This window comes from uncultured Roseobacter sp., from assembly GCF_947492555.1.
Lineage (GTDB): Bacteria > Pseudomonadota > Alphaproteobacteria > Rhodobacterales > Rhodobacteraceae > Roseobacter.
The window spans coordinates 1-83662 of sequence record NZ_CANLNE010000007.1 but is presented as its reverse complement, the minus strand read 5'-3'; the positions used below and the strand labels follow the sequence as shown (position 1 = coordinate 83662).

The window sequence follows — 83662 nt, the reverse complement described above, 5'->3', positions numbered from 1 at the left end:
CCTGAATGTCATGCCCTGCGTGTTACCCGTTCTATCGATCAAGCTCACATCTGTTTTGAAGGCAACCGGTCAAACCCGGCAGATGACGCGCAACGGATTCCTGTTTTCAGCTTTGGGGGTACTGACATTTGTCTGGGCGCTTGCGGCTGCCTTAGTGTTTCTTCAATGGATCGGAGTATCCGTCGGCTGGGGTATACAATTCCAAAATCCGGTCTTCGTGACGCTGATGTTCATGGTCATCGCCGTCTTTGCCGCCAATCTCTTCGGTGCATTCGAGATAGCCCTGCCCGCGGCCCTTCAAGACCGCCTGGGTGCAAGCAATGCCAGAGCCGGGTACATCTCAGACTTTGGCACCGGACTACTTGCGGCCATCCTCGCTACGCCGTGTTCCGCCCCGTTCCTCGGCACCGCGATCACCTTTGCGCTCGCGGGTACACCACTGGACGTGATAGTGATATTCACGGCGCTCGGTCTTGGACTGGCCCTCCCCTACCTCGTCATTGCCGCACGTCCCGAGTTGGTCACGCGACTGCCCCGGCCCGGGCGATGGATGCTTCTGGTCAGGATCCTTCTTGGCGGTCTGTTGCTGGCAACGGCCGCATGGCTCTTGTTCGTTCTTGTCGGCGTGGCGGGTGGGCGGGCAGCTGCCTTTATCTCGGCACTCACAGCTGTCTTCATCGTCGCCGCATCAATCCCACAGGCAAACCAATGGGTACGGCGTGCGATTCTCAGCGCCTGTGTTTTTCTGGCGATTTTCGGGGCAGGTCTCATCTCAACCCCTGACCGCACCACTCCGGGGGTTGATGCGACGTCCCACTGGCAGGATTTCGAACCCCTCGGTATCGCGCGCCGCGTCTCTGAAGGCGAGACGGTGTTCGTCGATGTGACTGCGGATTGGTGTCTGACCTGCAAAGCCAACAAGTCTCTCGTGCTTGACAGGGATCCAGTACGTGCGCGGTTGCGTGGCGGTTCCGTGATCGCCATGCAGGCGGATTGGACCCGCCCGGATGACAACATCGCGCGGTTTCTCGAGCGATATGACCGATACGGCATTCCGTTCAATATCGTCTTCGGGCCAGGGTCGCCTTCCGGCATCGCTCTCCCGGAAATTTTGACGCCACAGGCAGTTCTTGACGCTCTCGACACAGCGTCTGTTCGAAGTGTCGCGTCGGAGTAACGCGTTTAATCGAGCTGAAGATCGGAAATCGACGCGACGATTCTGCCCTTGGTATCATCGCTGTCGGCCGACACGGCCAATCCAATCAAGGCACCCGGCTCGATCCCGAACGCAGTGCGATGATCTGATGCGAGATCGACCTGCTCACGATACTGCCCGATCTCTGAAGGGCGCAGGACTTTGCTGCGCAACCGGGGCGAATAGGGGCTGGGCAATATCGCATTGGTCGGGTGCGCACCGCCCCACACGTAGATCAGGGCGCGTGCGCTGTCCTCTTGAAGAACGCGCCGCGCGCTCTTTCCGCTCAGAGCGTCCACCCTCTCCGGATCGACGAACACGAAGTAGATCGCCAGATTTCTGTCTTCACCACCTTTGATCGTAAGATCGGTCGGTCGGACACCCTCGTGGACCCGCCAGACCCAACGCGCAGATTCAACCGAACGATTGTGGTCCTTAACGGGGCGCCAGAGCAACGAGACCGTGCCGTCCGAAACGATGTCCAACTGGCGTCCCCGTTGACCAAAATCGTTCGAGAAAAGGCGCAAGAAGCCCTGCTCTTTCCAGCTGCCGTCAAAAGAAATGGCCTCGTCGGCGGTGCCCGCGGCTGGTGCAAACACGGCGCATGTCAGCAAGGTCAGGACTTTGGCGACATGGACCATTGCTCCTCCTATATCCAACCGAGTGCGCGCGCGGGCATCCAGACCCCCATAAAGATCATCATCAGATTTTCGGTCAGCGACACAAATCCCAGTGGCACGTTCGACCCGCCACCAACGCAAGCGCATTTCAACTCTCGCCCGTCGATATAGACCGCCTTGAACACGGAGACCGCCCCGATGGTCCCGATTACGAGGGCGATTGGGGCACTGATCCACACAAGTGCGCCCGCGACCATAAGAACGCCCGCGATGGCTTCACCAAAGGGATAGATGTAGCCGTAACGCACCCAGCGTTGCGCGAGCAGATCGTAGTTCAGGAACATTGTCGAGAAGCCTTCGATATCCTTCAGCTTCTGGACGGCAAGGAAGCACATGGAGATCGCGATAAACCACTCGAAAGCACGAAGGGTAAGTATCGACCCAGAGAACGCCCAGCTGAGGCCCAGGGCCATGAGAAACGCCACCGAGAAGATCGCGATCACCGGCTGATAGGTCGTCTCGTCCGCCTCCTTAACCTCTTTCCCGAAGTGCTCGCGCAATGCGTCATAGCCGCCGATGCGCGTACCGCCGATGAAGGTCTGGGGTGTTGTCGATACGTCGTGTTCCGCCTTGAACGCGTCCGTTTCTTCGCGCGTCGTCAGATGATGATCTTCGACCTCATACCCTTCGCGCTCCAAGAGATCTTTCGATTTCAATCCATAGGGGCAGAGGTGGTCTTCCATGACCATGCGATAAAGAACAGCCTTCCCTGCGGCCTGGTTGGTATCTTTCGGCATCATGTCCTCCATTGGTCTAGCTGTTGCAGGTCCAGTATCCCATGAAGCCAACCGCGAGCGGGGTTTCACCGGTCAATTCGAACAGAAGGGTAGAGCCTTCTCCGTTGTCAGCATCGCTCATCGCGACGGTCATCTGGCCACCATCGGCCATCAGAACACCTCCAGGGGCCACACTGCCGGTCGCTTCGAATTGCACCAGCGACCCGGAGACTTTCGCGATACCCTGCCCGTTTCCATCGGTCGCCAATATGGGGTCGGCGTTGACGGCGCGAACGAACGTACACATCGGCTCGGTGCCGAGCCCGCTTTCGATCTCCGCGTCCGAAAGAGGAGCAGGACGGATGCCTGCAATGACCGGCGTCGAGATTGCCTGCGTCAGGCTTGCCACGCTTGCAGGTCCATCGGATTTACCCAATGGCCATTCTGGCCCAGCTTCACCATTTGCTTCGATGTCGGCGAGCAGGAAGCGCATCTCCGCAATTTCCCGATCTTGAGCCACGACAATTTCTTCAGCAAGCGCTTTGACGCGCGGGTCAGTGATTTCCGCCCTCTTGCTGGTCATAATTGCAATCGAATGGTGCGGGATCATGGCACTCATCCAACTTTCATCCTGCACGGTTTCTTGGCCGCGGACGAGCCAGAGAGCGCCGGCGAACAGGACTGCCGAGCCTGCGAGAATTGCGACATTGGCAGCGAGGTTTTTGTACATGCCCCACATAAACAGGAGCATCACGACTGCCATCGTCGCACCCATGACAAAGGTCATATAGAACCGTGTCTCGCTCCAGTAGACATGCTCGATGGCATAGGTGTTCAGATACATCAGGCCGAACATAATAGCGGTCGACGTTCCAACCATCGCGAGGAAGCGCCCGTAAGAAGACTTGCCGTGACTGTCCGATTTCGCGGAATCGGCTGTGCGGCTGTCGTGATTTAATATTGCTGAATCTGACATGTGAACTCCTTTCGCTTTTCTCTCAAACAAGATTCCAGCGCTGGAGGGTTCCGAAATAGAACGCGTTTTCAGCGGATGTTCTTCAGGTCACCAGAAAGATCCTTCAAGATCGGGCAATCCGGTCGGTGGTCTCCGCGGCAGGCCTCGACGAGATGGGACAAGGTCTCGCGCATTTCCTGAAGCTGCGCGATTTTGTCGTCGATTGCGCTCAGGTGCTCTTCAGCTATGGTCTTTACTTGGGCACTTTCCCGCGTTTCATCCTCGTAAAGGCTTAAGAGATTGCGGCAATCCTCGATCGAGAACCCGAGCGCGCGCGCGCGACCCAGAAACGCAAGCTTGTGCAGATCGGTCTCGCGGAACGCGCGGTATCCGTTGCCGCTGCGCTGCGGCCTGACCAGGCCGATATCCTCGTAGTAGCGGATGGTTTTGGGCGGGATGCCAGACCGCTCTGCAACTTCTCCAATGTTCACGACACGATCCTCCTATTCCGCGGGTTGGGTCTGTGCACTGATCCGTGGTGCGGTGATGTCTCTGTCTTCACGCAAGGCCGGCGCGATGCGGCGCAGACGCAGGGCGTTTGTCAGAACCGATACCGACGACAGGGCCATAGCACCCGCCGCGAAGACCGGGGAAAGAAGCAAACCAAAGGCCGGATAGAGAACCCCGGCGGCGACCGGGATCAGCGCGACATTGTACCCGAAGGCCCAGACGAGGTTCTGGCGAATGTTCGACATGGTGCGCCTGGAAACCTCAACCGCATTCACCACGCCGCGCAGATCGCCTGACATCAAGACCACATCGGCGGATTCGATAGCGACATCGGTTCCGGTGCCGATGGCGATGCCGACATCCGCATGGGCCAGGGCCGGTGCATCATTGATGCCGTCGCCGACGAAAGCAATCATTCGGTCTCCCGCGCGCAGATCGTCGAGCGCTGCGACCTTGCCATCCGGCAGGACACCCGCGATCACGTGGTCGATTCCGGTTTCGCGCGCGATGGCCTCCGCCGTCTCGCGTTTGTCTCCGGTGATCATCGCAACCTTGAAACCGCGCGCGTGCAGGGCTGCAATGGCTTCCTGGCTGGCGGGTTTCACGGGGTCCGCCACGGCGATCACTGCGGCCAGTTTGCCGTCGATCGCCGCATAAAGCGCTGTCCGGCCCCGCCCTGCCAGCTCGGCTTCCGTTTCGACCAAGGCGGCGATTTCGATCCCTTCGCGGGACATATAACGGTCCGCGCCGACCATCACCTCCTGACCTTCGACAGTCGCGGCGACGCCGTAACCGGTGATCGACCGGAAGCCCGTGGCATTCGGAACGGCGATCCCTTCGGCCCGCGCGCCGCGGACAATGGCTTCGGCGATGGGATGCTCAGACTGGGCCTCCACAGCGGCGATCAGGCTCAGCACTTTGTCTCGGTCGAAACCGTCGGCGGTGACCAGATCGGTCAGCGACGGCTGGCCTTCGGTGACAGTCCCCGTCTTGTCGAGTGCGATGACATCGACTTCGGACAAGGCTTGGAGCGCATCCCCCTTGCGGAACAAGACTCCCATCTCTGCGGCGCGCCCGGTGCCCACCATGATCGACGTGGGTGTGGCCAAGCCCATGGCGCAAGGACAGGCGATGATCAGAACCGAGACGCCGGCCACCAGCGCAAAGGTCAAAGCCGGGTCCGGTCCGACAAGCAACCAGACCACCACCGTGAGCGCGGACAGCACCATGACCGCAGGCACGAACCACAGGGTCACGCGGTCAACAAGGCCCTGGATGGGCAGCTTGGCGCCTTGCGCCTCCTCGACCATGCGGATGATCTGTGCGAGCGTGGTATCCGACCCGACCCGTGCGGCCTTGAACGTCAGGCTGCCAGTGCCGTTGACGGTCCCGCCCGTTACGGCGGCACCTGCAGCCTTCTGCACGGGCACAGGCTCTCCGGTAATCATGCTCTCATCCACATTGCTGGATCCCTCGGTAACCTCGCCGTCCACAGGGATCCGCTCACCCGGGCGGACCAGGATCACATCGCCGACGGCGAGTGCATCGACATCGACCTCTACCGTGTCACCACCCCGGACGACGCGCGCGGTGCGGACCTGCAGGCCCAGCAGAGCCTGAATCGCAGCGCCGGTGCGGCCCTTGGCGCGTGCTTCGAGCCATCGGCCAATCAAAATAAGGACGACGATGACCGCAGCGGCCTCGAAATAGACCGCGCGCACGCCCTCTGGCAGAAGTCCGGGAAGAAAGGTTGCGACCACCGAATATCCCCAGGCCGCGCCGGTGCCGACGGCGACGAGGCTGTTCATGTCCGGGGCGCCCTTGAAAAGCGCGGGAAACCCCTTGGTGTAGAAATGGCGTCCCGGCCCGAAGAGGACGAGTGTTGCGAGGACGAACTGGATGATCCAAGACGCTTGGAGACCAATCGTCGTCATCACCAAGTGATGAAATGCCGGAATAAGGTGGGAGCCCATTTCTAGGATGAAGACCGGAAGCGTTAGAATTGCTGCCAAAAGGACGCTGCGGCGCAGTCCGTCGGCTTCTTCTGCCTTGCGTGCGACGCGAGACTGGCTCGCCTGCGCCTCTGCAATCTCGGCCGGATAACCAATCGCCGCCGATGCGGCCTTCAAGTCACCCGAGGACACCGCGCCCTCGAGATACTCGACCGTCGCCGTTTCTGCCGCCAGGTTCACGCTAACGGAAAGCACTCCGGGCACGTCCGCCAGTGCCTTGTCCACCCGCCCGACGCAGGATGCGCAGGACATGGACGCAATGTTCAAGGTGACCTTGGATGTCCGCGCGGGATACCCCAAGGAGGCAAGCGTCTGCGTGGCGTCGGTAAGCCGAGACGGATCATCCAGCGAAAGGCGCGCCGTTTCGGACGCGAGGTTGACGGCGACTTCGGAAACCCCGTCGAGCCCCGCCAAGGCCTTCTCAACACGCCCCACGCAGGATGCACAGGTCATGCCTTCGATGCTGAGCGTTGTTTGACTGGTGTCGGTCATGGCGTGTTACCTCGATTGCATGCTCGAGGCAGATATAGGGCTTCCAGTCACTGGAAGCTCAAGGGGTTTATCGGAGATTTTTTTTTTAAACCGGCACAGCATCAACCTACAGTCTCTCTAACCCCCTGTTTCCGATTGAAATGTATCGATTTGTAAACTTGTCGCACGAGCGATTGGTGCGCTATCTCCGAGGAAGGAGTATGTTCGATGAATATGTCAGATCAAGAAAAGCAGCCGCAGAATTCAAAGATGATGCACGTCGGCATGTGGGTGTGCTGCGCGGTGATGCTGCTTCCGCTGCTTGTTTTCTTTATCCGAGGCGGCTCGTTTTTTGGATTGCAGGACAGTTTGGGCGTTCTGGCCCCAATCGCCCTTTGCCTCGGCGCACATGGCGTGATGTTCTTCTTCATGGGGAAGTCCTGTCATGGAGGCAGCAAATCATCGAATAGCAACGCTCCCGTCGCCATAAAAACCGCTGTTCCAACATCGACGGACGCTTGACCTTCCACCAACTGGAATCCCTATTTCCAATTGGTGAGAAAAGGATGCGCCATGAAATTTCACGTCCCAGAGATGAGCTGCGGCCATTGCGTCGCTGCAATCGAAAAAGCGGTAAAGGCCGCAGACCCGTCAGCAACCATCCGGACGGATTTGGCTGCACACGCGACAGAGATCGACTCGACAGTCTCCACGGCTGCCCTGCTTCAGGTTCTTGCGGAAGCTGGTTATCCGGCGATCGCTCTGGGAGAAGGTTCGGAGGATTGAAAATCCGGATGAACGGGACCTCTAAGGCGTTGGGCCTGATTTTTGGTGCGTATTTGCTGACCGGATGTGCCACGACGCCGGCGGTTGATGCGGACGGTGCCTTCACCGAATTGCCTGAACCACTCGTCGGTCTCGCTGCGCCATATCAAAACCTCAACAAGGTACGGCTTGATCCGAATGACAATTGTTTTTGGTATCTTCACAACGGCCCGGTCGAAGCGACCTGGTTGCCGCTCAGAACGCCTCAAGGCAATCCAATCTGCCAGGCGGTGAGCTAGGTCAAGACGCTTTGAGCAACATCAAGGTGCCCATTTAGCTGCCGATCGCATCTTCGGGCGGATACAGGTGAGCGGTCTTGCCCGTTTCCACGTTGGGATAGAGATCGTTGATATGTGCCATGATCATGCGCACGCATCCTGAACTCGCACGACCTCCGATCGAACGCGGCTCAGGCGATCCATGAATACGCAGATAAGTGTCCCGGTTCCCCACGTAGAGATAAAGCGCACGGGATCCCAATGGGTTGGTTGGCCCCGCGTCCATCCCCTCCGCATGCTCTGCATAAAGGTCCGGGTCGCGTTCGATCATGTCGTCCGTTGGACGCCAAGTGGGCCACTTGGCTTTACGCCGCATCGTGTAGACACCCGGCTCGTACAATGTCCCGCGTGCGATGGCCACGCCATAGCGCATCGCCGTGCTGCCGTTCGGCTCGATATGGTACAAGTAGCGCGCAACGGCATCGACATGGATGTCACCCGGCACGAGGCCCGCCTTTGCCTCCACCCGAACAGGAAGGAACCGCGGATGAACCCCCCACGGATTGGAAGTTGAGGGGTCATAACCCGGAGGTGTGACTTGCGCATCCCAGACATCCCACATCGCGCGCGGGGACGTGGGCGCTGCCGATATCGACGTGGCGAGCGGCGCCGAAAAGAGCATTGCAGACCCTACCACAAAGTGCCGACGCGTCAGTTTGGCCATCAAAGTACCTCTTTCACTCGTTTTGACTGTGTCCGTTCGCCCATTGTCAGGAAACTATTGACCTGCGGCGCGTGCTTCCTGCGCAAGACGGATCATCTGATCAGCCTCGATGACCCCCGGAACCAGCGCGTCTCCGATCACAAAGGATGGCGTGCCATTGAAGCCGAGCGCGCGGCTCATCTCCATTGACGCCGCGATATGGGCATCGATCTCAGGCGCCTGCATGTCCCGTTGCAGCTGCGCGACATCCAAACCAATCTCCTGTGCAACCTGGATGACGGACGCTTCCTCGGCCCGGCCTTGCATGCCCATCAACGCCCAGTGAAATTCCTCGTATTTGCCCTGCTCTCGCGCGGCCAATGCGGCGCGCGCGGCAAAAACAGAGCCGTCTCCGAGGATCGGCCACTCTCGATAGACCAGCCTCACATTGGGATCTTCGTCCAAGAGCGCTTCGATATGCGGCTTCACCCGACGACAATAGGGGCAGTTGTAGTCGAAAAACTCCACGACCGTGACGTCGCCTTCTGGATTTCCGAGAACCGGCGCGTTCGGGTCGTTCTCGAGGAGATCGCGGTTTTCGGAGAGGACACTCGCCGCTGCGGCGGCCTGCCGTTCCTGTTCACGCCGTTCAATGATCTGAACCGCCTCGAGGACAATCTCCGGGTTTTCGCGGATGGCCTCCAGAACCAATTCCTTGACCCGGTCTTCGCTGAGCGCGTCAGCATGAGACGCGAATGGGGCGAGCAAAGTGACGACCAGAGACATTGTCATTGCGATCTTCATGAGAGTTCTCCTAGTTCACCGGCACGCCATTAGTGCGCGCGGCTTGCATATCCTGTATTTCCTCGGGCCAAGTCGACTTGATGTACCCGAGGATATTCCAGATTTCCTGGTAGGAAAGTTGGTCGCCGAAACCGGGCATGCCGCTGTCGAACTCCATGCCCTGAGCGGCCATCACCTCTCGGCCCCCAAGCTTTGTGTAGTCGAACAGCACCTGGTCGGCATGATGCCAGGTGTGACCGGTTTCATCATGGGGAGGTGCCGGCAGCCGACCGTCCGCGCCCGGACTCCGCCAGTTCTCCTGACCCTCCAGATTGGCCCCATGGCACGCAGCACAGGTCTCGGCGTAGAGCGCTTTGCCGACCACGAGATCGACGCTTTCCGGCATCACCCCGCTTTGGACATCTTCGGCAGACCCGGTCCAGACATAGGCTGCCGCCCCGAGCGCCGTCAGGACACCAATCCCGAGGATGGCAGCCATCGCTCTCATGCCACATTGACCCATGTCATCATGCCGGACGCTGCGTGTGACAGCATATGGCAATGCAGCAGCCATTTTCCTGGGTTGTCTGCCACGAAGGCAATGTCGCGCACTTCGCCCCGGTCGAGCAGCGTGGTGTCGCGCAGCGCGCCGAGGCTGCCATCGGGTGCGATCTCGTGAAAATGCATGCCATGAAGATGCATGGCATGCGGAAACGATGTGTCATTGGTGATCTTCAGCCGAACGGTTTCGCCACGCGACAACTCCGCCAGTGCTGGACCATCCATGCCACCCACCGCGCCATTGAAGGCCCAGAAGTTTCCTGTCTCCATCATGTCGCGCATCGAAGACATCCGACCGCCCATCATGGCACCGCGCATGCCGCCCATGGCCCCCCCTTCCATCAGCAATGCGATGTCCCTTGCCGATCCCAGATCGGGCATGGCATGGGCATTCGGCGGCAAGGGTTGAGGCGTTCCGCGCCGCGCGCTTGTACCGTCGCCTGTCACCCCGAAAGCCACCTGAGAAAAGCTTTCATCGCGGCTCAATTGCACGATATGGCCCGCGCTGCCGACCTCTGCGGTCACGTCGACGATCAGGTCCACCCGTTGTGCCGACGACAGCAGGAATGAACCTTCCACGGGTTGCGGCACGGCCAGCGGCATCCCGTCCATGGCCACAATCCAGCCTTCGAGCCCCTCCAGCGCGAGTTGGAAAATCCGGGCGTTCGATGCATTGATCAGCCGCAGGCGTAGACGCTCATGCCGTTTCACATTCTTCGCGAGATTGTAGACGCCGTTCGTTGTGATGTAGTTCCCAAGGCGCCCGGCATGGCTGAGGTCATGCATCGCCCCGAAGGTATCCGCAATCTGAGCTGTTTCCGGATCGATGCGCCAATCGTCAAGGATCAGGACCTCTTCCCGATCGATATCGATCGGCTCCGGCTCTTCGACGATCAGCGCACCCTGAAGACCACGTGCGACCTGCTCGAACGAGCGGTTGTGCGCGTGATACCAGTAGGTGCCCGCGTCGGGGACAACGAAATCGTAGTCAAAGCTGTCCCCAGGGCGAATGGCGTCCTGCGTCAGACCGGCCACCCCGTCCATCGCATTGTCGATGCGGATCCCGTGCCAATGGGTCGATGTCGGATCGGGTAACTCATTGATAATACGTCTCTGTACCCGCGCGCCTTGCGTAACCCGGATTTCCGGGCCCGGCGCGATACCATCGAACCCCCAGATCTGCGTTTTTCCATAGTCATCAGGCAAAAGCTGTATATCTGCGACCCGGGCTGTCACCGCGCGCATGTCTGTCTGCGCGAACAGTGAATTCGGCATGCACGCCAAACCGGCAGCACTCATGCGAAGAAAATCGCGTTTTGAAAGTTTCATGATGGCACCGTTAGGATTGAGGTGAAGACAGCCGTGGCAAGCAAGATGACACTGATACAAACCCATTCGACAGAAATCGATCTTGCAAGGTGCGGCCCAGCTTTGGGATCACCGCTCTGCAAAGCGGGCACAATCCGTGTTTTGTTGATGGCGGCAAGGGCCAGAAGCAGCGTCACGACGGCAATCTTTGCCAGAAGTGTCAAACCATAGGCAGTGCCGAGAAGCGCGGAAAACGAACCCACCAGTCGCCAGGTCATTACCACGCCAGCGAGTAGTAGGAGTGGGACCGCAACAGATGCGACCTGTCCAAAGCGATGTCCAAGCACGGCAGCAACTCGCAATGTGTCCGCAGACCCCGCAAGCTTATGGAGCGGAAGAAGGACGCCGATCCAGAATGCGGCAACGATCAGATGACCGAACAAGACGCTCTGAAACCACAGGCGATCTTCGCTGGCGACATGACCGATCTCGCAAAAACTCCAGATTGCCAAGAAACTGCCCAAGAGCGCGACCCATAGCCACCGCCCCCCCAAGACCACACCGGTCAGGAGTGCCCCCAGGCCCAGTAGCCGCAACAGCAGGGCGTCTCCGGGCGGCGTTTCCCAGAGCAACGCCAGGATCGCCAGATCAGTCATGCCTGAAGCATCATCCATGAGCACTGCGCCCCGCACGGCAAAGCCGAGGAATGACATTGCAGCCGCCAAAAGAGCAAAGAAGACGGCCCAGGCCCGTAGAAAACGGTCGAGCCCAGCCAACTGCTCGGAAAAGACTTGGCGACAGAGTATCAGCCCGGCACTCGTGAGGACGCCGAGATAGAGCAAAAACTTTGTGGCAACCGCAGCCTGTCCCCAGATATCCGGCACCGCTCACTTCACTTCAAACGAGAAGACACCGGTCATCGGGTGCCCATCAACACCAAGCCCGCGCCATTCAATGTGATACATGCCCGGCCCCATGGGTGTGAGAGGAAGCGAGAATTCTTTGACAAAACCGGATTGGGTGCCGAGATCCAGAGCCTCGGTGTGCGTCTCAGCATGGGTCATTTCGACTTTCGTCAATCGCATCCCATCGTTGAAGCGCAATCCAATCGTCTCTGGTACGGCGTCAAGAATGGCTCCGTCTGCAGGCGTCATGCTTTCCTTTTCAGAATGGGCGAGGGCTTGCGCGCTGGTCAGCGCCAAAAAAATTGTCAGTGCGACTCTGTATATCACGGATCGTCCTTCGTCGGTTTCTTCAGTCAGTTTATACCATTCGCGCGTTGCAACTCACGCACGTAGGCCACGATCATTTTCACATCGCCATCGGTGACACCTTCGACCGGCGGCATGTTCCCAAAGCGCCAATGATGCGCACGGACACCATTCTTGGCCGCCAGAAGGAAGGCGGCATCCCCATGGTGGCTGGGTTCGTAGATTTTATGCACAAGAGGGGGCGCCACACCGTCCTGCCCGGCCGCATTTGCGCCGTGACAGGCTGCACATTTCGCATCGTAGGCCAGTTTGCCGACCTCCGCGTTGGCCGACAGCGCTTCCGGCAAGGCGACATCGACCATGGGCCCGTTGGCGCGAGACGCGTCGTCCGTGGTCGTTGCCACGTCATCGTCAGTTGGTCCTGTCCACCAGAAGCCAATGCCAAGAACCACCGCAAGGGCGACGGATAAGATCGTGTAACGCCCCATCAGATCAATTTGACCTGCGTTCCGACCGGTGTCCGATTGTAAACCTCAATGATATGTTCGTTGTAGAGGCCGATGCAGCCGCTCGACGAACGACGACCAATCTTGCGCGTATCGTGTGTCCCGTGAATGCGATAATATTGCCAGGTCAAATGCAGCGACCGCACCCCGAGCGGATTGTCTGGACCTGGCGGCATATAGGCCGGCAAGGACGGATCGCGCTCGCGCATGGATGGCGTGGGCGTCCAATCCGGCTCAGGATCTTTGAAAACGATCTCTGTATAGCCCCGCCGCGTCAGCTCATCCGTCATTGGAACCGATGTCGGATAAAGAAACATTTCACCGTCGCCTGTCCATTGCTGAAGCGCACGGGAATTGGTGTCCGCGATAATGATGCCTTTGCCCAGATGATCGAAGTGGTCTTGCCAATCGTGGGTTCTGAAGCTCGAAGCGTTGCGCCGAACCGGTGCGCGTGGTTCTGCGCGCAGCACCGAAGGCGCAAACAGGAGCGCCGCGCCGACGCCGCCGACAAAATGACGACGCGACCAAAAGGATCGATTTCTTGCCTGCATGGCTCTGCCTCGTTTCCATGTCGAACGCTTTGTTTTCTATCGAAGATCAGTGAGCGACGGAACGCAGGAAGGCCCGGAATTTTGTAAGGTTATGTATCAACCCGCCGGTTGGACGGCGGCGCTACACTTTTTTGGTCCGAGCCGAAAATCCGGTTTCGGCGCGCGCTTCGGGATGCTCTGACGGAGATGTCATTGCAGCTTGATGCGCAGTCACGGGCAAGACGATGCGCGCACGGAGTCCACCCTCTGCACGGTTCGACAGGGTGATCGCGCCGCCGTGTTGCAAAACGATGCTGCGGGCGATTGAAAGGCCTAGCCCATGGCCTCCGGTTTCGCGGGAGCGCGATCCCTCAAGGCGCAGGAAGGGCTGGAAGACATCGCGCAACCGGTCATCGGGGATCCCCGGCCCATCGTCCTCGACCAAAATCTCGATGCTCTCGTCAGAGACGCCCCAGGTTAGGGTCGGGTTGCGCCCGTAGCGCCCCGCATTGTCGATGAGATTGCGCAAAGCACGACGCAGTGCCTTCGGCTTGATCTGCACCGTTGCCTCGGGTCCCGGGCGCACGTCCAACGCACCGTGGGTTGCGTCCCGAATGTCGGTCAGGAACGCGCCAATCTCGGTCCGTTGCAGGGCCTCGTCCTGTCCCACACCGCGCGCATAGGCCAGCGTGGCTTCCACCATATCCTGCATCTCGTCAAGAGAGGCCGTGATGCCGGTCTTGGTCTCCGCATCCTCCACCATCTCGGCATGAACCCTGAGCGCGGTGAGTGGCGATCTCAAGTCATGGGCCAGGGCGGCCAGCATTTGCGTCCTGTCCGTGACGAAGCGAGCCAGGCGCGTTTGCATGTCATTGAAGGCCGTCGTCAGGTTCCGCACTTCATTTGGGCCGACCGGCGTGAGGGGTCCTTGCCGGCCACCGCGCCCGAACTCCTCGGCTGCCGCGGCGAGATCATTCAGTGGCCGCGTCAGGCGCGTCAGCAGAAACCAGAAGATCGCAAGCAGCAACACGGCGGCCGTCAACACGAAAGAGAGGGTGGAGGCCCAGGACCATTGTATGGGCGGCCGCTCGAACCGGGTGGCGACGTTCAGCCATTGGCCTCCGGCAATGGCGATCGAGACCTCCATCTCGAGGGCCGCCAGGGTGCCCTGCATCATCTCGGCGTGCATTTCCGCCATTTCCGGAGAGAGGTTCGGCAGCGGCAACAGCCCCTGTTCAATCTCATGCACTTCGACCCGAATATCGCGGGTGTAGCCATCGTTCAAAAGCGCACGCACGCGCGCTTCGATCGCTCCGTTCTCATCATGGTGGGTGTGCGTTACGGCAGGCGTGTCGCCGAGATCGAAGCGTACAAGGGGCGAGTTTGCCGCCGCCACGATATCCTCATGCAACGTCGGCGGTGCTTCCTCGATCAGACGGGCGACGTTTGCTGCGCGTCCGGCTGCCTCGCTGCCGATGGCCGCCTGCACGGCAAGCGACCGTTCATCGACGAAAAGCCACAAACCCACGACCTGCGCCACGAACAGGACCACCACCACCAAAAGGGCGATCTGTGAGCGGAACCCCATTCGCATCAGGCCTCGACCTCCACATCACAGTTCAGGCAATATCCACCATTGCGCACGGTCGATATGATCCGGGGGCGAAGCACATCGGGTTCGATTTTCCGGCGCAGGCGCGAAACTTGATTGTCGATCGTCCGGTCAAATGGTCCGGCGACACGGCCGGCGCTCAATTCCAGAAGCTCATCCCGGCCGATCACCGCCCGAGGACGCTCAAGTAAGACCGTCAGCAGCTTTGCTTCGGCCGTGGTCAATGTATTGACCGTGCCATCGGGGCAAATGACATGGCTGGCGTCGTGATCGAATGTGATCCCGGCAAATACGGCCCGCTTGCCCGCAAATGTTCCGCCATGGGGCGCATATCCGTCTCCCGCACGGCGCAGGATCGCATTGATCCGTGCCAGAAGCTCGCGCGGATTGAAGGGCTTGGCCAGATAGTCATCTGCACCGGTGTCGAGCCCCTTGATCCGAGCGTCATCGTCGCCGAGCGCCGTTAGCATGAGAATCGGCGTTTGCTGCTGCTCCCGGCGCAGCCGTGCGCAGGCCGCGAGCCCGTCCTCTCCTGGCATCATGATATCAAGCACGATCAGATCGAATTTGTCCTCGCCCAACCGTGCATCCATCTCGCCCGCACTTTTGGCTCCCGTCGCGCGCAGCCCGTTTTTCTCCAGGTAGCGCGTCACGGAGTGCCGGATCTCGGCATGATCATCGACGACCAGAATATGCGCCGATGCCGCCATCAGCGATCGGGTCCCACACATCGGCACGTCTGGCCGATCGGCCTACTGTTCAATAGATTGAGTTCCATAACACCCAGAATAGATTGTTCTTTCGGGAAAGACCCGCACCTCGTTTGTCGCAATATGTATCAATAGACCTGACATGTCTTGACCCTCCAGCTGCTGGAAGTCCCATCTGACGCGGCATGACAGGCGCAAGACCAGACATATCGGGACAACATCCCGCCCAATCAGCGCACCGGACCATGGCGGCGCCCGCGTGGATCGGATTTGCGCTTTTTGTGGTCACAATGCCCGCCCACCTCCTCCTGGAACAGGCAGACTCGCTTGCCTTGGCAGCGGTCACACTGGCCCTGATCGGCGGGGCCTATATCGGGTTCGGTGCCGCCGATGGCCGTCGCTCCGTGTTCTGGTCTGAGCTGGCAGTTGCTCTCGTCTTTGGTGCGGCGGCCGTAGCGGGTCTCCTTTGGCATTGGGCAGCCTTGCCTCTGGGTCTCGCGCTCCATGCACTGTGGGATCTTGCCCATCACAATGCGGTCCGCCTTGCCCGGGTCCCACACTGGTACATCCCGTTTTGCGTCGTCTTTGACCTGATGGCGGCAGCCTTTCTTGTGCTGCTTTATACGAGGTAGGCCATGGTGCGTGTCGTTGTTCTTGTCCTTCTGGGGCTCTTGCTTCTCGTCCTGGCGCGTCCGGACCTTGCGGGGCTCGATGCCGATCTGCCGGAGCGCGACGACCTGCGCCTTTGGATCGAGGCGGCTGGTCTTCTTGGTCCGCTTCTGGTCGTGGCGCTGATGACGCTGGCGATCGTGGCCAGTCCCCTGCCCTCGGCGCCGATCGCGCTGGCTGCCGGGGCCGCCTATGGTCACACCTACGGAACACTGCTCGTCGTGCTCGGCGCAGAGATCGGCGCGCTTGCCGCGTTTCTGCTCGCGCGCAGGCTGGGACGCTCTTTCGTGGAACGCCATGTCGGCGAGACGATCGGGCGTGGACTTCTGGGGTCACAGAATACACTGACGTTTCTGGTGTTCGGAAGCCGACTGCTGCCGTTCCTGTCCTTCGACATGGTCAGCTACGCGGCTGGGTTGAGCGCCCTGCACCTTTGGCGGTTTGCCCTGGCGACACTCGCGGGGATCATACCGGCCAGCTTCTTGCTGGCCCATCTCGGCAGCGAAGCCATGAATGGGGACGTGCAAACCGCCACCTGGACGGCGCTGGCGCTTGGCGCATTTACCGCCCTTTCCGTCCTCTTTGCGGTCTGGCGCGACCGCCGCACTCCAAAGAAGGAGATCTGACATGGCCACTCATTCACATGCGGGACATATGCCGTCGTCGGGAAAAGCTCTGGTCATATCCGCCTGGCTGACCGGCATCTACTTCGTGATCGAACTGGCCGTCGGGCTCTGGACCGGCTCGATCGCGGTGCTGTCAGATGCGTTTCACACGTTGTCCGCCGTCGGGGGCGTGCTCGTCGCCATCATCGCGCAGCGGATCGCGCGCCGCCCGGCGGATATGGCGCGCAGTTACGGGTGGTATCGCGCAGAGATCATTGGCGCGCTGGTGAATGGAGGCTTTCTTCTCGGCATGGCGCTTCTGGTGATCTGGATGGGGGCGATGCGGCTCGGAAATCCGATCCATCTGCCCACGGGACCGATGCTCTGGGTGGCCTTCGGTGGCTTGGTCACTGAGGTGATCTCGCTCGGCCTGATGTGGAAATCCAGCCAGGATGATCTGAATTCCCGCGGGGCCCTCTGGCACATCATCCAGACCTTCGTCGGCAGCCTGTTGATCATCGTGACCGCGCTCGTCATCGAGTTCACCGGCTTTCTGGCGATCGATCCGATCCTTGGTATGGCCTTCGGGGTCGTGCTCCTCTGGGCCTCGATCGGAGTTATCCGCGAGGCGGTGCATATTCTGTTGGAAGGGACCCCGGAAGATACTGATCTCTCGGCCGTGACCGCTGATCTGCGCGCGCAGGACGGCGTTCTCGATGTCCACCATGTCCACGCCTGGACCCTGACCAGCGGCAAGCACGCCTTCTCGGCCCATCTGCGCCATGCAGAACCTGCCGATGCCGCGCGCATCCTTGAGACCGCCTATACGCACCTGACCAAGCATCACCGGTTTCACATGGTGACCCTGCAGCTTGAAACGGACTGCCTCGACGAGCGCCACGCGGACGATTTGGACGTCACGCAATCGATGGGGCCGCAGGCAGAGCTTCATGAACCACCTGCGCACCGCGATCACCTCGACAGTGCCGCTCCGGATGCTAATCTCGAACGCAATTCAAAAGGAAACGACACATGAAACGACGTAGCTTTCTGCTGACCGGCGCTGCCGCCACAATCGCGCTCCCGGCCATGGCTGATGCCGGGCCCATCATCAAGGTTGTCAAAACCCCGACCTGCGGATGCTGCACGGCCTGGGTCGATCATGTCCGGCAAGCCGGATTTCTGGTCGAGGCCCAGGATGTCGATCAGGACGCCCTCTATGCGCTGAAAGACAGGCTCCGGATCGCGCCGGAACTGGCCGGTTGCCACACCGCCGTGGTGGGCGATTATTTCATTGAGGGCCATGTGCCGGCTGAGGACATCGCCCGGCTTCTTTCAGAGCAACCGGCGGCGCGCGGGCTGAGCGTACCGGGTATGCCGATGAGTTCCCCCGGCATGGGCGGTCCCGGTGCCGGCGATACGTTTGATACGCTGCTTGTCGGGCCCGATGGCGCGACATCGGTCTTTGCCAGTCATAGCTAGGCCAATCGGTAGGTCCCACGGGACGGGTTTGTAACCCGGCCCGCTTCGACAAGCGCCCGCAGCGCACGGTAGGTCGCCTCATGCGTCAGCTGGAGGCGCGCGGCAAAGTCGATGACGGTGCCATCCAGAAGACCCGCAACGATCCCCGCCATCACCCGATCCTCGGCGCGTCGGATGCCGACAATTTCCATGATCTGCCGGTGCGCCTGAACCTGTTGGGCCGCATGGCGTCCATAGGCCCGCGCAAAATCCGGGTTCGCGAAGGCGGCGAGAACCGCGGACTTGTCGATCCGGACCAACTCACCTGCATCCATCACGATGGCATCGCAATGATAGCGCTCCGAAAAGACCGAGGCTTCGGCAAAGCTGGTCCCGGATGTCGCCCGGTGAATGATGAGCCGCTCGCCATTCGGACCAACCCGTTCGAGATGCACACGCCCGGTTATCAGCACATAGAGGCCCCGGGTCCTTGCACCCTGTTGGAAGAGCACGTCGCCAGCCGCAATTGTGTGCGACTGACGCGCAGTTGTCGGGAGAAGGTCGTAGGGCTCTGGCAGCATATGATTGAAATCATATTCCAGAGCAGGCCTGCGTGCTACGAAAAACGGGTATCGTGCCGTTCAAAAGGATCCCCCCATGCGCCTTGTTGCTCTCCTGCTTGCCCTGTCATTGTCTGGACCCGTCGCGGCCCAGCACAGCCATTCCGCGACCGGGCATGCGATGCCGGGTCCGCAGGAAACCGGGCAATCTGCCTTTGCCGCCATGGCCGAGATCGTGGCGCTCCTACGCGCCGATCCCGCTACCGATTGGGCAAATGTCGATATCGCAGCTCTCAGGCGACATCTGGTGGACATGGAGCTTGTGACGATGGAGGCCGAGGTTACCCGCAGTGTGCGGCCCGCCGGTATCCGGTTCGAAATCCGCGGAGCACCGCGCGTTCTCGAGGCCATTCGCTCCATGGTGCCTGCCCATGCGCCGTTCCTGGCTGCCGAGACGGGTTGGGAGGTCACGACAGAGGATCTCGGGGATGGTGTTGCCCTCCTCGTCGATGGCGATTCCGACCAGATACAGGGTCTTGGGTTCTTCGGGCTGATGACCATCGGCGCGCATCACCAGGAGCATCACCTCATGATGGCAAAAGGCGAACCGCCCCACCATTGAGCTGAAGATCCGCCACAGTTTCCCTCCGCCAGCCCCCGGGTTGCAGACAAAACATTACAAAACCCGCGTTGACGTTCCGGGGCGGGAAGGTTGCACACTCGCTGTGCTATGGATGCCACCGACGACACTGAACGCAGAGATTTCCTGTATTATGCCACTGCTGGCGCGGGCGTGGTCGCGTCCGGTGCGGCGCTCTGGCCGCTGATCAATCAAATGAACCCATCGGCGGATGTGCGCGCCCTGGCGACGATCTCGGTGGATATCTCCGGGCTCGCGGAAGGCACCCAACTGACCGTCAATTGGCGCGGAAAGCCCGTCTTCATTCGCCACCGGACGCAAGCGGAGATGGCCCAGGCGCGTGAAGAGGCGGTCTCCACCTTGCCGGACACCGATGCGCGCAATCCCAATCTTCCCGGCGAGGCCACAGCGCAGGATGAGAACCGGGCCATTCCGGGCCATGACGCCTATCTGGTGATGATCGGTGTCTGCACGCATTTGGGATGTGTCCCGCTTGGCGATGGCGCGGGCGATTTTGGAGGGTGGTTCTGTCCCTGCCACGGGTCGCACTACGATACCGCGGGTCGTATTCGCAAAGGGCCTGCGCCGGAGAACCTGCACATTCCACCTCTGGCCCTGTCCGACAACATGGTGCTGACGCTCGGTTAGGCGCATGCGGCGTTGTCATCTTGACTGGCCCGCCAACCGCACGGCTGGGCAGGCTCTAGGGCACAAGATGCCCCGGAGCCAATACTGTCTCCGCCCTTCCGGGTAACGATCCTTCGGGCACAAGACAAAGGCAATCGCGGGCCTGCCCGCGATCACGCGGTCAATCGTCGGGGGTGCCGCCGCTCTGCTTTGGCACCCCCGACGGTTTTGCATTTTTCCTCCGCCTGACATCCGAACGACGGCGCCAACAGGGGCTCGGGTGCCGCTGGCGCGTCAGCCTCCGCCGGAGAAATCCGGTGCCTCCCGTCGGCTGATGCCGCCGGGTCCCTCCCGATTTCACCGCTTCGGCCCCCTGTGTCCCGCCGCCGCCCGGCCGCAGGTCGGGCTGTGCCCTTCCCTGCTCTGCCCTTCGGAAGACGCGGGGGTCTTCCGAACGTCAGAGACAGGGATGGCCCGCGCCCAAGGCGGACAATGGGCCAATGCACAAGAAACCCATGCCGCGCCAACCACGAAGGAAAGGAGCGAGACCATGGGCCTCGATCAATATGCCTATCTCAAGACACCCGAAAGCGGAGACGAAGGGGAAGTGCCCGCCTTTGTCTGGCGCAAGCATTCCAAGCTGCAGACATTCATGGAAACCCTCTATGTCGCCCGCACCGGCCTCTCGGCCAGCGACCTCAACTGCGGCGAGTTGATCCTCGCGCCGGAGGACATCGACCGCCTGGAACGGGCCGTCACCGACGGCACCCTGCCCCAATGCGAGGGCGGCTTTTTCTACGGCCACCAGTTCCAGGACGAACAGGCTGCCGACTGCCGCACCTACGACCTGGACTTCTGCGCTTGGGCGCGGGCCGAAATGCAGGCCGGATCGACCGTGGTCTATTCCTGCTGGTGGTAACCCGACAGCGCCTCAGAGACGCCCTGAGCGTCTTTTGGGGGCCTTCTCCCCTGCTATTCCCCTTCCATCGTCCTCCTGCGCCGCCACGGCGCGGTAGGCGCCACATCCCACCCACAAACTCAAGGAGACTTCCCCATGACCAAGCAAGACCCGATCCTCACCGACACGGGCAGCATCGAACTGGTGCCGCTCGACGCCCTCACGCTCTCGGACCTCAATCCGCGCAAGAGCGTCTCGGATGTCCATATCGATACGCTGGCGGCCAGTATCGCCCGCTTCGGACTGATCCAGAACCTTGCAGGCCTGCGCACAAAGAAAGGCCGCGTCGAAATCGTCGCGGGCGGATGCCGCCTGCGGGCATTGCAGAAGATCGCCGCCGAGGCCGAAACCCCTGCCCCGGTCACCGTCCCGGTGCGCATCACCGAGGATGCCGAGGAAGCCGCCATCTGGGCCAATGCCGAAAATGCCGCGCGTGAAGCCCTGACCCCTGCGGATGAAATCCGCGCCTTCGGTGCAATGACGGCCAAGGGCGCGACGGTGCCCGATATCGCGCTGGCCTTCGCCACCAGCGAGGCCCGGGTCTACCAGCGGTTGGCCCTTGCCGCCTTGCCCGCTCCGGTCATTGACGCGCTTGCCGCAGGCGAGATCACCCTCGGCGCGGCCAAGGCCTTCACCCTGTCGCAGGATGCGGCGCTGTCGCTCACGCTTCTCGAGCAGATCAAGGGGCAGCCGATCTCGGAGGCGCAACTGAAATCCGCGCTCACCCCCGAAGCGGTGACCGGCAGTGACCGCCGCGCGCTCTTTGTCGGCCAAGAGGCCTATGAGGCCGCAGGCGGTGCGATTACGCGGGACCTGTTTTCGCAGGCGGTCTATTTCACCGATCCGGCTCTGCTGGATGACCTCTTTGACGAACGGCTCGAGGCGGCGCGTGCCGCGCTGGTGGCAGATGCGGGCTGGCTCTGGGCCGAGGCCAAGCGCGAGCCATGGCTCAACTACTATGAAATCGACCAAGCCAAGCTGACACGTCTCTACCCGGTCGAGGGCGATCTGAGCGACGCGGAGGCCGAGGATTACGACCGGCTGGCCGAGATGTGCGAGGCGGGTGTGCTCGACGCGGACGGTGAGGCGCGACTGGCCGATCTGCAGGCCACTCTCGACGGCTCATACACCGACGACCAGAAGCGCGTCTCGGGTTGTCTTATCCTTGTAAATCAATCGGGTAAGGTGGAGATCACCGCCGGTCTGGTGCGCCCCGAGGACAAGGACGTGGCCCTCGCGGCGGGCGTTCTTACAGCCCCCGACCGCCCTGCCCCCGCGCCGAAATCGCCCTACTCCCAGAAACTGAGGACCGACATGCAAGCGATCCGGCTGGCGGCAGTGCAATCGGCCCTTCTGGCCAAGCCGGACCTTGTGCTCGATCTTCTGGCCTTCGGCCTGTCGGAAGCCTCCGGGTCGTTCGAAAGCCTCTTTGATCTGCGCCTCGGACGTCCCAACAACGTCCCGAGCATCGAGGATGGGTTTGACCACGAGCCGCGGCTTGATCACGGTCTCGACCCGACCACTGGTTGGCAGACCGGCACCCGCGTCGATGATCTGGAGGAGGCCTTCGCCGCCTTTCGGGCCAGCGGCAAGAAGGCCCGCAACGCGGTCCTCACCGAAGCTTTCGCGCGCGCCCTGCCGGATCAGGCCGGGTCCGAAGGTTTCTTTGCAGCCATCGCCGCCGAGGCCAAGGCCGATATTCGAGCCCACTGGACGCCCACGGCGGAGAATTTCTTTTCGCGCGTCTCCGCCGGGGTGCTGACCGACCTTCTCTGCACCTTTCTCGACTGCGATACCCGCGACGCGCGTGTGGTGGCCTTCGGCAAACTCAAGAAGGCGGAGAAGGCCGAGAAGCTGGAAAAGCTGATCGGCGATGCGACCACGCAGAAACTCATGGGGCTGACCTCAGAGCAGAAAGACAAGCTGGCGATCTGGGTCCCGGATTGTCTCTGAGCCTTCCTTCGTGGGAAGACCACCTGGCCCCGCTCCGGCGGGGTCTTTTTTGTGCTCCGGCCAGCACGGGTACGGGATGGCCCAAAATTGTCCGGCGGCGGGGCAGAGGAATGCCCCCTGCCCCGCCGCCGGACCGGCGCTGCCCGCGCGGGGGTCGCTGCGCGACGGGAGGTGCCGGGGAAACACTCAGTGGGGGTCGTCAGGCCCGTTGGGCGTGGAGTGGCCACTTGCGGCAGCTCCGGGGCGTGCCGTTGCAGCCAGTGGATCGCCCCGGTGGCCCATGAGGCGGGGCGGGAGCGTCGCACCCCGCGCGCCGGGCATGGCGCTGAGACAGGTGGCCTGCCCGCTGCGACCTGTGCCGAAACCCTGATTGATATCTCACGGGATCGCCTTGGCGCTAAGCCTGAGTGCAGCGGCCTCCAAGGTTTGCGGCATCGGGCCCATGGCGATGACCGGTGCCGGAGCCAGGCTAGCAAGTTCCCGGGCGAGAGGCGGGATGGCGTGCTGTCCTTGCGTTCCGGCGACATGCGTTGCCGAGGCGCAGATCTTGTCCAAGCCATTGGCGCTGATCGTGGCGGGCACCTGTTGTTGTCCGGGGGTCCGGCCCGTCTCCGACCGGTGTTGCTGAGCGTTGCCGGTGGCAGGGCACCCTGGGAGCCGCAAAGGTTGGGGCCCGTCTTTTTCCCCTGCCCGTGCCGGGCATTCCGCGCGGGTCAAAAAGTGCGCCCCCCTGCCCTTCTCCGCTGCGCTGCGCCTGCGGTGCTGCCCCAGGGCTCCCTGCTTTGGTCACCGGCATTGCAACACCAGACAAGGAGACACGCAATGACACCGAACTGCATCAAATTTGACGCCGCCGAGATCGGCACCGCCAAAGGCACCGGGTCGATCTCGACCCTGACCTTCGATCTCGACATCTCCGTGGAACCCGTGACCAGCGACAATCCGATGGCACCCACCCACCGGGTGCTCGGCCGCTCGCCCCGCGGCCGTCTCGTCGAATGCGGCGGCATCTGGCGCAAACAGAACCGGGAGACCGGCGCGGACTATTTCACGCTGACGATCCGGGACTACGGGTTCAATGCCAATCTCGGCCAGGCGGCGCATCAGGACGACCCGACCCTGCAGGCGGTGATCCCCTGGGGCCCGAAAGAGGCCGCGTGAGCCCGCGGTTGGCCGGGACTCCCGGCCAACCCACCCGGGCTTGGGCCTGGGAATCGGGGCCCGATTCTCTCCAATGGGTGGGCTGGGGGTGTTTCTTGCCGGGGTCCTCCGAGCGAGACCCCGGTGCGCTCCGTGCGGACGACCGTGATTGTGGCGCAAGCCTGCACGGGTGGTCGCAGGCAACTGCCATCTGGCGCCACGGCCCATATGCTCGGATCGTGATTTGCCTTTTTTGACAGCCGTGCAAATCGGGAAAGATTATTAAAAACAATAAATTATAGTAATTCCGCCGCCTTCTGCGCAAAGACGTAAGGACTGGACCGGTATTGCACCCTACCAGATATAGCGGTCCCTTTTGCCCTATCTGCGGTGTCTTGTGGTCTCCCCGATCTCTGCCATGATCCGGCAGTGCTTTGCCGCCCGCTGAAAAAATCGTTGTGGATAACCCACTTCCGCTGTAGTCACAGTTTAACGAAAGAAATCGCGATAAAAGCGATATTAGGCGAGGCGGCAGGATGGCGACAGCACCATTCCGGCAAGATACAGGCGAGTTGGCCTTCGATGAAATCATTCTCCAGCAAGGAGAACTGATTTCCGACCGACTCAATATCTTGCGTCAGGAACAATACCCCCCCGATGCCCAGAAGGGTCTGCGGCAGTTTTCTCTCGCCGAGGTGGCCTATTTCCTCGGCGTCACGCAGTCGACGATCAAGAAGCTTCATCTGGAGGGCAAAGGGCCGGAGCCACAAACCTCGGCCTCTGGGCGGCGATCCTATTCCGCAGCACAAATGCTGGAGCTGCGCGCCTATCTCGATGCCCATGGCCGTCCGGGCAAGCGGCGTTACCTGCCCCACCGCACCGAAGGCGAAGAGCTGCATGTCATCTCCGTCGTCAACTTCAAGGGGGGCAGCGGCAAGACAACGACCGCTGCCCATCTGGCGCAGCACCTGGCACTCAAGGGCCATCGGGTGCTGGCGGTCGATCTCGATCCCCAGGCCTCGCTCACCGCATTGCACGGGATTCAGCCTGAATTAGACTCTGTTTCCTCGCTTTACGAGACCCTGCGCTATGACGCCGAGCGCCAGCCGATCAGCGCGGTGATCCGGCCCACGAATTTCCCGAACCTGGATATCGTCCCAGCCAGCCTCGATCTTCAGGAATACGAATACGACACGCCGGTGGCCCTCACGAGCCGTGACCCGTCCGAAGGCCGCGCCTTCTTCACGCGCATCTCAAAAGCGCTGGAAGAGGTCGAAGATCGCTACGACGTAGTGGTGATCGATTGCCCGCCCCAGCTTGGATATCTGACCCTAACGGCGCTGACAGCCTCGAGTTCGGTGCTGATCACCGTGCATCCCCAGATGCTCGACGTGATGTCGATGAGCCAGTTCCTCCTGATGCTGGGCGGTATCCTGCGCACCATCCGCGAAGCAGGGGCCGAGATGCGGCTCAAATGGTTCCGCTATCTCGTCACGCGGTTCGAACCCACCGATGGGCCGCAAAAGCAGATGGTCGGCTTCCTGCAGGCAATGTTTCCCAACCAGATGCTCGAAGCGCAGATGGTGAAATCGACGGCGATCTCGGATGCCGGGATCACCAAGCAGACGCTTTACGAGGTCGAGCGGGCGCAGTTCGTGCGGTCGACCTATGACCGCGCGATCACCTCTCTGAATGCCGTCAACGACGAGATCGCCGGTCTCGTGCATCAAGCCTGGGGGCGAGAAGGCCCATGAGTTTGACAGCCGTGCAGATGCGTTTTGACAGCCGTGCAGACAGGGGGCGCCGTGCGCCGGAAAGGAGGGCATCATGGCCAGAAAAGACCTGTTGAAATCCGTGATCGGGCAGCCGACCGACCCGCCGGTCGATGGGGGCCGCTCGAGCTATGCGATGCGGGGTGCTTCGAAGTCCATGAAGGTCTCGATCGACAGTCTCGCCGAAAACTCTAAGCGCCTCCTCGAAGGCGAAACCATCGTCGAGATCGATCCCGCCCTGATCGATGCCTCCTTCGTCAATGACCGGCTCAGCGGTGATGACGAGGCCTTCGATGAGTTGAAAGCCTCGATCGCATCAAGCGGGCAGGACACGCCGGTCCTGCTCAGGCCGCATCCGGAGGCCGCTAATCGCTACATGGTCGTCTTCGGGCATCGCCGGGTGCGTGTCGCGCGGGCGCTCGGACGGCCGGTCCGCGCCGTGGTCAAGGAGATGGACGATGTCGCCCATGTGCTGGCGCAGGGCCAGGAGAACACGGCCCGGGCCGATCTTTCCTTCATCGAGAAGGCGCTTTTTGCCAGGAACCTGCATGATCTCGGCCAGGCCAAGGAGGTGATCCAGCAGGCGCTGACCATCGACGGGACGCTCTTGTCTCGCATGCTGTCGGTCGCGGGGACGGTGCCCGGCCATGTCATCGCCGCGATCGGACCCGCCAAGCAGATCGGGCGCGACCGTTGGGAAGATTTCAAGAAGCTGATGGCAGTCAAAAGCAATGTCACGGTGGCCGACCGTATCCTGGCCACGGAGGGGTTTGACCAGCTCGATAGCGACACAAAGTTCGAAATTCTGCACAGCAAGGTGACCGAGGCGGGCAGGGCACCCCGGCGCCGGGCGGCGAAAGCCACCCCGGCCAAGCGCACCTGGACCGCCGGAGAGGGCCGGATCAAGGGCGTCATCGGACGCGCGGGCCGCGCCTATACCATCTCGCTGACATCCAAGGATTCCGCAGGCTTTGGAGAGTTTCTCTCGGAGAACCTCGACCAGCTCTATGCGGAGTATCTGTCTCAATCGGAGGAGACATCGACATCATGACCTGAGGCAAAAGAAAAGCCCCCAAGCCGATCCGGCCCGAGAGCTTATCCAAATAGATTAGACACCTTCTGGATACCGCTCCCGCGAATCACTGTCAACGAAAGAACGTCGTTTTGGCGCACGGGACTCTTTTGCCTCCACAAAACCGGAGGTGAGATACAGGCATGACACAGAGCGGTTGGCGCAAGCCGACGCCGGCTCTCGGGACCGCGGATCAGCTGGCCCGAGACGGCGAACAGATTTCCATTGCCAAGACACGCAGTGTTGTCGCGGCGAAACGTGTGGGGGCCCATATCGGGCTGAAAGCGGCGGATCTTCTGCTGCTCGATACGCTTGCGGCCTTTACCCAGCCCCAGGATTGGGAAGAGGGGCGACGGCCCATCGTCTGGGCGTCGAACGCCTATCTGATGGAGCGGACCGGGTTTTCCCTGTCGACGCTCAAACGCCACGCCCGGCGCCTGGCGGAGGTCGGCGTGATCACCTTCCGGGACAGCCCGAATGGCAAACGCTGGGGCCGCCGCGATGCCGATGGTGTGATTCTCGAGGCCTACGGGTTCGATCTCGCCCCCTTGAGCGCCCGGGCCGCGGAGTTCGAGGCACTGGCGGCTGATCTGGCAGCGGAGCGGGCGCTCTGCCAGCGTCTTCGGCGTCAGATCACAATTGCCCGGCGCAGTATCCGGGCGCGTCTCGAGGCGGCGCTGGAGTGCCAGGAACACATGCCGGGGCTCCGGAGCCTGCAACAGGCCTTTGAGGCGCTTCTGACGTGTCTGCCAGGCCCGCGTGCGGGGGCCGACATGCTTCAGCGACTGGTTGGTCGCTTCGCTGATCTGCTGTCGCGGGTCGAGAAGGTGTTTCTGCGGGAGGCAAAACCTGTGGGTCAAAGCGCAGAGATGACCGAAGAAAGAGGAAATATGGACCCCAGGGAGGTCAGTTCCGGACCTCACATACCAATTACAAAAAAACTTCATCCTGTAATTCGTAATTCCTCAGAAAATGAGGAAGCGGCAGCCGAACCGCCCGGACCGGCAACGCCAGCGCCTGTGGCACGGACAGCGTCGGACAGTGGGGCAGGGGAGGCGAACAGACCGCAGGTCGGGATCGAGTTGGGAACGATATTGCAAGCCTGCCCGGAATTCACCTCCTGGGGGCGCAATCTGGGCGGCTACATCCGTGATTGGCGCGATTTCGTGCGGGTCGCCGGTGAGTTGCGGCCGATGATCGGCATTTCGGAACATGCCTGGATCGCCGCACAGGAGCAGATGGGCAAACCCGCCGCTGCGGCTGCATTTGCCTTGGTCTTCGAGAAGGTCCATTCAGGCGAGGTCAACTCGCCGGGCGGATATCTGCGGGGCATGGTCGAAAAGGCCGGGGCAGGGGAGCTGCATCTGGAGCGTAGCTTCTTCGGTCGGCTGAGTGAGATGGCGGCGTGAGACGGGGCTTCACCTCTCGAAATCCTTGCAAATCTTCCACGTGATGGAATAAATGCAAGGTATGATCGTTCGTAATCACCTCAAACGGGTCGAAGACGCCCTCGATGCCCAGGCGGGGGTCGTCCTTCTCGGGCCGCGTCAGGTCGGCAAGACCACGCTCGCCCAGGACATCGCGGAGACCCGCGAGGCGATCTATCTCGACATGGAGCGGACCGCGGACCGGCAGATCCTCGAGGAGCCCGATCTCTATCTCGATGCGCAGATGGGCAAGCTGGTGGTGATTGACGAGGTGCAGCTGATGCCGGGGCTGTTCGGTGCACTTCGGGGGCAGATCGACCGCCGTCGCCGGGCCGGGCACCGCACCGGGCAATTCCTGCTCCTGGGGTCGGCCTCCAATACGCTGTTGCAGCAAAGCGCGGAATCGCTGGCAGGCCGGGTCAGCTATCACGAACTGACGCCGTTCACGCTGGATGAAGTGGGGCAGGGGGCCTTGCAAAGGCTCTGGCTGCGCGGCGGCTTTCCAGAGAGCTTCCTGGCCCAGTCGGACCGGGCCAGCCTGAGCTGGCGCGAGGATTTCATCCGGACCTATCTCGAGCGGGACATCCCGAGCTTCGGCCTGCGCATCCCGGCCGAAACCCTGCGGCGGTTCTGGACCATGCTGGCCCATGAGCAGGGCGGGCTCTTGAATGCGGCGAAGCTGGCGGCGGGCCTCGGTGTCTCCGGCCAAAGCATTGCGCGCTATCTCGATCTGCTGGTGGACCTGATGCTGGTGCGACGGCTCCCGCCCTGGCACGCGAATACCGGCAAGCGGCTGGTGAAATCGCCCAAGGTCTACATCCGTGATGCGGGCCTGACCCACGCGCTCTTGGGGATCGAGACCGCGGAAGCGCTGCTCGGTCATCCGGTGGTCGGCGGCTCCTGGGAAGGTTTCTGCATCGAAAACCTGATCGCGGCGGCCCCGCGTGGCACGGAAGCCAGTTTCTACCGCTCCTCAGCCGGGGCCGAGATCGACCTGATCCTGAAACTGCCCAGCGGCGCGCTTTGGGCCATAGAGGTCAAACGCACGACCAGCCCCAAGGTCACCCGCGGGTTCCATATCGCCGCTGACGATCTCGACGTGGCGGAGCGGCTTCTGGTCTATGCCGAGACCCGCGAAGTGCCGGGGCAGGGCAGGCTCCGTGCCATGCCGCTCTCGGCCGCAATCGACCGGCTGCGCGCGCTCTAGGAGCGCCTCTCCGCCTGGCTCTCCGCCAATCCGCAGCCTTGTTCCGATGACACGGGGCTGATCAATCCTCGGACCCGCCCGCCAGCTGCGCCTCCCGTCAGGTCCCCCGTGCGAGCAGGGGAGCGCGGGCCTGACAGACGCCGCCGCCAGCGCAATGGCCTGCCCGCGCCGGTCGCGGACGCTCCCCCGTGTTGACCATGCGCCGTCGGCTTACTGCGTCCGTCCTGCCTTTTCGCGTCCCGCACGAGGGACCTGCCGAAAGGAGGACATCATGGCAAAACGACCCGACATCTACACCCGCGTCACCGCGAAGATCATCGCCGATCTCGAAGCCGGGACCCAACCCTGGCACAAGCCTTGGAGCACCGAGCATCTTGCGGGGCGGGTTTCCCGACCCTTGCGGCACAACGGGGTCGCCTATCGCGGTCTCAACATCGTCCTGCTCTGGATCGCCTCGGTCGCCAAAGGCTTCGCCGCGCCGACCTGGATGACCTATCGTCAGGCGTCAGAACTCGGCGGCCAGGTGCGCAAGGGCGCGAAGGGCGAGTTGGTCGTCTATGCAGACACCTTTCGCAAGACCGAAACCGACGCCGCCGGTCAAGACCGCGAAGTCGCGATCCCCTTCATGAAAGGCTACACGGTCTTCAACGTCGATCAGATCGAGGGCCTTCCCGAGGCGTTCTACGCGGTCCCGGAGCCGATACTCGACACAGTCGCGCGCGATGCGGCTACAGACTCCTTCTTTGCCGCGACAGGGGCCGACATTCGTCACGGGGGACCCCAGGCCTACTACGCCGTTGAGCCGGACTACGTGCAGATGCCGCCCTTCGAGACCTTCGAAGATCCTGAGAGTTACTACGCGACGCTCGGTCACGAGATCACCCACTGGACCCGCCATCCCGATCGCCTGGACCGGAGTTTCGGTCGAAAACGCTGGGGCGATGAAGGCTATGCGCAAGAGGAGCTTGTCGCGGAACTGGGCGCTGCATTTCTGGCCGCCGATCTGGGATTGTCGCCGGATCCGCGCCCGGAGCATGCCGCCTATATCGATCATTGGCTTTGCGGTCTTCGGAGCGACACGCGATACATCTTCCAGGCCGCGGCCCATGCGCAGCGTGCGGTGGATTTTCTGCACGGTCTGCAACCGGATCAGAACGAAGCCGCCGATTAGGGGGCCTCAATGAAAGCGATGCTCCGAATGCGGTTCGCCAAGCCAAATACTTCGGTTATTGGCCTACAAGAGAGATCCCAAATCCGATCCAACGCTCGGATAGGCGGCAGTCATCGACTTGAGTTGTTTCGCGGTCAGCCCCAGCTTGATTGCCAATCCGAAGAAGTTGATCAACTCGCCATACTCCGTGCCGAACAGATGCGCGCCGAGGATTTTGCCATCAGACTTACCCACCAGCACCTTCGCGGCGGCGGACTTCTCACCGATCCGATAGTTCGAATACCAGCCGCTTGTGTCGGTGAAACGAAATTCGACATCATGCCCGGCATTTGTGGCCTCTTCTTCCAACATTCCGACCCGGGCCAGTTCAGGCACGGTGAACACCGCCGTCGGGATGCCCGCATAGTCCGGCGCTGTCTGGGCATCCTTGAGCATGTTGGAGGCCGCGACCTTGCCCTCGATCACGGCAACAGGCGTCAGCGGCATACCTTCGGTATCGGCGGAATCCCCGGCGGCGAAGATCGCGCTGTTGGTCGTGCTTTGCAGATGAGGTGTCACGACAATGCCCTTGTCGCCATAGTCGACACCGGCGGCTTCAAGATTCAGATCGGTGAGCGCTGCTGTGCGTCCCGCGCCATGAACAACCAGATCGGTCTCGACGGCCCTGGTCTCGCCGCCCGACGTCACTTCGACAGCGAAGGCAGCACCGGACTTCGAAATCGAGACAATCTCGGTTTCGCGTTGCAACTTCACGCCGACTTCTGCGCCGCGCTCGATCTGCATCTCCACGAGATCAGGGTCGAAGCCTTCTAGCGGTCTCGCGCCGCGATCCACGATGATCGGCGCGGCACCGGCCCGTGCCGCGATGTGGGCAAATTCGAAAGACACGAACCCGCCGCCGACAAACAGGATGCGTTTGGGCAGAGCCTCAAGGTTCAGAAACTCCGTACTGTCGATCATCAGATCGGCCCCGGCGAAGCTCAGGGGTCTCGGGATCGCTCCGGCAGCAACTAGAAAGCGGCGTGACTCGTAGGTATGCCCGTCGGTCTCGAGCGTGTTTGGTCCGGTGAACCGCGCTGCACCGTACAACGTCTCAACGCCGTTGTCTTTCAGGCCCTTCTCCATCTTGCCCGGCACTGGATCGGTAAAGCCGCGCTTGTGGGCCATCAGATCGGACCAGTTGATCGACAGCCCGGCCGGGTCTATCCCCTTGCCATCCAACAGCCGCGCGGCATCGACGATTTCCGCTCCACGCCGGAGGATTTTCTTGGGATCGCAGCCGCGCAGGGCACAGGTGCCGCCATAGGGCAGCGCATCAACAATGGCCACGTGCCAGCCCGCCGCGCCGCACTTGTTCGCAGCCGCCACTCCGGCCATGCCCGCGCCGATGACGATCAGGTCATACATGTTGCTCATAGACCGGTCCTTGCTTCGATCTTTTATCCGGCGCAGCAGCTAAGCTTGGCCACGTCCATATCGAAGGTCTGCGCCGCCAGCTTCAGCCCCTCCACGGTTGTGAGATAGGGAAAGATCGTCTCCCCCAAAGCCTGCGTCGTCATGCCGAACTTCAGCGCCATCACCAGCGTCTGGATCGCATCAGACCCTTCGGGCGCGATGATCTGACCACCCAGCAGCCTGTCGGTCTTCCTGTCCGCCACCAGCTTGATCAATCCGCGCGTGTCACGGGCGGCCAAGGCGCGCGGCACCTGATCGAGCGGCACGATGGAGGTCTTCACGTCGAACCCGGCATCCCGCGCATGTTGCTCGCTCAGTCCGACCCCGGCCACCTGCGGATCGGAGAAGACGACCCAGGGCATGACGGAGTTGTCATAGTGGTGCGCCTCGCCGAGAACGGCGTTTTTCACGGCCAGCTTCGCGCCATAGGCTGCCATGTAAACGAACTGGTCCCGGTCGGTGACGTCGCCTGCCGCAAAGATGCCCGGCACCGTAGTCTGCATATCGTCGCCAATGACGATGGCGCCGCGCGCGTTGGTCTCCACGCCGATCTCTTCCAGGCCCATTCCTTCAGTATTGGCGCGTCTGCCAGCGGTCGAAACAAGATGATCCGCCGTAACCTCGATAGCTTCGCCGTCCCGGATCACCCGCAAGGTTACGTCCGCCTCGTCACGGAGCACACTGTCGTAGCTCAAACCCGTCAGAAGAGTGATCCCCTCGGCCGTGAAGGCATCGGCAAGTGCCTCGGATACCTCCGGTTCGGCACCGGGCAGCAGGCGTGACCGCGCCACCAGCGTGACCTTCACGCCCATCCGGCTTATCATCTGGGCCAGTTCGGCTCCGATGTAGCCTGCGCCGATGAAGATCAGGCTGTCTGGCAGGGTTTCAAGCTCCAGCAGGCTGGTGCTGTCGAGTGCGCCGATCTCCTCGATCCCGTCAATGGTCGGCAGAACCGGACGCCCGCCTGTGGCGATGATCAGTTTCGGTGCGGTCAGAGTGCGACCGCCAACGATGACGCCACCTTCGACCAGCCGCGCGGGACCGGCGTCGATGTAGTCAACTCCGGCATATTCCGGCAACAGGTCGGCGTATTTCTTCTGGCGCAGGGTCGCCACCAGATCGTCCTTGGACTGGATCAGCACTTTCCATTCCTCAACCTTGGCGTGACCGGACAGGCCGGGAAACCGCTTGGCCGCATAAGCGCCGTGGATCGCCTCGGCTGCGCGGATCATCGTCTTGGACGGCACGCAGCCAACGTTCACGCAGGTGCCGCCGATGGTACCATACCCAACGAGAGCAACCCGCTTGCCAGCGTCCGCCGCTGTGATCGCGGCCGAGAAGCCCGCCGATCCAGCACCTATGACGATCAGGTCGTATCCGCCGTTTCCATCATCATTATTGCCAAAGTCTTTCATGTTAATGCGCCTCTTGCATTTCCGGGGTCTGCCGATTTGCCAAGACCAGATAGAGGATCGCGCCGATGGCGATCAGCGGTGTCAGCATACCAAGCATTCCGAAGACCGTGCCGAGGCCCGTACAGGCTCCCATCATCATTGCGAGGCTCCTTTGGATTTCATTCGATTGAGCAAAATGGCGTAGAGGCCGACAGCCGCGAAAGCACCGATGGTGATGCGGACGGCAAAGCGGAACTCGATCCAGATGATGAGGACCGACAGCAGAGCCGCGAGGGCCGTCGCCCAGAGTTTCGGGCTTGGCCCCTGACTGCCTGCCCGCAGCCAGAGCGCCTGAACGACGACAGCGAGGCTAAAAAACATGAGCGGAAACAGCCCGTAGTCGAGCCAGCCGGTGAGGGCCGAAAGGCCAACTCCGGCGATAACGACGACCAACAGGGGTGTGAAGCAGCACAGGGCCGCGAACAACGCGCCGCCCAGCCCCCATTTCAGCAAGCGGTCGGGGTTCTTAGTTGCTTGGGTCAAGTCGCGTTCTTTCTGTCTGGAGAGCGATTGGTTTCTGCCGGTCGTTTGCTGGCGCGCCGGACTTCGCGAACGATCAGAAACGCAAGCGCGACCACCAGCGCGATGGAAAGACCGCCGAGACCGGACAGCCAGGCCCCAATCCCGCCAAACAGCGCTGCGATCAGAGCCGCGCCACCTCCGCAACAGACGATCATGACCGGTGCCGCAACACCAATGGCAAGCAGCCCGCCCATCAGGTTATCGCGCATCGCATCGCCCTCCCGCGTCAGGACGCTGTGTCAGGGAGAACCTGTGCGGGATAACCGTTCGCCTTCACCGCCTCTAAGATGCTTTCAACGGTGGCTTGGGTATCATCGAAGGTCACGTTGTAAATACCATGTCCAAACTCCGGACCGTCCACGAAGTCGTTGATCTGGACAGACGGGACACCGCGCATTGAACTGGCAACTATGAAGGAGCAGGAGGGGCAAGTCAGCTCGCTGACGGCGATCTCGACGGTGCGCTCTTCTGCAAAGGCGGCTGAGGCAAATGCGGTTACAGCCAGTACCGATGATAGCAGTATGTGTTTCATGGGTTTGATCCTTGCTCAGAATTTCAGGATGAAAGGGGTGATGTAGGGAAAGGCCATCGCCACGGCGACGATGGCGGTGGCAATCCAGAGGGTCGCGCGCATGACCCTGCGGTTGATCGGGCGGGAACAGGTGCCATCCGCACAGGCCTCGGCAGCCACGGGCTTATAGGCCTTGTAAAACCCGTATCCGAGAAACGCGGCACTCAGCGCAAAGGTGTACCATTTGTATGCGTAGAGCGCGCCAAGCTGTGCGATGAACACGCCCGTCACGCCGAAACTCACCAGCACGAGCGGCAGGATGCAGCAGGACGTCATCGCCAGAGCACCCAGAACGCCGAACCCGGTCGCGCCCCAGGCTTTTGCGGTGTCATCGCCAACTTCGCGCACTTGTTCGGATGTCTGCGCCGTAAAACTCTGTTCCATAGATTCGTCCTTGCTCGGATATTTCTCACGTTCTACGGTCTGTAGTTGATACAGGCTCAAGAGGTTTTTTTTTGAGAGAAATGGATAACAGAAGCGTGAAGCCTATCAGTCGGGGCGAACTTGCGCGTGTGACCGGCTGCAACTTGGAAACAATCCGGTACTACGAGACGGTTGGGATCATGCCGGACCCGCCGCGCACCGCGAAAGGGTATCGAAGCTATGATGACACCCACGTCAGGCGGCTGAAATTCGTCATGCGGTCGCGCGACCTCGGCTTCTCGCTGGAGGAAATCCGGGATTTGCTCGGTTTGGTCGATAACCGGACGCAGACCTGCGCCCAGGTTCAAACCGTTGCCGAAGCACATCTTGAAGATGTCCAGGAAAAGATCGCCGATCTTACGCGGATTGAACGTGTTCTGTCAGAGACGGTCGCCCGTTGCACCGGTGATGCCGCCCCTGAATGCGCAGTGATCGATGCGCTTCTGGAAGCTTAGCCCCACTTTAGATTCAAAAATGCCAGATCCGCGAACTGCGCAGAAGCAGCCATTCAACGCCCCGCTGACAGCCAGGGGTTTGGGCTCTTGCCGGACGCTCGCGGCAAGACGTGCCAAGGCAGGAATGTCACACAGAAACCTCTGTGATCAAATGAAACCGGCGTTTACAGAAACATCCGATCTTGGCCCATTAATGCTCCTGTTGGCACAGATCGTGATTGGCAAGGGACGCCAACACATAGCAGTCTTCCGGCACGCCATCGCCGTCACACCCATTGGCAATACGCAGAAGCTCTTTTTCCAAGGCGCGGAGCTTTTTGATTTTCGCCCGAACATCCGAGAGCTGCGCGGTCGCGATATCGGTTGCCGCCTGGCATGACCGGTCGGGATGGTCTTGCAGCTCGATCAGCGACGAGATCGCTTCAATCGAGAAACCTAGGTCCCGTGCGTGCTTGATGAAGCTCAACCTCTCCAGACCCGCCTGGTCGTACCGTCTCTGGTTGCCTTCGGTGCGCTCGGGCGCGGTCAGCAGGCCGACAGTCTCATAATAGCGGATGGTCGGAACCTTGACCTTGGTGCGTCGTGAAAGCTCGCCGATGGAGAACATCAGAATATTCCTTGAACCTCTAGTCGCTAGAGATACTATGTTGTCTGGGACAACGAATCCAGAGGCTCGCCATGTCCCGTGAACATCTCTTCGCAACTCCGCTTCTCGACTTTGGAGCGCAGTCCATTCAAGGGCTGATTGCCGCGCGTGGTTGGTCTGCCCTCGCGACCCATGACCGGATCGGGGTCGTCTATGATTTTGTCCGCAACGAAATCCTGTTCGGCTACAATCGCGCGGATGACATTCCGGCCACCGAAGTGCTGTCTGACGGGTACGGACAGTGCAACACGAAAGGCACGCTGCTCATGGCGCTCCTGCGCGCACTCGGAGTCCGGTGTCGGCTTCACGGCTTTACGATCCACAAGGGCCTTCAGCGCGGCGTGGTGCCCGAGCTTGTCTATCCCATCGCGCCTTTGGAAATCCTGCACTCCTGGGTGGAGGTCGAAATGGATGGACGTTGGATCGACCTTGAGGGGTTCATCCTGGACAGCCGGTTTCTGTCAGCTTTGCAGACCGCCTTCGATGGACGGGAAAGCCTGTGTGGCTACGGTGTCGGCACGGATTGCTTAAGCGCGCCGCCGGTCGAATGGAAAGGCGACGGCACCTACATTCAAAAGTCTGGGATCGTTCAGGATTTTGGCCTCTTTGAGACCCCTGACGACGTCTACGAAAAACATGCCCAGGAGTTCGGTTGGGTTCGGGGCTTCCTCTATCGAAACATCATTCGTCATTGGATGAACCGTCGAGTTCGAGCATTTCGTTCGGGTCGCTTGAAGCCACAAGCAGTTTCAACACATTCGCATGGGGGCACACCTAATGCCGCATGACCACGTCCACATAGACCCCGAGGCGGGCGACCGGAGGGTGTTCGCTGCGATTGCCGTCAATCTTGGACTGACGGTCGCGCAGATCATTGGCGGGATCGTCTCCGGCTCTCTCGCACTGATCGCCGATGCGCTGCACAACTTCTCAGACGCGATTTCGCTCATCATTGCCTTTGCAGCGCGCAAGATCGCACGGCGACCGAGGGATGCGGACATGACCTTCGGCTACGGCCGGGTGGAGGTGGTTGCAGCGCTCATCAACTACACGACCCTTATCGTGATCGGTCTCTACCTGCTTTACGAGGCAGCGATGCGCTTTGTCGATCCGCAGCCTGTCGAGGGATGGCTGATCGTGATCATCGCGGGAATCGCGCTGATCGTGGACGCGGCTACCGCACTGCTGACTTATCGCATGTCCAAATCCAGCGTGAACATACGCGCGGCGTTCCTGCACAACGTCGCTGACGCGCTTGGCTCCATCGCCGTGATCCTCGCCGGAACACTGATCCTGCTCTACGACTGGCGGCTGATCGATCCTATCGTGACGGTCATGATTGCGGGCTATATCCTCTGGCAATCCTTCCGGGAGATCGGCCCGGTCATCCGCATCCTGATGCTCGGATCGCCGCCAGATATCGAGACGCGCGGCGTTCTCGACGCCGTGCGCGGGGTGCCCGGCGTGACCGGCATCCACCACGCGCATTTCTGGCAGATGGACGAGCATTGCGCCGCGCTCGACGCCCATGTGGTGATCGAGGAGGGCCGCTGGAATGACGCCGACGCGATCAAGGAGCGGATCAAGTCCGTCCTCTCCGACAGGTTCGACATCGAGCACACGACGTTGGAGCTTGAATGTGCGCGACACGCCTGTGGCGACCCTTCCGAGTTCGGCGGGCGCGGGCATGGTGAGGCGATCTCATGAACACGCCCGGAACCAGTGAGCAGAACGCGCCGATCCGGATGCGGGTGCAAGGGATGGATTGTGCGAAGGACGCGGCCGAGATCGAGCGCGCTGCGCGGTCGGCTGGCGTCGCGGCGGAGAACGTCAAGGTCTCGGCGGCAACCCACATAATGACGCTGCGCATCGCGGAAAACGATCTTCCGCAGGTGCGTCCGGCCCTAGAGGCGACAGGCTACGGATTCGAACGGATTGAGGGCGACGACGCCTCGACCGATCCAGCCCACCAAGACCCGTCCTACCGTCGGGCGCTCTGGATCGTGGTTGCGCTGAATCTCGGATACGGCGTTGTGGAAATGGCGGGCGGCTTCCTGTCCGACTCTCAGGCGCTGAAGGCGGATGCCCTCGATTTCCTTGGCGATGGGGCGATCACGTTTCTAGGCTTGCTCGCCATCGGCTGGAGCCTGACGTGGCGCGCCCGGTCCGCCATGATCCAGGGCGTGTTCCTTGGCCTTCTGGGACTTGGGGTTGTGGCTGGCACGTTCTGGCGCGTCCTGAATCAGGCCGCCCCCGAGGCGGGGCTGATGGGTGCCTTCGCCGTGGGTGCGCTGATCGTCAATATCCTCGCCGTCCTGCCGCTTCTGAAGCACCGGAAGGGAGACGCCAACATGCGGGCGGTCTGGCTGTTCTCGCGCAACGACGCCATCGGCAACGTCGCTGTGGTGATCGCGGCCGGACTTGTCGCCTGGTTCGGCAGTGGCTGGCCGGACCTGATCGTCGCCTTCGGTATCGCGGCGCTGTTCCTGTACTCGTCCTGGGCAATTATTCGCGACGCGCGGGCTGATTTGGGAGAGCAGCCGGTGCCGGACCAATAACGCCATGCCATCAATGTCGAGGTCGGCCAGAGCCTGAGAGGGCACAAAAGTGACGCACGAATCTACCTCGTTAGGCTGAAGCCGAAGAAGACGAGCCCGCCTTTTGCGGCAAGGCCAGATCCGTTGGAGTTAAGCTGCGGTCTGTCCTTCAGCACAGACGCATCTTTGGGCTGCGTCCCTGCCGCACTTCCATCTTGGCATGTCACGCCACGAAGGGGACCGGTCGATCTCCCCGCGTTTTCTTCCGGATGCAATCTCCGGAACCTGGCCCGACTGACGGTTGCGCGCGCGGCTTGCTCTCTTCAAGCAGAACTTTCCCCTGTCCGCTGACGCGGCCATTCCTCGCGCAGCAAAGTTCCGCCTGACAGCCTGTCCGGACGGTCCCGGTCTCTTCTTGCATCGAAAACGAGAGGAGATCGACATGACCCGCTACTACACCGTCACCACACCCGACGAAGGAAAAGACGGCAAGACCCGCTTCCACAAGATCGGTGTCGCCTTCCCGCAAAAGCCCGACGCGAAATCCTTCCTCACCATCCAGCTCTTCGCCACGCCCGTGACCGGCCAGCTCGTTCTCTTCGAGCCGAAGCCAGACGGGCAGGGCGATGCCCCGGACCTCGTCGAATGAGCTGTCCTCCGGGACGGTGCCTGCCGTCCCGGCCTTTTTCACACCGACATCTAGGAGACACCTCATGGACCTTCTGCCACAATCCATCCTCGACCAGCTCGCTGCGAACGGGCGCACCAACCAGGACCGCATCGAAGCAGGCGAAGACACCCTCGACTTCGATCCTGTGGTCAAACTCTTCACCCCCGATGCCGGAGCGACCTGGCTGCTTTCCGAAACCGATCCGGAAGACCCGGATATCGCGCACGGCCTCTGCGACCTCGGGCTTGGCTTTCCCGAAATCGGATCGGTCCGCCTCAGTGAAATTCGAGCCGTCCGCAGTCGTCTCGGATTACCCGTCGAACGTGACCTCCACTTCAAGGCAGACGGCACCCTCAGCGCCTATGCCGAGAGCGCTCGCAAAGCCGGAGGGATCGTCGCATGAGCACCAATATCCGCAGAGATCACGTCAGCGCCTTCGAGGCGCTGACGTCCGGTCGTTTCGAGAACTTCGCGCTCTTCTCCTGTTTCGTGGACGGTGCGCCGGCCTCGGCTATCGTCGCAGTAACAGCACCTGAAGATGCGAGCGGCGAATATGTCATCACGCCGCTCTTCGTCAGCGTGACCGACAGGATGGTGGTCACCGACCAAAGGGGAAGACCGGCCTGACTTTGTCTTGCGGGCCGCTCCGCTGGCCCGCCAAGCATCAGCGCGACACGCCGGACTTTTTCCTAAATAGACGCGTGTCGCCAGCATTTCCTCTTCCCACGGTGGCCCCGCATCGATGGCAAAGCTGTACGGGCCCTTCGCATCTCGACTCATCAAGGGTCTGAGCTCCGAGCCGTGCTAAACTGATCCCGACGACTCGGCAGCATTTTGCGTAGTGACACGATGCGCAAAAAGACAAATTGCGCAGATTCACGAACTGATGTATCCCAGAAGATGAAATGAGAGGGACGTTGGCAGGATATGCCAAATGTCTGCGACTTTTGTCCGAGGGGTCTGAGACGTGAAATCGGGACGCCCAAAACGCCTGAAACTTGAAGAGCGGATCGAACTCGCGCGGCGCTATCATGCCGGGGAAACGCCGAAGGTTCTGGCAGAGGCCTACGGTGTGTCGCGACGACACGTGACCCGGCTTGCCAAAGAGGAGCGGGGCGAAGGACAGGAGGTTCGAGACCCTTCGGTCACGGTGAGTTTCCGCGCGGCGCGTTCAGAGATGGCCGACTTCGATACGGCTTGGCACGCCCGTGGCTTTACGAGCCGCAGCCAGGCCTTGCAGGCGGTTGTGCGGGCGCGGTGTGGGCTGCTTGATCTGATGCGAGAAGATCTCCGGGCGTTCTCGGAGACGTTGCGGCAGGCACAAGACGTTGCAGACAGCGGCCGCATTCTGGCGAAGGCGGTGCAACGCGGAAAGCTGACGCTGTCGCCGGAGAACCGTGCGACGCTTGTCGCGCTGCATGATCTCGCGCAGCGCACCTATCGCGATCTGGCCGCGCTGAAAGCGTCGGCCTGTCAGCGACGGGGCGTGGGGTGGGACGCGGCGGAACCCGAGGCGTCAGACGTGCATGAGGAGTTGGTGGACCATGTCTGAGCCGCTCGCCCTCTATCACGCCGTCATGGGCAAGCTCTGGGAGACGGAGCGCATCCAGGGTCAGCGTCAGGCGCGCATAGACACGCGGCTGGCAGTGCGGCGGCAGGGTCGCAGTTACCAGCGCGTGGGCCGGGCCTCGCCGCGCAATCTGCTGAAGTCGGTTATGCCGGAGAGCCGCGCCGCGGTGTTCAAGCGGATCAGGGCAGGGGGGTGCAAGACGAAGCAGAGCCTTGGCAACCAGCTGTCTTACGTGAACGACAAGGCGGTTTACACCTACGCGACGATGACCAACCCGCTGACGGCTGAGGCCGTGATGACCGAGGCGCAGAAGGCGGAGATCGTGGAGGCCTGGGCGCAATCCTGGAGGGGCACGACGAAGCTCGGGTTTACCTCGCATATGCTGCTGTCGTTCCCGACCGACGTCACGGTGGATCAGGTACGCGAGATCACACTCGATTGGGCGGAGCATTTCTTCGAAAGCGGGGATTACGGCGATCAGTGGGACTACGTGCTCTCGGTGCATGATGACCGGGCCCACAAGCATGCGCATATCCTTCTAAACAACCGGGGCCTCGCCAACAGCACCTGGTTCTCCTGTTGGGCGGAGGGCGTGATGTCGCCGCAGTTGATGCGGGAAAAGCAGGCGGAGATCGCCGAACGCTACGGTGTGATACTGGAGGCCACGACCCGGCTCGAGCGCGGCATCTTCGAGAAGGCCCCAGGTATCGCAGAAATCTACCGGGCAAAGGACGAGGCGCGCCTGCCGCGCGAGATCGCACTGTCGCCCGAAGAGCGGGCCATAGCCAAGGCGCAGGTGATAGGGTTTGCCAAGGACTACCGCAATCTGGCCGATGTGCTGGATCGCATGGATCAGAAACACCTGGCCTACGCGATGCGCCGCATGGCGGCCTCAATCGGCTCGGACACGACCTACAGATTCACCGCAGGAGAGATCGATATGGAGACAATTCGAACGGTCGGTGAGGCCATCGACTATGCCGAGAAAACCATCGAAGCGCTACGGCTCAAGGCAGAAGAACTTGATGCCACCGAACGCCCGGGATTTGAGACCAAGGCGGCGGGTGTCGTTCGTGATCTCTCGCAGATGGTGCCGGACCCTGATCTGCGCGCCCGGTTCGGGCGTGACTTGACCGAGTCCTATCCGCCAGGAGCCGGAGACGGGCGCTTGAGTGCTGCGTTCTCATCGGGCAAGGACCCTGTCCTCGAGGCCCTGAAGGCGGATGCCGCAAGGGCCGGTCTCGATCCGCAAGAGATGGCTGCCCGGATCGAAGCCGGTGGGACGATGAACTATGGGCTTGCTCAGGATTGGGTGGACCGCGACATGGCGGCGGTTCTGGCCAAGGATGGCATCGATCTCGCTCAGGCCAGCGACGATCAACAAGATCGCGCGTTGGAAACAGTCGATCGGTTCATGGACCGATTGCTGGAGCGCGCGAAGGAGCTCGGCATAGCGACGGGTCTGTCGCGCGCATCGGACGATTTGCAGGTGATCGATGACGAGGACCGTGGGCCAAACCCGTATCTGCAGGACCTCGCGGACATGTTGCGCGACGGAAGCCTGTCAGAGGCTCAGGAAGAGACCGTCGAACGTACCCTCAGAGCCGAACTCTTCAAGGAGTTGGGCGAGGAAGGTCTGGGGGAGCTGCGGCGGGGAAATTATGAGGTTTTGGCAGAGGTGCTTCCCAACCGGATCGATCAGATCACGGTCACGCAGGAATTCCTCGAGCTGACCCATGAAGAGACCGGTGATCAGGTCTTTACCGACCGTGCCTCCGCCTTGCAGCAGGACAAGGTCGAGGCGTTGGCCCGGGACACCCATCTCGAGATGCAGCGGGGCAGGGGGCTATCGCGCGATCTCGACGATGAGATCAGCTTCTGATGAGCACCCGGCTTCCTCTCTGGGCTGCCGTGCCAGTCGGGACTCTCTGTGGAACGGCACTCGGCACGATCGCGGCGAGCTTCTATCTCGCACTGGCGTTGAGAACGGGGTTTGCCGAGTTTGACATGTTTGCCGTCTGGACGGCGAGCGCGGGTCTGCGCGCGGCGCATCCCGAGGCATTCAAGGTTGCGTTCGGCGCCGTTGGCTTCGGGGCCATTGGACTGGCGGTTCTGGCCTTCAGCTGGACCTGGGCGCAGGACCGGGATGATTACGGGTCCGCACATTGGCAGACCAGACGTGAACTCAAGGCGAACGGCATGCTCCAGACACCGGGATCCGGGTTTGTCTGCGGCAAGCTGGGAAAGCCCGCGTCAAAGGCGCCCTACATCTCTGCGAGCGACATACCGCATGTGATGATGGTGGCCCCGACCCGGGCCGGGAAGGGCGTGGGCTTCGTGATCCCGAACCTTTTGTCTTTCGCAGGTTCGGTCGTGGTTCTGGATGTGAAGGGCGAGAATTTCGAGAAGACGGCAAGGCTGAGGGCGCTCAACGGCGATGAGGTCTTTCGCTTCAGCCCGTTCGATTGGGCGAATAGTTCGCATCGCTACAACCCGCTCGCGCGGATCGCGGCCGCCCCCAGCTTCGCCCAGCAGTTCACAGAAGTCTCGATTCTGGCGGACCTCTTCCTCGACAAGGACAACAGGACACTCGACACCTTCTCCGAGGCGGGCAAATCGATATTCGTCGCGGCTTGCCTTCTGGCGATCCAACGCGGCCGACCGACGCTCGGTGAGGTCAACAAGATCGTCACCGGCGGGGACTACAAGAATGCACAGTACAGTGCTTATGCCGAAGAGGCGAAGGAAGCGACGGTGCGCGAGCTCTGGATCAACGCGGCCAGCGCGTCGTCGCGGCTGCTGACGTCCAACATCCAGGCTTTGATGACGGCCGGTCTGAAGCAGTGGGACAACCCTGCCGTCCGGACGGCAACTGATGCAAGCGACTTCGAGTTCGCGAACTTCAGGAAAAAACCGCACGCGCTCTACATCGTGGTGTCAGAAGATCACATCGCGACGCTGGCACCGCTCCTGCGGCTCATGTTCGCGGATCTCATTGCCAGTTTGCGGCAGAACGAGCCGGGTCCCTACGAGCCGTGGCCGGTCATGATGATGATCGACGAGTTCCAGCAAATGGGCGCGATGCCTTATCTCGAGCGGGCGATCCATTCGCTCGCCGCCTATGGCGGGCGCGTCGCGATAATTGCGCAGTCGTTGGCCTCGCTCGATCGCATCTACGGACCCGAGGGGCGCGAAAGCCTTGAGAACGGCGCAGGGCTCAAGCTCTACATAACGCCTCGCGACCAGCGTACCGTTCGCGAGGTCTCGGCGGCCGTCGGCAGCACCACCCGGGAGGCGGTGACCCGCATGTATGGTCGCAACAAGGGCATTTTGGGCGCGACCTCGACGACTTCTCGTCTTGAGGAACGTCCACTTCTCTCCGAGACCGAGGCACGCACCATGGATCCCGATGAGGTGATCATCCTGGCCTCACCGCAGCACCCGATCCGTGCACAGCGCATCAAATACTTCGAGGATTCCTTTTTCATCAATCTGTCAGATCGTCAGGCGGGCCGCGATTTTCCATATCCCCCACGTGTTGATGGCGTAGGGCCCTGGTTAGAAGACCCGAATCCCGCTCCTCCTGCACCCCATCCCGAGTCTTTCGAATCCACTGCAACAAGCGAGCGTGCACGCCGACGGCAATCGCGGTCCATGCAGACGCAAATGAATGAATACGCTGCCGGTGAGCTGCGTCCGGAAACCTTGGATCGGGAGGACCCGATCCCAGAAAAGTGGGAGCAAGTCTTCCGCGAGCAAGGTGACTTCATCGACGAACTGCTCGGGGACGAAATTGGACAATAGCCTCTGATAAATGCATCGCTCATCAGTCAGAGTAGCCAACTGCACTTCTGTATCGGAAATGATCCCCGTTGCATGCTCATGATGCCATGTGATGCGGCAAGAAAACTACCCTTCTTAGGCTCGCAGAGCTCACGATTTAGACCTGCGTATAGACTTCCACACTAACGTCCGTTAACTTCCAGCCTAGGAGGTAGCGATGGCAAACGAGCTGACATTCGAGGCGATCCGGGGCGTTCAGTCTCGTACTGCGTACTACACTGTTATGGTCCCCATGAAAATGGTGCCGAGGCTGTTCATTTTCGACGGCGATGATCTGCCGCCTGACCTGCGTGCCCAACGGGTGCTTTCAAAGGCAAGGGTACCTCAGATCGCAAATTACCTTGCTGAGAATTGGGACAATTACATCCTTTCCTCGCTTTGCGCTTCAGTTGATGGGGACCTGACATTCACCGCAGCGGGCAACGATGGGGCACTGAAGAATGTTGGTACGCTCAGCTTTGCGATGGATGCGCGGATCATTCTAAATGACGGCCAACACCGCAGAGCGGCAATTGAAGATGCGTTGAAGACAAGGCCAGCCTTGGAAAATGAAACGATATCAGTTGTGATCTTTGCGGACCGTGGACTTGAGCGAAGTCAACAGATGTTTGCAGATTTAAATATGAACGCCGTTCGCCCATCAAATTCGCTGAATATTCTATACGACAAAAGGGATCCGCTCGCCGGACTATCCGTCGACGTGTTTCGAATTGTGCCATTCTTCAATCGGTTTTTAGAGCTTGAGAAAAAATCACTCTCAAACCGAACAACCAAGCTCTACACATTGTCCAGTTTGCAGCAGGCACATGAATGGATGGTTGGTCCAGCAGGAGACAGATTTGGCGAGGAAACGCTCGATCTCGTGGTACAATTCTGGAATGCGCTCTACGACGTTTTGGACGACTGGCAAAGACTGGATGGCGGAAGCTTGAACGCGCATGATCTTCGGCAAAACACGGTGCACTCCCACGGCGTTTTGCTTCAAGCCTTCGGCGTCCTCGGGGGAACCCTGATTGATGCCTATCCTCAGGAATGGCCTGAGAAGCTAAAGTCGCTTTCTTCCTTGGATTGGTCGAGACGAAATGCGGAACTCTGGGAAGGCAAAGTCATGAACGACGCACGCATGAATGGCCAGCGCAGGAGCGTTCTTCTTGGAGCGGCTGTCTTGTTCGAAACTATTGGATTGCCATTGGAAGCAAGAATGAAGGCGGCCATGGAAGCGCAAGGTCAGGTCGCGGCATGAGTAGAGAAAAAAAGGCGACCGAACCTGACGCAGCGCTTACGTTCGATGCACTCGAAGAACGGATTCGCGTTGCCTATTGCAACGACAAGCGCCCTTGGGTGATCGGCTACAGTGGTGGAAAGGACTCGACCTGCGCATTGCAGATGATATGGCGCGCACTGCAGGCACTACCGAAATCCGAACGCGAAAAACCAATCTATGTCTTGAGCTCTGATACGCTGGTCGAAACACCCGTTATTGTGGACTATATCGATAGTGCACTCACGCGCATAAACGACGCAGCGAAAGCACAGGGCATGCCGGTTTCGGCTCACAAGGTTGTGCCTGATGTAAATGATAGCTTCTGGGTCAACCTAATAGGACGCGGCTATCCGGCTCCATCACGTCGCTTCCGGTGGTGCACTGAACGACTTAAGATAGACCCTGCCAATGCATTCATAAAAAGCCGCGTCGCAGAGTTTGGCGAAGTTGTTATGGTGCTTGGTGTTCGCAGCGCTGAAAGCGCAACACGCGCGCAAGTAATGGCGCTTCACCGGCTGGAGGGGAGTCTGTTTTCGCGGCATTCGTCGCTCTTGGGTGCGTATGTTTTCACACCGATTGAGGCGCTCTCGGTTGATGACGTTTGGGACTATATCCTGCAAACGCCGTCACCGTGGGGAGCTGACAATCGTCAGCTTCTCAAGATGTATCGCAACGCTCAGGCGGGTGAGTGCCCGCTGGTGGTCGATAAAAACACCGAAAGCTGCGGCAACTCCCGGTTTGGTTGCTGGGTATGCACTGTCGTCACAAAGGACAAAGCAATGGAGGCGATGGTCGACAACGGCGAGGAATGGCTCGAACCGCTCTTGGACGTTAGAGACTTCCTGGCGGAGACGCTGGATCCAGAGCGCAAGAAAGTCGTGCGAGATTTCCGCAGGCGCACTGGGAAGATAACGCTCAATCGCTCAGGCGATGGGTTGATACCCGGGCCCTACAAACGCGATTTCCGCCAAGAGGTGCTCAAAAGGTTGTTGGAAGCACAGAGGGAGGCGGCGAATCTCGTCACAGATGAGCCTGCTCCGACGCTGATCCATGAAGCAGAAATCCACGAGATTCAGCGCATTTGGCGACGTGAGTTGGGTGATTGGGCCAATAGTGCCTATCAGATTGTAAAGGATGTGCTCGGTAAAGAACTCCATGCGCACGAAGCCGACGACTTCGAGTTTTCGTCCGCCGATGGCGACATTTTGCGCCAAGTTTGCCAGGAACACGACCTTCCAATCCAAATGATGGGCGAACTGCTGGATGCCGAACGTTCGGTTCAGGGCATGCGTCGCAGGTCATCGATCCACACGCGCATTGCAAGCATCCTTGAAAAGGAATGGCGCTCGGAGGACGAAGTTCTGGCAAATTTGGCTGCCGAGCTGGAAGAAGAGGGCGCGGCAAACGAGGCGCCGAACTTATGAGATTTCGTGAGTTAGTCCTTGAGAACGTCGGTCTGTATGACGGTTGCCACACGTTCGACCTTGAGACGGTGCCGGCTGAGGGTGCCAATGTGGTTGCCATCTTGGGGCATAATGGCGGCGGAAAAACCACCTTCCTCGATGCAATCCGGCTCGTATTGTACGGTCGCAGAGCGCTTGGCCCACGCACTGCACAATCAACATATGAAGAGCATCTGTTAAGAAAAATCAGTGCGACAGCGGCAACGCGCGAGGCCGCCATCACGCTGTCATTCGTTCGCGTGGAGAATGGTCAGCAAGTCAACTACACGGTCAAACGCGCTTGGTCATCCCGCGGAAAATCCGTGGTCGAAACACTTGACCTTATTAGGGAAGGCCACCCGATCTCTGACCTGGAACGGGCTGAATATGCGCAATACGTCGAAGAACTTGTGCCTCCCGGTCTTTCACAGTTGTTCTTTTTTGATGGCGAGAAGATACAAGAGATCGCGGATGACGATGGCAGCCTCGGGCTGAGAGATGCGATCCGATCGCTTCTGGGATTGGACATTATCGACCAGCTGCAGACAGACCTGACTGTCTATACTAGTCGGCGAGCAGACCAGGATTCATCTGGTAATATTGATCGCCTCCTGTCCGAGCAGGAGCGCCTCAGACAAGAGCTTGCAACCCAACAGGATCTTCGCGCCGAACTGCAAAGCAAATGCGATCAAGCCGCGCGACGGGTGGAGCGATCCGAGGCCGCTTATCGCAACGAAGGTGGTCGGCAGGCACTGTCGCGCGAAGACGTCCTGACCAAACTTCGAAGCGCAGAGATAGACCAGTCCGAGTTGAGCACGCAACTGAAGCGCGCGGCCAACGATCTGTTGCCGCTAGGTTTAGCGCCCACATTGGTACAGCATTTTTACCAAACCTGTACTGAGGCGCGGCAGGGCACTCACGCGATCGCGATTCGCGCCTTCATTGATGCGTTTGAGCGGCAATCAAGCATACCCAACGAGAAAGGCAACATCTGGTCCAGTCAGCATTTTGATGATTTGCGTGCTGTGACGAAGGGAGATGCAGGAGGGCAGGGACCACGTCTGTTGGCAGAACCAGATTGGATTTTGCGGCGTCTGGACTGTCTGACTGATGGGCGGCAGGAAGAAGTAACAAGCTTGGCCGACAGGTTTGACAGAAACAGAGAGCTTCGCGCCAAGTTAAAAAGGGAGCTCGAGGGGTTCGACACGGGACAAGCCGAACAAGCGCTTTCCGCTTTGAAAGAGGCTGAGCGCACTCTTGGGGGTTTGGAACGTGATCTGCAGTTCTGCGACGAAGGAATAGATCGGCTTTTGCGTGATATTGAAGCGATAGAGCGCAAGTTCAGGTCGGAGGAAGCTGCTCTGAAGAAATTGGCTCAAGAAGAGCGCGGGATCGCTCTCGCGGTGCGCGCGCAAACCGCACTTTCTTCTTTTGGAGTTGCGCTCCTCGAGGACAGGATCAGCAGATTAAAGGCCGAGTTCGTTGACTGTTTCAACCGATTGAGCCGCAAGAAATCATTGGTTTCTAGCGTCGAAATCGACCCGGCGGATTTTAGCGTGAGCCTGATTGGCAGTGATGGAATAACAATCGAGAAGAACAGCTTATCTGCAGGAGAACGGCAGATTTATGCGATTTCCATGCTTTGGGCTTTGGGAAAGACAAGCGGCCGTCAACTGCCGATCGTGATCGACACCCCTTTCTCAAGGCTTGACCAAAGCCACCGATTGGCAATTGTTCGAGACTATCTGCCAACTGCAAGCCATCAGGTAATCTTGCTTTGCACCGATACGGAAATGACACCCTCCCTAGCCAAGTCCCTCGGAGCGCATGTAGCACGGACCTACAAGCTTGAGGCGACCGCGGAAGCAAGACGCACGACACTTTTTCCGGTTGGCGATCTTTCAGCGGAACTAGTCTGATGCATTTTACAAAGCTCAGAGTATCAACTGAGGCAACTGGCCGTCTCCGTATGTTGCGTCAACGCAGCGGCCTCACACCGAACCTCCTGTGCCGGATGGCTCTGACCGCCTCACTCGAGACAGGACCAGTTGGCGACATGGTTCCACCGGAGGAAAATGGGCAGGAATTTAACGCCTATACGCTCTTTGGATCCGACCAACCGATATTCCTTTCAATGCTGATACTTGTCGAGCAAGGGCAAAGCGGAGCAGAATTAGATGACGAAGACCTAATGCGACGCCTGAGATGCCATATCGACCGCGGCATTGGTTACATCGCAATTCGCATAAACTCGCCAGCTGATGCAGCAAGGCTTCTGGCAGGAGATGCGGCATGACTCCCGGGTCAATTTATCTTGATCACAACGCCTCAACGCCAGTCGATGAGATGGTGATTGATCGTGTTGTTGACGCCATGCGCGAATTGACAGGCAACCCCTCGGCAATAGACCACCCTGATGGCGCCGCCGCAGCCGCAGCCATCGAACGCGCGCGCGAACATATCGCGAAGGGAATTGGCGCAAGACCGGCCGACATAGTCTTTGTAAGCGGCGCAACCGAGGCGAACAATCTCGCCATCAAAGGTGTGGTCGCCAGTCCGCGCCGATCGGACAACCAACGCATTATCACGGTCGCAACAGAACACCCTTCTGTGCTTGAAGCGGCAAAACATTCAAGTCCAGCCGAAGACGTGATCGTCCTTTCAGTGGACGTACAGGGCAGGATTGATTTGGACCGGCTCGAGGCAGAACTCAAAAAAGGGGTGGCACTCGTAAGCTGTATGGCCGCCAACAACGAGACCGGCGTGCGCCACCCGCTTTCAGAAATTGGGTATTTGTGTGAGCGATACGGTGCTCTGTTTCACAGCGATCTGACACAGTTGATAGCCTACGAGAAGATCGACGTTCAAGACGCAAACATCCACCTTGCAAGCCTATCTGGTCACAAAATGTATGGTCCCAAGGGAATTGGGGTCCTCTATTGTCGTCGGCGCCGCCCGCATGTGGCGCTTGAGCCGATCAACCGGGGAGGGGGTCAGGAGCGAGGACTTCGCTCTGGAACGCTCAACACAGCCGGGATTGTTGGGCTTGGGGCGGCTTTTGAATTGCGACAATCCCGCCTCGGCGATGCTGAGAGCATCAATGACCTGAGGGATAAGCTGGAGCGCCGACTTGTAGAAGAAACGGGGGCATGGGTGAATGGGAATGAAGCATCTCGAATTCCCAATTCTCTGAATCTTTCGATCCCATCGGTTGAGCCCTTTGCGCTGATGCGACGTCTGACCGACCAGATCACCTTTTCAAGCTCCAGCGCTTGTTCGACGCAATCAGTAGAGGACTCTCATGTCCTTGAGGCCATGTTTGGTGCAGGAACGGAGCGTACAAAAAACGCGTTTCGACTGGGCTTGGGCTATGGCACGACCGACGAACAGATTGAGACAACGGCTGAACTGTTCATTCAAGCGGTTGCTGACATCAGGCGGGGCCGCGTTGGCAGCGCGGCCTGAACTCAAAACGTTAAATCAAATACTCTCATCGCTTGATCTCGCAATGCGTCTTGTCGCGCGATGGCCTGTTCGGCCCCCCATTTATCCTCCTCGGCGATGTTCTGATTGATCGACAGGCGAGAACCTTGAAGGACCGGCTTCTTGTCAACGAAAGGCCTGTTTCCGGCACGATCATTCTCATCTTGGCTGAGCAAGGTAAGGTTTCCAAGTTTATGCAAGTGAGGTAGCATTTCTGCCCCTGCCTCTTCAGGGTTCTGCGGACTGATATGCTCCAGGGTCATTGCGCGGATATCGATCGGTACATTGGGCGCATGAACGGTTGGTCGACCGTTCGCCTGGCCATCATACCACGCCGACATGAATTCGCTCATGGCTAGAATGTACTTCAACTCTTTCTTGTGTCGCTCGTACTCGAGCCCATCTAATTGACGCTCCATCGCCTCTCTGGTCGCGTATCTATCTAGAAGATCCGTCAAAATCGCTTCGACTTCGGGCAATCGATAGTCAGCTGGCGATGTGTTCAGAAGTGTAATAATGGGCCCCATCCTGCGATCGTATTCCGCAATCCGCGCGCGCGCCAAGACCCCATACCGGAATGCAAACCGCTCCAAAACACAAAGCAGTCGCTCGCGATGATCGGCATTGAGGCTTCGCGATGCGCAGACCAGGGGGAGTATCCAGTGCTGCTTTAGGTCTCCTAGGGTGAATGCCAGTCGATGAGCCATGACCGGTGTCAATTGCAGACCCCCACCGGCGATGTCGCCACCGGTCAAAGCCTTCATCATTACCATGTCGGTCTTCAGGGTTTGCACACTCTGAAGAAGTGACCTTGCCTCTGCTGCACCGAGAAGATCACCGCTTGAAAGCTCCTCAAAATGCATCGCTTCAAACTCTGTTGATGTCCTCGCTGTGTTGAAGCGTTTTCCCGTACGAGTCTGATATGCCAATTGAAGATAGGTGTCGGGGTTTTCGGCAATGCCACCGATTTCCTTCCAAGCATCAGATAGCTCATCTCGCTCTGCTGGTTCCAGCCTTTGTTCTGCCCGTTCCATGGTGGTTGCCCGGAGAAGATCACAATCGCTGACGGGAAGACCTCTGTTGTTCAACACCCTGAAAATGAGGCTGGCGTGCTCCGGTGCATTAGCCTCAATATGAACGACTTCCCAGTCTTCGAGAGCACTGGCGTAGAATTGGTTCAGCGCATTGAATTCAAGCGCGGTGGACCCGGTCGCCTCGCGATGCCCCTGAAGCATTGCAAAACATGCGTCAAACGCAGCCTTTAGCAGGTAGTGAGATTGAGCTACTTCTTCTACATGATCGCCTCGCAACAATGCTTTGAAATAGGCGTCATCGGTCTCATTCAAGGTCAGGGGATAAACGTCCCTGGCCTCCATGAAATCGAGATCTCTGCTCATGATGAAACGGAACTGGAGAGTTTCCGCCATTGTGCTCAAGGCGGTTCCGCGCTGTGCATCATCCGCACCAAACTCGGCCGCTGCCAGCAAACAGTGTTGCCGTAGCGCCGCCACGAAAAGGAGAAAAGTGGCAAACCGCTGCTGCCCGTCTATCACATCCCGTCGTGGGCGAACCAGACCGCCAGGGTCTCGAGGCGCGGTTACCACGGATCCAAAAAAGTGTCGCTCACGTTCACCGTTGATACGCTTTTGCCAACACCTGCGAACATCGTCGATGAAGGCGTCTATCTGCTCATCCGTCCACTCATATGCACGTTGGTACGCTGGCACGCGAAAGAGAGTCATTCCGCCAAAAAGACCAGATACGGTAGTCGGTGTCGCGCGCTGGCAGAGTAGGTCCGAGACTCGTTCCATCAAAAGTTACTGCCCAGTTTCATTTTCGAGTAAAGCTTGGTAGCGAATTAAGAAATTTGACGGATCAGACGGCTTGGCGCCCATATTGCTACGAAGAAGCTCAAAGCCTCCCGCGGCATACAGATTCAGGATGTGCATGCCTTCCGGGGACAAGCGCGTAGGAGAGGCGACTTGAAGAAGCTTCGCGATCGACTTCTCAAGCTGTTGTTCGGAGTAATCTTCAGAATGAAGAGCAGTAACCTCTGCATCAACGAGCAAGCCTGCAATGTACTCGCGGTACGGCTCATATTCATTCGGATAGGTCTGAATGAATATGCCCGCCCGATCAAGCATCTCAGGAGTACCTGTTTTCCTGTAGGTGAGGCCCAGCATGAGTCCTGCATAATAGGCATCAAAGAGAATAAGCGAACCGCGCGCTGCATCTGACGATCTGGTTCTGCTGAACATTCTTTGATCGATGTAGCCAAAGTAGCCGCGTGCGGCTTCGTGGAGCACAAACCCACGTGCACGTGTGACCAGTTCAGAACTCATGAGGACACCGCTCCGCTTTGGAATTGGAAGAAGGTGCTCTTGCTTTCATCTATGAGAACGGATCCGTCAGCTTGATTGATTGAGGCAGTGACAAACTGCGTGTCTGTTCGTTTCTCAAACGAGTCTGCGAAACCTTCACGCTCACTGGAGATAACGAAGACAATTAATTGATCGAATATCTTGGGAATGAGAGCCCCAACGTTTTGCCGGAGAACAAGGTCCAGAGAGACTGCAGGGGAATCTACAATGAACGGCAAGCGCGCCGGGGCTTCTGCCAAAAGGGCTGTCAGAAATGCGTAGCACACCGCAAGTTTTTGGCCCTCGCTGGCGCTGTCTTTCGGGAGGTTTTCTTCATTCACCAAATGAAGGCGGCCATCGATCCTGGAAACACGAATGATCTCGCTATCCAAGATTTTTTCGAGTTGGGAGTTTGTTCGGTCTTTCACGAACACTTGTAGCCGTTCTTTCGCGAGCTTGCGAGCACGTTGAGTTGCACGAATTAACTTGTCCGCGGCTGTGAAGTATCGGTTATTGCCGCTAGCCATTTCGAAAGCCTTACGGCGCTTGCCTTCCTCTTCCTTGCATGCTGGAAGGTTTCTCTTCCAGTCAGCCTCGTGTATCGAGATTGGTACCTCCGTCAAGAATTGCAGAGCCTGAGACTTCCGCGCTTGCTCTGCCTGAAGTGCTTCTCGCTCGGATGTAAGCCTTTCGACCTCCTCCATGCCTGCTTCTGCCTTCTCGATATCCAGCCTAGCGCGTTCCTGAGCTATGCTGGTCAAACGATCCTCAGCTTCACTAAGGTCATTGACGACGGCAGAAAACCAACGGCGGTCGAATCCGTCTTTGAGCTTGTACTTAATATCGTTAATGACTTGGACTTGCTCATCACCAAGATGATCGTCTGCGTGTGAGAGAATGTATTTCCGCTTTGCCTCATCGATCTCTTCACCGCATATACAATTTTTCTTGGTAGCGAGCTCCTCAAAGAACGATTTTGACGAGCGCGGAAGCCGCCTAGTTTCCAATGTGTTGTTGAGTGTTGTAAGTCTTTCTCCAACACGGGAATGAAGGCTTAGCGGCAATCTGAAACTTGAAACCGCTTCGGTTGCGAAACGCGAAATATCATTTCTCGCCTTTTGGTCACGATCTTCGATGTCTTTTTGACGATTCTTAAATGCTTGATCCTCGAGGCCGAGCTCTTCGAGGCGGTCCGTTATCTCTGCGGTCCGACGGTCGATCTTCGCAAGAGATCGATCCAAGCCGTCCTTCTCTTGCGTGAGTTTCGCAAGTATCTCTTTGGCCTCTTCATACTCACGTTCAAGCCGATTGACCGCCGATTGCTCAGATGCGGTGGTGATATCCTTATTCAGCTTTTTTCGATTCTCTTTGAGGACACCAATTTTGTTCACCAGGTCTTCAAAAGCATCGGTCTTGTAAAGGGCTTCAATAGCTCTGTCCGCAGCAGCAGCACCGTCCTTAAGCATGTTTTGCGCAAGTTCGCCGTCGAACACAAACAGCTCGATACTTCTCTCAAGAGCGTCCGCCAATGCGGGGTCGACTGTACTCAGCAGGTGCCCATTCTGCCGTCCGGCTTCGACGGTGGTTGTGTAGAAATAGTGTCGCCCCATCTCGAAATCGCATTCGAGCCGAATGGATAGCCGTTCGCCATAGACTGATAAGTGAAGTTCAAAGTGTCCCTCCTTTGTCGTTCGGTCAGCCTGAAGTGAGGAGATCGACAGCGAAGGATCTAGTTGACCCGTAAGCGCTGAGCGCAAAAGAGCCATCGTTGTCGTTTTGCCGGTTCCGTTTGGCATCTGAACTAAGACATGACGATACTTGTCCGGTTTTAGGGCAATTTTTGCATCGCGCAAATAGCCACGAAGCCCCTTTGCATTCCAGCCAAGAAGAAGAACGTTATTGCTTGTCACTCAAACTGTCCTCTTCAAGTATGACGTCAATTGTGTTTTCGATCCTGTGAGTGGGCGGCATGACATCCAGCGTTGAAATCAGCAGTCGCTCAGTCGATGTCTGAGCTGTGACGCTCACCGAGACGCCTTGCGCCGCTTCGGCAATCGCAAGTGCGATTTCTTCGCTCGCGGTTCTCTTTTTTGGACTCGTCACTGTTCTTCCTTTCGCGTTGCGCTAAGGCTCCGCAGCCAGTCATATCGCTTTACGTCTGTGCTGTCGCTATCGTCATCACAGCCAAAGTCTACAAAGTCTAGCACATGCGCGCGTTTCTCCTCGTTGTTGGGATCTGTACGCAGGCAACGACCAAGCCTCTGAATTGTTTCCAGTTTCGCCCGGGCTGAAGAAAACAGAACGATGTTCTTGACGGACTTAATGTCAATGCCTTCTGATAGCCGGTGGCAACTTACCAGACAGTCCAGTCGCCCGTTCGCAAAATCCAACAAGCGCTGCGCTTCATCACCTTCGTAATATGTTCCGAACACAATTCCTGCATCCATAAGAAGTCTTTGCACAAGCTCACCGTATTTGCGTGTTTCTACAAAGATCAGGGAGCGTTCATAGAGCTCTGGTTTGCTCGTGAGATGCTCATTGAAAGGTTCCAACTTCTCTATCGTAACCTTTCGCACACGAGAAATGTCACGATAGAGTGCTTCGTCGCTCACGACTTCACCTGACGCCCTACGGGCATGGTGGCGCTTGATGATTTTCCGGATTTCGGCCCGATCGTCATCCGACAATTCATACTCTAATGCCGTGTAATCAAATTCGCACAAAATACCGCGTTGAATAGCATCTTCAATTTCAAACTTGAAAATGATGGGGCCGACTTCGTTCTCAATGAAATCGTTTCCAGCTTGATCATACTCCCTTTCAGGGGTCGCACTCAGCCCTAACCGGTAGCTGAGTGGTGACACCAGACCAGAAAGCGTGGTCACCTGTGCCGGCGATCCAAATCCATGAACTTCATCACATACAATCAGCGTTCTCTCTGCTGTCCCTTCAACACTCGAAAGAAACTCCGGCAAGTGGTGCTGCGAAACAAGGAGTAGCCTTCTGCCGCGGCTCGCAACAAACCGCGCTCCTTCGTGATGCGAGCCAAATTGCCGATAGACCCTGCAGTTGCAGTCCGTGACAAGCGCCTGAAACCATTGTTCTAGGAGGTCGTTGCCGCGCATGGTCACGATGACAGTATCGACCAGATCGCGAGTTGTGAGCTTGTCTATGATCCGTAGTGCTGTCCGGGTTTTACCGGTGCCGGTTGCCATTTCGAGCACGCCGTTCTTCTCTGCTAGAAACCTTTCAACTGCCTCATCTTGGTGGCGCCATCTTGTGTCTTTGAGGACCTTTGCTTTCGAATCGCTTTTTGGCCGGTAGAACTGAGCGATATTCCGACGTATAGCCTCGGGGATATCGAAGCATTGGACATTCGGATCAATGTTGTTCCACAGTCTTTCAAAGCGGTTTCGATGGGACTGAACACGTGACGCGTCGCGCGCGTCAGCCCAACTCAAGAAAACATCTAAGCTCTCGAAATTGCGCCTGCCTTGCTCGGTTTCGTTCTGAGAACCGTGGAAGACAACCGCTTCATCCTCACTATCACGAAATATGCCAAGTTTGGGATGGTAGTCTCCACTCAACTTGCCTGTCGTTATAGCAATACGGATGGTCAGAAGCTTTTCCGCGATCATGTATGATAGTGTCTGAACAGGCTTGGAACTTGCGCTTTTTTCGAGCTCATCAACTTCGTCTCTAAGTGCCTGAAGCAGGACGTCGTCTTGGATTGCGTCCGCACCCTGTTTGATCGCTGCCCAATCTTCGGGCTTGAGCTTTGGACTGGTGATCAGCCGCATCTTGCCGCCGTTCCCCGCAAACTCTGCTATGCCGCTTGAAACACGTTGAAGCCAACTCGACGTAAAGTACCCGACACCTCGATCATAGAACACTGAGTGAGCAAGGCATGGATTCATTAACACCTGATCGATGTCATCTAGAGATGTATCCACATCTGAAGGAAAGGTCAGAGATCTTAAAGACTTGCTCATGAAACGATGGTGCAACATGCACACGCAACATGGAAGTCAGATGTGTCTTTCTTGTGCTTTTTCCCTAGCCCAGCACGGCCACGTTATGGGCTATTCAGAGCCGATTGATCAAGTTTTGCTCTCAGTCGATAGCAGGACGCTTTGCCAGGTGATCTCGTCGCGGCCGAGGAGGTCAGGGCGTGTTTCAAGGTATTGTATCTGGAAGCCGTTACTTCCTGCCAGTTCAGTCAGCTCATCCAAAGATACTTCAAAAATTGAGCGTGCCGCGTCTGCCGGACCAAGACGGAGGGTGATGTAGACAAAACCGCTAGGCTTCAACAACGAAGCAATCGTAGAAACAGCGGCCGGGCGGTCCTCCTCGGAGATATGCATCCAAACTGCGCTCAGAACGATGATATCAAACCTCCTTGTATGGCTGCTAATGATGTCCAACCCGGGCAAGGCGTCGCGGACCCATTGAATGGAGCTGTCTTTGTGGGCGTGGCGGGCGATCTGAAGCATGGCGCTCGACGGTTCTGCTGCAACAACCCGATGGCCGAGCAAAGCGAGCCAAGCCGAGTCTCGGCCTGTTCCGGCACCTACATCAAGAATATCCACCCGTGCGTCTGCAAAGCCTTCCTTGAGGATATTCGCGAGACCCGGGTGCGCAGCATCCGCCGAGATGCCTTCATAGCTGTCGGCCAAGTCCAACGCGTGTTGGTCATAATATGCGGATGCCGGAGTTTTCGTCATAGGATTCGCGACCCGAGACCAATCAATTTGAAAACATGTCATGACCAGCAGGCTAAAGCTGGTAAAACACGCGAGGAGGAGCATCGACTGGAATGACCGGCGCACAACCAGAGGTCTGTTGTACCAGCAATCGCCCTTGGCTGAAACAAAGTTTGCGGGTGAACGGGTTTCTAACCAATTGAGCGTCTGCTCTATCACGTAGCGCAGACGCTGAATCACCAAAAATAAACAGGCATTGCCGACAGTTGCCAGGAACAACAGCGCAACTTGAAAGAATGGTGAACCATCTACTTTGGACACCCCGAACCATAATCCACCTGTCAGCGTCATGGAGATGAGTGGAATTTGCCACATCTGGTGGTTGAGGGCGCGAAAGGTTTGGTGGTTCTGCTCGAACGCCAGAGCGCTCAGATCAAGCTCTGGCGAACTTTGCTCCTCTGTCATTTTTTCTTCCTCTTGAATATGCTCGCCTTCGCGATGGCATGGTTGCTGGGCACTGGCATTGAGTGCTTCGATTGTCGTCAAGTCTTAATACGGAGGATCAATGGGTGACTGTATTTTTTCACGGTAATTTTGGATTGAACAGAGAGCGCATGTCTCGTATCTTGGCTAACGCACTCAAACAGCCAACGCTTCGCGACAAAGAGCTTGCAGAGCCCTTCAGATACGGCGCGCCATTTGCTTCCGCGTATCGTTCATGGCTGCATAAATCTGGTGTCATTGAGCTAAGATTTCCGATTGTTTTGACACGCTTTGGAGAGGTTCTTCGCGAGAAGGACCCTGAGTTCCGCAAGGTGCCTACGCTTTGGTTCATTCACCAACAGTTGACAGCGGATCCCGAACGCGCTGAGGCATGGCATTTTTTCATGGGCGAGTTTCGATCTATGTGGACCCAGTTTTCGGTTGCTGACCTGCGAAACGGATTGGTTATGAAGCTTAGCGCGCATGATGCAAAACACTTTGGACCTCAAAGCATGATGATACCGGTCATCGTACGTAAGCTTCTGGAATGCTATACATCCGATGCAGGGCTGGGGCCTCTAGGATTGCTCGAATGTCATTCGGACGAAACTTATGAGTTCTCGAAAAAAGAAGCAGACAAAGCGCTGTCAACACCCCAGAGCTTAGCTGAGGCATATTAAACAATAGCAGGCCATGCTCACCACTTCGCCATCCGCAGAAAGCTTGACAACATTCGTACGAAAAACTCAATCGTGAAAAAAGAATCTCCGAAATTTTGCAGTTTGGTTTAATCAGCGTGTCCCAACAACCAGGACCTCTGAGACGCCGCGTTTACCGCTGTCGCGTCCTAGCTGAACAATGACATCTATCGACCGTCGGATGTAGCTCTGTACCTCGGCGAAGGTCAAAGGTGTCCCGGCCTGCAAGACCATGATCGCCAACCGGTCTATCGCAAGCTCAGCGGTTTCGGCGTGGATTGTTGTCACCGATCCGCCGTGACCCGTGTTGATGGCTTCCAGATATGTCAGCGCTTCAGCACCGCGCAACTCGCCCACAACGATGCGATCCGGGCGCATGCGCAAACTCGCCTGTAGCAGAGCACTTGTTGACCGCTGAGATGTCGGAACACGCTCAGACAACAGGCAAACAGTGTTTGGCTGACCAGGGAAAAGCTCGAAGGCGTCTTCAATGGTGATGAGCCTCTCGTCGTCCGGAACCGATTTCAGCAAATGCCTTGCGAATGTGGTTTTGCCGGTGGACGTCCCACCGCTGACCAAAAGATTCAAACGATGGCGGACGAGCGACGACAAGGCTCTGGAGAGGTCGCTCTTTGCAATTTCCTCGACTTCTGAGAGTCTCGATTGCCGCCGACCATCGAGCGAGACCGGCTTCCCGAACAGATACTCAGGATCGAAGGTTGTCTGGCCACCAACGCCAAATAGCCGAATGGAGATCGCTGCGCCGTGTTCTACCGCGGGTGGCACAACAACCTGGATGCGTAGCGGGCGCTCAAGGTAGTCGATCTTACCTGAAACTAAAGGCGACTTCTGCGACACTCGCGCGCGCGCATCACCAACCAATGTGGCAGCCAGATTTGCTGCTGCGGCCACCTCGACAGTGCGGTCAATTCTCTCCATGGCGTGGGCACCTTGGCGTTCGATCCAGACATTACCATCCGGGTTGATCGCCAACTCGATTATGTCGTCCTTCAGGATCAAATCGCGATAGGGTTCTAGGTATTGCTCGAGATACGAGGAGGGGAGGGACGCTTCGCTCAATAGATCACGATGTCCCTATCGACCAGTACGGTTACCATGGCCCCCTGATCGACGTAGATGGTTGGCGAGATCGAGACCTGATCGGCGATCACCGAACTTGTCGCGTCTTCGAGATCATTGCCGACCTCCTCCAGAACCTCGCGGGTCACTTCGTCTTCCGTGGAATTGGCGGCGACTGCGGGGGCCGCGCCGATAATCGATATCAGAGCAGCTCCTCCAAAGCGTTCGTCGAACTTCGTATCCACCAAACCGGTCAGGCCGGAGCGTCCGAGTTGATCACCCCCGACAGAGGCGATCTGCATGGACGTACCGTCCGGCGTGAGGACGCGCGTCCATAGAATGAGGATGCGTTTCTGGTTCACTTCCACGCCCGATCGATATTGCCCAAACAACCGCGAGCCTCGCGGGATCAGTACTGCGTCGCCGGCGAACGCGTGAACTGGTTCCGCAACGACCGCGACAACGTTTCCGGGCAGGTCACTGTTGATGGCCGTTTGCAGTGCCGCCTGTATGACGGACCCTTGCGCGAGAGTGCGTTCGGGTCGCTCCATCTTCGCCGCCTCATCGATTTCAAGCGGCCGCGCCGCGCCTCTGAGATAGGCTTCGTTTTCATTCAGTGGGATATCTGCGCCTGGCGCGACGTTCTGCAGGCCGCTGGCGTTTGGTGCCGAGACCGATGATCCTGTCGAATAGACTACGGCAGGAGACTGGATCTGGGCCCTCAATAGTTGTTCGGCCTGCTGTTCGGCTTCGCGGCGCTTTTGCTCCTCTTCCTGTCTGCGACGTTCCTCTAGAAGCTGTTGGTCGCGGATCAGGGCGTCATTGGCGCGTTCCGCTTCAAGGGCTTCGCGTTGCGCTCGTTCTGCCTCCAGAAGACTCTGAAGAGAGTTCAGCCGGGTCTCGCTGTCGCGTTCCAGGGCCGCAAGTTTGTCGTCTCGTTCCGCGACAGCGGCTTCGAGGGCTTGTGCTTGATCTGCGAAGGCATTGCGCAGTTCGGTGACGGCTGACTGAATCTCGGCGTTTCGCTCGAGCTGAGTAGCGGCGAGTGCTTCGCGAAGCTCAGCCAGTTCGGCGAGGATATCAGCGCTTGGTTCAGCCGCGGGCGGGATCGGTTCCGGGACCTCAAGGGCTTCTTCCACAGCGATAAGGGCATCGTTCACGCGCTGGTCCGCTTCATCGGCAGGAAATTCCAGCCGACCACCATTTGAGATACCGTCATTCTGAAATGGCTCGACATCCGAAGTCTCTAGTTGGTCTGGATCCGCTTGCCAGTCAGTCGCCAGAAAATACGCAACGCCCGCACCGCCGAGGCCGAGAGCGAGCGCCAGGGCAGTGACACCGAATCCCGATCTGGGTTTGGAGCGTTTTGCCTTGCTGAATGTATCCAGCCGGTTCTTAAAGTTGGGATCATCCGACATGGCTCAGTTGCTCACGTATATCGCGGAGGCGTCTCGGTAGATGCAGAGCGCTTCTTCACCCAGCCGCAGTGTCCAGAAGTCGTTGACACCGGAGACGCGGACGGTGTTGCCGTTCTGGGTCCAATTGACCGTGCGCTCGCGACCGCGGTTGTCAGCCTTGAAGATCGCGGGTTGCCGTCCGCTTGCGGGAAAACTGAAGTAGGTGAACCGACCGTCGTCATAGACCGTGGCCGGGCGAAAGTCGCCTTCTCCGGCGATCTTGTAGTTGTAGTTGCGCGGCGCCTCGAACCCTTTGGGCTGTGCGTTCGTCAGTGTGGCAAGGCGCTCTTCGCCCGGGTAGCGAAACCGCACTTCGAAGAACATGCCCGTGCGACCTGGAATCGAGCCTTCCCGGAGATGGAATGCATAGCTGCGACGGTTGGTGATCACGGTCATGTTGGTCGAAGCATTTTGGACATGCGGCTTGATCGTCAGCACATTGCCAAGCTCGGGAATTGGATCGACCTGAAAGCTTTCGGTGTCTCCCACGATTACAGCCTCGAACCGCTCCCCGTCGCCAAACTGGATCGTGGTCGAGTGCCGCAGATCCGTCTCGATACGGAACACCTGTTGCTCGTCGTAGACCGCATATCGTATGCGGATATCTTTCGGCCCACCCTGAGGCGTGGCTTCCGAAAGTACTTGGGAAGGTGCCAGAGCCAAAAGCAAACAGGGCAGGGCGGTGCGCAGCTTCATCACTCAGTTCTCCAACGTTTCGGCGTCGACTCGGTAAGACGTGACGACAAACCCGAGCGGGTTGGCCCAGACCTGCTGCAACCGCTGGCGGGTTTCCGGGCGAAACTCGTAACGCAGCGTGGCCACGTAGGGCCGTGTCACAGTTCTGTTGTCACGCGGTTTTCGAAGCGTTTTCATGAACCGCACCTGCGCCACCCCGGGTTCGACCTGGTTCACAGACCGGATGACCACATCGATCTTCGCGTCCCGTCCATAGACTGAGATCGGATAGTCAGGATTGGTCGAAGACCAAAGATCGCGAAGAGTGCGCGCGGCGTCTTCGTCAGACCGTTGAAGGACCGAATTGATCCGTTCTTCGCCGTCGGTCAGATCGTAGGTTTCACGATCATCCACGTATGCGACCAGGTTGGCCTGAATGATCGCATCACTTTCGTCGAGGCTGAGCGCCTCGACGGCGGCAACGCGGTCCATTTCGCCAGTTTCCTTGTCGACGACGACGACGAAGGTCTCGACCGTCTTGAGCGGGAACAAAGCAACGGCCCCGACGAAACCGACCAAACCGACGATCACACCAGCGGCGGCAACAAAATAGGCAAAACGCTCGCGCCTGCGTGGACCAAAGATGAAGTCGGCCTCGAAGGCGTCCTGATCGAACTCCGCGCGGGTCATGTCTTGCGAAAGGATTTTGTCAGAGCGAGCGCGGCGGCAGGCGTACGTCGGATCAATTCGTTGCTCTTCGTGGCCGCGCCGCTGACACCGCGCCGGAGTTCGTAGGGTGTCCTGCCGGTCAAGATGCGTCCGGCACCACCCGCGCCATACTCTCCAGCGTTGACCACGCCGCGTCGCGCCAATCCCGTCAGGCCGATCGCATTCGAGGCGATGCCCATGACACCTGTGAGGTTGGATGCGATGAACGGGACGGCGGCCATCACGCCAGCTGACAGGAGCAAGATCACGAGGAACGGCAGGATAAGGCTGACCGTTTCGACGTTGTCCGGGTCGGCGGAGGCGTCGCCAATAGACTCAGCGATGGCGACGATGATCCCGGCGGCCCCGGCGGCGGCCACTGGCATCAAGGCATAGCCGATGGTGGCACGGGTCCAGGCTTCGAAAAGCGATTGGGTCGGTTTGAAGAGCGACGTCAGGATCATGAAGGGCGCGATGACGATCATCAGTGTGAAAACGATACGCGCATAGGCGATGATCCCGGCGGTGACGGCTGCGAAGATGGCGGACAGAACGAAGAAAATCGCTCCGAGCACTGCGCCAAACACCCAGCCTGCACGGTCGCCGATGGCGTCACCATAGGCGGTGATCCGGTTCACCATGCTGTCGAGGCTTTCGTAGACCCCTGCTTCATTCCCGGAATCCGTAAGCGCGAGAATCGATGCACCAATACTTTCTGGGACTTCTGTGACAATCGTGTACACGACTTGGAAGTTGTCCCAACTCTGGGCAAATATTCCAATCAAAGCGATCTTTATTCCAAAAGCAAAACCACTTCCAAAGGTCATCGGTCTGATTTGCATCACTACATTGATGCCGATCAAGATGAGCAAGACAGCTGACCCAATCGAAAGAACATCACCGACGGCACCTGCAGAAGAGACAAATCCATCCTGCGAAACCGTATCGATGGCGTCATCGACTTGTTCGAGTATGTCCCTTATTATTCCCATCAGTCTGCCGAGCATGCCGCAGTGCGGGCTTCCTCGAACTCAGTTGCCATTTCGTCCAATTTAACGACGTCAAACGGCAAGCGCGGGTTGCCAGAGATGACAAATTCTTCGGAACGTTCAACGACCTCCCGCCACGAAAACTCCGCGATCTGGCAGTCGCAGCCACCCGTTTCCCTCCAATGTTCTGTAGCGATGATGCGCAAAATCGCGCGGTAGCCGTTACGAATGTATGCGGTTTCCGCAAGGTCCTTCGGCGGCCGCGGAGCTTTGCATTCTGTTTGGTCATCGGTCGGTTGCACCATGGTTTCGAACCCACCTTGGGAGGTTTGAGCGCTCAGCGTCAGCGGCATGCAGACCAGCGTAAGCGCGGTCAGGGAAATGGGAGCCACTCGGATCATTTTGGCACCTCCATTGAGCGGAATTTTCGCTCCTCGGCGAGGGTCGCGGCGTCAACGACACCCAACTGCCCGCCATTGACGCCGGCGGCGGCTTCCAGACGCCAGATCTGCGTGAGGATGATGCCGAGTTCGGCGGTCACGCGCGTGTTGAGATCGACCGCCGCTTTCAGACCGCCTTGGTCGTCGATCAGCCCCACCATGGTCTCAAGACGGCCAAGGCTTTCCCCGGCTTCGACATGGCTTTCTTGGGCGGCAACCGACAGCATCGCGCTGGACCCGGCTTGCGTTGCGATCCGATTGTCTGCGGGCTCATCGCTGGTCGCCAGGGATGTCAGGCGCTCTTGTGTGAACCCGCTACCGGACAGAACCCGTTCAACGGCAGCATCCAGCTCCGCCCCCGGTCGAAAGCCGCTCAGAAAGTCACCGCTCGAAATGGCTTCAGCTGTCGCGAGTGGTGCTGTCAGCTTGCCACGGACCCTCTCGAACTCTTCGACGGTCGCAAAGAGTTGGCCCAATTCATTGCCATCGATGAGAGAGGCCAGTTGGTCCTCGAGGTTCAGAAGCTGGCTCAATTGCGTTTCCAACTCCTGCCGCATCGTCGCGAGCTGTTGCAGCTGGACATTCAGATCCTCCGCCATGTGTTCGAGCTGCAAGACCAATTGTCGAAGGTTCGAATTGTCGAATGTCGGGACACCTTGGGCATCGGCTTGATCTGCGGGTGTGACGGCGAGAAGGGTGGCGAAGGCGGTGCCGAAGGTCTTTCCTTTCATCTGATTGCTCCCATGCGCATGAAGTCGCGCTCAGAGAGCCGGTCCGCGGCCAGATGTTGGCCATGGGCTGCCTCGCGCTGACGGTTGGCAGCCATCAGACGAACGCGAAGGTTGAGAATGCGGCCGATTTCGGCCTTGGCGTAGGTATTGAGTTCGAAGGCCCGCTTGATATCCGGCGTCTCGTCGATCTGCCGGATGATCGAGGCGAGCCGATTGATGACTTGCTCGGTCGTGGCGTGGCTATCGGCGGCGTAGTATACACTGGCTTCTGAGATGCTGCTGTACTCCGCAAGCGCCATGTCCGACGGTGAAAGCGTGCCGAGCGCATCCGCTCCACCGACAACGGCGAGGTATTCGTTGTAGAACCGCGAGATATTCCGGACATAGCCCTGGGTTTCGGCAAAGGGTGGCACGCCGCCATATTCATGGACCCGTCCGGGTCCGGCATTATAGGCGGCAAGTGCATGCGGGATGTTCCCGAAGGTATTCAGCTGCGTCGTAATGTACCTCGCGCCGCCGCGGAGGTTGTCCATAACATCGTATCGATCAACACCCATGTCAGACGCTGTTCCCGGCATGAGCTGCGTCAGGCCATAGGCGCCCACGGGGCTTTGCGCGGTGACGCTGAACCGGCTTTCCTGTTTGATCAGCGCCTGGAAAAGGCAACGCCACTGGGTGGACGAAAGACCGGCCCGCCGCACACCCGCTGATCCGGCATATTCATCGGCCACCCGCACAATCATCATCTCGACGGTCTCGCGTCCCTCCCCGAAGAGGCGGTTGTCCATGGGATGATTTGCGGCAACGGGGTAGACATCGCCCGCAGGGAAGTCCGCGTTTCCTTCCAGCGCGCGAATGTCGAGCCCCGGGCCGGTGAGCGCGGCTGACATCGCCTCCAGCACCCGAAGCTGATCGGATTGAACCGATGAGAGCGTTTCTCCCGTGTTCAGTTGGTCGCGCTGTGCCTCCATATCGTCCCCCAGTTTCGAGAGGATGGTGAAAAGTTGCCCAAGCCCTGTGTTGTCTTGCGTTGGCACGCCTTGCGCTTGGGCGAGGGGCGTCGAGCAGACCAGAATGGCAATGAGAGAGGCCGCCGGTTTCATGGGCTGCGCCCGATCGCTTCGAAGTCGCAGTCCTTGGTGCCTTGCGCCGCAAAGGAGAAAACTTCTGTACTGGCTCTGCTCACGGCAGGCGCGCCGTCGCGGCCAAAGCATGGCGAGGTGGCATCCGTATAGCGTTCACAGGCGGCAAGCATCGTCGCCAAAAAGATCAGAGCTAATCGCATAGCTGCCTCCAGAATTCAGGAGAGCTGCGCCAGTTGTTGCCAAGCTGCGCCTCAGCGGATCGACCTCCTCCCAAAATGTTAAGAAGCGGCCCAAGCGCTGAGAGGTCTGCATCGACAAAGACGCTGTCACCTGCGGATCGCACCAGCGCGATACGCTGACCTGCTGTGGGCCTTGTCAGCAGCTCGGCCTCCTTTTCGTTCACGCGCAGGAAGTCGTAGTCGGAGGGGGTCGCCCGCTCGTTGGGGAAGAGTATCTGCGTGGGTACCGTCTCGATGATGGTCTTGCCGACCCGAGCCTCTCGCAATTGACTGGGGTATTGGGTCATCATCACGACGACGCAGTTCATCTTGCGGAGGGTGACGAGCCAGTTTTCGAGCCTCGCCGCGAAATAGGGATCGTCGAGAAGCTTCCAGGCTTCGTCCAGAACAATCACTGTCGGTTGGCGATCTTCCACGACCCGCTCGATCCGGCGCAGGATGTAGGACAAGACAGCCATACGCTCGGTCGACATGTCGAGGATCTCGGTCATGTCGAATCCGACAATGTCGCCGTCCATGTGCAAGGCATCGTTGTCCTGCGGCATATCGAAGACCCAGCCATAACGACCGCCCGGTGCCCATTCCCCAACACGCGCCTGCAACTCACCATCATCGTCGAGCGATTGGAACAAGGTCTGGAACGAGACAAACTGTTGCAGCGAGGGGCCGGCATCCGCATTCTGCGACACCGCGCTCTGAATGTGCCGAGACTGCTCTCCGGACAGATCGCCTGCCTGCGCCAGAAGCGTCGCCAGCCAGTCCGACAGCCAGGCCCGTCCGCGTTCATCCGTTTCTGTCTGCAGCGGATTGAGGCCGGTTGGGATACCGGCAAGGATCGTATTGTAGTGACCGCCCAGGGCGCGCACCGCCATCTCGAGCCCGCGATCCTTGTCGAAGAAAAACAGCCGAGCGCCGACCCGCTGCGCTTGGGCGGCGAGAAAAGCAGTCGTGAGGGTCTTGCCACTGCCCGTGCGACCCAGAACAAGCGTGTGGCCAACGGTCGGTTCGCGCTCGGGCGATCCGGATTCGTGGAAGTTGAAGCCGTAGGCAGAGGTGCCCGTCGTCGGGAAGACTGTCACGCGCGATCCCCACGGCGTCTCTCGATCCGAACGTCCTTCGACGCATCCATGCAGCGCCGAGAAATCCGCAAAGTTGATCGTGGAGATCGGTGTCTTTCGGGCACGGTAGCCGTAGTTACCGGGAGCCTGCCCAAAATAGGTTGCCTTGAGCGCCATATTCGCTCGCACGATCACGGCCATGATTTCCTGCCCCAGACGTTTGATCTCGGCTGCGGCCTGTTCGAGCGTCGGTTGATCGGGCGCGTAGACAGCGATGGACAGGTGATGATCGCCGAACGCAATGCGCCCGGCTTCCTGGTCATCGGCCGCTTCCATGAGTTGATCCCGCAAGGAGACTGCCGCGTCATCGGCGGCCCGCATCTGCCGAACGATCCGTTGAATCCGTTCCGCCATGATATTGGTGGGGATCGGCGTGAAGGAATTCGTCAGCACGACATCAAGCGGAAGGTCGAGACCGTCAAACAGAGAGACATCGGTGAGTGCAGGATAGCTCTTGATGCTGAAGAGGGCCCCATACCGTGTCTCGCCCGTCGTGCCACATGTGATCCGAGCCGTATCTCCGTCAAAAGTCGCTCGGCAGGACCCAAGCGCGTAGGCCAGGGGCAGGGGGGCGTTCGGTCGGGCAATCGGGGCGTATTGGCCGGTGAGCAGCGTCGCAAGAAACCCGAGCCATTCGCCGGATGTGTTGTCGAGACGAACGGGTTTTGCAGGCCCAAGCGCAGTCTCAAAAAACCCGGCCACTTCATCGAGTTCCCGCGCACGGCCCGCGCGGTCTTTCATCCAGGTTCGCTTGGCAAAGGCGTTGAGCAGCGGGACCCGTGCCCCGATCTCCGGACGTCGCAAGATGCTGAGATAGAGTTGCGGCTTTTTGGGCGCGAGTTGCGCGATGTGATCTTGCCAGCGTCGGTCGATCTCCGCTGCAAAGCCGTCGCCTTGTACAGGACGCATCGCGAGCTTCTGAGGGACAAATATGCGATGGACATAGAAGCCGTAGAGATTGCCCGTTTGCGCGATGACCGCCGCGACCGCGCGTTTCACGGCATCAAGATCGGCGTCCGGCGTTGTCGCTGCTGATAGACCCTCAAGACGGAGGGTGGCCATCAGATCGCCCTCCCGCAAGACCATGACGTCGCGTTTGGCGAAGGCGACGTAGGGCAAATGCTCGGCGAGATGGCTTTCGCGTGCCAGGGCGGTGCCGCTGGTTTCAATGACCGCCGGGCTGGGCTTTGCGTATTTCATCCCGTCAAGCGCCATAGCTGTCTCCGCCGTGAAGCGCTCGATTGCGCGTACCGCGCACCGTGCCGTAGGAGACGCGCAGGACTTCGAAGAAATGCGGCTCCTTGTCGGCAACAAACCAGAGGACAGGATAGGCGAGCGCACCGACCAGAAAGAAGACCAGTGACTTCGTCCAGATAAAGGGCAGGACCACGCCAAGCGTGAGCACGACGAGATATCCGACCGGCAAGCCGAGATATTTCGGCGGACGGGCCAACCCGAGAAAGAGAGGGGATCGCATGGCCATCAGGTAAACCCGTCAACGATGGTGCCCGCGGAGAAGATCAAGACGATCCCGATCACCACGGAGGCGAACCATCCCCAGTTGAGCCGCCCCATCATGCACATGAAGCCAGTGCCGATGACGGCGAGCGTCGCGACCGCGATGCCGATTGGGCCGGTGAGCGCCGCTTCGATTGTCTCGAGCATCGTCTGGATGGGGGAGAGGTCCTGGGCGAGGGCAGGGGAGGCCCATAAGGCCAGAAGGCCAACGAGTGGAGGCAGGTATCCTGGGGGCAATCTTCGCATCGGTTTCCCTCGTTTCAAGTCTTACTTCAGGTCGAGCACGACGACGGGACGCGTGGCGTCGCGCATCGTCGGTCCGGTCAGGTCTTGCGTGGCTGCGCTGGAAAGGCGCGCGCGGATGCGATGCACCCGGGCGATGTAGTCGCGTGTTTCCGTGAAGGGTGGCACGCCCCCGTATTCTACGACGCGATTCGGACCGGCGTTGTAGGCGGCCAGCGCAAGGTCGATGTCGTTGAAGGATGCCAGCTGCGCCAAAAGATACCGTGCTGACCCGTCGAGGTTCTGCGCGATATCGGTTCTGTCTACGCCAAGGTCGCGTGCGGTGGCGGCCATGAGTTGGCCGAGACCATAAGCGCCTTTGTCACTTATGGCGTCAGGGCGATAAGCGCTTTCAGCTTCGATCAGGGCGCGGAACAGAGCCAGCCAGTCATCGGAACTGAGCTCAAGTGCTCGTAGGGCCCGGTTGCGTTCATGCCTTGAAGCTGTCGCTTCAATGGCTGCCAGCACATCTGACGGGGCCGTGGTTGTAAAGTTCTGAGAGTGTGTGGGCGGGGGGTTCTTGTCTTCCCGGCCGTGAACCGTCCAGCCGTCAGTTGTTCTGACGCTTCCGTCCGCTCCGAAGATCATCGCCTCCGCCGGGAGCGTCGAAGGGGATAGAGTAGTCGCTGTCAAAACACAGAGTGCGACCATCGCCGAACTCGTGGTGATGTTTGAAGAGGCCGGGCCAGATGTTGAAGAGGCGGGGTTCTGGTCCGTAGGGTCCGAACCGTGTCGAGACCAGGATCGCCTCGGGCTCTCCTTCGCGCAGGTAGACACACTGATAGCGGGGCTTCCCATCGTCCGTGAACTCGACAAGCTCGTACCGACAGCGGAAGTCGACTCCCGACCCGATGAGGTCCTTCACCCCATCAATAGTAATCAAGATTTGGTCTCTTGCGATCGGCACCGGACTCCCCCACTGGGAGTCCTTCTACAATCGGCAGCATTCCGCAGAAAGCCATCACTCTGCAATATATAATATTGCGCAATACGTATTTTGAGCGAGAATTGGCCTAATCACTCCAGGAGGCCGATATGAGACACACCCGCCTTGCGTCACTGGTTCTGGCAGCCGGGCTGACGGTCGACGCCCAGAAAGCCCATGCCTACGATATGGATTGCGCCATCATGCTCTGTATGGCCGGTGGATTTCCATCGAGTGCTGTGTGCTCCGCCGCCTATGCCGAAATGATCCGGCGGATTACGCCCTGGCCGAGGCGGCCACCCTTTGGGGTCTGCACCTATGCCGCCGTTCCGGTTGCTTTGGGTGGCCCGGGTGGAGAGGATGCCCTCGATGTTTCGACTCCCGACTACGAATGGCTACGCCGAACGCGCGTGCTTTGGTGGCGCGGTCGATCCTATGAACCGCGTGATGAACCACGTCAGTGGGACTGGTCCATCAGATCCTGCGATCATGAAAACAAGAACTGTCATTATATCGTGCGCGTCTACGGCTCACATTCGCCTTGGCCAGCTACGTTCGCTTCTGAAAACGGCCAGGACATCCCGACACCCGGTTCGGGTGGGCTTTGGACCTTCTATAGCCGGGCCGTCATGATGGAGTATGGCGATTACGACGGCGCCATGGATTACACCGAATGGGTCAGATACTGAGGCGTTGTTCGGCAACTACAGGTATTCGATATCGGCACGGGCTTGCGCCGCCAGTTTCGATAAGCCATGCCGGGTCAGGTCGAGCAGGAACTCGGACGGTGTCATCGGCGGGTTTTCATACCTTTTTCTAACGCGGCGGAGTGCACGGGCGCCGCCAGATGGATACAGGTCGTAGGTATTGGCGAGCATGTCATCCGCGCCGAGCGTTTCGACGCCATAATCGTCGAGAACTCCGCTTGGGAAGTCTCGATGGTTTTCTGTCACAATAACCTGTGCTGAGCATCGGATCGCCGCCGCGAGAACGTGCCTGTCGTCCGGGTCCGGCAGGTCCAGACCGGCGATCAGGGGCTGGTAACCGGTCACGAAGCATTCTTCGAAAGTCTCTCTGATCGCGGCTTCCTGCTGGCGAACGCTCTCTTCTAGATGTGGCTTGAGCGCGATCAGGTTGCGTGTCCATTCGTCGAGGATTTCATCGGTGACTCTGGCCCGAAACAGGCCTTCTTGTGTGAACGTCAAGAGGACGTCCCGAACCCGGAACGGAAACAGGACGTTGGCATCGAGGACAACCACGAAGGGGTTGGCCACAAAACTCATGCGTTGTCGAACTCCTGACCCAATCGCGCAAGGTCGCGCATCGCCTGCTCCTGGCGCCGCTCTTTCTCTTCCCGGTACTGCATGAGCGCCGTTAGAGGCACGCGCCGGTGCTTGCCCACCTCTTCAAATCGGATCTTCCCCTCCTTGAGCAACTTCGTGAGATGAGGGCGGGACACGTTCAGCATGTCGGCGGCTTGTTGGGTTGTGAGCATGGTGCCGACCGGAACCAGCGTGACCATATTCCCGTTGCTCACGTGGCCGAGCAGTTCGATAATCAGTTTTCCAACCTCTGGCGCGATGGAGACCGGATCGCCGTTTTCTCCCGAGACTTTCAAGCCTCCGTCCAGCTCCATAGCCACGGCGATGGCCGTTGCGGCATGCGCGGCACTGTCGATTTCTTCCCGGGTCGGCGGGCGCTCCATAAGCCCGCTCTGGGCTGGTCTTTCCGCAGTATCGGCCATGGTATTTCTCCTCGGTTCACCCCTTAGATGTACCCAGGGAGTCACGCATGCAAGAGAAATAAACGGAATAAGTGAAATAAGTGTAACGATTTTGATGGACGGGTCGCGCCATCGAGTGTAAACAAAACAGGAACAGAATCGCCTTGTGGAGCAGTATCATGGGCAAGAACACGAACCGCACCTCGCGGAAAGTCGCATCGCAGACAGCGGCCACACTGAGCGACCCGAACGCCTCCGCAACCGCCAAGAGCCTGGCGGCCTCGGCGCTATCGCAGTCTGGGACTGGTAAACAGACGGGGGCGGCGATGGAAGACAAAGCCTCCAAGGTCCTGCAAAGCGACAAGTACAGCAGTGGCACGAAATCGTTGGCAGGAACGGTTCTCTCGCAATCGAACAAGGCGCGCTAGACTAGGCGAGTCCGGATCTATCGAGATCGAGATCGATATCTCGTTCGATGATATTGACTACGCAAATCTCATCGGGCCTTACGAGCCAGACCCGCGTGCGGTCGCCGGTGTTCCAGAGATGCTCTTGCCAGACGACAAGTTCTGACCCGTTCACGATTGCCACGCCTTCGCGCACGGGCACGCCTTTGAGCGGACGATCATCCACCCGCCATCCCGGAGCAGGGTGTCGTCCGGCCTCCTAGCTGCGGGGTTTGAGAAGTTCCGAAGGATCGATGTTCAGAGCTTGGGCGATCTTTTCGAGCGTTGTCAGCGAAGCGGAATACTTGGCGTTTTCGATCTTGCCGACATAGCCGCGGTTCACACTTGCACGATGCGCCAATTCCTCCTGGCTGATGCCCTTGGCGCGCCGGGCATCTTGAAGATTTAGACCTACTCGTTCCTTCAGATTCATGACCGAAGCTCGGCCATGATGTGGAGTATTTAACCACGCAATATACTATACATTCGACGATGAAGCGGCTGATACTGTGTGATTTTCGGTTTCTAAAGGTGTCGATCAAGCTCGCCATTTGATTGAATAAGATAGCATGGTGACCTCATGCAGCGAGGCGGAGTGGTCCTATTGGGCAAAGTTTTGCCCATCGTCGCGGCTGAGGCAGGGGTGCGCACCCAGTGGGTATGCTGAGTCCGATAAGGTTTATTATGTAAATAATTGATGGTCGCGGAGAAAGTCGACTGTTGTCTCTCGACATGCCAACCTGCTCACATGCAACGCTTCTTTTCAACCAAGATGCCGGGCGTGACATTTGTAATGAACGTCTTGGTCTTCAGCCTGATTGGTCTCTTGCCGGTCTTGCTCGTCTATGTTTTGCGCGCTCCAGGATTTGCTTCGGCGTTGATGGACGGTGGACCGGCGCTGTCGCGATTTCTCAGACAGGTTCTGACAAACGGCCTTCCCGTCATCTTTATCGTCAACTACGTCGGCTTCTTTCTGTTTGCGGTGTTGAATACCAAGGACGCCAATGGCCGTGATCCGGCGGTATTCATTCTCTTCGATGTGATAACTCGCGTCGCTCTTTTTCTCGTTCTCCACGCCTTCATTTACGTGCTTTCCGCCAGTTGGTTCGGCTCTTTTGGAGGCAGTCGGGCGACGGCTCTTTCAGTGGTTGCGCCCACACTGGCGCGGTCCGCACTCTTTGAAAACATATCCGGAGTCTACCTGTACGCCACTTTGGTAAGTGCACTGCCGCTCTATGTTACGGCAGCCGGAAAGTCGGCAATCCTGAGACCATTCGTTGATCTCTTCCCAAGAAACATGGGCGCGGTTTCGGTTGCTCTCCTCGCTTTTTTGTCGGCCGCTGTGTGTCTGACGGCTATTGCCGCCGTCATCCTGCGTCTTCAGAGCTAGATTGCCGTCGCGCTCTCACGTGAGCGTGACGCGCGCCATGCTTTGGCAAAGGCCTGAACCCAGAGCCCTGCAAGAAGGAAACTCCAAAGCGCGTTCCAACTCGCCATAGACAGGCTGAGGAACTCCCAGGCGACTTGGTCGCACATGACCAAGGCTGATGGCGCGGATGATGCAGAGGGCAGAAGGTCCGCACCGGACAAGTTCGACATATCAAGACCAGAGCCGGTGCACGCCGTCGGACCTTCCCACCAACCCCGTTCGACGCCGGTGTGGAAAATCCCGATGCCTGCTGTCGTGAACGCTGCGGCAGCGCCTGCCATCAGTAGTAGTAAGATGGGCAAACCAACCATGAGGAGCGCGCCAATAGCGATGGCGATCGCGTGAGGGTATCGCTGCCAAATGCACATCGCGCATGGTGCGTAGCCCGCTGCCTGAAACAAGAAGGCAGCCAGCAAAAGAACGGCCGATCCGCCGGCAGCGATCAAACCAAGTTGTTTCGAAGACAGCGGCATTCACCTTCCTTTCGCCTACACGCAGCTCGACGGTCGAACTCGGTGTAACTCTCCAAGTACGCGCCGCAGTTGCCGATTTCTCGGCAACTGCGCATTCATGATCAGTTCGGCATTATGGCCCCGATTGCGTACATGCCATCCTCGCCCTTGACGAGCATCAGGGTCACCTCGTCACCATCGGTCACCTCTCCCATCATCTGCGCGTTTTCCAGAACCGTCATATCCATCGTCATTGCAGGCCAGCCGATCTCGGGAATCGGGTCATGGCTCACGTTTGCAGTGCCGTCGCCGATGGAATTGATCACGGCCTTCGCGTGAACTGCGCCCTCCATTTGTTCGGCGGACATCGGCATGTCCGAATGATCCATATTGTGGTTCATTTGTGCGATAGCCCCTGTCGCGGACAGGGTCAGAAATGCGAGACTTGCAGTCAGTATCTTCATGAGAAGCTCCATTCTTGAGGTTTGTGCGTTCAATTATTCGGCAGGCAGTGCTGCATCGACGGGCTGCTGAATTGGGGACGTGATTTCGCGGTTTACGCGTTTCAGCGCGAGCCGTTTCCAAATCACGAATATGGAAGGAATGACGAAAAGCGTCAGCAGGGTCGCTGTCACCATACCGCCGATCATCGGTGCAGCGATGCGTTGCATGATCTCCGAGCCGGTGCCGGTGCCATACATGATCGGTATCAGCGCCGCGAAGATGGTGGCCACGGTCATGACTTTGGGTCTCACCCGAAGAACAGCGCCCTCAAAGACGGCCTCCTCGATATCGTCTTGTGTCAGCTTGCGGCCTTCGGATTGACCGAGTTTGCGTCGCTTTTCCCAGGCGAGATTGAGATAAAGCAGCATGACGATAGCTGTTTCGACGGCCACGCCGGCCAGGGCAATGAAGCCAACAAGGACGGCGATCGAAATGTCGAAGCTGAGATACCACAGAAACCAGACTCCGCCTGCCAACGCGACAGGAAGCGCGGCAAGAATGATGCCAACTTCAATCACCCTATTGAACGCCATGAACAACATCAGCGTGATGATCATAAGCGTGGCGGGGGCGACGATCGCCAGCCGGTCCTGCATCCGCTCGATGTACTCATACTGCCCGGACCATGTCAGAGAATATCCGGGCGGCAGGCGCACCTGATCGGCCACGACCCTCTGCGCCTCGGCGACATATCCGCCGAGGTCTCGTCCTGCGATATCGATAAACACGAACCCTGTGCGCCGAGCGTTCTCTGATCGGATCATGCCCGGACCATCCACAATTCGGACATCGGCCAAGGCGGTCAGCGGCACATGAGCCCCCGATGGGGTGACAACGGGCAAGTTTTCGAGGCGTTCGGGGCTGTCGCGCCACGCCTGCGGATAGCGCAGGTTAATCGGAAAGCGCTCCAGCCCTTCAACGGATTCCGATACCTGCATCCCACCGATGGCGGTTTGGACCACATCCTGAACATCCCGCACGCTCATCATGTAACGCGCTGCGGCGTCGCGTTTGACGTCGATTTCGATGAAACGCCCGCCTACCGGGCGCTCCGCATAGGCGGAGGCAGTGCCCTCAATATCCGACACGGCCCGTTCCACTTCGATCCCGATGTCTGTGATGACGTTCAGATCAGCACCCGAGATCTTGACACCAACCGGCGTTCGTATCCCGGTGGCAAGCATGTCGATCCGGTTCTTGATCGGCTGGATCCAGACATTGGTCACGCCCGGGATCTGCACAGTCCGATCAAGCTCATTGCGAATTTTTTCCATGGTCATGCCAGGGCGCCACTCAGCTTCTGGTTTGAGCTGGATCGTGGTTTCCACCATCGTGAGTGGTGCAGGATCGGTCGCTGTCTCTGCGCGCCCCACTTTGCCGTGCACAGTTTCGACCTCTGGGATTGTAGCGATCAGGCGATTGGTCTGCTGCAGGACCTCGCGCGCCTTACCGATCGACACTCCCGGGTAGAAGCTTGGCATATAGAGGAAGTCGCCCTCATTCAGCTCGGGCATGAACTCGGACCCGAGCCGTTGGTACGGATACCACATTGAAGCCACGAGGGCACCGGCAAGCAAGGTTGTCGCCCACGGCCAGGCGATGGCTGCGTCCAGAAAGGGACGATACAGGAAGACCACCAATCGGTTCAGTGGGTTTTTGCGCTCGGGCAAAATCCGGCCCCGGACAAAGTAACCCATCAAGACCGGAACCAGTGTGATCGATAGGATCGCGGCGGCGGCCATCGCGTAGGTCTTTGTATAGGCCAGCGGGGCAAAAAGCCTGCCCTCCTGATTTTCCAGCACAAAGACAGGCAGAAAGCTGACCGTGATGATTGCCAAGGAGTAAAAGAGGGCCGGACCGACCTCAGAGGCGCATTCCTGCACGATCCTCCACCTGTTTTCTGCGGTAAGCTTCTCCTTCTCCAGCCGCCTGTGCATCGCCTCGATCATCACGATCGACGCATCGACCATGGCTCCAATGGCAATCGCTATGCCGCCAAGCGACATGATGTTCGCATTCACACCCTGCGCTTTCATCAGAATGAAGGCAGCGAAGATTCCGAGGGGCAACGACAGAAGGATCACCAGTGATGAGCGCAGATGCAGCAGAAAGGCCGCACAGACGAGGACGACGACAACGAATTCCTGCGTCAGCTTCTTCTTGAGATTGTCGATTGCGCGTTCGATCACGCCGGACCGGTCATAGGTCGTGATAATCTCGACACCTTCCGGCAGGTTCGGCCGCAACTCTTCGATGCGGGCCTCCACCGCTTTGATGGTCGCAAGGGCATTGCCACCCCATCGCATGATGACCACGCCGCCAACGGCATCGCCTTGCCCGTCAAACTCTCCGACGCCGCGGCGCAATTCCGGTCCTAGGCGAATGTCAGCAACGTCGCCGAGGGTCAGAGCAGCTCCACGCTCGTTGATCATTAGGGGGGCGCTGGATAGATCAGAAAGCTCATCGATGTATCCGGACGAGCGGATCATGAATTCTGCTTCGCCCATCTCGATCACGCTTCCGCCGGTCTCTCGATTGGCCGCTTGTATCGCGTTCCTGAGTTGTGTCAGCGTGATATCGTAGGCCCGCAATTTGTTCGGATCGACGACGACCTGATACTGTTTGACCATGCCGCCAATTGTTGCCACTTCAGACACACCGTCGACAGCCTGCAGTTCGTATTTCAGAAACCAGTCCTGCAGCGTTCTCAGTTGCGCGAGATCGTGTGTGCCGGTTCTGTCGATCAACGCATATTGGTAGATCCATCCGACCCCGGTGGCATCCGGGCCAAGCTGAGGGGACACTCCGTCCGGCAGGCTCCCGGTGATCTGCCCAAGATATTCGAGGACGCGGGATCTTGCCCAATACAGGTCCGTGCCGTCTTCGAAAACGACATAGACAAAACTGTCACCAAAGAAGGAAAAGCCGCGTACATCCTGTGCGCCAGGTACCGCCAGCAACGATGTGGCGAGCGGATAGGTGATCTGGTTTTCGACCACTTGCGGCGCCTGCCCCGGATAAGGGGTGCGGACGATCACCTGCACATCGGACAGGTCCGGTATCGCATCGACCGGTGTCTCGCGGATGGCCCAGATGCCTGCGACACCCATCATGACGGCAAGGACCAGAATAACAAACCTATTGGCCAGCGAGGCGCGGATGATCGCCGGGATCACTGGGTAACCCTCCCGTTACTGACAACATCGATCAATGTCATCGAGAAATCCGGGTTGCGCCGCAGGATGAGCGTGACATCCGTTCCCACTGTGAGTTGGGAAATCTCGAGTTCCTCAGCCAAGGGAAAATCCATTGTCATTCCGGGCATGCCGATATCGGTCATCGGCCCATGGGTGATGTTCGCCGTCCGTGATTGAGCATCGATGGAGTTGATTTGACCTGAAACCTGCATGGGCGGTGCCACAGGTTCGGCCGCCGCCAGCACCATATTCATGCCGTCCGGGCGCGCGAAAGTGAGCACCATCTCCACATCTGTCATCAACGCGGCAGCGTCGAGTGACGGATCAATATCAAAGGCCATGGTCATGCCAGGCATGCCGATATCGGTCATCGGTCCATGGGTGATCGTGGCCTTTGAGGCGTTTGTATCGACACTATCGATCGTGCCTGAGACCACGATGGGCGGTGCCGCAGCTGCCTCAAGCTCGACATCAGACAAGATCATGTTCAAGCCATCCGGCCGTGCAAATGTGAGGGTCATTTGGACGCCGGTTTTCAGCGATGCCATGTCCAAGCCCGGATCGATAGGGAAATCCATGGTCATGCCTGGCATTCCGATCTCAGCCATGGGCCCGTGGGTGATCGTTGCGGTTTCGGAATTCAGATCCAGGTCGTCGATGGTGCCGGACACCATGATCGGCGCTGCGGCATTTGTTTCAGCCGCTTCCACCTCTTCGGGATCGGTGCCCTCGGGGCGGACCGCGACTACGGAGAAAAGGCCGCCATCACCTGCCGTGAGATCGAACTCGATCGGTGCATCGAGGGGCACGGTCTCAAGATCGACCCCCAACACCGGCAGGTCCATCGTCATTGCGGGCCAGCCAAGCTCTGGGATCGGGTCATGCTCCAGCGTTAGCTTGCCATCCGACGTCACCGCGCGTGCAATCCCAGTGCCGGTTCCGGCAATTCCATCATCTGGCGAAAGTTCGGTGAGGCTCAGAAGTCCATCTGCGCCACGGGCCACGAGAAACGCGACTGCCTCCCCCTCCTTTAGCCGATCCAGGGTAACATCGGCTCTCACCGGGAAGTCGGATGTCATCGCTGGCCAGTCCAGGCTGTCTAGGGCGTCATGCTGCACGGTTGCCACCCGACTCTCAGGATCGAGAGCAACGAGAACACCGCTGCCCCGCGCCGGGTCGGCATCCGTTGGCGCCATGCGCGTGAAGCCTGCGCTCAAAGCGCTTTCGCTGTCGATCAGGAACTGTGCGGAGGCAACGACCTCTTCACCCGGACCCAGGCCCTGAAGAATTTCTGTCCGCCCTCCTTCTCCGAAACTGTCCCGGAGACCGGCAGTCACCAATCTCGGTCGGAAGCTCCCCTCCCCTGTTTTCAGGATGACGCGCTCAGCCGACCCTGTCCGTATTACGGCCTCAGATGGCACTGTCAGGACCGTCCGGCTTTCGTTGGGCGTGAGACTGACACTTCCGAACATTCCGGGGCGGAGCACGCCATCGGAATTGTCAAACCTCAGTCGAACAGGAAGCGTTCGTGTTTGGGGATCGAGTTCGGGATAGATGTAGTCGATGTCGCCTTCAAACACGCGCCCTGGCAAGTGTTCGAACCGAGCGATGGCCCGCATATCCTCAGACAGCCGGGCAATATCACGTTCAAAGACATCTACAATGAGCCAGACCTTCGACAAGTCAGCGACGGAGAAGGCAAGCGTTCCAGGTTGCAGATACATGCCATCGGCCGCATTCAGGGCGATGACCACGCCGTTCTGTGGTGCTTCGATCTCGATGTTGCGAACCAATTCGCCGCCCGCCTCGATCTCCGCAACCTGGCGGGCGGACATACCGTGGCTCATCAGCTTGTTGCGCGCCGCATCCAGAATGCGGGGGTCACCATCTTCGACAGCGCGAACAAGATCACCCGTCGCGGCTGCGATGAGTGGAGAAAAGAGCTCGAAAAGAACCTGCTCCCCGGCAACGCGGTCTCCGACCGCTCGGACCTTAAGCCTTTCGACCCAACCTTCTACCCGCGTATGCACATGACTGGTCAGATGCTCGTCATACCCCACGAAACCCACAGTCTCGATCCGAGGTTGCACTTCACTCATGCGGGCGACCGCCGTGCGTACGCCGATTGCGTTGATTTCGGCCGCGTTCAGTGTGACCTCGGCAGGATCACCAGATGGCTCCTGTCCGGCATAGACGGGAATAAGATCCATCCCCATGGGCGACTTGCCCGGTCCTGGTTGACGGAAATTTGGGTCCATGGGCGCAACCCAATAGAGAATCTCGGGGCCTTCAGATCCGCCTTGCACCGCTGGGTTCAGGTACAACCGCTCAACGTAAACTCCACCGCCAAGGCCGGCTGCCAAGGCAAGAACTGAAAGTGCCGCGTATCTTCCACGCATATACATCGACTCCTGACGGCTGCATCGGATGCAGCGATCGCATGATCAAACAGCCCGCATAGGCGGACAGCGAAAGGTCAGGAGTGTTGGGGTGGTCGGTCGGGGACGAGCGGCTCTCGGGTTGAGTGTGCTTCAAAAAGCCTCATCTCAGTCGGTGGAGCTGCAGCGTTTTTGTCACTTCGGTCGGCAATGTTTTCTTGGTAATCCATGACGCAGCACAGACAGGTGAGGCATCCGTCGCTGTGCCCAGCGTGAGCATTTTTTTTGTCGTTCGACATGTCATGAGAATGATGCGCATGGATGTTCCCGAGCGATCCGTCGACGATATGAAAACTATGCTCCGCGCCGCTGAACTCTTCTCCGAACGGCATGGCTTGGGTTCCGACGACGGTGATCGTCAGACACACAAGGGCAAGACATGCCGATCGCAGGAAAAAGAACGCGTTCAAAACCATAAGCGTGAAATAGCGCTCTCCAGAAGTTGCGGCAATCGGAGCGGGACAGAAAGATTGTATCAGTTTGTAAAGTTGACCTTTTCCAAGGCTTCACACTACGACCTTTAGGGGGACACGGTGAGATCAGACTTCAGATGGATTCCAAGAAACGGTCAACACTTTTGACAATCGGTGCGGTCATCGCAGGGTACGCGGCCCTGCGCACAGTCCCGTCGCTGCTTCCGGAAAAACTGGAGCTGCAGGCGCTCGATAGTCCAGCTGGATTTCGAAAGTATGTTGCGGGTGAGACGTCAGGCGGCTTCGATCCATTTGTAGGCCTAGGCACGGCGGACAGCACCGAGGTGGCAGCGCAGAAAGCAGCAGCTTTGCAGCGTGTTTCCGAGAATATTTGTTCGGCCCTGTACGGTGGTCTGAGTCCTACGCCTACCCAGGTCCCGATGGCGTCGTTCTCGGATTACTATTGCCCCTTTTGCCGGGTGCAGACCAAACGGTTGGCCGACATGACGAGCGAGATGCCAGACAGGATTACAGTGGCCTGGCACGAGTTGCCGCTCCTCGGCGATACGTCGAATCTCGCGGCTAAAGCGGCTTTGGCAGCGAAACGGCAAAATGCCTATGTCGCCTTTCATGAACGGCTGATGAAATCCCCTTTCCAGGCAACGCCAGAATATCTCTCGCGCCTCGCCACTGATCTTGGCGTCGATGGCAGCCAATTGGTTGCCGACATGCAGAGTGCTGCGATCGCGCGCGAATTGGAGGACAGCGCGGCTCTTGCACGCGTGTTCGCCTTTGTCGGCACGCCGGCCCTCGTTATCGGCCGGACCGTCGTTCAAGGTCAGATCAGCGACAATATGGTTCGGGAAATCATCGCGCTGGAGCGCGAAGAGGGTTGGCGAGATGTCTGCACGGCTGCATAGGCTGGAAGGCTCGCCCCGGGATGTCTTGGCGTTTGTCGTCCATCGACTTTGGACACAATATGGATAGGCGGTGTTTCTTCCTGCTTGGCTCGTCGTGGGTCGTGGCCCCGCAGGTCGTCGCGGCCGCGACCCGCACGATCTGGTCGGCTGCCGAGACTGCCGACGCATTGGCGCAGAACAGGGTTTCCCTGATCGATGTGCGATCGCGGCCTGAGTGGATAGAAACGGGCGTCGCAAAAGATGCATGGCCGATCAGTATGCATGAACCGGGATTCGAGCACCGCTTGTTCGCCGCACGCGATTTTTCAGGCGAGAAACCCATTGCTCTGATCTGCGCCACCGGAGGGCGCAGTGGCCATCTTTTGAGCGCCTTGAAGCAAGCTGGATACACGGGCTTCATCGATGTCTCAGAAGGGATGCTGGGATCACCGAAGGGGCCAGGCTGGATCGCACGCGGATTGCCCGTGACGGATATGGAGGCGGCTTTGGCAAGCCTGCCTGGCGCTTTGTGTTGACCGCATGCTCATCCAAATGACCGTCCGGGTTTCTCACCTCGGGGCTTGGCCTCTGCTCTTCTTTCTCGGTTGCATGGGCATCTTCCTATCCGATGCCGTCAAGGCTGCCGAATCCGAGAGCTTTTCAAACCCCGCCGTAACCGCGCGTCTGATCTCGGCCGAAGACGGGATTGCGCCAGATGCCGCCTCCGTCTCACTCGGATTGGCCTTGGAGTACGGTGAGGGCTGGAAGGGATACTGGCGCACGCCCGGCGAGGTTGGCTTGGCACCGAAACTCGACTGGGCTGGTTCGACCAATCTGAAATCCGCCGAGCTCCTCTGGCCCGCGCCGGAACGTTTCGAGGCCTTCGGGATCGAGAACTTCGGCTATTCAGGTCAGGTTGTCTTGCCGATCCGGGCGAGACTTGAGGACGCCGGCCACCCTCTGGAACTGCGTGCCCGCGTGTCCTTGCTGACATGTTCGACTGTCTGTGTGCCTCATGACTTCGAACTTTCACTCACCCTGCCACAAGGCGTCGGGATCGATACAAACTCGGCTCGCCAGATTGCTACTTATGCCGATCGCGTTCCCGCGGTACCCGAGAACAGCGACATCAGGATATCGGTCACGGCCCTAGATGCGCGCGACTCGGCTCTCATCGTTGTTGCAACGAGCGACACACCGTTCGGTGAGGTCGACGTGTTCCCGGAATTCGGACCCCTTGTGATCTTTGACAAACCAGATATCCGGTTGGATCGCGATAGAACGGAACTCTGGGCAGAAATACCGATCAACGCCTGGACCGAAGAGCATGCAGAGCCTTCGGTGACGATCACAGACACCGCACGTGCAATCACGGCGCCGATCACGCTTACCTCAGATCCCCCTGCCCCACCGTTTTCAAGCGCAAACCCTCGAACGAGTGTGCTGAAAGTCGTGGCGGTGGCCGCCATCGCCTTTCTCGGTGGTCTGATCCTGAATGTCATGCCCTGCGTGTTACCCGTTCTATCGATCAAGCTCACATCTGTTTTGAAGGCAACCGGTCAAACCC

General features: G+C 59.0%; 93 protein-coding genes. 40 read left to right on the top strand and 53 right to left on the bottom strand.

Going from position 1 to position 83662, the window contains the following annotated elements; translation table 11 throughout:
• On the top strand, positions 1 to 1177 hold a 1177-nt coding region (locus Q1A07_RS21310; protein ID WP_299784447.1), incomplete at its 5' end, for a thioredoxin family protein.
• Between the two features lie 5 nt (positions 1178 to 1182).
• Here the strand turns inward: Q1A07_RS21310 and Q1A07_RS21305 are convergent.
• The 5 genes from Q1A07_RS21305 to Q1A07_RS21285 all read right to left on the bottom strand — a co-directional run bounded on the left by Q1A07_RS21305 (position 1183) and on the right by Q1A07_RS21285 (position 6560).
• Positions 1183 to 1836, bottom strand: coding sequence for a DUF3047 domain-containing protein (locus Q1A07_RS21305; protein ID WP_299784445.1), 654 nt, complete (start codon positions 1834 to 1836; stop codon positions 1183 to 1185).
• Positions 1837 to 1844: 8 nt separating this feature from the next.
• The gene (locus tag Q1A07_RS21300; RefSeq protein ID WP_299784443.1) at positions 1845 to 2612 is read right to left on the bottom strand and encodes a glutaredoxin; all 768 of its coding nucleotides are present in this window, start codon (positions 2610 to 2612) and stop codon (positions 1845 to 1847) included.
• Between the two features lie 16 nt (positions 2613 to 2628).
• The gene (locus Q1A07_RS21295; RefSeq protein ID WP_299784441.1) at positions 2629 to 3567 is read right to left on the bottom strand and encodes a DUF305 domain-containing protein; all 939 of its coding nucleotides are present in this window, start codon (positions 3565 to 3567) and stop codon (positions 2629 to 2631) included.
• 68 nt (positions 3568 to 3635) lie between these two features.
• A complete protein-coding gene (cueR, locus tag Q1A07_RS21290; protein WP_299784439.1) occupies positions 3636 to 4037 on the bottom strand; it encodes a Cu(I)-responsive transcriptional regulator in 402 nt (133 codons plus the stop codon).
• A 12-nt stretch (positions 4038 to 4049) separates the two neighbouring features.
• Positions 4050 to 6560, bottom strand: coding sequence for a heavy metal translocating P-type ATPase (locus Q1A07_RS21285; RefSeq protein WP_299784437.1), 2511 nt, complete (start codon positions 6558 to 6560; stop codon positions 4050 to 4052).
• Positions 6561 to 6767: 207 nt separating this feature from the next.
• Here Q1A07_RS21285 and Q1A07_RS21280 point away from each other — a divergent pair, with 207 nt between their 5' ends.
• The 3 genes from Q1A07_RS21280 to Q1A07_RS21270 are packed head-to-tail and all read left to right on the top strand — an operon-like array spanning position 6768 to position 7603.
• A complete protein-coding gene (locus Q1A07_RS21280) occupies positions 6768 to 7061 on the top strand; it encodes a DUF2933 domain-containing protein (protein WP_299784435.1) in 294 nt (97 codons plus the stop codon).
• A gap of 51 nt (positions 7062 to 7112) precedes the next feature.
• Entirely contained in the window at positions 7113 to 7325 is a 213-nt protein-coding gene (locus tag Q1A07_RS21275) for a heavy-metal-associated domain-containing protein (protein ID WP_299784433.1), read from the top strand.
• A gap of 29 nt (positions 7326 to 7354) precedes the next feature.
• A complete protein-coding gene (locus Q1A07_RS21270) occupies positions 7355 to 7603 on the top strand; it encodes a hypothetical protein (protein ID WP_299784431.1) in 249 nt (82 codons plus the stop codon).
• Positions 7604 to 7637: 34 nt separating this feature from the next.
• Here the strand turns inward: Q1A07_RS21270 and Q1A07_RS21265 are convergent, their stop codons facing one another.
• From Q1A07_RS21265 to Q1A07_RS21220, 10 genes are all read right to left on the bottom strand, one after another.
• A complete protein-coding gene (locus Q1A07_RS21265; protein ID WP_299784429.1) occupies positions 7638 to 8306 on the bottom strand; it encodes a L,D-transpeptidase in 669 nt (222 codons plus the stop codon).
• Between the two features lie 54 nt (positions 8307 to 8360).
• Positions 8361 to 9089: a DsbA family protein gene (locus Q1A07_RS21260; protein WP_299784427.1), complete on the bottom strand. Its 729-nt coding sequence runs from the start codon at positions 9087 to 9089 to the stop codon at positions 8361 to 8363.
• A 10-nt stretch (positions 9090 to 9099) separates the two neighbouring features.
• Positions 9100 to 9576: a cytochrome c gene (locus Q1A07_RS21255; RefSeq protein ID WP_299784425.1), complete on the bottom strand. Its 477-nt coding sequence runs from the start codon at positions 9574 to 9576 to the stop codon at positions 9100 to 9102.
• Complete coding sequence (locus tag Q1A07_RS21250; RefSeq protein ID WP_299784423.1) at positions 9573 to 10958, bottom strand: multicopper oxidase family protein; 1386 nt, start codon at positions 10956 to 10958, stop codon at positions 9573 to 9575. The genes Q1A07_RS21255 and Q1A07_RS21250 overlap by 4 nt, the downstream gene beginning before the upstream one ends.
• Positions 10955 to 11821 (bottom strand): CopD family protein, encoded by an 867-nt coding sequence (locus tag Q1A07_RS21245; protein ID WP_299784421.1) that lies wholly within the window; start codon positions 11819 to 11821, stop codon positions 10955 to 10957. Before Q1A07_RS21245 ends, Q1A07_RS21250 begins: the two co-directional genes overlap by 4 nt.
• 3 nt (positions 11822 to 11824) lie before the next feature.
• Complete coding sequence (locus tag Q1A07_RS21240) at positions 11825 to 12139, bottom strand: copper resistance CopC family protein (RefSeq protein WP_255626078.1); 315 nt, start codon at positions 12137 to 12139, stop codon at positions 11825 to 11827.
• A 56-nt stretch (positions 12140 to 12195) separates the two neighbouring features.
• Positions 12196 to 12510: a cytochrome c gene (locus tag Q1A07_RS21235; RefSeq protein WP_259650590.1), complete on the bottom strand. Its 315-nt coding sequence runs from the start codon at positions 12508 to 12510 to the stop codon at positions 12196 to 12198.
• A gap of 125 nt (positions 12511 to 12635) precedes the next feature.
• Positions 12636 to 13205, bottom strand: a complete 570-nt coding sequence (locus Q1A07_RS21230; protein WP_227364384.1) for a L,D-transpeptidase — start codon at positions 13203 to 13205, stop codon at positions 12636 to 12638.
• 121 nt (positions 13206 to 13326) lie between these two features.
• Positions 13327 to 14778, bottom strand: coding sequence for an ATP-binding protein (locus Q1A07_RS21225; RefSeq protein ID WP_299784415.1), 1452 nt, complete (start codon positions 14776 to 14778; stop codon positions 13327 to 13329).
• Positions 14778 to 15527, bottom strand: a complete 750-nt coding sequence (locus tag Q1A07_RS21220) for a response regulator (RefSeq protein ID WP_299784413.1) — start codon at positions 15525 to 15527, stop codon at positions 14778 to 14780. The genes Q1A07_RS21225 and Q1A07_RS21220 overlap by 1 nt, the downstream gene beginning before the upstream one ends.
• A 164-nt stretch (positions 15528 to 15691) precedes the next feature.
• Here Q1A07_RS21220 and Q1A07_RS21215 point away from each other — a divergent pair, with 164 nt between their 5' ends.
• The 4 genes from Q1A07_RS21215 to Q1A07_RS21200 are packed head-to-tail and all read left to right on the top strand — an operon-like array spanning position 15692 to position 18262.
• Entirely contained in the window at positions 15692 to 16138 is a 447-nt protein-coding gene (locus tag Q1A07_RS21215) for a DUF6010 family protein (protein WP_366944122.1), read from the top strand.
• A 3-nt stretch (positions 16139 to 16141) separates the two neighbouring features.
• Positions 16142 to 16801: a VTT domain-containing protein gene (locus tag Q1A07_RS21210; RefSeq protein ID WP_299784406.1), complete on the top strand. Its 660-nt coding sequence runs from the start codon at positions 16142 to 16144 to the stop codon at positions 16799 to 16801.
• Position 16802: 1 nt separating this feature from the next.
• Complete coding sequence (locus Q1A07_RS21205; protein WP_299784404.1) at positions 16803 to 17816, top strand: cation diffusion facilitator family transporter; 1014 nt, start codon at positions 16803 to 16805, stop codon at positions 17814 to 17816.
• Positions 17813 to 18262, top strand: a complete 450-nt coding sequence (locus Q1A07_RS21200) for a DUF411 domain-containing protein (RefSeq protein ID WP_093454954.1) — start codon at positions 17813 to 17815, stop codon at positions 18260 to 18262. Before Q1A07_RS21205 ends, Q1A07_RS21200 begins: the two co-directional genes overlap by 4 nt.
• On the opposite strand, the gene Q1A07_RS21195 is transcribed toward Q1A07_RS21200, so the two are convergent.
• Complete coding sequence (locus tag Q1A07_RS21195) at positions 18259 to 18822, bottom strand: Crp/Fnr family transcriptional regulator (RefSeq protein ID WP_299784401.1); 564 nt, start codon at positions 18820 to 18822, stop codon at positions 18259 to 18261. The genes Q1A07_RS21200 and Q1A07_RS21195 overlap by 4 nt on opposite strands.
• 76 nt (positions 18823 to 18898) lie before the next feature.
• Between Q1A07_RS21195 and Q1A07_RS21190 the strand changes: the two genes are divergently transcribed.
• From Q1A07_RS21190 to Q1A07_RS21145, 10 genes are all read left to right on the top strand, one after another.
• Positions 18899 to 19423, top strand: coding sequence for a hypothetical protein (locus Q1A07_RS21190; protein ID WP_299784399.1), 525 nt, complete (start codon positions 18899 to 18901; stop codon positions 19421 to 19423).
• A 108-nt stretch (positions 19424 to 19531) separates the two neighbouring features.
• A complete protein-coding gene (petA, locus tag Q1A07_RS21185) occupies positions 19532 to 20089 on the top strand; it encodes a ubiquinol-cytochrome c reductase iron-sulfur subunit (protein ID WP_093454957.1) in 558 nt (185 codons plus the stop codon).
• A 448-nt stretch (positions 20090 to 20537) separates the two neighbouring features.
• On the top strand, positions 20538 to 20987 hold the full coding sequence (locus tag Q1A07_RS21180) for a hypothetical protein (RefSeq protein ID WP_299784393.1): 450 nt from the start codon (positions 20538 to 20540) through the stop codon (positions 20985 to 20987).
• Between the two features lie 135 nt (positions 20988 to 21122).
• Positions 21123 to 22979, top strand: coding sequence for a ParB/RepB/Spo0J family partition protein (locus tag Q1A07_RS21175; protein WP_299784391.1), 1857 nt, complete (start codon positions 21123 to 21125; stop codon positions 22977 to 22979).
• 822 nt (positions 22980 to 23801) lie between these two features.
• Positions 23802 to 24140: a DUF736 family protein gene (locus Q1A07_RS21170; RefSeq protein ID WP_013959932.1), complete on the top strand. Its 339-nt coding sequence runs from the start codon at positions 23802 to 23804 to the stop codon at positions 24138 to 24140.
• A 515-nt stretch (positions 24141 to 24655) separates the two neighbouring features.
• Positions 24656 to 25873, top strand: a complete 1218-nt coding sequence (repA, locus tag Q1A07_RS21165; protein ID WP_249994656.1) for a plasmid partitioning protein RepA — start codon at positions 24656 to 24658, stop codon at positions 25871 to 25873.
• 73 nt (positions 25874 to 25946) lie between these two features.
• A complete protein-coding gene (gene repB, locus Q1A07_RS21160) occupies positions 25947 to 26942 on the top strand; it encodes a plasmid partitioning protein RepB (RefSeq protein ID WP_299784388.1) in 996 nt (331 codons plus the stop codon).
• A gap of 164 nt (positions 26943 to 27106) precedes the next feature.
• Positions 27107 to 28372 (top strand): plasmid replication protein RepC, encoded by a 1266-nt coding sequence (gene repC / locus Q1A07_RS21155; RefSeq protein WP_299784386.1) that lies wholly within the window; start codon positions 27107 to 27109, stop codon positions 28370 to 28372.
• A gap of 61 nt (positions 28373 to 28433) precedes the next feature.
• Positions 28434 to 29597, top strand: a complete 1164-nt coding sequence (locus Q1A07_RS21150) for an ATP-binding protein (RefSeq protein WP_299784384.1) — start codon at positions 28434 to 28436, stop codon at positions 29595 to 29597.
• A 271-nt stretch (positions 29598 to 29868) separates the two neighbouring features.
• Positions 29869 to 30768: a zincin-like metallopeptidase domain-containing protein gene (locus Q1A07_RS21145; RefSeq protein ID WP_299784381.1), complete on the top strand. Its 900-nt coding sequence runs from the start codon at positions 29869 to 29871 to the stop codon at positions 30766 to 30768.
• A 63-nt stretch (positions 30769 to 30831) separates the two neighbouring features.
• Here Q1A07_RS21145 and Q1A07_RS21140 read toward each other — a convergent pair whose 3' ends face one another.
• Genes Q1A07_RS21140 through Q1A07_RS21110 form a run of 7 tightly spaced genes read right to left on the bottom strand, consistent with a single transcriptional unit; the run spans position 30832 to position 35154 of the window.
• Entirely contained in the window at positions 30832 to 32184 is a 1353-nt protein-coding gene (locus Q1A07_RS21140) for an NAD(P)/FAD-dependent oxidoreductase (RefSeq protein WP_299784379.1), read from the bottom strand.
• 23 nt (positions 32185 to 32207) lie between these two features.
• Complete coding sequence (merA, locus tag Q1A07_RS21135) at positions 32208 to 33638, bottom strand: mercury(II) reductase (protein ID WP_299784377.1); 1431 nt, start codon at positions 33636 to 33638, stop codon at positions 32208 to 32210.
• 1 nt (position 33639) lies between these two features.
• On the bottom strand, positions 33640 to 33777 hold the full coding sequence (locus tag Q1A07_RS21130; RefSeq protein ID WP_299784375.1) for a hypothetical protein: 138 nt from the start codon (positions 33775 to 33777) through the stop codon (positions 33640 to 33642).
• Positions 33774 to 34160: a mercury resistance system transport protein MerF gene (gene merF / locus Q1A07_RS21125; RefSeq protein ID WP_299784373.1), complete on the bottom strand. Its 387-nt coding sequence runs from the start codon at positions 34158 to 34160 to the stop codon at positions 33774 to 33776. Before merF ends, Q1A07_RS21130 begins: the two co-directional genes overlap by 4 nt.
• Entirely contained in the window at positions 34157 to 34408 is a 252-nt protein-coding gene (locus Q1A07_RS21120) for a hypothetical protein (RefSeq protein ID WP_299784371.1), read from the bottom strand. Before Q1A07_RS21120 ends, merF begins: the two co-directional genes overlap by 4 nt.
• A gap of 17 nt (positions 34409 to 34425) precedes the next feature.
• Positions 34426 to 34731, bottom strand: coding sequence for a periplasmic mercury ion-binding protein (locus Q1A07_RS21115; RefSeq protein ID WP_299784369.1), 306 nt, complete (start codon positions 34729 to 34731; stop codon positions 34426 to 34428).
• A gap of 15 nt (positions 34732 to 34746) precedes the next feature.
• Positions 34747 to 35154 carry a mercuric transporter MerT family protein gene (locus tag Q1A07_RS21110; RefSeq protein WP_299784367.1) on the bottom strand — a complete coding sequence of 136 codons (408 nt, stop codon included), beginning with the start codon at positions 35152 to 35154 and terminating at the stop codon, positions 34747 to 34749.
• 80 nt (positions 35155 to 35234) lie between these two features.
• Between Q1A07_RS21110 and Q1A07_RS21105 the strand changes: the two genes are divergently transcribed.
• The gene (locus Q1A07_RS21105) at positions 35235 to 35648 is read left to right on the top strand and encodes a helix-turn-helix domain-containing protein (RefSeq protein WP_299784365.1); all 414 of its coding nucleotides are present in this window, start codon (positions 35235 to 35237) and stop codon (positions 35646 to 35648) included.
• A 190-nt stretch (positions 35649 to 35838) separates the two neighbouring features.
• On the opposite strand, the gene Q1A07_RS21100 is transcribed toward Q1A07_RS21105, so the two are convergent.
• The gene (locus Q1A07_RS21100) at positions 35839 to 36255 is read right to left on the bottom strand and encodes a helix-turn-helix domain-containing protein (protein ID WP_299784363.1); all 417 of its coding nucleotides are present in this window, start codon (positions 36253 to 36255) and stop codon (positions 35839 to 35841) included.
• A gap of 71 nt (positions 36256 to 36326) precedes the next feature.
• Between Q1A07_RS21100 and Q1A07_RS21095 the strand changes: the two genes are divergently transcribed.
• The 14 genes from Q1A07_RS21095 (at position 36327) to Q1A07_RS21030 (ending at position 51085) form a co-directional block, all read left to right on the top strand.
• Positions 36327 to 37082: a transglutaminase family protein gene (locus Q1A07_RS21095; RefSeq protein WP_299784361.1), complete on the top strand. Its 756-nt coding sequence runs from the start codon at positions 36327 to 36329 to the stop codon at positions 37080 to 37082.
• The gene (locus Q1A07_RS21090; protein ID WP_299784453.1) at positions 37072 to 38001 is read left to right on the top strand and encodes a cation diffusion facilitator family transporter; all 930 of its coding nucleotides are present in this window, start codon (positions 37072 to 37074) and stop codon (positions 37999 to 38001) included. Before Q1A07_RS21095 ends, Q1A07_RS21090 begins: the two co-directional genes overlap by 11 nt.
• Positions 37998 to 38852, top strand: coding sequence for a cation diffusion facilitator family transporter (locus Q1A07_RS21085; RefSeq protein ID WP_299784358.1), 855 nt, complete (start codon positions 37998 to 38000; stop codon positions 38850 to 38852). The genes Q1A07_RS21090 and Q1A07_RS21085 overlap by 4 nt, the downstream gene beginning before the upstream one ends.
• A gap of 421 nt (positions 38853 to 39273) precedes the next feature.
• Positions 39274 to 39480: a hypothetical protein gene (locus Q1A07_RS21080; RefSeq protein ID WP_249994673.1), complete on the top strand. Its 207-nt coding sequence runs from the start codon at positions 39274 to 39276 to the stop codon at positions 39478 to 39480.
• Positions 39481 to 39544: 64 nt separating this feature from the next.
• Positions 39545 to 39904, top strand: a complete 360-nt coding sequence (locus Q1A07_RS21075) for a DUF2958 domain-containing protein (protein WP_299784356.1) — start codon at positions 39545 to 39547, stop codon at positions 39902 to 39904.
• Entirely contained in the window at positions 39901 to 40128 is a 228-nt protein-coding gene (locus Q1A07_RS21070) for a hypothetical protein (RefSeq protein ID WP_299784354.1), read from the top strand. Before Q1A07_RS21075 ends, Q1A07_RS21070 begins: the two co-directional genes overlap by 4 nt.
• Before the next feature lie 340 nt (positions 40129 to 40468).
• Positions 40469 to 41053, top strand: coding sequence for a helix-turn-helix domain-containing protein (locus tag Q1A07_RS21065; RefSeq protein ID WP_299784352.1), 585 nt, complete (start codon positions 40469 to 40471; stop codon positions 41051 to 41053).
• Positions 41046 to 42953, top strand: a complete 1908-nt coding sequence (locus tag Q1A07_RS21060) for a relaxase/mobilization nuclease domain-containing protein (protein WP_299784349.1) — start codon at positions 41046 to 41048, stop codon at positions 42951 to 42953. Before Q1A07_RS21065 ends, Q1A07_RS21060 begins: the two co-directional genes overlap by 8 nt.
• Positions 42953 to 44875 carry a type IV secretory system conjugative DNA transfer family protein gene (locus Q1A07_RS21055; protein WP_299784347.1) on the top strand — a complete coding sequence of 641 codons (1923 nt, stop codon included), beginning with the start codon at positions 42953 to 42955 and terminating at the stop codon, positions 44873 to 44875. Before Q1A07_RS21060 ends, Q1A07_RS21055 begins: the two co-directional genes overlap by 1 nt.
• A gap of 196 nt (positions 44876 to 45071) precedes the next feature.
• Complete coding sequence (gene dndB, locus Q1A07_RS21050; RefSeq protein WP_299784345.1) at positions 45072 to 46157, top strand: DNA sulfur modification protein DndB; 1086 nt, start codon at positions 45072 to 45074, stop codon at positions 46155 to 46157.
• Entirely contained in the window at positions 46154 to 47602 is a 1449-nt protein-coding gene (gene dndC / locus Q1A07_RS21045) for a DNA phosphorothioation system sulfurtransferase DndC (protein WP_299784343.1), read from the top strand. The genes dndB and dndC overlap by 4 nt, the downstream gene beginning before the upstream one ends.
• Positions 47599 to 49539: a DNA sulfur modification protein DndD gene (dndD, locus tag Q1A07_RS21040; protein ID WP_299784341.1), complete on the top strand. Its 1941-nt coding sequence runs from the start codon at positions 47599 to 47601 to the stop codon at positions 49537 to 49539. Before dndC ends, dndD begins: the two co-directional genes overlap by 4 nt.
• Positions 49539 to 49916 (top strand): DNA sulfur modification protein DndE, encoded by a 378-nt coding sequence (gene dndE, locus Q1A07_RS21035; RefSeq protein WP_299784339.1) that lies wholly within the window; start codon positions 49539 to 49541, stop codon positions 49914 to 49916. The genes dndD and dndE overlap by 1 nt, the downstream gene beginning before the upstream one ends.
• Positions 49913 to 51085 (top strand): cysteine desulfurase family protein, encoded by a 1173-nt coding sequence (locus Q1A07_RS21030; RefSeq protein WP_299784337.1) that lies wholly within the window; start codon positions 49913 to 49915, stop codon positions 51083 to 51085. Before dndE ends, Q1A07_RS21030 begins: the two co-directional genes overlap by 4 nt.
• Before the next feature lie 2 nt (positions 51086 to 51087).
• Here the strand turns inward: Q1A07_RS21030 and Q1A07_RS21025 are convergent, their stop codons facing one another.
• From Q1A07_RS21025 to Q1A07_RS21000, 6 genes are all read right to left on the bottom strand, one after another.
• Positions 51088 to 52914 carry a DUF262 domain-containing HNH endonuclease family protein gene (locus Q1A07_RS21025; RefSeq protein WP_299784335.1) on the bottom strand — a complete coding sequence of 609 codons (1827 nt, stop codon included), beginning with the start codon at positions 52912 to 52914 and terminating at the stop codon, positions 51088 to 51090.
• A gap of 6 nt (positions 52915 to 52920) precedes the next feature.
• Positions 52921 to 53445: a hypothetical protein gene (locus tag Q1A07_RS21020; RefSeq protein WP_299784333.1), complete on the bottom strand. Its 525-nt coding sequence runs from the start codon at positions 53443 to 53445 to the stop codon at positions 52921 to 52923.
• Positions 53442 to 55373 (bottom strand): hypothetical protein, encoded by a 1932-nt coding sequence (locus Q1A07_RS21015; RefSeq protein WP_299784331.1) that lies wholly within the window; start codon positions 55371 to 55373, stop codon positions 53442 to 53444. Before Q1A07_RS21015 ends, Q1A07_RS21020 begins: the two co-directional genes overlap by 4 nt.
• The gene (locus Q1A07_RS21010; protein ID WP_299784329.1) at positions 55360 to 55566 is read right to left on the bottom strand and encodes a hypothetical protein; all 207 of its coding nucleotides are present in this window, start codon (positions 55564 to 55566) and stop codon (positions 55360 to 55362) included. The genes Q1A07_RS21015 and Q1A07_RS21010 overlap by 14 nt, the downstream gene beginning before the upstream one ends.
• A complete protein-coding gene (locus Q1A07_RS21005) occupies positions 55563 to 57455 on the bottom strand; it encodes a DEAD/DEAH box helicase family protein (protein ID WP_299784327.1) in 1893 nt (630 codons plus the stop codon). The genes Q1A07_RS21010 and Q1A07_RS21005 overlap by 4 nt, the downstream gene beginning before the upstream one ends.
• A 108-nt stretch (positions 57456 to 57563) precedes the next feature.
• Positions 57564 to 58712 carry a bifunctional 2-polyprenyl-6-hydroxyphenol methylase/3-demethylubiquinol 3-O-methyltransferase UbiG gene (locus Q1A07_RS21000; protein WP_299784325.1) on the bottom strand — a complete coding sequence of 383 codons (1149 nt, stop codon included), beginning with the start codon at positions 58710 to 58712 and terminating at the stop codon, positions 57564 to 57566.
• A 23-nt stretch (positions 58713 to 58735) separates the two neighbouring features.
• On the opposite strand from Q1A07_RS21000, the gene Q1A07_RS20995 reads away from it, so the two are divergent.
• On the top strand, positions 58736 to 59329 hold the full coding sequence (locus Q1A07_RS20995) for a DUF4007 family protein (RefSeq protein WP_299784323.1): 594 nt from the start codon (positions 58736 to 58738) through the stop codon (positions 59327 to 59329).
• A 111-nt stretch (positions 59330 to 59440) separates the two neighbouring features.
• On the opposite strand, the gene Q1A07_RS20990 is transcribed toward Q1A07_RS20995, so the two are convergent.
• The 14 genes from Q1A07_RS20990 to Q1A07_RS20925 are packed head-to-tail and all read right to left on the bottom strand — an operon-like array spanning position 59441 to position 70576.
• Positions 59441 to 60427: an ATPase, T2SS/T4P/T4SS family gene (locus Q1A07_RS20990; RefSeq protein ID WP_299784321.1), complete on the bottom strand. Its 987-nt coding sequence runs from the start codon at positions 60425 to 60427 to the stop codon at positions 59441 to 59443.
• Complete coding sequence (locus Q1A07_RS20985; protein WP_299784319.1) at positions 60424 to 61845, bottom strand: TrbI/VirB10 family protein; 1422 nt, start codon at positions 61843 to 61845, stop codon at positions 60424 to 60426. Before Q1A07_RS20985 ends, Q1A07_RS20990 begins: the two co-directional genes overlap by 4 nt.
• A 3-nt stretch (positions 61846 to 61848) precedes the next feature.
• On the bottom strand, positions 61849 to 62580 hold the full coding sequence (locus Q1A07_RS20980) for a TrbG/VirB9 family P-type conjugative transfer protein (RefSeq protein ID WP_299784317.1): 732 nt from the start codon (positions 62578 to 62580) through the stop codon (positions 61849 to 61851).
• Between the two features lie 3 nt (positions 62581 to 62583).
• Positions 62584 to 63249, bottom strand: coding sequence for a virB8 family protein (locus Q1A07_RS20975; RefSeq protein WP_299784315.1), 666 nt, complete (start codon positions 63247 to 63249; stop codon positions 62584 to 62586).
• Positions 63246 to 64259, bottom strand: a complete 1014-nt coding sequence (locus tag Q1A07_RS20970) for a type IV secretion system protein (protein ID WP_299784451.1) — start codon at positions 64257 to 64259, stop codon at positions 63246 to 63248. Before Q1A07_RS20970 ends, Q1A07_RS20975 begins: the two co-directional genes overlap by 4 nt.
• The gene (locus Q1A07_RS20965; RefSeq protein ID WP_299784313.1) at positions 64259 to 64609 is read right to left on the bottom strand and encodes a hypothetical protein; all 351 of its coding nucleotides are present in this window, start codon (positions 64607 to 64609) and stop codon (positions 64259 to 64261) included. Before Q1A07_RS20965 ends, Q1A07_RS20970 begins: the two co-directional genes overlap by 1 nt.
• A 44-nt stretch (positions 64610 to 64653) precedes the next feature.
• Complete coding sequence (locus Q1A07_RS20960) at positions 64654 to 65427, bottom strand: type IV secretion system protein (RefSeq protein ID WP_299784310.1); 774 nt, start codon at positions 65425 to 65427, stop codon at positions 64654 to 64656.
• Positions 65424 to 66530: a lytic transglycosylase domain-containing protein gene (locus Q1A07_RS20955; protein WP_299784308.1), complete on the bottom strand. Its 1107-nt coding sequence runs from the start codon at positions 66528 to 66530 to the stop codon at positions 65424 to 65426. Before Q1A07_RS20955 ends, Q1A07_RS20960 begins: the two co-directional genes overlap by 4 nt.
• Positions 66527 to 66712 (bottom strand): hypothetical protein, encoded by a 186-nt coding sequence (locus Q1A07_RS20950; RefSeq protein ID WP_299784306.1) that lies wholly within the window; start codon positions 66710 to 66712, stop codon positions 66527 to 66529. Before Q1A07_RS20950 ends, Q1A07_RS20955 begins: the two co-directional genes overlap by 4 nt.
• Positions 66703 to 69069, bottom strand: coding sequence for a type IV secretion system protein B4 (locus Q1A07_RS20945; RefSeq protein ID WP_299784449.1), 2367 nt, complete (start codon positions 69067 to 69069; stop codon positions 66703 to 66705). Before Q1A07_RS20945 ends, Q1A07_RS20950 begins: the two co-directional genes overlap by 10 nt.
• A 4-nt stretch (positions 69070 to 69073) precedes the next feature.
• A complete protein-coding gene (locus Q1A07_RS20940; protein WP_366944121.1) occupies positions 69074 to 69352 on the bottom strand; it encodes a VirB3 family type IV secretion system protein in 279 nt (92 codons plus the stop codon).
• The gene (locus Q1A07_RS20935; RefSeq protein ID WP_299784302.1) at positions 69352 to 69633 is read right to left on the bottom strand and encodes a TrbC/VirB2 family protein; all 282 of its coding nucleotides are present in this window, start codon (positions 69631 to 69633) and stop codon (positions 69352 to 69354) included. The genes Q1A07_RS20940 and Q1A07_RS20935 overlap by 1 nt, the downstream gene beginning before the upstream one ends.
• 21 nt (positions 69634 to 69654) lie before the next feature.
• Positions 69655 to 70257 (bottom strand): lytic transglycosylase domain-containing protein, encoded by a 603-nt coding sequence (locus Q1A07_RS20930; protein WP_299784300.1) that lies wholly within the window; start codon positions 70255 to 70257, stop codon positions 69655 to 69657.
• Positions 70220 to 70576, bottom strand: coding sequence for a hypothetical protein (locus tag Q1A07_RS20925; protein ID WP_318527446.1), 357 nt, complete (start codon positions 70574 to 70576; stop codon positions 70220 to 70222). The genes Q1A07_RS20930 and Q1A07_RS20925 overlap by 38 nt, the downstream gene beginning before the upstream one ends.
• A 128-nt stretch (positions 70577 to 70704) precedes the next feature.
• Between Q1A07_RS20925 and Q1A07_RS20920 the strand changes: the two genes are divergently transcribed.
• The gene (locus Q1A07_RS20920; protein WP_299784296.1) at positions 70705 to 71283 is read left to right on the top strand and encodes a hypothetical protein; all 579 of its coding nucleotides are present in this window, start codon (positions 70705 to 70707) and stop codon (positions 71281 to 71283) included.
• A gap of 15 nt (positions 71284 to 71298) precedes the next feature.
• Here Q1A07_RS20920 and Q1A07_RS20915 read toward each other — a convergent pair whose 3' ends face one another.
• Both Q1A07_RS20915 and Q1A07_RS20910 read right to left on the bottom strand, forming a co-directional pair.
• Entirely contained in the window at positions 71299 to 71877 is a 579-nt protein-coding gene (locus tag Q1A07_RS20915; protein WP_299784294.1) for a putative toxin-antitoxin system toxin component, PIN family, read from the bottom strand.
• Positions 71874 to 72338, bottom strand: a complete 465-nt coding sequence (locus Q1A07_RS20910; RefSeq protein WP_299784292.1) for a helix-turn-helix domain-containing protein — start codon at positions 72336 to 72338, stop codon at positions 71874 to 71876. Before Q1A07_RS20910 ends, Q1A07_RS20915 begins: the two co-directional genes overlap by 4 nt.
• 158 nt (positions 72339 to 72496) lie before the next feature.
• On the opposite strand from Q1A07_RS20910, the gene Q1A07_RS20905 reads away from it, so the two are divergent.
• A complete protein-coding gene (locus Q1A07_RS20905) occupies positions 72497 to 72745 on the top strand; it encodes a hypothetical protein (RefSeq protein ID WP_299784290.1) in 249 nt (82 codons plus the stop codon).
• 1 nt (position 72746) lies between these two features.
• Here Q1A07_RS20905 and Q1A07_RS20900 read toward each other — a convergent pair whose 3' ends face one another.
• Together Q1A07_RS20900 and Q1A07_RS20895 are read right to left on the bottom strand one after the other, a co-directional pair.
• Positions 72747 to 72950 (bottom strand): hypothetical protein, encoded by a 204-nt coding sequence (locus Q1A07_RS20900; protein WP_299784288.1) that lies wholly within the window; start codon positions 72948 to 72950, stop codon positions 72747 to 72749.
• Positions 72951 to 72983: 33 nt separating this feature from the next.
• Positions 72984 to 73196, bottom strand: coding sequence for a helix-turn-helix transcriptional regulator (locus tag Q1A07_RS20895; protein WP_044025801.1), 213 nt, complete (start codon positions 73194 to 73196; stop codon positions 72984 to 72986).
• A gap of 315 nt (positions 73197 to 73511) precedes the next feature.
• On the opposite strand from Q1A07_RS20895, the gene Q1A07_RS20890 reads away from it, so the two are divergent.
• Positions 73512 to 74153 carry a hypothetical protein gene (locus tag Q1A07_RS20890; protein ID WP_299784285.1) on the top strand — a complete coding sequence of 214 codons (642 nt, stop codon included), beginning with the start codon at positions 73512 to 73514 and terminating at the stop codon, positions 74151 to 74153.
• Here the strand turns inward: Q1A07_RS20890 and Q1A07_RS20885 are convergent.
• The 5 genes from Q1A07_RS20885 to Q1A07_RS20865 all read right to left on the bottom strand — a co-directional run bounded on the left by Q1A07_RS20885 (position 74150) and on the right by Q1A07_RS20865 (position 81199).
• A complete protein-coding gene (locus Q1A07_RS20885; protein ID WP_299784283.1) occupies positions 74150 to 74665 on the bottom strand; it encodes a disulfide bond formation protein B in 516 nt (171 codons plus the stop codon). The two genes, Q1A07_RS20890 and Q1A07_RS20885, sit on opposite strands and share 4 nt — an antisense overlap.
• A gap of 101 nt (positions 74666 to 74766) precedes the next feature.
• Positions 74767 to 75108 carry a copper-binding protein gene (locus Q1A07_RS20880; protein WP_299784281.1) on the bottom strand — a complete coding sequence of 114 codons (342 nt, stop codon included), beginning with the start codon at positions 75106 to 75108 and terminating at the stop codon, positions 74767 to 74769.
• A gap of 33 nt (positions 75109 to 75141) precedes the next feature.
• Entirely contained in the window at positions 75142 to 78324 is a 3183-nt protein-coding gene (locus tag Q1A07_RS20875) for an efflux RND transporter permease subunit (protein WP_299784279.1), read from the bottom strand.
• Positions 78321 to 80744: an efflux RND transporter periplasmic adaptor subunit gene (locus tag Q1A07_RS20870; RefSeq protein WP_299784277.1), complete on the bottom strand. Its 2424-nt coding sequence runs from the start codon at positions 80742 to 80744 to the stop codon at positions 78321 to 78323. Before Q1A07_RS20870 ends, Q1A07_RS20875 begins: the two co-directional genes overlap by 4 nt.
• 77 nt (positions 80745 to 80821) lie before the next feature.
• Entirely contained in the window at positions 80822 to 81199 is a 378-nt protein-coding gene (locus tag Q1A07_RS20865) for a hypothetical protein (RefSeq protein ID WP_299784275.1), read from the bottom strand.
• Positions 81200 to 81333: 134 nt separating this feature from the next.
• On the opposite strand from Q1A07_RS20865, the gene Q1A07_RS20860 reads away from it, so the two are divergent.
• From Q1A07_RS20860 to Q1A07_RS20850, 3 genes are all read left to right on the top strand, one after another.
• Positions 81334 to 82116, top strand: coding sequence for a DsbA family protein (locus Q1A07_RS20860; RefSeq protein WP_299784273.1), 783 nt, complete (start codon positions 81334 to 81336; stop codon positions 82114 to 82116).
• 59 nt (positions 82117 to 82175) lie between these two features.
• Positions 82176 to 82631 (top strand): rhodanese-like domain-containing protein, encoded by a 456-nt coding sequence (locus tag Q1A07_RS20855; RefSeq protein WP_299784271.1) that lies wholly within the window; start codon positions 82176 to 82178, stop codon positions 82629 to 82631.
• A 73-nt stretch (positions 82632 to 82704) separates the two neighbouring features.
• On the top strand, positions 82705 to 83662 hold a 958-nt coding region (locus Q1A07_RS20850; protein WP_299784270.1), incomplete at its 3' end, for a protein-disulfide reductase DsbD domain-containing protein.

Coding starts and splice junctions, on each gene's coding strand:
- Q1A07_RS20985 (WP_299784319.1), bottom strand. CDS start 61,845: ATGTCGGATGATCCCAACTTTAAGAACCGGCTGGATACATTCAGCAAG.
- Q1A07_RS21110 (WP_299784367.1), bottom strand. CDS start 35,154: ATGGAACAGAGTTTTACGGCGCAGACATCCGAACAAGTGCGCGAAGTT.
- Q1A07_RS21055 (WP_299784347.1), top strand. CDS start 42,953: ATGAGCACCCGGCTTCCTCTCTGGGCTGCCGTGCCAGTCGGGACTCTC.
- Q1A07_RS21130 (WP_299784375.1), bottom strand. CDS start 33,777: ATGATGATGGGAGCCTGTACGGGCCTCGGCACGGTCTTCGGAATGCTT.
- Q1A07_RS20980 (WP_299784317.1), bottom strand. CDS start 62,580: ATGAAGCTGCGCACCGCCCTGCCCTGTTTGCTTTTGGCTCTGGCACCT.
- Q1A07_RS21200 (WP_093454954.1), top strand. CDS start 17,813: ATGAAACGACGTAGCTTTCTGCTGACCGGCGCTGCCGCCACAATCGCG.
- Q1A07_RS21260 (WP_299784427.1), bottom strand. CDS start 9,089: ATGAAGATCGCAATGACAATGTCTCTGGTCGTCACTTTGCTCGCCCCA.
- Q1A07_RS20945 (WP_299784449.1), bottom strand. CDS start 69,069: ATGAAATACGCAAAGCCCAGCCCGGCGGTCATTGAAACCAGCGGCACC.
- Q1A07_RS20950 (WP_299784306.1), bottom strand. CDS start 66,712: ATGCGATTAGCTCTGATCTTTTTGGCGACGATGCTTGCCGCCTGTGAA.
- Q1A07_RS21175 (WP_299784391.1), top strand. CDS start 21,123: ATGACCAAGCAAGACCCGATCCTCACCGACACGGGCAGCATCGAACTG.
- Q1A07_RS21220 (WP_299784413.1), bottom strand. CDS start 15,527: ATGTGTGGGACCCGATCGCTGATGGCGGCATCGGCGCATATTCTGGTC.
- Q1A07_RS21120 (WP_299784371.1), bottom strand. CDS start 34,408: ATGCGCGATAACCTGATGGGCGGGCTGCTTGCCATTGGTGTTGCGGCA.
- Q1A07_RS21300 (WP_299784443.1), bottom strand. CDS start 2,612: ATGCCGAAAGATACCAACCAGGCCGCAGGGAAGGCTGTTCTTTATCGC.
- Q1A07_RS20895 (WP_044025801.1), bottom strand. CDS start 73,196: ATGAATCTGAAGGAACGAGTAGGTCTAAATCTTCAAGATGCCCGGCGC.
- Q1A07_RS21100 (WP_299784363.1), bottom strand. CDS start 36,255: ATGTTCTCCATCGGCGAGCTTTCACGACGCACCAAGGTCAAGGTTCCG.
- Q1A07_RS20880 (WP_299784281.1), bottom strand. CDS start 75,108: ATGAAGATACTGACTGCAAGTCTCGCATTTCTGACCCTGTCCGCGACA.
- Q1A07_RS21205 (WP_299784404.1), top strand. CDS start 16,803: ATGGCCACTCATTCACATGCGGGACATATGCCGTCGTCGGGAAAAGCT.
- Q1A07_RS21250 (WP_299784423.1), bottom strand. CDS start 10,958: ATGAAACTTTCAAAACGCGATTTTCTTCGCATGAGTGCTGCCGGTTTG.
- repB (WP_299784388.1), top strand. CDS start 25,947: ATGGCCAGAAAAGACCTGTTGAAATCCGTGATCGGGCAGCCGACCGAC.
- Q1A07_RS21190 (WP_299784399.1), top strand. CDS start 18,899: ATGCGCCTTGTTGCTCTCCTGCTTGCCCTGTCATTGTCTGGACCCGTC.
- Q1A07_RS21230 (WP_227364384.1), bottom strand. CDS start 13,205: ATGCAGGCAAGAAATCGATCCTTTTGGTCGCGTCGTCATTTTGTCGGC.
- Q1A07_RS20885 (WP_299784283.1), bottom strand. CDS start 74,665: ATGCCGCTGTCTTCGAAACAACTTGGTTTGATCGCTGCCGGCGGATCG.
- Q1A07_RS20905 (WP_299784290.1), top strand. CDS start 72,497: ATGGGCAAGAACACGAACCGCACCTCGCGGAAAGTCGCATCGCAGACA.
- Q1A07_RS21255 (WP_299784425.1), bottom strand. CDS start 9,576: ATGAGAGCGATGGCTGCCATCCTCGGGATTGGTGTCCTGACGGCGCTC.
- Q1A07_RS21215 (WP_366944122.1), top strand. CDS start 15,692: ATGACAGGCGCAAGACCAGACATATCGGGACAACATCCCGCCCAATCA.
- Q1A07_RS20915 (WP_299784294.1), bottom strand. CDS start 71,877: ATGAGTTTTGTGGCCAACCCCTTCGTGGTTGTCCTCGATGCCAACGTC.
- Q1A07_RS21305 (WP_299784445.1), bottom strand. CDS start 1,836: ATGGTCCATGTCGCCAAAGTCCTGACCTTGCTGACATGCGCCGTGTTT.
- Q1A07_RS21075 (WP_299784356.1), top strand. CDS start 39,545: ATGGACCTTCTGCCACAATCCATCCTCGACCAGCTCGCTGCGAACGGG.
- Q1A07_RS21085 (WP_299784358.1), top strand. CDS start 37,998: ATGAACACGCCCGGAACCAGTGAGCAGAACGCGCCGATCCGGATGCGG.
- Q1A07_RS21025 (WP_299784335.1), bottom strand. CDS start 52,914: ATGGAACGAGTCTCGGACCTACTCTGCCAGCGCGCGACACCGACTACC.
- Q1A07_RS21265 (WP_299784429.1), bottom strand. CDS start 8,306: ATGGCCAAACTGACGCGTCGGCACTTTGTGGTAGGGTCTGCAATGCTC.
- dndC (WP_299784343.1), top strand. CDS start 46,154: ATGAGTAGAGAAAAAAAGGCGACCGAACCTGACGCAGCGCTTACGTTC.
- Q1A07_RS21090 (WP_299784453.1), top strand. CDS start 37,072: ATGCCGCATGACCACGTCCACATAGACCCCGAGGCGGGCGACCGGAGG.
- Q1A07_RS20965 (WP_299784313.1), bottom strand. CDS start 64,609: ATGCCGCTGACGCTGAGCGCTCAAACCTCCCAAGGTGGGTTCGAAACC.
- Q1A07_RS20920 (WP_299784296.1), top strand. CDS start 70,705: ATGAGACACACCCGCCTTGCGTCACTGGTTCTGGCAGCCGGGCTGACG.
- Q1A07_RS21020 (WP_299784333.1), bottom strand. CDS start 53,445: ATGAGTTCTGAACTGGTCACACGTGCACGTGGGTTTGTGCTCCACGAA.
- petA (WP_093454957.1), top strand. CDS start 19,532: ATGGATGCCACCGACGACACTGAACGCAGAGATTTCCTGTATTATGCC.
- repC (WP_299784386.1), top strand. CDS start 27,107: ATGACACAGAGCGGTTGGCGCAAGCCGACGCCGGCTCTCGGGACCGCG.
- Q1A07_RS21275 (WP_299784433.1), top strand. CDS start 7,113: ATGAAATTTCACGTCCCAGAGATGAGCTGCGGCCATTGCGTCGCTGCA.
- Q1A07_RS20955 (WP_299784308.1), bottom strand. CDS start 66,530: ATGAAACCGGCGGCCTCTCTCATTGCCATTCTGGTCTGCTCGACGCCC.
- Q1A07_RS21285 (WP_299784437.1), bottom strand. CDS start 6,560: ATGACCGACACCAGTCAAACAACGCTCAGCATCGAAGGCATGACCTGT.
- merA (WP_299784377.1), bottom strand. CDS start 33,638: ATGAAAGACTTTGGCAATAATGATGATGGAAACGGCGGATACGACCTG.
- Q1A07_RS20930 (WP_299784300.1), bottom strand. CDS start 70,257: ATGATCTTCGGAGCGGACGGAAGCGTCAGAACAACTGACGGCTGGACG.
- Q1A07_RS20870 (WP_299784277.1), bottom strand. CDS start 80,744: ATGCGTGGAAGATACGCGGCACTTTCAGTTCTTGCCTTGGCAGCCGGC.
- Q1A07_RS21060 (WP_299784349.1), top strand. CDS start 41,046: ATGTCTGAGCCGCTCGCCCTCTATCACGCCGTCATGGGCAAGCTCTGG.
- Q1A07_RS20865 (WP_299784275.1), bottom strand. CDS start 81,199: ATGGTTTTGAACGCGTTCTTTTTCCTGCGATCGGCATGTCTTGCCCTT.
- Q1A07_RS21140 (WP_299784379.1), bottom strand. CDS start 32,184: ATGAGCAACATGTATGACCTGATCGTCATCGGCGCGGGCATGGCCGGA.
- Q1A07_RS20855 (WP_299784271.1), top strand. CDS start 82,176: ATGGATAGGCGGTGTTTCTTCCTGCTTGGCTCGTCGTGGGTCGTGGCC.
- dndD (WP_299784341.1), top strand. CDS start 47,599: ATGAGATTTCGTGAGTTAGTCCTTGAGAACGTCGGTCTGTATGACGGT.
- Q1A07_RS21095 (WP_299784361.1), top strand. CDS start 36,327: ATGTCCCGTGAACATCTCTTCGCAACTCCGCTTCTCGACTTTGGAGCG.
- dndE (WP_299784339.1), top strand. CDS start 49,539: ATGCATTTTACAAAGCTCAGAGTATCAACTGAGGCAACTGGCCGTCTC.
- Q1A07_RS21180 (WP_299784393.1), top strand. CDS start 20,538: ATGGCCCGCGCCCAAGGCGGACAATGGGCCAATGCACAAGAAACCCAT.
- Q1A07_RS21080 (WP_249994673.1), top strand. CDS start 39,274: ATGACCCGCTACTACACCGTCACCACACCCGACGAAGGAAAAGACGGC.
- Q1A07_RS20940 (WP_366944121.1), bottom strand. CDS start 69,352: ATGGCCATGCGATCCCCTCTCTTTCTCGGGTTGGCCCGTCCGCCGAAA.
- Q1A07_RS21145 (WP_299784381.1), top strand. CDS start 29,869: ATGGCAAAACGACCCGACATCTACACCCGCGTCACCGCGAAGATCATC.
- Q1A07_RS20910 (WP_299784292.1), bottom strand. CDS start 72,338: ATGGCCGATACTGCGGAAAGACCAGCCCAGAGCGGGCTTATGGAGCGC.
- Q1A07_RS21225 (WP_299784415.1), bottom strand. CDS start 14,778: ATGCGAATGGGGTTCCGCTCACAGATCGCCCTTTTGGTGGTGGTGGTC.
- Q1A07_RS21070 (WP_299784354.1), top strand. CDS start 39,901: ATGAGCACCAATATCCGCAGAGATCACGTCAGCGCCTTCGAGGCGCTG.
- Q1A07_RS21030 (WP_299784337.1), top strand. CDS start 49,913: ATGACTCCCGGGTCAATTTATCTTGATCACAACGCCTCAACGCCAGTC.
- Q1A07_RS20960 (WP_299784310.1), bottom strand. CDS start 65,427: ATGAAAGGAAAGACCTTCGGCACCGCCTTCGCCACCCTTCTCGCCGTC.
- Q1A07_RS20975 (WP_299784315.1), bottom strand. CDS start 63,249: ATGACCCGCGCGGAGTTCGATCAGGACGCCTTCGAGGCCGACTTCATC.
- Q1A07_RS20935 (WP_299784302.1), bottom strand. CDS start 69,633: ATGCGAAGATTGCCCCCAGGATACCTGCCTCCACTCGTTGGCCTTCTG.
- Q1A07_RS21295 (WP_299784441.1), bottom strand. CDS start 3,567: ATGTCAGATTCAGCAATATTAAATCACGACAGCCGCACAGCCGATTCC.
- Q1A07_RS21195 (WP_299784401.1), bottom strand. CDS start 18,822: ATGCTGCCAGAGCCCTACGACCTTCTCCCGACAACTGCGCGTCAGTCG.
- Q1A07_RS21235 (WP_259650590.1), bottom strand. CDS start 12,510: ATGGTCGATGTCGCCTTGCCGGAAGCGCTGTCGGCCAACGCGGAGGTC.
- Q1A07_RS20860 (WP_299784273.1), top strand. CDS start 81,334: ATGGATTCCAAGAAACGGTCAACACTTTTGACAATCGGTGCGGTCATC.
- Q1A07_RS20890 (WP_299784285.1), top strand. CDS start 73,512: ATGCAACGCTTCTTTTCAACCAAGATGCCGGGCGTGACATTTGTAATG.
- Q1A07_RS21105 (WP_299784365.1), top strand. CDS start 35,235: ATGGATAACAGAAGCGTGAAGCCTATCAGTCGGGGCGAACTTGCGCGT.
- Q1A07_RS21210 (WP_299784406.1), top strand. CDS start 16,142: ATGGTGCGTGTCGTTGTTCTTGTCCTTCTGGGGCTCTTGCTTCTCGTC.
- Q1A07_RS20970 (WP_299784451.1), bottom strand. CDS start 64,259: ATGGGAATAATAAGGGACATACTCGAACAAGTCGATGACGCCATCGAT.
- Q1A07_RS21115 (WP_299784369.1), bottom strand. CDS start 34,731: ATGAAACACATACTGCTATCATCGGTACTGGCTGTAACCGCATTTGCC.
- repA (WP_249994656.1), top strand. CDS start 24,656: ATGGCGACAGCACCATTCCGGCAAGATACAGGCGAGTTGGCCTTCGAT.
- dndB (WP_299784345.1), top strand. CDS start 45,072: ATGGCAAACGAGCTGACATTCGAGGCGATCCGGGGCGTTCAGTCTCGT.
- Q1A07_RS21170 (WP_013959932.1), top strand. CDS start 23,802: ATGACACCGAACTGCATCAAATTTGACGCCGCCGAGATCGGCACCGCC.
- Q1A07_RS21280 (WP_299784435.1), top strand. CDS start 6,768: ATGAATATGTCAGATCAAGAAAAGCAGCCGCAGAATTCAAAGATGATG.
- Q1A07_RS21005 (WP_299784327.1), bottom strand. CDS start 57,455: ATGAGCAAGTCTTTAAGATCTCTGACCTTTCCTTCAGATGTGGATACA.
- Q1A07_RS21150 (WP_299784384.1), top strand. CDS start 28,434: ATGATCGTTCGTAATCACCTCAAACGGGTCGAAGACGCCCTCGATGCC.